The organism is Vibrio sp. Vb1166, assembly GCF_033338695.1.
GTDB classification, from domain to species: Bacteria; Pseudomonadota; Gammaproteobacteria; order Enterobacterales; family Vibrionaceae; genus Vibrio; species Vibrio alginolyticus.
The window spans coordinates 1-114,746 of sequence record NZ_JAWOTE010000007.1 but is presented as its reverse complement, the minus strand read 5'-3'; the positions used below and the strand labels follow the sequence as shown (position 1 = coordinate 114,746).

Annotated in this window: 116 protein-coding genes and 4 tRNA genes (1 of these 120 running past the window's edge); 47 read left to right on the top strand and 73 right to left on the bottom strand. The window is 44.0% G+C overall.

Features of this window, described 5'->3' with window-relative positions; all coding sequences use genetic code 11:
* On the top strand, positions 1-794 hold the 3' portion of the coding sequence (locus tag R7E51_RS09995) for an FAD-dependent oxidoreductase (RefSeq protein ID WP_025767775.1). 646 nt of this gene lie to the left of the window's left edge; the window shows 794 of its 1,440 coding nt (coding positions 647-1,440); its start codon lies beyond the left edge, outside the window; its stop codon occupies positions 792-794.
* 28 nt (positions 795-822) lie between these two features.
* Here R7E51_RS09995 and R7E51_RS09990 read toward each other — a convergent pair whose 3' ends face one another.
* From R7E51_RS09990 to R7E51_RS09980, 3 genes are read right to left on the bottom strand one after another with little or no spacing between them, the layout of a single operon-like run.
* Positions 823-1,758 carry a biotin-dependent carboxyltransferase family protein gene (locus tag R7E51_RS09990; RefSeq protein WP_005376316.1) on the bottom strand — a complete coding sequence of 312 codons (936 nt, stop codon included), beginning with the start codon at positions 1,756-1,758 and terminating at the stop codon, positions 823-825.
* On the bottom strand, positions 1,755-2,438 hold the full coding sequence (locus tag R7E51_RS09985) for a 5-oxoprolinase subunit B family protein (protein WP_005376314.1): 684 nt from the start codon (positions 2,436-2,438) through the stop codon (positions 1,755-1,757). The genes R7E51_RS09990 and R7E51_RS09985 overlap by 4 nt, the downstream gene beginning before the upstream one ends.
* Positions 2,438-3,193: a 5-oxoprolinase subunit PxpA gene (locus R7E51_RS09980; protein WP_005386314.1), complete on the bottom strand. Its 756-nt coding sequence runs from the start codon at positions 3,191-3,193 to the stop codon at positions 2,438-2,440. Before R7E51_RS09980 ends, R7E51_RS09985 begins: the two co-directional genes overlap by 1 nt.
* Positions 3,194-3,512: 319 nt before the next feature.
* Between R7E51_RS09980 and R7E51_RS09975 the strand changes: the two genes are divergently transcribed.
* Positions 3,513-5,471, top strand: coding sequence for a diguanylate cyclase domain-containing protein (locus tag R7E51_RS09975; protein WP_085569032.1), 1,959 nt, complete (start codon positions 3,513-3,515; stop codon positions 5,469-5,471).
* Positions 5,472-5,525: 54 nt separating this feature from the next.
* Positions 5,526-6,542 carry a UDP-glucose 4-epimerase GalE gene (gene galE, locus R7E51_RS09970; RefSeq protein ID WP_005376309.1) on the top strand — a complete coding sequence of 339 codons (1,017 nt, stop codon included), beginning with the start codon at positions 5,526-5,528 and terminating at the stop codon, positions 6,540-6,542.
* Positions 6,543-6,877: 335 nt separating this feature from the next.
* On the opposite strand, the gene R7E51_RS09965 is transcribed toward galE, so the two are convergent.
* A complete protein-coding gene (locus R7E51_RS09965) occupies positions 6,878-9,016 on the bottom strand; it encodes a TonB-dependent hemoglobin/transferrin/lactoferrin family receptor (RefSeq protein WP_206957519.1) in 2,139 nt (712 codons plus the stop codon).
* Positions 9,017-9,247: 231 nt separating this feature from the next.
* On the opposite strand from R7E51_RS09965, the gene R7E51_RS09960 reads away from it, so the two are divergent.
* Complete coding sequence (locus tag R7E51_RS09960; RefSeq protein ID WP_017634152.1) at positions 9,248-10,135, top strand: LysR family transcriptional regulator; 888 nt, start codon at positions 9,248-9,250, stop codon at positions 10,133-10,135.
* A gap of 77 nt (positions 10,136-10,212) precedes the next feature.
* Here R7E51_RS09960 and R7E51_RS09955 read toward each other — a convergent pair whose 3' ends face one another.
* Entirely contained in the window at positions 10,213-12,846 is a 2,634-nt protein-coding gene (locus R7E51_RS09955) for a bifunctional acetate--CoA ligase family protein/GNAT family N-acetyltransferase (RefSeq protein ID WP_085569030.1), read from the bottom strand.
* Positions 12,847-13,082: 236 nt separating this feature from the next.
* On the opposite strand from R7E51_RS09955, the gene R7E51_RS09950 reads away from it, so the two are divergent.
* From R7E51_RS09950 to R7E51_RS09925, 6 genes are all read left to right on the top strand, one after another.
* Complete coding sequence (locus tag R7E51_RS09950; RefSeq protein WP_005390018.1) at positions 13,083-13,652, top strand: SPOR domain-containing protein; 570 nt, start codon at positions 13,083-13,085, stop codon at positions 13,650-13,652.
* Between the two features lie 149 nt (positions 13,653-13,801).
* Positions 13,802-14,791, top strand: a complete 990-nt coding sequence (locus R7E51_RS09945) for a D-alanine--D-alanine ligase (protein ID WP_033907069.1) — start codon at positions 13,802-13,804, stop codon at positions 14,789-14,791.
* Between the two features lie 128 nt (positions 14,792-14,919).
* Positions 14,920-15,306 carry a DUF3319 domain-containing protein gene (locus R7E51_RS09940; RefSeq protein WP_005376294.1) on the top strand — a complete coding sequence of 129 codons (387 nt, stop codon included), beginning with the start codon at positions 14,920-14,922 and terminating at the stop codon, positions 15,304-15,306.
* Position 15,307: 1 nt separating this feature from the next.
* On the top strand, positions 15,308-15,619 hold the full coding sequence (yciH, locus tag R7E51_RS09935; protein WP_005376292.1) for a stress response translation initiation inhibitor YciH: 312 nt from the start codon (positions 15,308-15,310) through the stop codon (positions 15,617-15,619).
* A 487-nt stretch (positions 15,620-16,106) separates the two neighbouring features.
* Positions 16,107-16,535, top strand: a complete 429-nt coding sequence (locus tag R7E51_RS09930; RefSeq protein ID WP_206957521.1) for a phage protein — start codon at positions 16,107-16,109, stop codon at positions 16,533-16,535.
* Positions 16,536-16,608: 73 nt separating this feature from the next.
* Positions 16,609-17,346, top strand: a complete 738-nt coding sequence (locus R7E51_RS09925) for a hypothetical protein (protein ID WP_206957523.1) — start codon at positions 16,609-16,611, stop codon at positions 17,344-17,346.
* Between the two features lie 166 nt (positions 17,347-17,512).
* Here the strand turns inward: R7E51_RS09925 and R7E51_RS09920 are convergent, their stop codons facing one another.
* The 21 genes from R7E51_RS09920 to R7E51_RS09820 form a co-directional block, all read right to left on the bottom strand.
* Positions 17,513-17,698 (bottom strand): hypothetical protein, encoded by a 186-nt coding sequence (locus R7E51_RS09920; protein ID WP_029823315.1) that lies wholly within the window; start codon positions 17,696-17,698, stop codon positions 17,513-17,515.
* On the bottom strand, positions 17,679-17,906 hold the full coding sequence (locus R7E51_RS09915) for a hypothetical protein (protein ID WP_005457391.1): 228 nt from the start codon (positions 17,904-17,906) through the stop codon (positions 17,679-17,681). The genes R7E51_RS09920 and R7E51_RS09915 overlap by 20 nt, the downstream gene beginning before the upstream one ends.
* Positions 17,907-17,956: 50 nt before the next feature.
* Positions 17,957-18,427: a structural protein gene (locus tag R7E51_RS09910; RefSeq protein ID WP_206957525.1), complete on the bottom strand. Its 471-nt coding sequence runs from the start codon at positions 18,425-18,427 to the stop codon at positions 17,957-17,959.
* 2 nt (positions 18,428-18,429) lie between these two features.
* Entirely contained in the window at positions 18,430-19,554 is a 1,125-nt protein-coding gene (locus R7E51_RS09905) for a TasA family protein (protein ID WP_206957526.1), read from the bottom strand.
* Positions 19,555-19,557: 3 nt separating this feature from the next.
* The gene (locus R7E51_RS09900; protein ID WP_206957528.1) at positions 19,558-20,298 is read right to left on the bottom strand and encodes a hypothetical protein; all 741 of its coding nucleotides are present in this window, start codon (positions 20,296-20,298) and stop codon (positions 19,558-19,560) included.
* Positions 20,295-20,810, bottom strand: coding sequence for a hypothetical protein (locus R7E51_RS09895; RefSeq protein ID WP_005457437.1), 516 nt, complete (start codon positions 20,808-20,810; stop codon positions 20,295-20,297). The genes R7E51_RS09900 and R7E51_RS09895 overlap by 4 nt, the downstream gene beginning before the upstream one ends.
* On the bottom strand, positions 20,811-21,197 hold the full coding sequence (locus R7E51_RS09890; RefSeq protein WP_029823319.1) for a hypothetical protein: 387 nt from the start codon (positions 21,195-21,197) through the stop codon (positions 20,811-20,813).
* The gene (locus R7E51_RS09885) at positions 21,182-21,379 is read right to left on the bottom strand and encodes a hypothetical protein (RefSeq protein WP_005457419.1); all 198 of its coding nucleotides are present in this window, start codon (positions 21,377-21,379) and stop codon (positions 21,182-21,184) included. Before R7E51_RS09885 ends, R7E51_RS09890 begins: the two co-directional genes overlap by 16 nt.
* On the bottom strand, positions 21,376-21,519 hold the full coding sequence (locus R7E51_RS09880; protein WP_017636141.1) for a hypothetical protein: 144 nt from the start codon (positions 21,517-21,519) through the stop codon (positions 21,376-21,378). Before R7E51_RS09880 ends, R7E51_RS09885 begins: the two co-directional genes overlap by 4 nt.
* Positions 21,519-21,827: a hypothetical protein gene (locus R7E51_RS09875; protein WP_025627790.1), complete on the bottom strand. Its 309-nt coding sequence runs from the start codon at positions 21,825-21,827 to the stop codon at positions 21,519-21,521. Before R7E51_RS09875 ends, R7E51_RS09880 begins: the two co-directional genes overlap by 1 nt.
* Positions 21,828-21,836: 9 nt before the next feature.
* Positions 21,837-22,664, bottom strand: a complete 828-nt coding sequence (locus R7E51_RS09870; protein ID WP_181881291.1) for a major capsid protein P2 — start codon at positions 22,662-22,664, stop codon at positions 21,837-21,839.
* Entirely contained in the window at positions 22,664-22,792 is a 129-nt protein-coding gene (locus R7E51_RS09865) for a hypothetical protein (protein ID WP_005457441.1), read from the bottom strand. The genes R7E51_RS09870 and R7E51_RS09865 overlap by 1 nt, the downstream gene beginning before the upstream one ends.
* A gap of 123 nt (positions 22,793-22,915) precedes the next feature.
* Positions 22,916-23,674: a hypothetical protein gene (locus tag R7E51_RS09860; RefSeq protein ID WP_062730599.1), complete on the bottom strand. Its 759-nt coding sequence runs from the start codon at positions 23,672-23,674 to the stop codon at positions 22,916-22,918.
* The gene (locus tag R7E51_RS09855; RefSeq protein ID WP_206957530.1) at positions 23,646-24,101 is read right to left on the bottom strand and encodes a hypothetical protein; all 456 of its coding nucleotides are present in this window, start codon (positions 24,099-24,101) and stop codon (positions 23,646-23,648) included. The genes R7E51_RS09860 and R7E51_RS09855 overlap by 29 nt, the downstream gene beginning before the upstream one ends.
* On the bottom strand, positions 24,091-24,636 hold the full coding sequence (locus R7E51_RS09850) for a hypothetical protein (protein ID WP_206957532.1): 546 nt from the start codon (positions 24,634-24,636) through the stop codon (positions 24,091-24,093). The genes R7E51_RS09855 and R7E51_RS09850 overlap by 11 nt, the downstream gene beginning before the upstream one ends.
* A complete protein-coding gene (locus R7E51_RS09845) occupies positions 24,629-24,940 on the bottom strand; it encodes a hypothetical protein (RefSeq protein ID WP_005457413.1) in 312 nt (103 codons plus the stop codon). Before R7E51_RS09845 ends, R7E51_RS09850 begins: the two co-directional genes overlap by 8 nt.
* Before the next feature lie 3 nt (positions 24,941-24,943).
* The gene (locus tag R7E51_RS09840; RefSeq protein ID WP_172563183.1) at positions 24,944-25,138 is read right to left on the bottom strand and encodes a hypothetical protein; all 195 of its coding nucleotides are present in this window, start codon (positions 25,136-25,138) and stop codon (positions 24,944-24,946) included.
* 17 nt (positions 25,139-25,155) lie between these two features.
* Complete coding sequence (locus R7E51_RS09835) at positions 25,156-26,973, bottom strand: replication endonuclease (protein ID WP_115385996.1); 1,818 nt, start codon at positions 26,971-26,973, stop codon at positions 25,156-25,158.
* Positions 26,974-26,985: 12 nt separating this feature from the next.
* Positions 26,986-27,339 (bottom strand): hypothetical protein, encoded by a 354-nt coding sequence (locus R7E51_RS09830; protein ID WP_025627687.1) that lies wholly within the window; start codon positions 27,337-27,339, stop codon positions 26,986-26,988.
* Positions 27,340-27,341: 2 nt separating this feature from the next.
* Positions 27,342-27,602: a hypothetical protein gene (locus R7E51_RS09825; RefSeq protein ID WP_025627686.1), complete on the bottom strand. Its 261-nt coding sequence runs from the start codon at positions 27,600-27,602 to the stop codon at positions 27,342-27,344.
* On the bottom strand, positions 27,599-27,790 hold the full coding sequence (locus R7E51_RS09820) for a hypothetical protein (RefSeq protein WP_029825092.1): 192 nt from the start codon (positions 27,788-27,790) through the stop codon (positions 27,599-27,601). The genes R7E51_RS09825 and R7E51_RS09820 overlap by 4 nt, the downstream gene beginning before the upstream one ends.
* A gap of 145 nt (positions 27,791-27,935) precedes the next feature.
* Here R7E51_RS09820 and R7E51_RS09815 point away from each other — a divergent pair, with 145 nt between their 5' ends.
* Positions 27,936-28,199 (top strand): helix-turn-helix domain-containing protein, encoded by a 264-nt coding sequence (locus R7E51_RS09815; RefSeq protein WP_029825094.1) that lies wholly within the window; start codon positions 27,936-27,938, stop codon positions 28,197-28,199.
* A 40-nt stretch (positions 28,200-28,239) separates the two neighbouring features.
* On the opposite strand, the gene R7E51_RS09810 is transcribed toward R7E51_RS09815, so the two are convergent.
* Both R7E51_RS09810 and R7E51_RS09805 read right to left on the bottom strand, forming a co-directional pair.
* Positions 28,240-28,473, bottom strand: a complete 234-nt coding sequence (locus R7E51_RS09810) for a hypothetical protein (RefSeq protein WP_017820154.1) — start codon at positions 28,471-28,473, stop codon at positions 28,240-28,242.
* 367 nt (positions 28,474-28,840) lie between these two features.
* On the bottom strand, positions 28,841-29,071 hold the full coding sequence (locus tag R7E51_RS09805; RefSeq protein ID WP_242531381.1) for a hypothetical protein: 231 nt from the start codon (positions 29,069-29,071) through the stop codon (positions 28,841-28,843).
* 81 nt (positions 29,072-29,152) lie between these two features.
* On the opposite strand from R7E51_RS09805, the gene R7E51_RS09800 reads away from it, so the two are divergent.
* Together R7E51_RS09800 and R7E51_RS09795 are read left to right on the top strand one after the other, a co-directional pair.
* On the top strand, positions 29,153-29,992 hold the full coding sequence (locus R7E51_RS09800; protein WP_017820156.1) for a LysR family transcriptional regulator: 840 nt from the start codon (positions 29,153-29,155) through the stop codon (positions 29,990-29,992).
* 296 nt (positions 29,993-30,288) lie between these two features.
* Entirely contained in the window at positions 30,289-30,501 is a 213-nt protein-coding gene (locus tag R7E51_RS09795) for a hypothetical protein (RefSeq protein ID WP_005376260.1), read from the top strand.
* Between the two features lie 91 nt (positions 30,502-30,592).
* On the opposite strand, the gene R7E51_RS09790 is transcribed toward R7E51_RS09795, so the two are convergent.
* The 10 genes from R7E51_RS09790 to R7E51_RS09745 form a co-directional block, all read right to left on the bottom strand.
* Entirely contained in the window at positions 30,593-30,982 is a 390-nt protein-coding gene (locus tag R7E51_RS09790; RefSeq protein ID WP_053349900.1) for a universal stress protein, read from the bottom strand.
* Between the two features lie 879 nt (positions 30,983-31,861).
* Positions 31,862-32,023, bottom strand: a complete 162-nt coding sequence (locus tag R7E51_RS09785) for a YoaH family protein (RefSeq protein ID WP_005376257.1) — start codon at positions 32,021-32,023, stop codon at positions 31,862-31,864.
* Between the two features lie 41 nt (positions 32,024-32,064).
* Positions 32,065-33,186, bottom strand: a complete 1,122-nt coding sequence (locus R7E51_RS09780; protein WP_206957534.1) for a conjugal transfer protein TraF — start codon at positions 33,184-33,186, stop codon at positions 32,065-32,067.
* Between the two features lie 60 nt (positions 33,187-33,246).
* Positions 33,247-34,128, bottom strand: coding sequence for a DUF2861 family protein (locus R7E51_RS09775; RefSeq protein WP_017820158.1), 882 nt, complete (start codon positions 34,126-34,128; stop codon positions 33,247-33,249).
* A gap of 6 nt (positions 34,129-34,134) precedes the next feature.
* Positions 34,135-34,797 (bottom strand): response regulator transcription factor VxrB, encoded by a 663-nt coding sequence (gene vxrB, locus R7E51_RS09770; RefSeq protein WP_005376251.1) that lies wholly within the window; start codon positions 34,795-34,797, stop codon positions 34,135-34,137.
* A complete protein-coding gene (vxrA, locus tag R7E51_RS09765; RefSeq protein ID WP_025767766.1) occupies positions 34,772-36,226 on the bottom strand; it encodes a sensor histidine kinase VxrA in 1,455 nt (484 codons plus the stop codon). Before vxrA ends, vxrB begins: the two co-directional genes overlap by 26 nt.
* 155 nt (positions 36,227-36,381) lie before the next feature.
* On the bottom strand, positions 36,382-37,758 hold the full coding sequence (gene pntB / locus R7E51_RS09760) for a Re/Si-specific NAD(P)(+) transhydrogenase subunit beta (RefSeq protein WP_005376248.1): 1,377 nt from the start codon (positions 37,756-37,758) through the stop codon (positions 36,382-36,384).
* An 8-nt stretch (positions 37,759-37,766) separates the two neighbouring features.
* Positions 37,767-39,323, bottom strand: a complete 1,557-nt coding sequence (locus R7E51_RS09755; protein WP_054575447.1) for a Re/Si-specific NAD(P)(+) transhydrogenase subunit alpha — start codon at positions 39,321-39,323, stop codon at positions 37,767-37,769.
* A gap of 434 nt (positions 39,324-39,757) precedes the next feature.
* Positions 39,758-40,039 carry an HlyU family transcriptional regulator gene (locus R7E51_RS09750; RefSeq protein ID WP_005376244.1) on the bottom strand — a complete coding sequence of 94 codons (282 nt, stop codon included), beginning with the start codon at positions 40,037-40,039 and terminating at the stop codon, positions 39,758-39,760.
* Between the two features lie 41 nt (positions 40,040-40,080).
* Positions 40,081-40,449 (bottom strand): late competence development ComFB family protein, encoded by a 369-nt coding sequence (locus tag R7E51_RS09745; protein ID WP_047101090.1) that lies wholly within the window; start codon positions 40,447-40,449, stop codon positions 40,081-40,083.
* 253 nt (positions 40,450-40,702) lie between these two features.
* On the opposite strand from R7E51_RS09745, the gene R7E51_RS09740 reads away from it, so the two are divergent.
* Positions 40,703-41,941 (top strand): GGDEF domain-containing protein, encoded by a 1,239-nt coding sequence (locus R7E51_RS09740; RefSeq protein WP_206957537.1) that lies wholly within the window; start codon positions 40,703-40,705, stop codon positions 41,939-41,941.
* 251 nt (positions 41,942-42,192) lie between these two features.
* On the opposite strand, the gene R7E51_RS09735 is transcribed toward R7E51_RS09740, so the two are convergent.
* A complete protein-coding gene (locus R7E51_RS09735; protein ID WP_206957538.1) occupies positions 42,193-43,152 on the bottom strand; it encodes a GGDEF domain-containing response regulator in 960 nt (319 codons plus the stop codon).
* Positions 43,153-43,425: 273 nt separating this feature from the next.
* Between R7E51_RS09735 and R7E51_RS09730 the strand changes: the two genes are divergently transcribed.
* Complete coding sequence (locus R7E51_RS09730; protein WP_005376232.1) at positions 43,426-43,863, top strand: DUF3069 domain-containing protein; 438 nt, start codon at positions 43,426-43,428, stop codon at positions 43,861-43,863.
* A gap of 76 nt (positions 43,864-43,939) precedes the next feature.
* On the opposite strand, the gene modC is transcribed toward R7E51_RS09730, so the two are convergent.
* The 4 genes from modC to R7E51_RS09710 form a co-directional block, all read right to left on the bottom strand.
* Complete coding sequence (gene modC, locus R7E51_RS09725; RefSeq protein WP_085569024.1) at positions 43,940-45,046, bottom strand: molybdenum ABC transporter ATP-binding protein ModC; 1,107 nt, start codon at positions 45,044-45,046, stop codon at positions 43,940-43,942.
* Positions 45,043-45,732: a molybdate ABC transporter permease subunit gene (modB, locus tag R7E51_RS09720; RefSeq protein ID WP_054575444.1), complete on the bottom strand. Its 690-nt coding sequence runs from the start codon at positions 45,730-45,732 to the stop codon at positions 45,043-45,045. Before modB ends, modC begins: the two co-directional genes overlap by 4 nt.
* A 27-nt stretch (positions 45,733-45,759) precedes the next feature.
* Positions 45,760-46,515 (bottom strand): molybdate ABC transporter substrate-binding protein, encoded by a 756-nt coding sequence (gene modA / locus R7E51_RS09715; protein ID WP_206957539.1) that lies wholly within the window; start codon positions 46,513-46,515, stop codon positions 45,760-45,762.
* A gap of 69 nt (positions 46,516-46,584) precedes the next feature.
* Positions 46,585-48,036: a cobyric acid synthase gene (locus R7E51_RS09710; protein WP_206957540.1), complete on the bottom strand. Its 1,452-nt coding sequence runs from the start codon at positions 48,034-48,036 to the stop codon at positions 46,585-46,587.
* A 155-nt stretch (positions 48,037-48,191) separates the two neighbouring features.
* Here R7E51_RS09710 and R7E51_RS09705 point away from each other — a divergent pair, with 155 nt between their 5' ends.
* Together R7E51_RS09705 and R7E51_RS09700 are read left to right on the top strand one after the other, a co-directional pair.
* Entirely contained in the window at positions 48,192-48,566 is a 375-nt protein-coding gene (locus R7E51_RS09705; protein WP_115386649.1) for a YgiW/YdeI family stress tolerance OB fold protein, read from the top strand.
* Positions 48,567-48,720: 154 nt separating this feature from the next.
* Positions 48,721-49,257: a hypothetical protein gene (locus R7E51_RS09700; protein ID WP_017634623.1), complete on the top strand. Its 537-nt coding sequence runs from the start codon at positions 48,721-48,723 to the stop codon at positions 49,255-49,257.
* A gap of 129 nt (positions 49,258-49,386) precedes the next feature.
* Here the strand turns inward: R7E51_RS09700 and R7E51_RS09695 are convergent, their stop codons facing one another.
* From R7E51_RS09695 to R7E51_RS09685, 3 genes are all read right to left on the bottom strand, one after another.
* Positions 49,387-50,070 carry an ATP-dependent zinc protease family protein gene (locus R7E51_RS09695; protein ID WP_206957541.1) on the bottom strand — a complete coding sequence of 228 codons (684 nt, stop codon included), beginning with the start codon at positions 50,068-50,070 and terminating at the stop codon, positions 49,387-49,389.
* 11 nt (positions 50,071-50,081) lie between these two features.
* Positions 50,082-51,269 (bottom strand): amino acid aminotransferase, encoded by a 1,188-nt coding sequence (locus tag R7E51_RS09690; RefSeq protein ID WP_017634625.1) that lies wholly within the window; start codon positions 51,267-51,269, stop codon positions 50,082-50,084.
* 155 nt (positions 51,270-51,424) lie between these two features.
* Positions 51,425-52,282, bottom strand: a complete 858-nt coding sequence (locus tag R7E51_RS09685; RefSeq protein WP_054575975.1) for an AraC family transcriptional regulator — start codon at positions 52,280-52,282, stop codon at positions 51,425-51,427.
* A 120-nt stretch (positions 52,283-52,402) separates the two neighbouring features.
* On the opposite strand from R7E51_RS09685, the gene R7E51_RS09680 reads away from it, so the two are divergent.
* Positions 52,403-53,788 carry an MATE family efflux transporter gene (locus tag R7E51_RS09680; protein ID WP_206957542.1) on the top strand — a complete coding sequence of 462 codons (1,386 nt, stop codon included), beginning with the start codon at positions 52,403-52,405 and terminating at the stop codon, positions 53,786-53,788.
* An 84-nt stretch (positions 53,789-53,872) separates the two neighbouring features.
* On the opposite strand, the gene nrdG is transcribed toward R7E51_RS09680, so the two are convergent.
* Positions 53,873-54,343, bottom strand: coding sequence for an anaerobic ribonucleoside-triphosphate reductase-activating protein (gene nrdG / locus R7E51_RS09675; protein WP_017634628.1), 471 nt, complete (start codon positions 54,341-54,343; stop codon positions 53,873-53,875).
* A gap of 84 nt (positions 54,344-54,427) precedes the next feature.
* Positions 54,428-56,548, bottom strand: a complete 2,121-nt coding sequence (nrdD, locus tag R7E51_RS09670) for an anaerobic ribonucleoside-triphosphate reductase (protein WP_005388026.1) — start codon at positions 56,546-56,548, stop codon at positions 54,428-54,430.
* A gap of 309 nt (positions 56,549-56,857) precedes the next feature.
* Here nrdD and R7E51_RS09665 point away from each other — a divergent pair, with 309 nt between their 5' ends.
* A complete protein-coding gene (locus R7E51_RS09665; protein WP_033907051.1) occupies positions 56,858-57,721 on the top strand; it encodes an endonuclease/exonuclease/phosphatase family protein in 864 nt (287 codons plus the stop codon).
* 36 nt (positions 57,722-57,757) lie between these two features.
* Here the strand turns inward: R7E51_RS09665 and R7E51_RS09660 are convergent, their stop codons facing one another.
* The 3 genes from R7E51_RS09660 to R7E51_RS09650 are packed head-to-tail and all read right to left on the bottom strand — an operon-like array spanning position 57,758 to position 58,922.
* Complete coding sequence (locus R7E51_RS09660) at positions 57,758-58,198, bottom strand: YeeE/YedE family protein (protein ID WP_031781165.1); 441 nt, start codon at positions 58,196-58,198, stop codon at positions 57,758-57,760.
* Between the two features lie 14 nt (positions 58,199-58,212).
* The gene (locus tag R7E51_RS09655; RefSeq protein ID WP_372058356.1) at positions 58,213-58,626 is read right to left on the bottom strand and encodes a YeeE/YedE family protein; all 414 of its coding nucleotides are present in this window, start codon (positions 58,624-58,626) and stop codon (positions 58,213-58,215) included.
* A 5-nt stretch (positions 58,627-58,631) separates the two neighbouring features.
* Positions 58,632-58,922, bottom strand: coding sequence for an ArsR/SmtB family transcription factor (locus R7E51_RS09650; protein WP_005376206.1), 291 nt, complete (start codon positions 58,920-58,922; stop codon positions 58,632-58,634).
* Positions 58,923-59,073: 151 nt separating this feature from the next.
* On the opposite strand from R7E51_RS09650, the gene R7E51_RS09645 reads away from it, so the two are divergent.
* Complete coding sequence (locus R7E51_RS09645; RefSeq protein ID WP_017820173.1) at positions 59,074-60,777, top strand: FAD-dependent oxidoreductase; 1,704 nt, start codon at positions 59,074-59,076, stop codon at positions 60,775-60,777.
* Between the two features lie 67 nt (positions 60,778-60,844).
* Here the strand turns inward: R7E51_RS09645 and R7E51_RS09640 are convergent, their stop codons facing one another.
* Positions 60,845-61,543, bottom strand: a complete 699-nt coding sequence (locus R7E51_RS09640) for an aspartate/glutamate racemase family protein (RefSeq protein ID WP_017820174.1) — start codon at positions 61,541-61,543, stop codon at positions 60,845-60,847.
* A gap of 139 nt (positions 61,544-61,682) precedes the next feature.
* Positions 61,683-62,483, bottom strand: a complete 801-nt coding sequence (locus tag R7E51_RS09635; RefSeq protein ID WP_042520943.1) for a PhzF family phenazine biosynthesis protein — start codon at positions 62,481-62,483, stop codon at positions 61,683-61,685.
* 147 nt (positions 62,484-62,630) lie between these two features.
* Here R7E51_RS09635 and R7E51_RS09630 point away from each other — a divergent pair, with 147 nt between their 5' ends.
* Positions 62,631-63,080, top strand: coding sequence for a YkgB family protein (locus tag R7E51_RS09630; RefSeq protein WP_005376100.1), 450 nt, complete (start codon positions 62,631-62,633; stop codon positions 63,078-63,080).
* Between the two features lie 208 nt (positions 63,081-63,288).
* On the opposite strand, the gene R7E51_RS09625 is transcribed toward R7E51_RS09630, so the two are convergent.
* Positions 63,289-63,765, bottom strand: coding sequence for a DM13 domain-containing protein (locus R7E51_RS09625; RefSeq protein ID WP_005376099.1), 477 nt, complete (start codon positions 63,763-63,765; stop codon positions 63,289-63,291).
* Positions 63,766-63,960: 195 nt separating this feature from the next.
* Positions 63,961-66,285 carry an FdhF/YdeP family oxidoreductase gene (locus R7E51_RS09620; RefSeq protein ID WP_206957543.1) on the bottom strand — a complete coding sequence of 775 codons (2,325 nt, stop codon included), beginning with the start codon at positions 66,283-66,285 and terminating at the stop codon, positions 63,961-63,963.
* A gap of 666 nt (positions 66,286-66,951) precedes the next feature.
* Here R7E51_RS09620 and R7E51_RS09615 point away from each other — a divergent pair.
* The 10 genes from R7E51_RS09615 to R7E51_RS09570 all read left to right on the top strand — a co-directional run bounded on the left by R7E51_RS09615 (position 66,952) and on the right by R7E51_RS09570 (position 80,384).
* Positions 66,952-67,836 (top strand): LysR family transcriptional regulator, encoded by an 885-nt coding sequence (locus R7E51_RS09615; protein ID WP_005388011.1) that lies wholly within the window; start codon positions 66,952-66,954, stop codon positions 67,834-67,836.
* A gap of 53 nt (positions 67,837-67,889) precedes the next feature.
* Positions 67,890-68,720 (top strand): formate dehydrogenase accessory sulfurtransferase FdhD, encoded by an 831-nt coding sequence (fdhD, locus tag R7E51_RS09610; RefSeq protein ID WP_017634640.1) that lies wholly within the window; start codon positions 67,890-67,892, stop codon positions 68,718-68,720.
* 406 nt (positions 68,721-69,126) lie between these two features.
* Positions 69,127-70,521, top strand: coding sequence for a hexose-6-phosphate:phosphate antiporter (gene uhpT / locus R7E51_RS09605; protein ID WP_021707729.1), 1,395 nt, complete (start codon positions 69,127-69,129; stop codon positions 70,519-70,521).
* Positions 70,522-70,659: 138 nt separating this feature from the next.
* The gene (gene uhpA / locus R7E51_RS09600; protein ID WP_005376090.1) at positions 70,660-71,268 is read left to right on the top strand and encodes a transcriptional regulator UhpA; all 609 of its coding nucleotides are present in this window, start codon (positions 70,660-70,662) and stop codon (positions 71,266-71,268) included.
* The gene (gene uhpB / locus R7E51_RS09595) at positions 71,268-72,770 is read left to right on the top strand and encodes a signal transduction histidine-protein kinase/phosphatase UhpB (RefSeq protein WP_206957544.1); all 1,503 of its coding nucleotides are present in this window, start codon (positions 71,268-71,270) and stop codon (positions 72,768-72,770) included. The genes uhpA and uhpB overlap by 1 nt, the downstream gene beginning before the upstream one ends.
* 6 nt (positions 72,771-72,776) lie before the next feature.
* Positions 72,777-74,117 (top strand): MFS transporter, encoded by a 1,341-nt coding sequence (locus tag R7E51_RS09590; RefSeq protein WP_206957545.1) that lies wholly within the window; start codon positions 72,777-72,779, stop codon positions 74,115-74,117.
* A gap of 124 nt (positions 74,118-74,241) precedes the next feature.
* Positions 74,242-75,459: a mannose-6-phosphate isomerase, class I gene (gene manA, locus R7E51_RS09585; protein WP_206957547.1), complete on the top strand. Its 1,218-nt coding sequence runs from the start codon at positions 74,242-74,244 to the stop codon at positions 75,457-75,459.
* A 351-nt stretch (positions 75,460-75,810) separates the two neighbouring features.
* Complete coding sequence (locus R7E51_RS09580; protein ID WP_206957549.1) at positions 75,811-77,073, top strand: hydroxymethylglutaryl-CoA reductase; 1,263 nt, start codon at positions 75,811-75,813, stop codon at positions 77,071-77,073.
* A 407-nt stretch (positions 77,074-77,480) separates the two neighbouring features.
* Positions 77,481-79,049 carry a DUF1800 domain-containing protein gene (locus R7E51_RS09575; RefSeq protein WP_053349915.1) on the top strand — a complete coding sequence of 523 codons (1,569 nt, stop codon included), beginning with the start codon at positions 77,481-77,483 and terminating at the stop codon, positions 79,047-79,049.
* A gap of 9 nt (positions 79,050-79,058) precedes the next feature.
* Complete coding sequence (locus R7E51_RS09570) at positions 79,059-80,384, top strand: DUF1501 domain-containing protein (protein WP_017820183.1); 1,326 nt, start codon at positions 79,059-79,061, stop codon at positions 80,382-80,384.
* 85 nt (positions 80,385-80,469) lie between these two features.
* On the opposite strand, the gene R7E51_RS09565 is transcribed toward R7E51_RS09570, so the two are convergent.
* Positions 80,470-81,564, bottom strand: a complete 1,095-nt coding sequence (locus R7E51_RS09565) for a ketoacyl-ACP synthase III (protein WP_005387993.1) — start codon at positions 81,562-81,564, stop codon at positions 80,470-80,472.
* A 162-nt stretch (positions 81,565-81,726) separates the two neighbouring features.
* On the opposite strand from R7E51_RS09565, the gene trxC reads away from it, so the two are divergent.
* Both trxC and R7E51_RS09555 read left to right on the top strand, forming a co-directional pair.
* Positions 81,727-82,161, top strand: coding sequence for a thioredoxin TrxC (gene trxC, locus R7E51_RS09560; RefSeq protein WP_005376074.1), 435 nt, complete (start codon positions 81,727-81,729; stop codon positions 82,159-82,161).
* A gap of 176 nt (positions 82,162-82,337) precedes the next feature.
* Positions 82,338-83,498, top strand: a complete 1,161-nt coding sequence (locus tag R7E51_RS09555) for an MFS transporter (RefSeq protein WP_017634647.1) — start codon at positions 82,338-82,340, stop codon at positions 83,496-83,498.
* A 49-nt stretch (positions 83,499-83,547) separates the two neighbouring features.
* On the opposite strand, the gene R7E51_RS09550 is transcribed toward R7E51_RS09555, so the two are convergent.
* Positions 83,548-83,937, bottom strand: a complete 390-nt coding sequence (locus R7E51_RS09550; protein WP_005387988.1) for a nitrous oxide-stimulated promoter family protein — start codon at positions 83,935-83,937, stop codon at positions 83,548-83,550.
* A gap of 14 nt (positions 83,938-83,951) precedes the next feature.
* Positions 83,952-84,461: a GNAT family N-acetyltransferase gene (locus R7E51_RS09545; RefSeq protein ID WP_005387984.1), complete on the bottom strand. Its 510-nt coding sequence runs from the start codon at positions 84,459-84,461 to the stop codon at positions 83,952-83,954.
* Positions 84,462-84,597: 136 nt separating this feature from the next.
* Between R7E51_RS09545 and R7E51_RS09540 the strand changes: the two genes are divergently transcribed.
* Positions 84,598-84,789 carry a DUF2986 domain-containing protein gene (locus R7E51_RS09540; RefSeq protein WP_005376066.1) on the top strand — a complete coding sequence of 64 codons (192 nt, stop codon included), beginning with the start codon at positions 84,598-84,600 and terminating at the stop codon, positions 84,787-84,789.
* A gap of 49 nt (positions 84,790-84,838) precedes the next feature.
* Here R7E51_RS09540 and R7E51_RS09535 read toward each other — a convergent pair whose 3' ends face one another.
* The gene (locus R7E51_RS09535; protein WP_017820184.1) at positions 84,839-87,010 is read right to left on the bottom strand and encodes a TonB-dependent receptor; all 2,172 of its coding nucleotides are present in this window, start codon (positions 87,008-87,010) and stop codon (positions 84,839-84,841) included.
* An 89-nt stretch (positions 87,011-87,099) separates the two neighbouring features.
* A complete protein-coding gene (locus R7E51_RS09530) occupies positions 87,100-87,837 on the bottom strand; it encodes a siderophore ferric iron reductase (protein ID WP_017820185.1) in 738 nt (245 codons plus the stop codon).
* Between the two features lie 419 nt (positions 87,838-88,256).
* On the opposite strand from R7E51_RS09530, the gene R7E51_RS09525 reads away from it, so the two are divergent.
* The gene (locus R7E51_RS09525) at positions 88,257-89,588 is read left to right on the top strand and encodes an anaerobic C4-dicarboxylate transporter (RefSeq protein WP_017820186.1); all 1,332 of its coding nucleotides are present in this window, start codon (positions 88,257-88,259) and stop codon (positions 89,586-89,588) included.
* A gap of 87 nt (positions 89,589-89,675) precedes the next feature.
* Here the strand turns inward: R7E51_RS09525 and R7E51_RS09520 are convergent, their stop codons facing one another.
* Positions 89,676-90,164: a LabA-like NYN domain-containing protein gene (locus tag R7E51_RS09520; protein WP_005387978.1), complete on the bottom strand. Its 489-nt coding sequence runs from the start codon at positions 90,162-90,164 to the stop codon at positions 89,676-89,678.
* 119 nt (positions 90,165-90,283) lie between these two features.
* Here R7E51_RS09520 and R7E51_RS09515 point away from each other — a divergent pair, with 119 nt between their 5' ends.
* Positions 90,284-90,724: a DUF4174 domain-containing protein gene (locus tag R7E51_RS09515; protein WP_017820187.1), complete on the top strand. Its 441-nt coding sequence runs from the start codon at positions 90,284-90,286 to the stop codon at positions 90,722-90,724.
* 16 nt (positions 90,725-90,740) lie between these two features.
* On the opposite strand, the gene cobA is transcribed toward R7E51_RS09515, so the two are convergent.
* The 4 genes from cobA to nirB form a co-directional block, all read right to left on the bottom strand.
* Complete coding sequence (gene cobA / locus R7E51_RS09510; RefSeq protein ID WP_017820188.1) at positions 90,741-91,499, bottom strand: uroporphyrinogen-III C-methyltransferase; 759 nt, start codon at positions 91,497-91,499, stop codon at positions 90,741-90,743.
* Positions 91,500-91,705: 206 nt separating this feature from the next.
* Entirely contained in the window at positions 91,706-92,554 is an 849-nt protein-coding gene (locus R7E51_RS09505) for a formate/nitrite transporter family protein (protein WP_005387971.1), read from the bottom strand.
* A 194-nt stretch (positions 92,555-92,748) separates the two neighbouring features.
* Positions 92,749-93,072, bottom strand: a complete 324-nt coding sequence (gene nirD, locus R7E51_RS09500; RefSeq protein WP_005387969.1) for a nitrite reductase small subunit NirD — start codon at positions 93,070-93,072, stop codon at positions 92,749-92,751.
* Positions 93,073-93,085: 13 nt separating this feature from the next.
* Positions 93,086-95,650: a nitrite reductase large subunit NirB gene (gene nirB / locus R7E51_RS09495; RefSeq protein WP_017820189.1), complete on the bottom strand. Its 2,565-nt coding sequence runs from the start codon at positions 95,648-95,650 to the stop codon at positions 93,086-93,088.
* Between the two features lie 526 nt (positions 95,651-96,176).
* Here nirB and rnk point away from each other — a divergent pair.
* The 5 genes from rnk (at position 96,177) to R7E51_RS09470 (ending at position 101,563) form a co-directional block, all read left to right on the top strand.
* Positions 96,177-96,584 (top strand): nucleoside diphosphate kinase regulator, encoded by a 408-nt coding sequence (rnk, locus tag R7E51_RS09490; RefSeq protein WP_005390213.1) that lies wholly within the window; start codon positions 96,177-96,179, stop codon positions 96,582-96,584.
* 238 nt (positions 96,585-96,822) lie between these two features.
* Positions 96,823-97,782: a GGDEF domain-containing protein gene (locus tag R7E51_RS09485; RefSeq protein WP_206957584.1), complete on the top strand. Its 960-nt coding sequence runs from the start codon at positions 96,823-96,825 to the stop codon at positions 97,780-97,782.
* 227 nt (positions 97,783-98,009) lie between these two features.
* Positions 98,010-98,996: an ABC transporter substrate-binding protein gene (locus R7E51_RS09480; RefSeq protein WP_005376042.1), complete on the top strand. Its 987-nt coding sequence runs from the start codon at positions 98,010-98,012 to the stop codon at positions 98,994-98,996.
* 298 nt (positions 98,997-99,294) lie between these two features.
* Positions 99,295-100,335, top strand: coding sequence for a GGDEF domain-containing protein (locus tag R7E51_RS09475; protein WP_225455651.1), 1,041 nt, complete (start codon positions 99,295-99,297; stop codon positions 100,333-100,335).
* A 235-nt stretch (positions 100,336-100,570) separates the two neighbouring features.
* Positions 100,571-101,563: an LLM class flavin-dependent oxidoreductase gene (locus R7E51_RS09470; RefSeq protein ID WP_005376038.1), complete on the top strand. Its 993-nt coding sequence runs from the start codon at positions 100,571-100,573 to the stop codon at positions 101,561-101,563.
* 5 nt (positions 101,564-101,568) lie between these two features.
* Here the strand turns inward: R7E51_RS09470 and R7E51_RS09465 are convergent.
* Positions 101,569-101,642, bottom strand: a tRNA-Cys gene (locus tag R7E51_RS09465).
* Between the two features lie 36 nt (positions 101,643-101,678).
* A tRNA-Leu gene (locus tag R7E51_RS09460) sits at positions 101,679-101,765 on the bottom strand.
* Positions 101,766-102,066: 301 nt separating this feature from the next.
* On the opposite strand from R7E51_RS09460, the gene R7E51_RS09455 reads away from it, so the two are divergent.
* On the top strand, positions 102,067-102,996 hold the full coding sequence (locus R7E51_RS09455; RefSeq protein ID WP_021707732.1) for a CHAD domain-containing protein: 930 nt from the start codon (positions 102,067-102,069) through the stop codon (positions 102,994-102,996).
* A gap of 69 nt (positions 102,997-103,065) precedes the next feature.
* Positions 103,066-103,854 (top strand): lipase family protein, encoded by a 789-nt coding sequence (locus R7E51_RS09450; protein WP_005375991.1) that lies wholly within the window; start codon positions 103,066-103,068, stop codon positions 103,852-103,854.
* Between the two features lie 74 nt (positions 103,855-103,928).
* Here the strand turns inward: R7E51_RS09450 and R7E51_RS09445 are convergent, their stop codons facing one another.
* The 4 genes from R7E51_RS09445 to R7E51_RS09430 form a co-directional block, all read right to left on the bottom strand.
* The gene (locus tag R7E51_RS09445) at positions 103,929-104,183 is read right to left on the bottom strand and encodes a hypothetical protein (protein ID WP_005375990.1); all 255 of its coding nucleotides are present in this window, start codon (positions 104,181-104,183) and stop codon (positions 103,929-103,931) included.
* Between the two features lie 130 nt (positions 104,184-104,313).
* Entirely contained in the window at positions 104,314-105,837 is a 1,524-nt protein-coding gene (gene amyS / locus R7E51_RS09440) for an alpha-amylase (RefSeq protein ID WP_053303665.1), read from the bottom strand.
* A 307-nt stretch (positions 105,838-106,144) separates the two neighbouring features.
* A tRNA-Cys gene (locus R7E51_RS09435) sits at positions 106,145-106,218 on the bottom strand.
* Between the two features lie 36 nt (positions 106,219-106,254).
* Positions 106,255-106,341 (bottom strand) — tRNA-Leu (locus R7E51_RS09430).
* A gap of 549 nt (positions 106,342-106,890) precedes the next feature.
* On the opposite strand from R7E51_RS09430, the gene R7E51_RS09425 reads away from it, so the two are divergent.
* From R7E51_RS09425 to R7E51_RS09410, 4 genes are all read left to right on the top strand, one after another.
* Positions 106,891-108,522 (top strand): methyl-accepting chemotaxis protein, encoded by a 1,632-nt coding sequence (locus R7E51_RS09425; protein ID WP_005375988.1) that lies wholly within the window; start codon positions 106,891-106,893, stop codon positions 108,520-108,522.
* A gap of 201 nt (positions 108,523-108,723) precedes the next feature.
* The gene (gene alr / locus R7E51_RS09420) at positions 108,724-109,953 is read left to right on the top strand and encodes an alanine racemase (protein ID WP_053303667.1); all 1,230 of its coding nucleotides are present in this window, start codon (positions 108,724-108,726) and stop codon (positions 109,951-109,953) included.
* A gap of 311 nt (positions 109,954-110,264) precedes the next feature.
* Positions 110,265-110,996: an AzlC family ABC transporter permease gene (locus R7E51_RS09415; protein WP_017820197.1), complete on the top strand. Its 732-nt coding sequence runs from the start codon at positions 110,265-110,267 to the stop codon at positions 110,994-110,996.
* On the top strand, positions 110,993-111,301 hold the full coding sequence (locus tag R7E51_RS09410; protein ID WP_017820198.1) for an AzlD family protein: 309 nt from the start codon (positions 110,993-110,995) through the stop codon (positions 111,299-111,301). Before R7E51_RS09415 ends, R7E51_RS09410 begins: the two co-directional genes overlap by 4 nt.
* 141 nt (positions 111,302-111,442) lie before the next feature.
* On the opposite strand, the gene dld is transcribed toward R7E51_RS09410, so the two are convergent.
* Positions 111,443-113,149, bottom strand: a complete 1,707-nt coding sequence (gene dld / locus R7E51_RS09405; RefSeq protein WP_206957551.1) for a D-lactate dehydrogenase — start codon at positions 113,147-113,149, stop codon at positions 111,443-111,445.
* A gap of 382 nt (positions 113,150-113,531) precedes the next feature.
* The gene (locus tag R7E51_RS09400) at positions 113,532-114,434 is read right to left on the bottom strand and encodes a LysR family transcriptional regulator (protein ID WP_017820200.1); all 903 of its coding nucleotides are present in this window, start codon (positions 114,432-114,434) and stop codon (positions 113,532-113,534) included.
* Between the last annotated feature and the right edge of the window lie 312 nt (positions 114,435-114,746).

Genomic DNA, 114,746 nt, shown 5'->3' with positions numbered 1-114,746 from the left:
TTAAGCAAGCCGATTGGATGGGGGAACACTGGCAACTTGGCTATGAACGTGAAGGTATCGATTACCTGATGACATGCGACTACTTGGTTAACGCGTGTGGCTTTGAAACAGGCTCAATTGACAACACAGTTGGTGCCAAGCGAGACAGGTTGGTGGAGTTTAAAGCCGCTTACGTTACGAGGTGGGCAGACTGTCAACAACAATGGCCAGAAGTTATTTTTCATGGCCCGCGTGGAACCGATAAAGGAATGGCTCAATTGACGCCTTATGGCGATGGTTACTTTCAACTTCATGGTATGACAAAAGGAATCACGCTGTTTGAAGATGGTTTAGTGGAGAGCACGAACTCATCTGCTCAACCTGAACTGCCTATGCCTTTACTCTCGAAGATCCGTAACGGCTGGAGAGAAGAAGTGTTAGAAGAGCGAACGAACAACGCCATCAAACACATGGCACAGTTCATTCCCGACTATCACTCTGCTGTAAAAGGAGGAAAAGCATTATTTGGCGCTCAGCAAATTCCCGGCACAGATCCAGTACTCAGAGCGGCAGATGTGACTTTTGAAGATAACCACTACGCGAGAATAGAGGTGGTAAAAGCGTCATCGACACTACTCGCAGCGCAAAAAATGCTTCAATTCTGGTTTGACATCGATCCTAACCAAAATGTGGAAACACAGCATCCGGTCGCTGTGAAGTGGTCTGAACAAGAGGTCGAGCAGTACGCGATTAAACTCACTCAAGAGCGAGGCTATCCACAAGCTTTAGCAGTGCGTTATGGTATGCCTGCATAATCGGCTGTGTTTGGGCTCAGTGGTTGTATTAATACCCAAAAAACTGAGCCCATTGGCACCATACTTCTTGCAAGCCTAGTCTATCTCCTTTCACAAAATTGACTTTTTGTCCGGGTTTCGCCTGTGCCAGTCTAGGTAAGTCAATACGAGCTACGCAGCCAAATTTAGGATACCCGCCAATAGTCTGGTGATCGTTGAGCAGCACAATAGGGTTACCATCGCTAGGTACTTGAATTGAACCTAATGCAATTCCCTCTGATAGGACGCCTTCGTAAGGTGGACGAATGTTATTGCCCTCAAGACGGTAGCCCATGCGATTCGAATTTGGGGAGATGATGAATGCTTTGTTATAAAATGCTTGGCGAGCGTCTTCATCAAAGTCCTCGTTCTGATAGCCTTCAATCACTCTCAGCTTAATGGGTAAGTTGTAATCTGGCTTAAAGCGAAACGTCATTTGCCTTGGTTTACGTTTCGGTAAGTTATGAGGGACAAAGGGAAGAATATCACCAGCTTTCAAAGCGCCACCATTTGAATCATAACCACCTAGAGATTCTCGCAAGACGGTCGATGCGCTTCCTAAGTGCTGAGCAACATTGAATCCACCTTTAACCGCTAGGTAGGAGCGAAGTCCATTCCTTGCGACTCCGAACTGAAGCTTCTGTCCTTTTTTCAACGTAAAGTCAGACCAATTTGAAATAGGTTCACCATCTATTTTCGCATTTAAGTCACCGCCACATATAGCAAGGTGGCAGTTATGCAATGCAATAAAACAAGCGTTACCCAGAGTAATTTCAATCGCAACGCAATTGACTACGTTACCAAGCAAATGGTTGGCCCAACTGTAAGCATAGTCGTCGACCGGGCCACCTTGAGTCACACCGACATGCGCTAAGCCAAAACGACCAAAGTCTTGAACTAAAGAGAGCGGTCCTGGCTTTTCCACCAGTAATCCACCGTAACTCATAGTACGCCTCCTAAATCGATAAACTCTTGTTTTGAAATAGCATTAAAGGTGACCTTGTCACCCACTTCAAACGGTATAAAAGGAGGAGAGTCGGAGAAGAGCGCAAGCGGGCTTTTACCAATAATGTTCCATCCGCCAGGACTATCTGATGGATAGACGGCCGTTTTAGAGTCTGCGATTCCTACACTTCCGGCCGGCACTTGAGTTCTTGGTGTGGCAAGCCTTGCCATGTGCAATTGAGTATCAACGTCCGAGAGAAATGCAAAGCCTGGAGCAAAGCCAATTGCAGAAACCGCGTACTCGGTTTTCGTATGCAGGGTAATAAGATCGTCTAATGACAGACCTCGCTTTTTAAAACGAGATAGATCTAACGCGGTTTCTTCAGAGTAATATACAGGGATAGTAATGTGATTCGGCTGGGAAAGCTTAAGTGATTGAGTATCAAACTGGCTCACGATTTGTTGCAGCTCATTGGCTAAGTTCTTTTCGTTGATTCGAAAAGGTAAGTAATCAATGAGAATAGTTTGATAGGAGGGGACAACGTTCATAACAATTGAAGCGAAAGTTTCTCTTATGCTGCGAGCAAGCTCTCCGACTGCATTTTCAGAAATACTCTCATCAAACTTAATGAAAATACTGCACTCGGAGATCAAAGAGATATTAAATTTCTCTTTATGCATTAATTTCCTCCAGCGTATAGGCTTTGGCGGATCTTTTGGATCAGCGCGATCGACTCTTCATTGTCACCATGAACACAAATTGTGTCGGCTTCCAATAATATGTAACCGCCTGAAGCGGTTTTGACACGCCCAGAGTCAGCTAAGGTCCGGACTTGCTCAAGTATCGCGTGCTCGCTTTTTAACACGGCATTGGGCTGTGTTCTAGGAGTCAGTAAGCCGTCATCTTGGTATAAACGATCTGCAAATGCTTCAAATAACAAGGGAACATCATAATCGTCTGCGATTTCTAAGTATTTTTCGTTTTCCTGTGAAGCTAGGATCATTAACGGTACTTTGAACAGTGCTGCCGCCTTTACTACCGCTCTAAATATCGCATCACTTTTCATCATGTCGTTGTATAGAGCACCATGAGGCTTTATGTAACTGATGTCTGTGTATTGCGCCCGGCATAATGCTTGTAAAGCACCAACCTGATATATAACCATGTTCGTAATTTCATCACCCGTCATGCTTATGCTTCGTCTGCCAAAGCCTTGTAGGTCGGCGTAACCTGGGTGTGCGCCAATATCAACATCGTTGTCATTCGCTAGGGTGATAGTGTCGTGCATGACATTAGGGTCGGAGGCATGAAAACCACACGCGATGTTCGCCATATCAACATGGGGCATCACGTCTTCATCTGCGCCCATACTCCAAGAGCCAAAGCTCTCGCCCATATCACAGTTCAATGTAAGTTGCTGTTTATTCAATGTCATACGTTTTATTTCTACACAAGCAATGGGGTTACGATGCAGGAAAATGCATCTAGGTTCAGTGACTCACTTCATTCTTCTATCATGAAAACGAGGCTTTTTGAGCAGATAGGTGACGAAAAAGATCACGTTAGTCCATAAAGATGTTGCCGTTATTTGAGTTGATCCGAATTTTGAGGTATTTCGTTTCTTTTCCATCCAATTTTTGAGAATTTAAGGTTATTTTGCATTAGCATCGTGTTAATCTTGTCGCCCTTCATGGGTGATAGATTGCATAATGGTTCTTCTGTCATTTTTGTGGTTGTCTGCGACAGGAATATATATGTCATTACGAGCGAAGCTTATTTGGCCTCTTCTGGTCTTTTTAACGGCTATCTTTGTTATCTCAAAAGGTTACACCTCGTATACTGTATACCAATCGTCTAAGCATGAACTGGTCGAGCAGACAAGAAAGCTGATTAACAATGTTTCTTTCTCAATTAAAGATGCGCTGACAACAAAGGACAAGCAAAAAGCTCAAACTATTCTCGCCAACTTTTTAAACCAGCCAAATGTAACGCGGGTCAAACTTTATGACCAAGATGACCAACCATTCGCTGTTATGGAGATAAGTGGGGCACTAGCACCCGTTCCAAGTCAAACCGAAAGAAGTAGGTTGCACGCTCTAGGCTATGCCTTATCAACCAAATTTCTTTATGTTCTAGAGCCGATTATCCATGATGGCTATGTCATTGGTAGCATGAGAGTTACGCTTTCTCATCGCCCAATTGTAGAAGCCATACAATCTTTACTTCAAGATGGCGCTTTACTTCTTCTGTTTCTGATCGCTGGTGGCACTGTTTTTTACATAAGTATCGAGAGGCTTGTTCTCAAGCCCGTTATGGAGCTTAGCCGCTTAATAGAGAATGTGACACACGGACGAAGCACGGAAAATCAAGCACGCTATTACGCCAACGATGAAATTGGAGAGCTCGCGAGATCTTTCAATCAAATGATGAATAGGTTAACAGTACGTGAGAAGCAGCGGCAACATTCGCTAGACACACTAGAACAAAAGCGCGCATTTTCAGAAGAGGTTATCGAATCTGTTCAGCATGCATTAGTTATTACAGACAATTCCGGACGTGTTATTCATTGTAATACGGCGACCCAGCAAATATTTCAAAAAAAATTAGATGAGCTTAAATATGCCAATATTCGTGATCTAATTAAAACCAAAACACCGAATGAGCTGAGTCAGATCCTGAGTCGAGGCCTAGAGTGCGATGATATTCACCTCAAAAATGCAGATAACGAACAGCAGTTGAGCCTAACCAGTCGTCGCCTCTCGACACATGAATACTTACTGTTTTCGATTCAAGATATCACCGAAATTGAAGAAGCCATAAACCGGCAACGTGTTGCGGGACGTGTTTTTGAAAGCAGCCAAGATGGTCTCATTGTTCTTAATCATCGCGGTGTCATTACGATGGCAAACCCTGCCGTCACTAAGTTAGTCGGCTTAGAGGTGGATCAGCTTATTGGGAAGTCATTCATCCAAACGCTAAAGTGGCGCAAGTTACAGGAAATGATGCCTAGTATCATCGAGTCGATAGAAAATTATGGCGTTTGGCAAGGTGAAGTTATCGAGAAGAACCATATTGGTCAGTTTGTACCGATGTTTGCTCGAGTCAATCGTATCGTTAAGTGTGAAGACTATGGTTTCTATGATCTGGTTATTGTTCTTACCGACCTTTCCGGCGCAAAAGAGATGGAACGATTAGAGCATTTAGCTCATCACGATGCTTTAACGGGGTTAGCCAATCGATCTAAGTTCCATTTAGAGTTGGAACAACTAGTACAACGCTCTGGATACTTGCGTGACGAATTTGCAGTTTTGTACCTCGATCTGGATGGATTTAAAGAAGTTAACGATACCTACGGTCATGATGCAGGTGATGAAGTTTTGAAAAAAGTTTCCGAGCGTCTAACATCTGCGACGAGACATAGTGATTTAATCGCAAGACTTTCTGGTGATGAATTTGTCATGTTGGTTAATCCCGCCAATCAAAAAGTGGTCACCCGAATAGCAGAACAGTTGCTCGAGAGCATATGTGCTCCAATTGAGTACAAAGGTCACTTACTCAAAGTTGGCGTTAGTATCGGCGTAAAATTAGTCGGCGTAAATGAGCGCGATGCTACTCGAGTTTTAAAAAGTGCGGATACGGCAATGTATCAAGCAAAGAAAGCCGGAAAAGGCCAAGCAATATTAATGGGATGCGAATTACAAGAGACAGTTTAAATCGTAACGTCAAAGCTTTAAACTAACCCAATTCGCGTCAGAAGGAATAATAAAATGAAAGTACTCGTTACGGGTGGTATGGGCTATATCGGTAGTCATACGTGTATTCAAATGATCGAAGCTGGCATGACGCCAGTGATTCTAGACAACCTGTACAACAGTAAATCTACGGTATTAGATCGAATTGAAAAGGTATGTGGTGTAAAGCCAACCTTCATTAAAGCCGATATCAGAGATAAATTGGCGATGGTAGAAGCACTAAAGTCGCACAATATTGAAGCTGTTATCCATTTTGCAGGTTTAAAGGCCGTCGGTGAGTCTGTAGCAAAACCTTTAGAGTATTACGACAACAACGTTAATGGCACGTTAGTATTGGTTGATGCAATGCGTGAAGCCGGAGTTAAATCGTTGGTATTTAGTTCATCAGCGACTGTATATGGTGATCCTGCATCTGTACCCATCACAGAGGACTTTCCAACTAGCGCAACTAACCCATATGGGCGCAGCAAATTAATGGTAGAAGAGTGTTTAACCGACTTCCAAAATGCGAACCCTGACTGGAGCATTACACTTCTTCGTTACTTTAACCCGGTAGGTTCACATCCAACAGGCGAGCTAGGTGAAGATCCTCAAGGTATTCCCAACAACTTAATGCCGTTTGTTTCTCAAGTTGCGGTAGGGCGCAGAGAGTTCCTTTCTGTGTTTGGTAGTGATTATCCGACCAAAGATGGCACAGGCGTACGTGATTATATTCATGTAATGGACTTATCCGATGGTCACGTTGCTGCATTAGAAAAAGTAGGTAGCAAAGCTGGCCTTCATATCTATAACCTCGGTACTGGTAACGGCTACAGTGTACTGGACATGGTGAAAGCATTTGAAGCCGCAAGTGGTAAAGATGTCCCATACCAACTTGTTGAGCGTCGTCCAGGTGATATTGCAGAGTGTTGGGCGGATCCATCAAAAGCGATGAATGAGTTAGGTTGGAAAGCAACTCGCACTCTAGAAGAAATGACTGGCGATACATGGCGCTGGCAGTCTACTAACCCTCAAGGTTATCCAGATGCCTAATCTTTAATTTACATAATAGTAACAAAAAGGCGCATAATTGCGTCTTTTTTGATCCAAATCGGAAAAAATCGTAAATTACTGGTTAAAAGGTAGCAAGTATATATAGAGCTGTTAAACTATGCCCGACTCTTAATTTGGGTTATAAATTTTCTCGTAGCTATTGGGGTAGTTCATGGAACTCGGTCTGATCATCACTTTCATCATTGCAGCAGCAGTAATGGTGAAAAAAGAGATGGCAAAACAGTAAACTTTCATTTTTCATACTTTTCTTTACATTTTTGAAATGAAAGCCATAAAAAAAGCCAGCATTACGCTGGCTTTTGTGTTTTTAAGGTTTAGAACTCGTATTTAACACTAATGTTATAATTACGCTCAGCTTGCGTTTTGTCTCGACTTAACTCAGTCTTACCGCGAACATCGTTCCAAAGATGGTATTCTTCATTCGTTAGATTCATAACACCAGCACGAATGGTTATATCTTTCATTGGTTTGTAGTACGCCGTTAAGTCAACGACTGTCGCAGACGGCAAAGCAACTTGGTCTTTGATTCCGCCTTTATCACCATCAGAGTTGATATCACTGTTCGATTTCTTAGCCGTGTAGTTTACTTTTAGGCTTGTCCCCCAAAGTGCATTTGGTGAATCGTAATTTACAGCAGCTACGGCATTCCATGGGTTTACACTGTTCAAAGGATTACCATTACCATCTTCACCTTCTGTGTATGCTGCAACAAAGCGAGTTGTCACGCCTGATGGAAGACCAGCAATGGCATGCCAATCAAGACGGTTAGAGAGCTCAACCCCTTTAATGTTTGCTTCACTAATATTGATATTTGTGAATTCAGTTAAACCACCATTGTTTGATGACGTTTGCTCAATAAAGTCACTGTAATCACTGTAGTAGAACGCTACTTCAGTTGCAGACGCTGCAGTGTTATGACGGTAACCAAGCTCATAAGACAAACTCTTTTCAGATCCCAAATTTGGGTTAGGGCGGTTGGTATAGCCATGAGCCGGATTATCGTAGGTGTAGTAAAGCTCGTCGAACGATGGCGCTCGGAACCCTTGGCTCACTTGCGCGAAGATCGTGCCAGGTTGCGATACAGAGTAAGTTGCTCCTAAACGACCAGTTAATGCAGAGTCGCTAAACTTCTCGAATGACTCTTCAGAAGTATTTGAAGGATTAGTAGAGAAGTAATCGTAACGCACACCTGGAGTCAGAATTAGCTTGTCATTAAGAAGCGAAATTTCATCTTGCAAGAATAAACCAAAGCTTTCTTCTTTTGCATCCGGTGTGTAAACGTAAACAGTATCTGGCGTGCCAGGATCGGAATTAAACTCGCGATTGGTATTACTGATGTCACTATGTTTGTACGATATTCCGTAAACAATATAGTGATTTTGAATCTCTTTATCTAACTGAGTTTCGAATTCAAATTTGTCTTCAGTATATTCGTAATCTTTTTTCTGTTGGTTGTCACCACTAGGCGGTACGTAAGGTGGGTAACCTGGGCTGGCTTCGATAAAGCGATTAGACACGCCGTTTTCTTCTTTACCAATCCATGTAAGCTTGGACGTGATCGTATCCGAGATAGCTGCATCTGCAAACCAAATGTGCTTGAGCCCAATGCGATTTTGCTTGGTTGTGTCTTCAGCGTTGAAGTTTTTGTAACTTTTATGTGCGATCTCTGAGTCAGTCTCGTTGTAAATAACTTCTCCCAAGAACTCCAAGCGATGAGCGTCATTCAATTGAGATTGAAGTTTTACCAATAGATCGTTTTTGTAATAATCTTGGTTGTCCACAGAATAGTTATCGTAAGGCGCCTTAGAGAAATTTTGTAGCTCTGCACCATCACGGCGTGTAAAGGCTATAAGTGCTTCTGTATTACCGAAACGCTTTGCTAAAGCTACATGCTCACTAAAAGAGTTATCTTCCGATGAATAAGAGAGTTTAGCTTGACCACCAAAGTCTTTACCATCTTTGAGGAAATCCTTCGGATCTTTTGTTTCGAATGCGACAACACCGCCAATTGCATCACTACCATGTAGGCTAGAAGCTGCTCCTTTAACAATTTCGACACTCTTTAGCATATCGGGGTCGACAGTAACGGCACTAGAATTGATAAACGAATATGGTCCACCGCTGAATACACCTGGTTGAGATGCACCGTCTACTAAGATTTTAACTCGTTTACCTTCCATCCCGCGAATGTTAATACTTTGGACGCCTTGGCGTTGAGTGCCATTAACAGTAACCCCTGGCGTATACTCGAATAGATCATTCAAGTCCTTTACCATGTTTTCTTCGATGTCTTTCTCTGATACAACAGCAACAGAAGCAGCAACAGTGTTTATGGTTTGGTTGGTACGGGTGGCCGACACAACGACTTCTTCAAACTTAGAAGCTTCTTCCGCATAAGCAGTATGGGAAAGGGCAACTAAAATGGAGGCTGACAAAATTGATTTTTTATACATTGGCTTCAATACCTTAGATCCATAATAGGTAACAACACGCGGATATTAATGGATCTAAATGGTAATTACTATCATTACCATTGTCATTTATTGATTTGTATTGAATCTTCTTCTTAGGCTATGAGCATTCCTAGTCTTTAGTTATCAATATGTTATATTATTTGTCGTTAGTTCTTGATAAGTTCATCCAAATACAACGAATGTGATGAATGTCACATTAAGAGAGGCCATGTGCAGAGTCCAATTACGTTAGAAGCACTCCATATTCTAGATGCTATTGATCGAAGAGGGAGTTTTGCTGCTGCTGCGAATGAGTTAGACAGAGCCCCGTCATCGCTGAGCTATCAAATCCAGAAACTCGAGCAAGACTTAGACATTATTATCTTCGATCGCTCTGGTCACAAAGCCCATTTTACTGAAGCAGGTAAGCTTATTCTTGAAAGAGGAAGAGCCATTTTACAAGCCAGTGAAAAGTTAGTGAACGATGCAACGTTATTGGCGAATGGCTGGGAACTGGATATTACCATTGCCTTCGATGGCATTATTCCTATATCCAACTTTTTCCCGATGGTTGATGCGCTGGCCGAGGTCAGCTCAACTCGAGTCAGGCTGCAAGAGGAGATTCTGGCTGGTAGCTGGGAGTCTTTGAATACGGGGAGAGCTGATTTACTGATTTGCCCATCACTGGATACGCTTCCTCAAGAAGTTAAGTCAGAAAAAATTGGTAAAATGAGTATGTATTGGGTAGCTTCCGCTGATCACTATGTTCACAAGCGTAGTGGTAAGTTTGATGAAGCAGCGCGAGAAAAGTATCGGATTATTGCTATTGCAGATACCGCACGTGAGCAACCCGCGCTCTCAATTAATATCATTCAAAAACAACCTCGCTTGACCGTCACCAACTTTACGGCAAAAGTAGAAGCGCTAACTGCAGGTTTAGGCATTGGTACATTACCAAGCCAAATTGCACAACCTCTTATTGATAGTGGTGTATTGAAACGAATCGAAGGCACTGAAGAACAGCCGATGGATATTATTTTGGCATGGCGCCGGAACACTATGGGTGAGGCAAAATCCTGGTGTATTCAGTACTTAAAAAAGAATTGGAAACTAAAGTAACAACGTAACTTTTACTTCTTAGATTCCCATTGATTATCGAATGTAAGAAGTAAAAGTCATCGCTAATGCTGCGCTTTTCAATTTAAAGGGAGCACCATATCTGCCGTACCGTCTGCAAACTGGACATCGATCTCAAACCCCAAGTTCTGAGCCAACATCAACATTCCTCTGTTTGTTGGCATGGTCATTCCAGACATTTGCTTTGTGCCTTTAATTTTGCAATAGCTGATTATTTTCTGCATCAGCACTTTGCCTAAACCTTTTCCTTTCAAATCTGAACGAACCAAAATAGCAAACTCAGCGTCACTATTGTCTGGTGTAATCAATGCGCGGGCTACCCCTATGATAGACGGTCCGTCAGTATTAAACGCTACCGCAACAAACGCCATTTCGCGGTCGTAGTCGATTTGAGTAAAGTTTGCCAAAGCCTCATGGTTGAACTCTCCAACTTCAGAAAAGAAACGCTTATAGAGATCTTCTTTCGATACGCTATTAATGAATTGAGCATGCAGCGGCTCATCCTCAGGCAAGATAGGGCGAAGCAGGATAGGTTGGCCATCTCGAAGCGTCACCGTTTCGACAAACTCTGCCGGGAAAGGGCGAATCGCTAGCCGTTTTTGGGCGTCTCCTTCGTACTTACACAGTGTGACATCTGCATCAAGGATAGTTAAATCGCTTCCGGACACCAGTACTGGATGGATATCCAGTTTTTGTATTTCTGGTAACTCAACTGCCATTTGGGAGATACGAACCAAGAACTTCGACAACTCAGTAATATCGAGCGCATCTTTGTGTTTCTGCAGGCGAATCTTTCCAGACTTTAGGGCAACAACGACAAGGTAGCGCGCAAGCGTCATGTTCAAAGGAGGAAGTGCAGCGACGGCATCTTGGGCGATATTCCACTCAGAGCCGCCTTGACCAAGCAAGATCACTGGTCCAAAGACTTTATCTACTGCAATACTAATCCGTAGCTCTTCAGCGCTGCCGAGCTTTGCCATCCCTTGTACTAACAGCCCATGTACATTGGCGGAAGGGTAACTGAGCTTTACGGTATCTAAAATGGATAGCGCTGCGTTGGAAACTTCTCGACTGTTTCTTAAATTTAGAGCAACACCGTGAACATCCGATTTATGAGGAATGTCTGGAGAACGCAATTTAACCGCAACAGGATATCCAATATTTTCTGCCATATGAACGGCTTCAATGTCGTCAGATGCAATCCACGTAGGCAAAACGTTAAACCCGAACAGCTTAAATAATGGGCTGGTTTGATGCGTATCCAAGGTGACTGTGTTTTTATCCAGTAGTCGTTCGTTTACCCATTCTTTTGCTGAACTCACACTTCCAGAATGTAATGGCTCTGCCGTCGTTGGCGTTTCCATTAGTTGTTTCTGGTTTCGTCTGTATTCGACCAAGTGCATGTATGCTACAACCGCACTTTCAGGTGTTCTATAGGTTGGAATGCCTGCTTGAGTAAAGGCCAGTCGCGCTTCTCTCGACGTTTGTTCTCCTGACCAGTTGGTCAAGATATTAAAATGCTTATGCCGAGGGTGAGATTTGATGGCATTAATAACGACTTGAGCAGTTTCAAGAGGATCAGAAACAGCAGAAGGACTATGCATAATCAATATCGCATCTGCACAGTCGTTATTCATCAGTGCGTTAATGGTATCAATATAGCGTTTTTGGGTTGCGTCACCAGACAGATCAATTGGATTTCGAGCACGCCAGTTGGATGGAAGTACTGCTTGTAATTGCTCAATGGAAGCGTCATCAAGCGTTGCGAGTTGGCCACCACGTTCAATCAAAGTATCAACGGACATAACAGCAGGGCCGCCGCCATTGGTGATGATCGCTAAACGCTCTCCACGAAGTGGCACAGAATGCGTGAGTGTTTCTACCGCGGCAAAAAGCTCATGCGTATTGCTGACTCGTAACATACCAGTTCTGCGAATAGCAGAATCGTAAATTACGTCAAGTGTATCTCCGTCTTGCTGCTCAAAAGTATTCATCTCTTTAGAGCGGCCCGCTTTTAGCACCAATATACGTCGGTTACGTGAAGCGGCGCGCGCAGCAGACATAAATCGGCGAGCGTCTTGGATATTATCAACATAAAGCAGAATAGCTTCAGTGTTTCCATCCATACTCAAATAGTCGAGCAAATCTGCAAAATCGATATCTTGTCCGCGCCCAATCGAAATGAACGAAGAAAAACCAATGTTCTTATCATTTGCCCAGTCTAAAACCGTGGTACAAACCGCCGCGGATTGTGAGATGAAAGCAATTTTTCCGGGTTTAGCTGCAACAGGGGAAAACGTGCAGTTAAAATTGTGCCAAGGAAGGATGATACCTAAGCTGTTTGGGCCTAAGACTCGAATGTTCAATGATGAGATATCTAAAGGATTAGGGTCATCAGAGATAACAATCGCAAACGGTGTGCCTCTCTCATCTAGCTCTTTAAGCAATTGCTCGTTACGTGAAACGTTCGTACACAAAATTGCAATATCTGGCGTATAGGGCAGGGAAGCTACATCAGGGTAAGCGATCACGCCAGATACGGCTTTATATCGCGGCGTTACTGGCATAATCGCGCCACCAAATCCACTTTGTAGAAGGTTGCGCATCACAACATGTCCTGCTCGCAATGCTTTTTGAGATGCCCCAATAACGGCCACAGAGTTGGGTTTAAAGAGTTTATGTAGTTTATTCATGCTGACTCCTGGCCGTTTGTAAGTCACGTTGGCTTCTCGGTTTCATATCAATCATAAACGAATAATTTACTGATAAAACATCTTCAGACCAGACATTGCAGAAAATGTGTACGATGCTTATGGAGTTTGTGTTATTCATCACATCAAAATCACAGATTATTGTATTTGATGCTTGATAAACGGCCCTGCTATCGGCATGATTTATCGTAATATTTATCCAGAGCATTTGTTACTTCATGAAAAAAATCGCAATCATCGGCTTGTCAGTTCTGCTTTCTGCTTGTGCATCTGAAACTTACATCACGGATGTGACCTCAGAAAGTTACCGAGAGGACTACAAATCAGATCGTATCTCTAAACCAATTATGGCGTCTGAAAACGCTGTAGTAGAAAAAGACGTACAACCAACTGTTGTGAAAATGACGGCAAAGCCTGAAGAAAAGAAAGTAGTCAAGCTAACGCCAAAAGAGCAGGCGAAGCCAGTTAAGATCGTACCACCAAGTAAAAAGCAAGCTGGCATTCAACGATTCGGCTATACCATTCAAGTCGCAGCTGTGGGTAGCCAAGCTAAAGTCGATCAGTTTGCAAATAAGCTGCCACAGAACGGTCAGCCAATTTGGGAAAACTACAAAGTTGTAAACGGTACTAAGTGGTTCTCAGTTTTATACGGAGACTACGCAACAAGCGCAGAAGCCAAGCAAGCGATTTCGACTTTGCCAGCTCAATTTCAGCAGTTAAGACCATTTGTTAAAAGCATTGATGCAATCAAAAACTCAGCTTACCCAACGCTTAACAAATTAAATTAACACATCAAATAAGGGAGCGAATAGCTCCCTTATTTATTTGCTCAAATCCTATTCGAACAACATTCCTCACATTAAAATTACTGTACGTCACACTTCAAAGGTTTATCATAATAAATAGTATCTTTTGTAGGTCACGGAAAGATGGATTCATGATTAAAAATATTCTTTTACTATGCGGCGGTGGCTCTTCTGAGCACGAGATTTCATTATTGTCTGCAAATTTTGTCGAACAACAACTAAATCTTATTGAAGACGTTCACGTTACACGCGTAGAAATAAAAAACGAAGGTTGGATGACCAACCAAGGTGAGTTGGTTTACTTGGATCTCAATACCAAGCAGTTGTGCTCAAGTGAATCTAATCAAACCATTGATTTCATCGTGCCTTGTATACATGGTTTTCCTGGCGAAACAGGCGACATTCAATCTCTGTTTGAAATCGCAGGTATTCCTTATCTTGGCTGCGGGCCAGAAGCGAGTAGCAATAGTTTCAATAAAATCACATCTAAGCTTTGGTACGACGCTATCGGCATACCCAATACGCCATACTTATTCTTAACGCGAAACGATGAAGAAGCTCACGTTCAAGCTCATAAAGCCTTTGAAAAGTGGGGAAAAGTTTTTGTTAAAGCCGCTCGCCAAGGCTCTTCCGTTGGCTGTTACAGTGTCACAGAAAAAGACAAGCTTTCTAATGCAGTAAATGATGCTTTTGGGTTTTCTGACCAAGTGTTGGTTGAGAAAGCAGTAAAACCTCGAGAACTTGAAGTTGCTGCATATGAGATGAATGGCCAACTACATATCACTAAGCCAGGCGAGGTCATCGCGCCTGATGGTGCTTTTTACTCGTACGATGAAAAGTACAGCAGTTCAAGTCACTCGCTCACAGAAGTTGAGGCGAAGAATCTAACTCAAATACAATTAGATTCCATCCAACACGCGTCTGAGACGGTATTTAAACAAATGAATCTTCGTCATTTATCTCGTATCGACTTTTTCCTAACGGAAGATGATGAGATTTACTTAAACGAAGTAAACACATTTCCAGGAATGACTCCGATCTCAATGTTCCCTAAAATGCTTCAAAACAACGGGCACAAATTTCATGAGTTCTTGGAAGATTGTATAAACAGTGCAAAGTGATTAACGTTATCGAGACGCGTTTTATGATACAAGTTGTTTTCTAGAGCAAGGTTTATTCAAGCCGTATTTGAATATTGCTCAGTAGCAATTATGATTATATCAACGCATTAAACAGATGACTCAGTGGTATGGCGATTTCAAATTATAGAGGTTTTAACCTGCAGTCAGTCGGATCAGATGGCAGTGTTTGGAAGGTTAAAATCAAGAACCACGTCTTACAGGGAAGTTTGACGGCGGTAAAGAAAAGCATTGATTGGTGGTGTGACACCGCATCGATTATTGATCCCAAAGAGTTTGCTTCACTCGGACAGAGAGTGCAGCAAACAGGTGTTGCAAAATCAGAGGTCTTTAACGGCTATACTATTCAAAATGATACAGGCCAACCTAACTCTTGGTACTGTATGTTTAATGGTAAACTGATTAAGGGCAGTAAAGCCGCTATTCAACGCCATATCGAAGCTTATTTGGTTGCAAAGCAAAAAGCGATGCAAGCTCAACAACAAAAGAAACAATAGAATGACTCTGGTATATTCAACAGAAACCGGTCGAATTAAACCGGAAGAAGAAAAAGTATCTCGCCCTAAAGGCGATGGTGTTGTTCGGATTCAGCGCCAAACGAAAGGCCGTAAAGGTAAAGGCGTATGCATTGTTACAGGTTTAGACTTGGATGATGCACCTTTAAAGTTATTAGCGGCAGAACTCAAAAAAGTCTGTGGCTGTGGTGGCTCTGTAAAAGATGGCAATATCGAGATTCAAGGTGATGCTAGAGACAAGATCAAGGCACATCTTGAAAAGAAAGGCATGACAGTCAAATTAGCCGGTGGCTAATTTAATATTTCCAGTAAACAAAAATGGCGTCTAAAGAAATAGACGCCATTTTTTATAAGTTGCTAATTGAAGAGCAAGCAATCGTAGATTGATAGATCGATATTAGCTATTTTATGGTAAATAACCATTATGTTTAATGCTCACCGTAAGGCCCTTAAATTTAAAATCTGCAGGGGAATAGGAGCATACTCAGACAACATTTAGCGTACGGCGATATACAATTTAACATAATATACATAATGCGCACTGACTTTAGTTTTAGTTACACCGATTTACGCTCTGATACTTCTTGATTTAATTTCGACTCAACAAAATATAAGTCCTTGTTTTGTCAGTCGCATTTCACCTAAGTTTGTTTTTTTTCTCTCTAATGCCTCATTAACATCGCCACCCACGCGTTTTGGCCTAAGTCGTGATTTGTTAAATTTTTCGGCTTTGCCACGCGAAAAAAAATTTTAAGAATATAAAGAATTTCGAGGCACATCACATGACAAAAGAGTCTTTCACTACGTTGTTTTGGCAAAACTTCACGAGCATTAAGCACGGCGCTGAGTTTTTTCACGTTAAACCTGTCACCGTTCGTCGTTGGTTAGATGGCCGCATTTTGATAAATCCAATGGCTGAAAAGCTACTTTTGATTAAAAGTCTCGGTTTTCTTCCAAACGACAATCGTTGGACGGGATTTCGGATTGATGAGAAACGCGCTGTTTTGATTTGTCCTGACGGTCGTCAGCTCAGCCCGACAGAATTAAAGGAACAAGCCCTTTGGCGTGATGAATACAAGGAATTGGTGGCTCGATATGGTCATATCGAAGCGCCTAAGATTACAGAGTTGCAATCCACGCCGCACCCGTTTCGTGGTGGTCGTAGAAATGCGGCGCCTTGGGTGCCAACCAAACTCAGAGCTCAAAAATAAAGTTATAACCGCCTAGCATTGTATATTTAATGCTTGTTGTTATAACATTTGGCAAATTTTTTGGAGTTAGATCATGAGCTCGCTTGATAACAGCAAGTCCTATAAAGATAACCTATCAACAACAACTATCGGTAGGAATCTCACAATTGCTTCTGTAGTTCTATTTTTGCAACTGGAGAATTACCTAGCATTAAATAAGCTTCCTTTTGTTGGAGTTGGAGTTTCCGGAACAAAAGCTGAAATATCCTTTATTATCTTTCTGATTGTGTGTTATTTCCTATACAAATTTACCGTATATAGAAAAAGTGAGGAACCTTTCTCTCGTTCGAATGAGCTTACACATCACTACTTGGAGCGGTACTTTGAATGGATTGGAAAAAGGGTGGCAAGCAAAACAAAAGAAGCTATTTGGGCTGGGCATGATAGAGTTGGAAGAGTCGATGTAAGATCAGTACTAGAGAAAACAAACGATCCTGACTGGACAAGGTACGATTTGGACGCTGTGTCGTGCAATTCAGTTCTTGTTCCAAAGCAGTCCGATATTCGTGAACGATTAAAGTATAAAGAAGAGAAAGACAAAGTCGAGTTGCTAGTATTCTTTTCTATCGGATATCGTTACTCTAGAAGAGACTGTGTAGATATTCTTTCAAGTACAGATCAATTCTCTTACGCTCTGAAATACTCGGAATACTGCAAGATTTATAAGCTTGCTTCTACACTTAGCTATTTAAGGCTGCCTGACTTTTTGGAAAAATCGTTTCCATACTTTTTAGGAATCGGTTCAGCGCTCAACTATCTATTAAGTTTGTAGCAAAAAGCCGAACCCCATCGCTAAGGGTTCGGCTTTTTAGGCTTCTGCTTTGGTGGCGTCATTTGAAGCCTGTCGAGGTCAATCGACCCGCCAAAAGTATCGGCTCCCTACTCGCTGTGTAAATCGTCATTAATGACGATTCGAACCAGTTCGCAGGTTTTAAGCCTTAGCTTTCATTGTTGCGCGTTGCCGTTAGAACCAAAACACTTTCTCGCACATCTTGCAGCCCTTGAGTAAGCTGCTTATTGATGGCGATTTGATACTTGAGATTCATGCCGATAAGTACAAACATGACCAGCGACTCAGACGAAAAGCCCAAGCCCGACAAGGCGTTAATTAAGGCGTTTTCCATCCAAGCCCCCTACTTTTTTGCTTGGTTTCCACTTGTCCGGCAGCGATTCATAAGCACCAATCACGGCAGGAATCGCCAAGCCAACCGCACCGCCGAAATTGACGCCCGTGTCGGTCATTTCCACGCTGAATAAATGGCCGTAGCCCGTTGCCGCAGCGATAACAGAACCAAGAAGCGTTAAGCCTTTTAATGTTGAACGTTCAAACATAATTTTTTCCTTAATATAGTTAAACGTCATATGACGCTATCAATGACGTTTTAAACCAGATTGACGCCTTTCAGCACCGTGTGTTTGCTGTAATGGCGACCCACTTCCATGACGCTCATGGCGTGAAGCACTTCGACCAACAACGGCTTGTTGTTCACTAAATCAATGCGCTCATCCATACCGACACCCACGCGACCCGCAACAAAGCGTGCATAGTTGGCCGTGTGGTTTTCGTTTGGTGGCGCAAAGCGGTGAATGATTTCGGTCAGCGTGTGCAGTTCGTGGCGCAATTGGTAGTTACGCAGCAAAATCGCTCCGGCACGAAAGCCCCATTCGGGCGCTTTAAAGGTTTCAAAGGCTTTATCGCGTGACGGCGTCACCTTGCCTTTCCATGCATTGGCGGCAATGCGAATGTTAAGCGGGTTATGGATGCGAATCCCGCGAACGCTTGATGTGGTTGAGGTTGTCATAGTAAAGGCTCCAATCCCTAAGAGTATGATGACAAAGATAAATAGCGGCATAACTACACCGCTTGATAGTTGGCTGAGCTGAAGTAATTCAAGTGCACAGGCGATTCCGAGTAGTACGCCATGATGACGGTGGTTGCATCGGCAACCGCTCCGCGCACACTGACTTGGTCATAACGGGTTTTCACCACTTCGGCGGGCAAGTTTTGCACGGTGTAGTATCCTGGCGTGCCTTTTAAGCTCGCAAAGATAAGGTGCTTTTCCATACCAAACGGCATCAAAAACTTACTCACGTTGAGGTGGACGCCCGCTTCAACATCTGCTTTGCTGAATTCGCCAAACGACTCCGTCAGACGAAAGCGGCGCGTGGCGGTATCGCTCGGCGTCAGGTCTGGAATGGTGTCGAGTTCATCAGGGTTTAAAAACACGCCCGCACTGACTGGACTTGAAGTGAACTCGCCCAAGCTGGTATCTGACTCCACAAAGTAAGCGTACAAACCGCCCGCTTGGAGTTTGATGCCGTGCAACCATGCTTGTGAAAACTGGTTAAACCCAGCTTCGGCGGGAATCTGCGCTTGTGCCACATACCCGACGAAATCGCCGTTTGCATCAAGTTCAAGCAAACCAAAGCGCACGGCGGTGTTCTTTTCACCACGGAAAAACAAGCTGTACGATTGATTTTCTGGCACCCACGCGGTGCCCTCATCGTTGAGTGCTCGAAGCTCTCGGTCAAAAGGCGCACTGAACACACTGAAATGCAACACTCGGCTGTTTGAGCCTGTCGCCAGTAGATAGGACGCTTTGGCTGTGTAGTCGAACTTCTCAATATCACCGCCCAGACTTGAGTACGCCACGCTGTGATAATCGCTCACGCCATCAATCGGCACGACTTCCACACCCCAACCCACGGGAGCCGGACGGCCAAAGCTGCGCCCAAGGTGCATTTGGTTCGCGGCTTGGTCTTTGTAGGTGTAAGCATTGGTGAGCCAACGTAATTGATGCGGTGAACCCATCGCCAAATCAACACCAGAATGGGATAACTCAGGGTTTACCAATAGGTTTTGCGGTGCGTCGCTTGCGTTCTCTGCACTCGCGGCCTTGGCGTCGTCGATGCAATCGGCCAAGTATTCAATTTTGTTGCGTGGGTCGCCGTTGGGTAGGTTCTCTCGTACTTGTCCCATGCGTTAAATCTCCATAGTCGTGACGGTGTCACCCGCCGTACCTGTTAAGATCATGTCGGCCGTGCTTTCGATGGTGATGCGCTCGCCCGCTTCCAGTTCAAACGCATCAATAAACACCGAGGCGCTATTAGCTTTCGCGGCCTTAATCGTGATGGCTTTGCGTGTGGCGTTTTGCGCGATGTTGTGCGGGAACACGCTCACAGCTTCAGTCACAAGACCGTTACTGACTTGCTCATCCACTTTGACCACTTGTGCAGCTTCGAGCGTGACCGCGGGCAATGATTGAACATTCACAGGTTGCGGCGCTTTGAATTCAACAGGCGGTAAAGCAGTGACGCCGAGCTGTTGATTCGCAGCCAATTCAACCGCGGGAAGCTGATTCACTGCCAGTTGTTGATTGGGCGCGATTTCTACCGCGGGTAATTGTTCAACCGTCACACTTGGCATTTGTTCAATCACCACGTTCGGCAGTGCTTGAACCACGACGCTTTGACCCTCAACAGGCGGCGTAAACGTTCCAAAACCAAACTGGATTTCAATCTGGTTGTCAGTACGGCTTGAGATAAGCAAACGCCCAAGGTGTTTACCCTCGCCCACGTTAAACACCGACGACTTACCGAGCGTGACGCGCTCACCGGACGATTCCCGATAGATTTCGATTTCAGCTTGCGCCGCTTTCAGATACAGCCAATTACCATCTGGCGTCAGCGGGATGGCTTGCCCCGCGATTAGTTGCGTGTTCATCGTTTCTTCACCATTACGTAGCCAAGCACCAACACAAGCACAATCGCGAGAACGACCATCATCTTGCTTGTTTCGACTTGCCCGCCGTCTTGTTTGAATTTCGCCAAGTCCATCATGGCTTGTAGATTCTTCGAGTTCTGCGCCGCTTGGCTGCCCGCCAGTCCCGCCAACATATCGAGGTTTTCACTGTTGGTTGAGGCGTACGTTGCCAAGGAATCGCCCGCAAAATCGGCCACTTCATCAATGGCGGTTTCGGCAATGTCGTGCGTGGTGTCCATCGCTTCAAGTGAAATACGCTCATTGCTATTGAGCATCTCGCCACCAAACTCAAAGGCCTGTTCGCCAAGCTCCATGGCGGCGTTCACTGCGCCGTGGTCGGTCATGGTGGTGTTGATGGTCGAGTTATTCACACCCGAAATCGCCACACCGAGGTTATCGCCACTAATGGCATTCTGACCGCTGACGTTAGTCGTGTTACTGGTATTACTCGATTTTGATTTAGAACTACCCATTTACTGCACTCCCAAATCCAAACGAATAAAGTCACCGTCTTGCTTGGCGGTCACACCAATTGAACGCACCAAACGGGCGACACCATCAAAGGCGGTGTCGGCGGTCATGGATGACATGCCCGCCGCTTTCACCACTTTGCATAACTGGATAATTCCCGAACGCAGACCACGCCCCGCGACGCCCCACAAAAAGTAATTATCCCCGTCTCGCTCACCCGCAATGATGAGATCATTTTCATTGCTGATTAGGCGATACAAACTCACGCGGCCATCCTTGACCGCTTTGCACAATTCAACATACGCATCAGGGCAAGCGCGAAACGCGGGCTTGAGTTCACCAAGCGCACGTTTCGATTGCGTCACGACTTCAATTACTTCTTTTTCCATAGCAACACCGCCGCAATCACAATCACTACAAGAATCATCAACGTGGTGGAATTACCCCCGCCCATGTTGATATTGCCTACCGAGAGGCTGCCACTTGATTCACCATCGGCACCGCTGACCGCGGGTCCACCGTTGGCGCTAATTGGCATCGAGCCGGAATTGCCTAAAAGCCCACCAATCATAATTTGAATCCTTTCTTGTACAGGACATAACACACCAGAAGCAGACCGAGCACCCATCCGATGCGGTCAAACCCGCCCGAGACTTTGATGCCCGCCCATACGCCCACCGCACCTGCAATCAGGTATGGAATAAACGGCATTACTTCTTCCCCTTAGCGACGTAGAACATCGCCAATAACAACAGTACGAACAGCATTCCCATCATCAGGTGCGTGGTGGTCACCCCCGCAAACGCGGAGGTGTACACAGGCTCACCCGTGGGTTGTTGGTAGTCGTTATTGTGCTTTCGCTGTTCATCTGGATTGCTGGATTCGACGCGTTGAGCTTCGTTCTCAATCTTTACGCCGAGCCAGTCCTTGCCCAAGTCGGTGACGTCGGTCATCAGTTCGCCGCCCGTTTCTAAGACGCCATCCCAAATGGAACCCCACATGCTTTGCTCTTGCGCCATAACGCCCCCTTACTGCGCGGTAGGCACCGCCACTTGTTCGATGGCTTCAATCAGCACCGGAATACTACCCGCCGCCGTTTTTTCCACTTCAAACGCCAGTTGTTTCATGGCCGCCGTTGGTAAACGCGCTTCGCTGCCAAACCCGCAACGCGTGAAGTCCATAGAGAAGAAGCCCGCATTCTGCTCACGACCCGCCGCAGCTAAGTCGTAGGCGTTATCGGTCTTGTTGACGTTGAGCTCTTCACGTTCATCACGCAGGACGCGAACGCGTTCAATCGTGTTGTCTTTGAGGTGCAAACGCTTGATAGACAGCGCCGCGCTACGCTCGGCAAAGTCAAACGGTGTGCGACCACTTGATGCGGCGTACCACGTTTGCGAATAGATGCGCGGCATGTAGATACGTTGGCTTTGCGCCGCCGTGGTATGAGCACGAGCGCGAATCATTGGCGCCGCGGCACCCGTTTTGGCTTTTAGCTGGATGTACATGAACCAGATTTCGCCTTGCAGCGTCACAAGCTCACCTGTACGGATACCCAGTTTGGTACGCATCGACAAATCCGAGAAGTTCAGAACGTAGCGACCCGCTTGCACGTATTCTTTCTTGTGCTCTTGTAAGTCGATAAGGTCTTGACCCGTCACGTTGACGATTTCACGGCCGTTCACTTTCACTGTGATGCGCTCGATGTCTGCCGCGTCGAGAATGTCCGTCACCAGTTCAATGTTTTGGTAAGTTGGACCCGATACCAAGCGCAAGGTGGCTTGGTTGCCCCAGTTCACACCCTCAACAGGGTCAAGCTCACGTGGACGCGGGTTAAAAGGTTGTTTTAGTGCTTCCATTAGAACCACCCATTTTCGCCGTTAAGAGTTTCACGCACTGGGTTTAGCACGCTGATATTGTTGATAGCGGCAATCACGATTAACGTGATAATCAGTGCCATCAATAGGTTTTTGTGTTGTTGTTTCATGTTGTCCCTTTCGGTTGTACACGGTTAAAAAGTGATTTCATGAAACAGGGAAACGGACAGGCTTGGAAGTGAGAGCAACCTATAGGTTAAGTCGTTAACCTATAGGTTGAATGAGCGTTGAAATTAACGGTGAATGGTGCCCGTCAGACAGTTAAATGAGGACTTTTCCACGTTGCCGATACCATCCCGAACCAACAAATATTCGGCAATCGGCTTACCAAGCGCGGCTTTGTTGTTCTTGGCTGATTTCAACCCCGCCAAGGTATCGACGCACAAGCCTTTTTTATCGGCGAGCCATCGCGCATCGGCCATCGAGTTCACCGCACCAATCCACCATACAGGCGATTGCTCGGTCACGGTCTTAGGTACTTCCTGCCCGCGTTGGAAAATCGAATGCAGCACAAGCCCATATTGACGCCCACCGCGCCATAATTCGCCCGCCTTACCTTTGAGTTTGCCGGACGTCTCCACGCAGCTTGCAAGCTCTTCGATGATCACATGCAGCTGTTTGGCGTCGCCATTGCCCACCGCCCACACCGCGGCACTAAAAAATTCAAGTTCCTCACTACACGCGCCATCTTTAGGAATGTACGCCAGTTTGAACGACTTGCCGCGTTTACGTGCCATCACCAACGCTTTGACAAACGCCACGCGAGAACTGGTTTCAAGGCATTGTTGGCCGCGGAATTTCGCTCCCGCGTAGTTGCGGTAAGGGTCAAAAAAAACCGCTTGCGCGGCTTTTGGCACTAACCCCAAGTGCTTAACGGCGGAGGTTTTACCCCCGCCCGTGCCCGCCACGTAGATGACATGCTCGGCATCGTGTGACGGATTGGAGTTGACCGGATTGGGGAATTTAAGCGGCGTCTTTTTCTTTTTGCTCACTCTGTTTTTCCTCCTCTATCGCTAACAGCTCTTTTTGGTATGCCATGGTTTTCTTGGCACTGTAGACCAGCGACAACACTGCCAAACCGAGCACGGCCTCTTGCATGTAATCCCCAAACAGCGACGACACGCTATCACTGTGTTTTTCCAATACGGGCAACGCCGCATCAATCACCGCCGCTTTGCCTTTTTCATCAAACTCAAAATCCACACCGGAAATAATCGACGTCGCTTGTTCGGCAATGGTGAACAGCACCGACAACGCGCCCTCAAACATTTCACCCGCGGGTTGGTGGTTGTCCTCGTTGGCCGCTTCGGTTGGTAAGTCGGTTAACTCGCTGACTTCGGTTTGCTCCAGTCCACTGATAACCGCGGAAAAGTCGCCCCAATCATCTAGCTCTGGTTGGTTTTCCATTTCATCCTGCATTGATTGGTTCCCCTTGTTCGGTATCTGGTTCGGTTTGTTTCTTGGTTGGCATCAGTTGACGAATCGCCCAAATCAGCAAGGCGACAAAGGCTATCCCCGCTAAGACTTTTTTAACCGGAAACGGCGGCTTTTTAACGGGCGTTGGTGCGGGTTCCGGTTCGGTTACTTGCTCGGTTTCAACGCTTGGCGCTTCCACTTGTTCATCAGCAGCAATGCTAGGCATATCAGTGCTTGCAACGATTTCCGGTACTGGTTCAACCGTTGGCGATTCAGCCTCAATTGTGACGGCGTCACTCACTTCTAGCTGTTCAACCGAGTCAACCATGTTGGTTTCAACAAAAGCGTTAATGCTCTTGCTCATTGGGCTGTTGCCACAGCTCGGACACTTGTAATACAGCAGTCCTAAGTTGCGCCCGTTTTTGGTTGGCTCGCCCTCGGCAATCAGCTTGCCCTCACCGACGCGATGCACGGTTGAGGGACTTTGGCAAACGGGGCACGATACGTGCCCGCGAATTGGGTTGGGATGTTTACTCATCGGCGGCCGCCTCGACTGTTTCCAATTGCTGCATGTTGCCTTTGACACAACCGCGGTACTTTTCACGCACCTTGTTGTTGAGCTTGGTTAATTGCTCGATTTGGTCAAACAGCGTCGGATTTAACCCGAACGCTTCAAGCGAAAAGTTACCCGTCATGAGCATCTTGCTTGCACGTTTGATAATTGCGTTGGTGTCCATGTTTTTGAACTGGCTCAACTCCTTTTCGACACTGGCGTTGAGTTTGTCGGCCGCATCGAGCGCGGCCATTGCTTGCTGACATTCTTTGAGAGATAGCATTTCCATTGTTTAAGCCTCGGCTAGTTCTTCATCGGTGTTCGGTTTGTTCTGAATCTGTTTATTGACTTCCTTCATCCAGACCAACATGAGACGCCAAAACACGCCGCCTTTAGCGCGCTTTACTTCGGCTTCCATTTCTTGGGTGATTTTGTCGATGTTGCTCATTGGGTTGTCCTTACCTAGTTGCTGAAATCGTTGTCGCAAGCAATATCCCAAACGGGTTAAATCAGTCGTAATGTGTTGTTTTGTAATTTGATTGAACAGTATTGGTCGATGGAAACCGTCGCCCCATTCGCCAACGGCTCTAATAGGCATTTAACTCCCTCAAAGCTCCATCCGGTGAGCTTCTTCAACTCCGTAATGAGTGGGGAGTTACAGTTATTTTCAGTGCTCCAAGACGTCGCTCCGCGACTTTTTAAAAGACGCTTTACGTCTTTCGTTTGCACGAGTGAATAGCACTCGCTGGCGGTTTCGATGACTTGACCGCACCACTCAAAACCAATGATTTTTTTGATTGGCTCGCCGTAGTCGTTTTTATTTTCTTTGTAAGCCAACTTCGCGCCCTTAGCTAACTGACAAAACAGAGCCCATTTTGATGAGTCTGCCGCTTGTCTCAGTTCTTCTAGCTGATCATCTTTCTGGGTTTGTTCGGCTGTCGCTCGGCGTAAACTGCGCCACAAAGACACAGGCTCACCGCCAAATTGCTGAAACTGGCGAATACGATGTACCGACGCCCAAGCACGAACTTTAAATGCGCTTTCCTCGGCTTCGGTGTCTGGCATGTGCTTACCGTTGATGTTCTTCGAAACGTACTTGGCAATGTACGCCGTTGCGCCGCCCTTGCTTGGGTCGGCTTCTTTAACGTCGAAGCGTGGCGTGATGTCGTCGCCCAGTTCCTCACGGTCTGGCGCAATCGCCTCACCGCGGAGAATACGAATGATGTTGGCTTTGTCTTTGTGAGAGCAAAACAAGAAATAGTGCGCGTGACTGGTTGCGTCTTTGTGTGGCTCGGCCACACGAAAGCCAAAGTATTCAATCTCCAATTTGGCCAACTTAGCGCGAGCAAGTGACCATTGTCGCATTAACTCTGCGTGTCCGTCTTTGACGCTTGAGCCATCCCACTTTGGAGAATTGCGGTGATAACGACTCGGCAGTGTCCACGTAATAAAAAGCGCGGTGTATTCCAGTTCGTCGGCCAGTTCTTCAAAGCCACGAGAGCGAACCATCATTTCTATACGGCGATTCTCAGGGTTAGCAATGGTGCGCTTTGCCACTTCCTCTAATGGAAAGTGCTCGCCTGTTTCCTCGTTGTACACGCTCATCGACTTCATGTATTTCTCGGATTCGCGTTGCTTGCGCTTCCAGTTACTAAAGGAAATCTCTGACACGTATTTACTTTGATGGCCTTTGTCACCCACACGGCTCATGGTGATTTGGGCGTACTCGATGTAGTCACCACGCAGACGCAGCAAACGACGTTCGACCCACTTTTCCGACTGCATTTTGAGTACCGCGGCTGTTAGCATTTGCTCTAACACTTCAACGTCTTTCACTTTGAAATTCACGTATGGCGGCTTGATGTGAATGGTCTTAAGTAGCGATTTTTGCTCAGAATAAACCGCGGCCAACGCCTCAACAAAAGAGGCGTAACCCTCGGCATTTAGGCTTGATAAAATCTCGGCGCATTGGTCGGCGTACTTCTCCGCGAACTTGGTCAGCGCGTCGTCACGCATCAAGATATTGTGCGTCAATGGCTCGCTATGCGCGCCCTTTCGACTATCAACAAACGAGTAACGATTCTCGATATGGTGTGCGCACTTCAGGCCAAATTTCACCGCGTCTTTGGCGGTTTTAATCACGTTTTCACGTGTGGCGTTTTTGCGCTGTGTGCGCGCCTCTACTTTACGGCGCACATCGTTGCGAACTATCGCGGGTAAGCGTGGGAAGAATCGGCGTGAAAAGGCACTTTGATGAATAGCATCATTGGCGAACGTCTTGCCCGCCATTTTGATTTCTATGGCTTTGGTGTCGAAGTCCATGCATCCCCCTGATTAAAGGGAAGAATCCGCGCCCACTTGGGGCGCTTCATCTTGCTTGCGGATACGGTCAGCAACGCGCTCATTGTTGCGCTTAATTGCCTGATATAATTTATATACCCTTGCACTCGTTGACGCGGTGGTATTGAATTCAAAATTGCATAGACTGTTTGTATTCACTTCACTATAACGGCGCAAATTGAACGAATAAAACTCAAGGCTATCAATATAAAGCGCAAGTTCGGTGGCTTCTGGTGCGCCTAATGTTTCGACCAAACGACCAAAGGCATAGTGAATCGCAGGAGTGCTATTAGAGCGACGTGCGCCCCACATGTAAGAAAAGGCTTCACGAGCGGTTAACTTTTTCATGATTACGCCCCCTCAACTTGAGCCAATGACTCACCGTTATTTTGCGCGCCAAGCGTCGCCATACGTTGAGCCGTGGTAGTGATGTCAGTTAAGGTGTTGTTTTGTGCTTTGATGCAAGCGACAAGCGTCATCCCTTGGTAAAGCCAAAGAGAGGCTTCAACGGTTTCAAGTTCGAAACTGTCGAAGTAGATATGAGTTCCGTTGTCTTGTGATGCAACAAGTTGGCGCTGATTGCGGCGCGATTTCCAGATACTAAGATTCATGCTACAACCCCCTGACGAAAACGTGTAGGAATGTACGTCTGTTTCTTCTTAGGGAATTGCTCGGCGAACTTCTCACGTAGTTGAGCTATCTTGTTGATAGAGTTCGCCGTTTTAGCTGGGTCTGGATTGGTGCACCCTGCCATATCAGGGCAAGGTAAGTGAATAGGATTAGTAACAATACGTTCCATGTTTGTAGCCTCCGCAAGCTTGTATCATTTTTGAACTTGGGATGACGATATACAAACCGATTATGTATTCATAGTCACTATGCATAGTGAAATCGACAAAATGATCCTCTATTATGGTGTTTGAGAGCACAGGAGAGTGAACAAAATGAACTACACAAATGAACTGTTGGATGCGGTTAAAGCTAAGTACGAATTGACATCAGAGTACAAACTGGCTCAAAAACTAGACGTTAACCACAGTCGTTTGTACTGTTGGCGAAAAGGCAAAAACTCAATGGATTGGGAAGTCGCCTTTAAAATTGCCGATATGTTAAATTTAGAAGATCAATGTGTCGTCAGTGGTTTAATTGACGACAAATACAAAAACCCCCGCCTAATCAACGCCTTACATCAAATCTCAGCCGCCTAATCGACATTTTACCAAGCTATACACAATACGAACTTAAGAGTTAGAAGATTAGCATTGGTGAAGTCAGTTTAGTTACACCGTATTTGGCTGTTGCTGCTTTGCAAGCCTCATCAGCTGTCTTGTATGGACCGTGAACTTCGATTTCACCACAGCGACAACTTGATAATAACCAGTCATCAACTTTAAAACCGTGTGGCTGATTAAGTTCCTTCATTGTATCTTGGGTTACGTTCAACACTGTACACGTTGGTTCTGCATCTTGCTCATTCAACATGAGTCAACATGGACACGCATTTGCTTAACCCAAACGTATAAGTACTAGATTACCTTTATAGGAACAAAGAATCTAACAGATGTAAACTCTCTACTTTTCAATCTATACCTAGATCTTTCTTCATATGTTCACTCAACTCGTTAGTGGTTCTTACATTAATCTTATGTTTGCAATGATGGATTCTCAACTCTTCACCAAATAATTTTACTAGTGATTTGGTATACAAAGTACTAATATTATTTATTGTTCTATACAATGTATCTTTCTGATAAACAGATCTTTTCGAATTTTGTATTGCAGTCTTCATATTTTAATATCCTTACACGTTTAACTTTATAATTTAAAAAATCAATTTCAACTTTTATTATTATTTTTTCGATATGTAATGAGTCATTATCAATGATGCACAATCAACAATTAAATCACCCGAATCCAACTTAGTAATTTCACGAGACAAACTTTCTATTTTTAAATCTTTATTTTCTATATTTAATCCGATTGAGTTAATTCCTTCAGGATATCGGTTTAACTTAATATCCAATATGGTTTTATTAAGATAGTAGTCTGCCATTATTTCATGGCGGCTTTTAAATATCATTGTCCCCCTCCGATGATGCAAGTTATACTTTCCCACCAGTTAAAAGACAACGTGACTCAGAGTTGCAAAAAGGTAACAATCATGGAATTGATGAACAATGAGCTGATCTGCTTTGCAGCCATTTGTAAACACCTCTCTCTTACAGAGGCATCAAAAGAACTTGGAAAGTCTAAAGCTCAAGTCAGCAGGCAGCTAGCAGCATTAGAAAAACAACTTGGCGTAACACTCGTCCACAGAACAACAAGGAAACTCGTTTTAACTGATCATGGCGAAAGCATTAGAGAGCTTGCTATCAAGACGTTAGAGAGTTTGCACGAGTTAAATTACAGAGCTAGCTCGTTGAGTGAATGCATTGATGGAAAGTTTAAAATCACAATGCCCAACTCTATAGCCTCTTCTATTTTTGGTTCTGTTCTTAAAGACTTAAAAGAACGATATCCAAAAGTTGATTTTGAAATATCGTCAAGTAACAATGTAGAAAATTTATTAGAAAGCAACGTAGATTTAGCGATTAGGCTTAATAATGTTATTGATGACACTCTTATTGCACATAAAATTGGTGATTATAGTGATGTTTTGATATCTAGGGTAAGTAATGCCAACAACAAAACACTATTAATCTACAAACATCATTCGAATAAGGAATCAATTAAAAATCAATATACTGATGTTATCGAAGTTGATAACACCTCTATTTTAATAAACTTTGCTTCTGAGGGAGTTGGGGTTGGTGTCATTCCAAACTATCTTATTAAAAGTAACTATATAGACAAAAACATCCGAATATCGCAAACTTTTGATATAGAACGTTCCATGTATATTGCCTACCCTTATCAAAACCCTTTGCCAAGAAAGCTAGCTGAGATATCTACTTTTATTAGGTCTGAGTTATCACAAGTATTGAAGAGTGAGTCATTTTAGGGCGGTTGTTCAGATTTAGAATTTTGCGTTGTCTACTCAACTAGGCCTAACGCTAATCTTTGTAACATATTGTTTCGGCGGTATTTATTAACACCCCCATCTTTATGCTTGCTATCACAATGTGAGATGCTCTGCCGTCTTGTTATCAAGGTTTTGCGTGGAATAAATCACGTGGGGTAAACGATAGATTGACTTACATTAAAATTTTCATCAAAAGCAACTTTATATAAAATTGATTTCATACCAATCTATGTGTATCTTCTACCCATATCCCCACAATAACCAAGGAGAATGCCATGGATAAGCTACTCGCGTCTGCATTAGAAATTAAGCAGCGAACTATGGTGACTGGCTTTTTTGCTAGAAATGGATTCAAAATCGCTATGACCGATTTTGATGATGTCACTTTTGAGCGAGAAGGCGTGCAAGTTAACGTACATTTTGATCTGCAGTCAAACGCGGAGTCTGCATCTGTTTTATCTCATGAGGCATCAATCATTCCTGGCTAAAAACTTTTATTCTCACCGATATACCAAGCCGAACGTTTATGTTCGGCTTTTTAGTGACAAAAAAATGATGAGTGCGAACAAGAGTTGTCGATCACTCATCTAAATAGACGATTAATAAATCAGCTTCAACCTCGTTCACAACCTTTGGTATCGATGAAAAAAAGCGACTCAATAAGTTGTGATGATGGCCACAGACAACTAAATCTATCCCCTCTTTTTTGACGATTCCCGATAGTTTTATATGAAGATCGCCGATTACTACCATGGTCTCGTTTACTGGGTATAAGCATTTATCAGCGAGCTCTTGCAGCCTTCTTTCCAATTCTTGCTCTTCCTTCGCTTCCATGACTATCCGATCAACATCTACGTAAACAAATGAGAGTTTGCTGCTTGAGTTATCTGCTTGCATTATTGCTTTTTCGATAACGGCTTGGCTAGATTTAGATAAGTCGACAGCAACCAAAACGTGCTTGTAACCCATCATTCCTCCCTTGGTTAGTTTTTGTTCTCATATTAAGTCTAGTCCACATAGAGCGAACACAACATCAAAACTACTGCTACATGATAGTTAAAGGAGTTTAGTGTAAAACAGGCAAATAGTTTTCATTGCAACCTTGTTGCTTCCTCTCATCCAAAGATCAACGATGTTTTTCCAATTTCTTCTCTAATTATCGGACGGACTATTTAACAGGAAGGATGCCAGGAAACATTACGTTGTAACACGCGTTACTGCTCTTGATTTCTACTACTCTTGAGGTTTCATATTACCCACTTCAACGTCGCCTAGTTTAGTAAAACTACTTTAGATTAAGCATGCTCAACATGTAACGCTCCGCTCAAATCCAGGAGACGTATTTCGGCTAAAAAAAGCAGCTCAATAAGATGAACTTCGATTCATCTATCACATATGTCTGCGAGTGCTTACTGTTCTTATATCGCTTATTTAATAACTCTAGTTTAATTACCGCTATAAGTTACGGTGTATCTTTTTTATTTTTTCAGCATAATCCTCTGCCTGAGAACGAAGTCCTTTCGCGCTTTGTAATTAAATTACAAGATCAATCAAGACCAATATAGTTGACAGATTAAAAGTCCGAGGTAAATAATTGATAATATGGAGTTTAATTTATGAGTTCATTAAGAAATGCCTGATTGCCTGTGCTACGCAAACTAAGGTTAACACAATTGGGTAAAATTTTACTAACTCGCTATTTAGTCTTAAAGGCAATTGAACAAGATTAAAATCATATAGGTATAGTAAATTTGAATTACAGCGTAACCAGGGTGGTGTTTGGGAATGTAAAGGAATAGAAAATAGAAAGGCAAAAAAAACAGGGCGTATGCCCTGTCCATGAATTGATTAGTTTTGTTGCTGTTGTTTTTCTGCGTACTCAGATCGAATCCGTTCGGCAACAATTTTGATAGCTTCTGCAGTACTTGTGCCCTTCGCCATCAATTCTTGAATTCTCTCTACAGCTTGTTGTTGCTCTTGGTGAGATAGAGGGGGTAAATCGTCAAACATAAAAAGCTCCTCATTTTGAGGAGCTGACTATAACGATTCAATCAATAGGTAGCAAGGAAATTAATGGATGCACCCATAGCGTTCTCGTTTGTGTACTGAGCTGCGATATCCAATTCGAACAACTTAAGTGGAGACAACCCGATACCAGCAGTAATGGTTCCTTCGTCATTACTTCTAGCTAAGTTCTTCATATACCCTGCCCGTAATGCCATTTGACGCAAAATATCAAATTCAATACCAGCTCGAATCATTTGCGTATTATCATCAAAGGATGAAAAACGTTTTTCTTCGTTAAGATCGTAGTCAACACTCATCGTAAAGTAATCGGCAACAATCCCTGCCCCAACGGTGTATACAGGACGCACGCTATATTCGTATGATTTTATCGTATCGCTGCCATATTGGAATGATTTTGTTTTAACGTCTCTTCCGATCAAATTTTTCGCTGAAATACCGAGACGATATGGGCCAAAGAACCAAAGTGCGCCGGCGTCTAAGTTAAACATCGTTTCCGCGGTCTCATTTTCACGTAAGTCTTTAGTATCAAAATTCTGAAAACTCGTGGCGTATGAGTATGTGTATATACGCTGAAGTTTAGGAGTAACACCAAAAGAAAGGTGTTGGTTCATGAAATTAGTGTATTTAGCAAGTGAAATACCAGCTTCAGCCACGCCAATAGAAACACCTTGTACATAGCTATCATCTAATGGATTAGTACCTGAGGTATCAACATTTGGTTGTACGAATGATTCAGTGTATAGCTTACCGTATGCAGTTGCAGATAAGAATTTGTTGGGAATACCAATGGCAACGACACCACCAAGATCAAAGTCTGTCTTTTTCCCATCGATAGCATCCATCGATTTTTTGATTTCATCGACGTCTGTCAATTTGCTGATGCGTTCGATCTCATCAACTAGATCATATTGATCATCGTAGCTGCCACCAAAACTTGGCACGATCATGCCTGCATCGTCATTTCGGCGATAAATCGCAGTAAGAGCAGGGTTGAAAAAAGGCGCAGTTAGATAAGTTGCTGATACGGTACCAACGCCACCCATTGCATCACTACGAGCCTCTATCGCATAAGTAGCAGCAGAAGCAGCATTAGCGAAAAGAATAGTAGCAACAGAAGTGGCAAGAATTTTATATTTGTTTTTCATACTACACTTGTGATTTTAGTTCGTCCTGAACCTTTATCGGCACAAGTAGTATTTCTTTAACTATTCTTCCTGGGAAAGATCATAGGTTCGGCTAATAGTTTGAGCCTGCTCAACAATTATATCGCCCTGCCAACGGCGACTATTGATACTTACCGCCAATACGTATCTATCGTTTGGGACACCCGCTAGCTCCAATGAATTTGGATAGTTAGACTCGTAAGTCTTTTTCCACATTTGCTCGTACTGGCCATCAATGTAGTCATACAAACCGACTTCAAGTTGCGGTAATGGACAATGGGGATTACGAAGTGCGCTCTTTTCTACTTTCCAATTCTCTTTAGATGTCCAACGAACATATTGAGAAGAGTTTGAATCTCCAAGTATTACCCAAGTTCGATACTCTTGTTTATCAGTAGAAACAACGGTTAAGTGATATAAACCAGCTTCAAGTTTACCTGTTAAGTTATAGCGTTTCGAGTAGCTACGCTCGTTGGCAAGTTCTGTCCCGCTCGGCTGTTGTTCATAGCTGAATGAACTGTCCGCGGATATAGAATCATCCACCCATCGATTAAATGAAATATTTTCGATGTCAGTTGTAGCTCTTAGCTTGATCACCAATCTAAATGTATCTCGCCCAGGGCTTTGAATAGTCTGACGAATAACGTTCACACCACTTATCCAATCAGGCAGCGTTACACCAGTGAGAGCCTTGCCACAGTTTTTAGATAGTGACTGACCAAGAAGATCATTAAGGTGAGGAGTCAAATCTTTACTTGGTTCCGTTTGCCAGAGTTCAACAAGAGAGTTGAACATACCCGCAAGATCATCTTCAAGTAAGTGTTGATGTGCCTGTGTTAAAGGCGTGTTAGTTTGAAACCAGTCCATCGCATGGACTGGTTTCACTAACGCTAATGAGAGAACTACAGGGAGTAGTATTTTCATTACGACTTATGCTTTCATCTTGTAGCCAACACCACGAAGTGTTTCAATTTCCAGTCCTGGCAGTTTTTGACGAAGCTGTAGTACATGTGTATCAACCGTACGTGTTGTCGGGAAGTGATTGTAACCCCAAACGTGGTCAAGTAGCTCATCACGAGTAAACACGCGACCTAAGTTTGACGCCAAAAATAGCAGCAAATCAAACTCTGTTCGAGTAAGAGTAATTAGCTCGTCTTTATAAGTCACTTCACGAGTCGAGCGGTCAATCTCTAAGTCTTTTGTAATCACTTTATCAGCGTTGCTTTGTTCTGCTGAATCCGGTGCTCGTAGCTGTGCACGGATTCTCGCAAAAAGCTCCGCCTCAGCAAAAGGCTTTGTTAAGTAGTCGTTCGCGCCGGAATCAAGGCCTGCAACTTTATCTTTTACGGTAACAAGTGCCGTTAACAAGATAACTGGTACGTCTTTAATCTGTTTCCATTCTGGGAGACATTGTACAGAGTCACCATCTGGGAGTTGGCGATCGAGAATTACCAAGTCAGCTTTTTTCCATTGTGGCTCTACGTCTGCAATACGCTCCACATGTAAACACTCATATCCTGCTTGTTCCAGGCTTACTAACAGGCCGTCAGCCAAGTTTTTATCGTCCTCAACGAGAAGCAGTGTCTGTTTCACAAGGTATCTCCAATATAAAAGTTGTAGGTGGTCCCATTAAGGACATTTTTCCGCCCATGCGGCCTACCATAGATTCAACGATTGTTAATCCAAGTCCTAACCCGCTCTTACTTACGAACGGTTTCTTCAAATTTGCCCAATCTTTAGCCGTTAGGCCTCCTGCATCTCGGACTTGGAATACTATTTTTTCTTCACTAGTTGAGACATCCAATTCAACCGGTGCGACACCGTACTTAAGCGCATTACGAAGCAAGTTATCGATACAAGTTCCTAACCAGTACACATTAACTTTAGCAGCCACATCTTCATTGATGTTAAAAAGCACGGCACTATCAAATTCTTCTTCGATCTTAAATTCTAACCAATCTGCAACGGATGGTACCCAGTCTGTTGCAAGCATTTGGTTATCAGATTGCAAATAATCTTTACTCGCTTCTGCCAATTGACGCAGGCGGCGCGTATCTTCACACAATCTGCGGAATTCGTCATACACACTTTCAGGCAAATGCTCGAACTCTCGACGAAAGCCCTCAACCGTTAGTGACAGAGATGCAATCGGTGTTCTGAGCTCATGCGTTAAAATTTGCAACACGAGCATTCTACTACGTAGTTCTTCTCGCTTGCTATTCCAACGGTACACCGCCCAACCAATCACCAAAAGAATATTGGCGATTACCAGTATGATCATACTGATCCGCAAAACTTGCGAGTGATCTTCTACATCCCAACAAATATTACCTCGTTTAACAAAGCAACTTTTGCTTTGAGACGCTAGAGCGTATGACAGACCCGCATTCGCTACGTTCTCTTGCCAGATATCTTTCTCGAAAACAAAGTAACGGTCACCACGTCTTAACCAAAGTTCGTTACCTTCAATAAACATGCTCGCGCCTGCAATCAAAGCATTAATGGCGTCGTCATCCATGTTTTTCAAGCTTTCTAGCAACTCATCCCCTTCCTCGTTATCACGCTCTTTTATATGCATGTACTGAGATAGTTTGGGTTTGAGTTCTGGATACTTATCCACATAACGTGCCGCGTACGTCCCACCACCAGGGTGAATGAGACCACTACGCGAGAACCAACGAGGTGTCAGCTGCGTCCCTTTACAAATCGCCCTTGTAAATACTAAAGGCTCAGTAATTAAAGGACTTAATGGTAATTTGCCACGACAAGTATTCGCCAAGCTGTAAAGCTGTTGGATATCTTTTAACGGATAGTCAGACGTTTGCGGCAGAAGCGAATCTGGCGCAAGTAACTTGGTAGGATAATTTGATTGCAGAATACGAATATCGTACGACTTAAGAGCTACTTCATAGTTAAATAGCTCTGTAAACGTATCTATTCTTTCTGGTAGTGAATCGGAAAATGCAGGTGCCGAAAAAAGCGGCAATACAGTTGCAAAACCGAGCAAAAACTTTTTAATCAAACTGTTACCGTCACTTGTTACATTAGCCAAAACTATACATCAATCTACAAGCAATTGACATCTGCTAACAGAAGGATTTGCATTACTATAACATTGAAACGGAACAAAAAAGGGCCAGCGATTGCTGACCCTGTATAGTTTTAAATCAAGAATGGTTAAAGTGCTTTAAAAATAGACTCAACACTTTCTTTCGCATCACCAAATAGCATTGATGTATTTTCTTTGAAGAACAGTGGGTTCTGTACTCCTGCGTAACCAGTATTCATTGAGCGCTTGAATACCACTACGTTTTTCGCGTTCCATACCTCCAATACGGGCATACCAGCGATTGGGCTGTTCGGATCTTCCAGTGCGGCTGGGTTGACCGTATCGTTAGCACCGATAACCAATACGGTATCGGTTTCTGCAAAGTCATCATTGATTTCATCCATTTCAAGAACGATATCATACGGTACTTTTGCTTCAGCGAGTAACACATTCATATGCCCCGGTAGACGACCCGCTACTGGGTGAATCCCAAAGCGAACTTCAATACCTTGTGAACGAAGTACATCAGTAATTTCATGAACAGGGTATTGTGCCTGAGCTACTGCCATGCCATATCCTGGAGTGATGATTACTGATTTTGAGTTCTTCAACATCTCTGCAACTTCTTCAGCCGTTGTTTCACGATATTCGCCCTGCTCTTCGTCACCTGAAATCACTATCTCTTGACCAAAACCACCGGCAATAACACTGATAAACGAACGGTTCATTGCTTTACACATGATGTAAGAAAGAATCGCACCTGATGAACCTACCAAAGCACCTGTTACAATCAATAGATCATTTGCGAGCATGAAACCTGCTGCCGCTGCTGCCCAACCTGAGTATGAGTTCAACATAGAGACAACAACTGGCATATCAGCACCACCGATTGAAGCGACTAAATGGTAGCCGAATGCGAACGCGATCAAAGTCATCACAATAAGAGCGAACATGCTGCCATCTGCTTTTACGAAGTAGATCATAAGAAGCGTAGAGATAACAACCGCTGCGAGATTCATTTTGTGCTTATGAGGTAGGTTAAGTGGCGACGAAGAAATCACACCACGCAGCTTACCAAATGCGACAATTGAACCGGTGAAAGTTACGGCACCGATGAACACACCCAAGAATACTTCTACAAGGTGGATAACATGCTCAGCATGTGTTGCTGCTTCTGGCGCATCTAGGTAGCTGTTGTAGCCAACTAAAACCGCAGCTAAACCTACAAAGCTGTGTAGAATCGCAACCAGTTCTGGCATCTCGGTCATTTCTACTTTCTTCGCATAGAAAATACCGATCGCACCACCTATCGCCATCGCGATAATGATCCAACCAAAACCTTGCGCATCTGGGCTAAAGATCGTCGCTATCAGCGCGATCGTCATACCAGCGATACCGTAGTAGTTACCATTACGAGCAGACTCTTGCTTTGAAAGCCCCGCCAAACTCATGATGAAAAATAATGCAGCAACAATGTAAGCTGCTTGTACTAATCCTGCAGACATTGTGACTCCTATTTATCTTTGCGGAACATTTCAAGCATACGCTTGGTGACGGTGAAACCACCGAAGATATTGATACTCGCGATCAATACGGCAATAAAAGATAGGAATGAAACGACGCCATTACCTTGTCCAATTTGCAGTAATGCACCAACGACAATAATGCCAGAGATAGCATTCGTTACTGACATTAGTGGAGTATGAAGTGCATGGGTAACATTCCATACTACGTAGTATCCGACAACACACGCTAGAACAAATACAGTAAAGTGAGAAAGAAACGCTGCCGGAGCAACCGATGCAACCCATGCAAAGGCTCCAACAGCCGCTGCCACACCAATAATTTTCTTCGTTGGAGACGTAGGTTCTTCTACTTTAGGCTCTGGCTTCACAGGCTGTTCTTGTTTCACTTGCGGCTGAGCTGAAACCTGAATTGGTGGCGCTGGCCAAGTAACTTCACCTTCTTTCACCACGGTAACGCCACGGATAACAACATCTTCAAAATCAATATTGATGTTGCCATCTTTCTCTTTACACAGCAGTTTTAGAAGGTTAACAAGGTTTGTCGCGTAAAGCTGAGAAGATTGTGTTGGCAAACGACCAACCATGTCAGTGTAACCAACAATTTTTACGCCGTTATCCGTCATGATAACTTGGTCTTTCACTGTATATTCACAGTTACCGCCATTAGCAGCTGCCAAGTCGACAATTACACTGCCCGCTTTCATGCTGTCGACCATTTCTTTGGTGATCAACTTCGGTGCAGGTTTACCAGGGATGAGCGCGGTCGTAATAATGATATCAACATCTTTAGCTTGCTCTGCGTATAACTCTGCCGCTTTTTTGTTGAAGTCATCAGACATTTCTTTTGCGTAGCCATCCCCAGAGCCTGACTCTTCTTGAAAGTCAACGGTCAGGAACTCAGCGCCCATCGATTCAACTTGCTCTTTTACTTCTGGGCGGACGTCAAACGCACGGACAATGGCACCTAAGCTACCTGCAGCACCGATAGCCGCCAAGCCAGCGACGCCAGCACCCGCAACCAATACTTTCGCTGGAGGTACTTTACCGGCAGCCGTAATTTGACCTGTAAAGAAACGACCAAACTCATGAGCTGCCTCAACCACTGCACGATAACCAGCGATATTAGCCATCGAAGATAGCGCGTCTAAGGCTTGTGCACGTGAGATACGAGGAACGGAATCCATGGCAAGAACGTTAATGTTCTTACTTGAAAGTTGTTCCATCAACTCAGCATTTTGAGCCGGCCAAATAAAGCTAACCAGTGTTGCTCCATCTTGCAGTAACGCAATTTCGTCAATGCCTTGCTCATCATCCACAATTGGCGCATTAACTTTTAAAATAAGGCCAGATGCCCAAACTTCTTCACTAGAAACGATTTTCGCACCAGCTGCTTCATAAGCGGCATCATCGAAACTCGCTAGCACCCCCGCTTGGGATTCAATCGCGACATCGAATCCCAATTTTATTAACTGCTCAACCGACTTCGGCGATGCAGCCACTCGCGATTCACCCGCGAGTATCTCTTTAGGTACACCGATTTGCAAAACGCATACTCCTTGTATACATATCAATAAATTAGTCCCAAAACAGAGCGTCGCTCTACTCTAATTCTTTTTTATTTCTATCTGTTTACCACGCAAGACAATTGCAAACGAAAGATGATGTTTGGGGACACCCATTTGCACAATAACACCTTGACTAACAGCCCTGTTATTATTCTGTTTGTATCGAACGCGTCTCATTACTTCAAGTGTTTTGTAATTTAAATACTAAATTTCATTACATATAACGCTAAGTAATGAATGATTGTCGCTCTGTGCACGAAAAATAACAACGCAACACCGTACTAGACTGAGGTCTAACCAGGTAACGATTAAATACTGACTTAACAGAGATTTAAGCGTTAAAAAGAAAGAGCCACTAGCATATACACTAATGGCTCTTTTTAAGATGACTGGAATCAAATTGCAGTAAATTGCTAGTCGAAGATTTTATCGCCCATTTGATCAATAAACATTTGAGATTTCTTCAACATAAGGTCATTGGCATCTTGCTCTGAGCCAAGCAAATCGGAGCGAATAAACCGATGTGTTTTCACTTCATCATTGTCATGCTTTTCTATTCGACCAGCGATGCGATATTGTCCGCCCTCTGAAAGGCTCTCTGGGTAAATAAGGAAACCTTTATATTCAACTGGTTCGATATTTTTGGCTTCAACCGTTTTCTCACTACCACCAAACAAACGCGAAAAAAATCCCACGATTCCTCCTTGGGTCAGCTCACTAGTCAACTGAGCGACTCTTACTTAATATTAACGTTAAGGATCGGTTTTTCATACCAATCCAACTCTTTGTCATCATCATAACTAGTATGGGAAAAAATTACAGGCACATCATACTCTCGGTTCTTACGCCTGTCTTCTTTCACCATTTCTGCAGCGTTTTTCACCGCTATATCCGCGCTTTGCTTAAACTGGCTTAATTTTTGTTCAGGAAGTGAAGACAAAAAATCAATATCATAACGGATATAGACAGGCTTGAGCTGGATAAGCGCAAGGCAAGCAATATCGGCTAACTGTTCGTTGTCATACTGTTCTAAAAATTCGGGCAAACTGAGAACCTGACCTACTAATGTTTCCATGTAATTGTGCACATCTGAGCTTATCTGCATCTGTAAATCTCCTTTTTCCTATGAAATGAGTATAGCAACGACTTGTTTATAACAACTTATTGATTGCTCTTAATTTAATCAATCTCTCTCTTTTTGCGGTAATGTCTTCCAAAATACTTGGGAAAAGGAACAAATAGACGTATTCTTGCTAGTTCTCAAAGTTCGAAATTCAATAACGGATAAATATCCATATTGATAAAACGATTTACCTAACCAATTATATAGTCAACTATTTTCAGGCAGTTTGTAATAGATGTCCTCATCGTCAATGACTTCATCAGGCTTCAGATTCTTATTCCCTTTTTTGCTACTGGGCATAGTGAGTTCGGGCATGGACAGCATTATTCAGATGACTCAGGCAAACTGGGGCATTGCCGCAAACTTGCCGTACATACTATTAGGTTGTGCGCTACTCCTTTGTTATTCATTTAAGCAAGGCAGAGAGTCCATGGTGTGCTTGGCAATGTTGCTAGCCTATTTCGTGATACAGCACCGCCTACAAGTCCCGCTTCAAAGTGGTACCGCTTTACTTGAGCTAACCATTTTAGCCACGTTACTTCCTGTCTCGTTTCTTACGGTATTTTTGTTTAGTAAAGAAGGTTTTGACTCTAGAGCCATGTTGACTTACATCTTGATGTTAGCAATGTTCGTTCTTTGGTCTTATCTAACGCTAGCATATTACGTTGAAGGAGGGTTTGAACAATGGACAAGCGGTATTTTATTTATTGTACCGACGGTCTCTAAACTGCCTTTAATTCTTGTTTTATATTGCGTGGGTATTGTCTGTTTTCTTGGAATTCTTGTTTTAAAGAAGAATGAAATTATCCATGCGATGACCTACTCTGCCATGGTATTGGCGTCTGCGACGTTCATTTTCTTTGATGTGCAGTACATATCAAGCACCATGTTTACGCTAACAGGGCTGCTTATCATTGTTTATGCCGCTTCCGCTAGCCATCAACTGGCTTTCACCGATAGCCTAACGCTGATTCCGAGCAGACGTGCACTTGATCTCGATCTAAAACACATGGGTAAGAAGTTCACGATCGCAATGCTTGATGTTGACCATTTTAAAAAGTTTAACGACACCTACGGTCACGATACTGGTGATGACGTTCTAAAAATGGTCGCTTCGCGCCTCACTAAAACCCCAGGCGGCGCAAAAGTTTATCGATTTGGCGGAGAAGAATTTACCATCGTTTTTAAAGGCAAATACGCTGACGAATGTAAGAACTTTTTGGAAGAAGCTCGCAAATCGATTGCAGAATACGAGATGATATTACGCGATGAAGAATCTCGCCCTGAGAACCATAAACAAGGACAAAAACGTCGTGGTAGCAACAGTTCGAAAAGAAAGTCGGTTTTTGTTACCGCAAGTTTCGGAGTTGCTGATAGCCGGAATGGGCAAGCTCCTCTGGACGTCATTAAATCAGCGGACGAAGCACTTTACAAAGCGAAAAAGGCCGGACGTAACTGCATAAAGCTTCGTTAGACCCTCACCAATCGTGAAAGTTAACAAGCTTGTCTGGGTTTACAACAAAACCGAACTTCCCCATCAGCATAATAACTGCACTCATCGTTGCCACTATCCCGATGTTATCTATCTAATCAAAGGTATAAGGTATACGCCCGATTGCGACATTCCGTTCGCACTGTTTGCCTATCTTACTTTGAGTGAGCTTTAAAATAACCACCAAAAAGTGACAACGCAACAAAAAGAGTGGCGTTCATAAGATTTTGTTTTTAAAGAGAATTAACTAAAGTATGTGTGTTTCTTCCCAAAGATTTTGATGTATATAGTGCTTTATCAACGGTTGCATACAAGTCTGATTGCACTTCTTTCCCTGTTGGTTGAAAAACAAAAACACCCTGTGACACTGTCACTCTATTTGACACACTAGAATACTCATGTGGGTAATCGAGAAAATACATAGCCTCTTGTATACGCTCGGCTTCTCTTTCTGCTGTTTGAGTGTCGGTACACCCTAGCAACACAACAAACTCTTCTCCACCATATCGACCTACATATTCCCCAGAGCGACAAAACGTCGCCTTTAGTTGATTCGCAATCGCTTGCAAGCAACGGTCGCCTTCAATATGACCGTAATTATCATTAAACGGTTTAAAAAAATCGACGTCCAATAGAATCAAAGCCATTGGCATATTGTGACGGCCATGCCATGCAACCATCGATTCCAACTTATGGTCGATATAACGGCGGTTATAGAGTTTGGTTAGGCCATCTTCATTCGCTTGCTGAGTCAAAAGTTGATTAACTTGCTCCAATTGAGTTGTCGCTTGCTTAAGCTCTCGTCTCATATGAGCAATACGCTGCATTGCGATAAGTTTAGAGTTCAGTACCAGTTTATCTACCGGCTTAATTAAATAGTCATCACCGCCCGCGTCTATGGCTTTAGCAATCATTTCTGGCTCTTCGTGACTACTCAAGAAAATAATAGGGATCCAATCCGGAAACGTTTCTCTTATATGAAGAGAGACTTCAAAACCGTTCATATCTGGCATTGATATATCGAGTAACACCAGTTCCGGATCAAAACTCTCGTAGGTATTTAACGCCTCTAGTCCACTACCTACGGCTTTTACAATATGTCCAAGTTGCTTTAGACGAATAGCCAACTGCATCCTGTCTAGCTGAACATCGTCAACCAGAAGGATTCGCATCGATGTCCCTGTCGGTTGCATAACGCGTTCCATTTTTAATTATGTCTTTATTAAACATATACCATACTCATAGAGTTGTTGCATTCGACTCATAATTAAGTGCTATATTTTTGTTTGAATATCACGGAATCCATTGCATAAAGCAGTTAGACTGGACGTTACCCTATCTAATCATGGCCTGTGAGCAGAAGTTCAACAAACTCATTCACTTTGGTCATCTTGTGGATTAATGGGTATAGCTATTTGATGCATTTGGTATTAATATTCCCGCCTTTTTGTAATGAGAGACACACCATGTCAGAAGCAACTAACAGCGAAAGCAAAAAAATCGATCTAGCCAGCATTTCTCCAGAGCTACGTAAAGTTATCGAATTTGACGAAGTTCCAGAGCAAATGTTCGAAATGGTTACCTCTATCCATGAAGTGTCTGAAGAAGCGGTACGTGAATCATGGGACGAAATGCCAGCAAGTGCACAGAACATTCTAGACAACTTTGAACAGTTTCATGCTCTAGTTTCTGTAGGCCAAGCATTCGCTGGTATTAATGTGATGGAAGAGTTTCCGACTCTTAATCTGCCAGAAAACATGACAGATGAAGATAAAGAAGAATACCGTGCTCAACTACTTGATAATGTGCTTCACAACTGTGTGAAAGACATGGTTAAGCAACTTAAGAAAGCACGTCGTGACCCACTTCTTAAGCGTGAATTCAAAGAAGTATTCGCGAAGTAATTCCGACATTCTTCTAGTAACAAAGGCCGCACTTTGCGGCCTTTTTTGATCATGAAGCGTAAATCAGTCTAAACGGTTAATGAGGCGCTAGTGCCATATCTTTTTGTGTCACACTGACACCTTTAATTTGTGCAAAAACACGGCTACCAACTTTTAGGTTGAGATCATCAAGGGCCCACGGTGTGATCGTTGCCCACAAATAACATTTCTCGTCTAGCTTGAGTGATACATTAATACTCTGCTTGTCATCGGCTGCGTTAAACGCCTCGATGGAATCGACAATAGCAGGCAAAATATTTCGAATCGACGTCGCCTTGGGTTGCTCGAGCGTGATAGAAACGTCGTTGGCACGCACTTGCAAGCGTATTGGCGTGTCTGGTGTTCCGTCGATCTTTTGCACCCACAGGAATACATTAGGTGCAAGGCTGATACAAGTCAGTGCATAACGTGCATGATGTTCAGCAATCCGGCCTTCAAATAAGCTGCTTTGATCTGAGAAAGATTGCCATGGACGCATAGCATGAGAAGCCCACACTTCCTCAAGCTTACCTGAACTCGAAATTTTACCTTGGTCAATAATTGCAAGGTGCTGAGCAAGCCTTAAAATTTCCTGGAGACTGTGTGTGACATAGATAATAGGGATATTTACCTTCTCCGACAACTCCTCAAGAAAAGGCATTACCTCACGCTTTCTTGGCATATCGAGTGAGGCAAGTGGCTCATCCATCAAAAGCAAATTGGGTTTAGATAGCAATGCGCGCGCAATCGCAACACGTTGCTTTTCACCACCAGAAAGTGATACCGGAAAGCGCTTTAGTAACGGTTTGATAGACAAGAGTTCGGTGACTGCATCAAAATACTCGTCATCTTTTTCTTTAACGCCATATAACAAATTGCCTTGAACCGAATAGTGAGGAAACAGACGTGAATCCTGAAACACATAACCAATACCACGCTTGTGCGTTGGTAGGTTGATTCCCTGTTCACTGTCAAACAAAACATGCTCACCAACCGCAACATACCCTTGCCTTGGAGTGACCAATCCGCTGATGATGTTAATCAACGTCGTTTTACCTGCACCAGATCGTCCAAACAAGGCACTAATTCCATTACAGGGTAACTTAAGTTTGATGTCGAAGTCAGTCTCACCAAGCATTTGTTTAAATTGGACTTTAATCGTCATTGCTTCGCACCCAATCTGCTTGCCGCTTTACGATTTAGCCATTCAGAGATCATTAATGTAGACAAGGCTAACGCGATAGAAATGATACACAGACGAGCCGCCTGCATTTCTGCACCTGGCGTTTCAATAAAGTTGTACATTGCCAGCGGAATCGTTTGGGTCTCACCCGGAATGTTAGAGACGAAACTGATCGTCGCCCCGAATTCGCCAAGACTACGAGCAAATGACAGCATCGTGCCCGTAATAATTCCGGGAATGGTCAGTGGTAACGTGATGGTGAGAAACACTTTTAAAGGAGAAGCGCCTAACGTAGAGGCTGCGTGCTCCAATTTAGGGTCGACGCTATCTAAGCTTAAGCGTACTGAACGAACCATCAAAGGCAAAGCCACGACAATACAAGCGACTACTGCCCCTTTCCAATTAAAGCTAAATACTACCCCTAAGTTTTCATAGAGCCACTTTCCAAGGACCCCTTGTCGTCCTAAAGAAATCAACAATAAATAGCCGATTACCACTGGCGGCAATACCAGTGGTAAATGAATTAAGCTATCGAGAATCGATTTACCAAAGAACGTTTTTCGAGAAAGTAGCCAAGCAAGAAAAACGCCGAGAGGAATCAGCCAAAGTACTGCGTACGCGCCTACTTTGAGGCTTAACATTAAGGCTTGGTATTCCAGTTCTGTCACGCTTCGTTCCTATAATTGAAGGCCGGTTTATTGCTGAAAGCCATATTGAGCAAAAACGCGTGCGGCTTCGTCCGATTTTAGGTATTGGAAGAACTGCTCCGACTCAGTAGAATCATTCACAATTGCAGCCGGGTACACAATAGCCGCATGCGTATCACTCGCAAATTCGCCGACAATTTTGACTTTATCAGTTAACTGAGCATCGGTTTTGTAGACCACACCTAAAGGCGCTTCTCCACGTTCAACCAACGCCAAAGCTAAGCGCACATTCTTTGCTGGTGCGACGTGAGTTTGAACCGCTTTCCATACACCCAGTGTAGTCAATGACTCTTTCGCGTACATACCAGCAGGTACTGACGTCGGATTGCCTAAAGCAAGACGATTTCCATGCAATGCCTTCTCCCATGCCTTTGCATCAGAAAAGTTAAATGAGGTTAATTCTGAAGACTGGGGAGCAATCAACACTAAGCTATTGCGCACTAGATTTGTGACATTGTCACGAAAAATGACGTCTTTATCGACCAAATAATCCATCCATTTCGTGTTCGCAGAAATGAATACATCCGCTGGTGCGCCATTGATAATTTGTCGAGCGATAGAAGAAGAACCACCATAAACGGGAGTGATAGAAACGTCATACTTTTCTTCAAAGTTTTGCGCGATCTCGTTAATCGCATTCGTCATAGAAGAGGCTGCATACACTTTTAGGTTCGTTGATGCGTTTGCTGAAAATGAAATGCTTAATACTACCGTAAGGCAAGCATACTGTTTCCATGCTTTCATAGAGATACTCCAATACAAGGCAAGCGAAAGAACAGGTTATTTAAATATAAAGTTCAATCAGTTAATGGGCTATTTAAACAAAAAATCAAGGCGCACATGTTGTTCTATCGCATCTGCGATGCGATTAATGCCTTGCTCCTTTAACTCTTCAAAGTCTTGTTGTTTGATTTGGGTGCCGTTTACCCATTCTGATACCAGGCTTAAGACAGCTGCCTCGTCAAAGAACCCGTGAAGGTAGGTTCCCATGATTTGGCCACACTCGCTGATCGCCCCCTCCGCTTCACCGGAACTGAATGTAAGAGGTTGCAGGCCCCGTACTTCACTTCGCCCTGCGTGGATTTCATAACCCTTTACATTGGCTGTTTTGCCGTTAAGAGAAAGCTGTGCTTGTGTGTTTGTAAGCTGTTTGCTGTTAGTTAGCGTCGTAGTGATATCAAGCAAGCCAAGTCCTTCGCTTTGACCTGGTTGGCCTTCGACGCCGTTTGGATCATCAATCAAGTTTCCAAGCATCTGGTAGCCGCCACAGATACCAATCACTTTTCCACCAAGACGAATATGACGCAAGATATCTTTATCCCACCCCTGGCTTCTTAAATAATCCAGATCGTCTCTGACCGATTTGGTCCCAGGCAAAATAACCAGGTCGGCTTTATCTATTTTTTCGCCTTTACCTACATAACGTAGATTGATGTCTGGATTCAATCGCAGCACATCAAAATCAGTATGATTACTAATCCGGGTTAAAACAGGCACAACAACATTCAGTTTTACCTCAGAGTGCAACTCTTGCTGTGCAGTGATCGCGTCTTCTGCTTCTAAATTCAAACCATGAAGAAAAGGAAGTACACCAAGTACAGATTTACCTGTTTTTTCTTCTAGCCAATCGAGGCCCGATTGCAATAAACGAATATCACCTCGAAAACGGTTGATAACAAATCCTTTTACTCGCGCTTGTTCAGATTCAGAAAGTAACGCAAGTGTTCCGTACAAATGTGCAAACACTCCACCACGATCAATATCAGCGACAATGATCACTGGTACATCAGCGGCCTCAGCAAAACCCATGTTTGCAATATCGCCTTCTCGTAAATTGATTTCAGCAGGACTCCCCGCGCCCTCGATAATGATCGAATCAAATTCTTGAGTCAGACGAGAGAAGGAATCTAACACCGTGTCCATCGCCACTTTCTTGTAATCATGAAAGCCAGCCGCATCCATATTGGAAATCGCCTTACCCTGCAAAATGATTTGAGCACCTGTATCACTGTTAGGTTTAATTAAAACCGGATTCATATGTACGGTTGGCTCAATATTACACGCCTGTGCCTGAACGGCCTGTGCTCGACCTATTTCACCGCCATCTTTGGTTACCGCACTATTTAGTGCCATGTTTTGTGGCTTAAATGGGGCAACATTTATCCCTTTTCTTGCTAATACACGGCATAAACCTGCCACAAGGACACTTTTTCCGGCATCCGAAGTGGTGCCTTGAACCATTAAAGATGGGATCGCTGATTTCATGAACATTTGTAAGGAATAGAGGAAGATGAACAATCATAACGTCATCGTCCCCACTTACTCAAGCAAATGAATAGAATATGAATGTTGAAATCATCATTGGTTCAAACAAGCCCTGTTTTAATGACCCCATCAAAACAAACCGATGAGGATGTAACATGAAAAAGAATACAATTATCGCAACAATCACCGCCTTAGCTATTGCTCCTTCTATCGCGTTCGCGAAAGATAACACTCAAAACCAATCAAACTTGCAGTTTAACGGTCCTGTCACTGTGGAAAAATTGGATGCCTTGCTAAACGACTCCAATATGTTTACTGAAAAAGATGTGGTCGTTGAAGGTAACTTATTGCGTCAAGTTCGCGCGGATAAGTTTGTCTTTAGCGATGGTTCCGGTGAAGTGATGGTCGAACTCGATGACGATATTCAGCTAAATACTCCGATTGATCACACGACTAAAGTCCGTCTGTTTGGCGAATTTGAAGGCGGGAACAAACCAGAGATTGAAGTCGAACAACTCGTGGTCATGTAAAACAAACCCCGATTGCTGTGCATATCAACATGATGTAGTGACGATTACAGCTAAATAATGACGGCAAGCACTTAAAATGATAGCTTTATCAATCTTGGTCTGCTTTTTGCAGACCATTTTTTTGTTCATTTTAATCATCTTGCCCGGAGACACCATGCTAGGTAAAGCTCTAAAGGTTGCAGCCTTTGGTTTGTGTGCTATTTTGCCACTTTCCGCACATGCAAATAATTTCAACTACAACACGATGGAATTTCGCATGGGCACTAGCCCTGGTACATTTGGTGGCGAGTTCAATACCTACTTTACAGAGAATACCCATTTCATTGCTCGCGCAGACAGTGAGTTTAGCGGAGACTGGGACATTGCTGGTGGTATAGGCTTTAATGGGCCAGCAGGCCAATTTGCAGATATTTATGGCCAAATGTTGGTACACAACATTAAAGAGAACGGCAGTGATAAAGTGGGTGACGAGTGGCGCACGGAAGTGAATATTGGTACTCGTATTTGGTTTATGCAAAATGTTGAGCTACATGGCCGTATCGGCCAAATCATAGATAATGACGATTCGAACACCATTTACAATCTGGGCGCACGATTCCACTCAACTCAGCAACTATCGCTTGGTGCAGATTTCAAAAATAATGGTGTCTATGGCCAGCAAATTGTAATGTCTGCTCGTTTTGCATTTTAGTGGACATGACTATGACTACCAGGGCATCACAAGCAAGCATATGATTCAATAAAAATGGCCTCCAATTTTGGAGGCCATTTTTTGTTAATCACGAATTATTAGCTTCTAGCAGAAACTAGCTGTAATACATCAGTTTTTAGCGGTTTTTTTAGGTTTATCTTGCACATATTTTTTCGATACATCTACAACGGCGATATCTCTAAAAAAGCTTCGACCAAGCAAAATTGGAAACGTCATATGTCCGCGATCGGCTAACGTAAACTCTGTCTTTTCTTTGTGATCCCCAACGGTAATGTAGGCTTTTACCACCGCTCGTTTATCCACCTCTTCTGACGAAGACTGCTTAACTTTAGCCCAGCGCTCAACGGGTACTTTAAATTCTTTGGTGTCTTTGTCACCTAAATCTATCTTAAATTTAACCCAGTCTTTACCATCACGCTCAAACGGAACAATGTCAGTCGCACTAATTGATGATGTTGTCGCACCTGTATCGACTCTAGCCTTGAAAGTCTGGTCAATTTCAGGAACATAAACCCATTCTTCAGAACCAAGAATTAACATGCCATCGGGTGTTTTTGTGACCTTGACTGGCTTCTTAGGCTTTGGTTCCGGCTTTTTCTCAGGTTTCGCTTCTGGTTTGGGCTCCACCTCAGGCTTTGGATCTACCTCAGGTTTCACTTCTGGCTCGACTTTAACGGGCGCTTCGACCTTTGGCGACTCTGGCTCAACAGGTTCCTGCGTCGTTTGAGTTGACGTACAAGCAATTAAACTGCCGCTCATCATAAGCGGCAGAATCAGTTTCCAGTTTTTCATCCACACTCCAATTAAGCTTGAGATACTTTCTTAATTGCGTCCGCTACGTATGGAATATGAGTTTCGGTAAGTCCGGCAATGTTAATTCGACCATCGCCAACACCATAAATGCCATAATCTTCACGCAGTTGCGCCATTTGGTTTCCACTAAAGCCTAGCACAGTAAACATGCCTTTGTGACCCTCAATGAAATCAAATTGATCTGTATTATGGTTGTTTCTCAACTCGTTACACAAACTTTGACGAAGGCTAACCAAACGATGTTGCATTTCACTCAATTCTTGCTTCCAAACGGAAGTGAGATTGTCATCTTGCAGAATGGTCTTGACTAAAGCTGCACCATGGTCGGGTGGCATCGTGTAAGTCGAGCGAGCTAGAGTGAGGAGTTTACCTTTTGCATTGGTTACATCATGCATGTTCTTACCAACCACAATCGCTGCACCAGTTCGTTCACGGTACAGACCAAAGTTCTTCGAACATGAAGTAGTAATCAACATCTCTTCAACGTTATCTGCCATAAAACGAAGACCTTTTGCGTCTTCTTCTAGGCCATCACCGAAGCCTTGGTAAGCAATGTCCACAAATGGGATGAAACCGTTCTTCTGCGACAATTCTGTAATGGCTTGCCAAGCAGAGAAGTCAATATCTGCACCAGTTGGGTTGTGGCAACAACCATGAAGAAGTACCACATCTGAAGGCCCAGCTTTCGCAAGATCATCCATCATTTTTGCGGTGTCTACTTGTTTCGTTTCCGAAGAGAAATAGTGGTAGAACTTAACTTTAAGGCCTGCTGCTTCCATCACTGGCTTGTGGTTTACGTAGCTTGGGTTGGAAATCCAAACCGTCGTATCTGGCTGTGCGATCTTCATTAGATCACCGAGCATACGCAGCGCACCACTTGCACCTGGCGTTTGAATAGCTGCAACACGATCCATTGCAGACGTTCCCGTCAGCAGCAAATCGATCATGCTTTTATTAAATTCTTCGCAACCCGCAAGACCAACATAAGACTTGGTTTTTTGAGTTTCAACAACGACATCCTGCGCCATTTGAATGGCTTTCATAATCGGCGTTTCGCCTGCGCTGTTTTTGTATACGCCAATGCCAAGGTCAACCTTGTTTGGACGTTCATCGTTACGGTATGCAACGGATAGAGATAAAATAGGATCTAATACGGGAGTTGGGAGATTAGAAAACATGAAAGTCATAACCCTTTGAAATTCAAGTACCGAACCTCACGTTAACACCATCGCAAAAAATGACGAAATGATTTTTCACTTATTTCATCAATTAGAGAACAAAATTCTGGATTGCGGTGAGTTTTGTGCGCTCTATCGTTCAGAAAAAGAACGATTCACTCCTCGTCGTACCAATCCACTCTACCGTTTTTTCTAAACTCTCTTGGTGTCATGGTTGACCACGCTTTAAAACGTGTACTAAAGTTTGCGCTGGTCGGATATCCGACTATTTCTCCAATATGCTGAATTGGCCATTCTGTTGAACGAAGTAACCTAGCAGCATATTCCATGCGCATACGCGTTAAATGTGCCATTGGGCTTCGACCAAACTGCTTTTGAGTCAGTCGATGCAAATGAGGCTCCGAACATGGATATAGAGCCGCCACCTGCTCAACGCTCCAATCCTTATGGAGCTGACGTTGGACAAGGTCAAATACACGCCGAAGCCTCAATTGGCTGCGTGATATCGACTCTGAGGGCGGCATGTTTAACATCAGCTCTAACTGAGCCACACTATGCTCACCTACCGCACCACCATAATCGATTGGAAGGTGAATGCTGCGTAGTAGTGTTTGGATACATGCATACATCACTTCAGGTGTAGATGAAAGCTGATAGCGAACATCGCATTCTAATATCGGCCACTCTCTATCAGTAGCAAGAAAAAGCCACGCGATCTGCCAAGGTTCTTCTTCTATACCAAAACCGTTTTCAACACCTGCGGGTACTGTAATCAACGAGCCCGGCTCCAAATCGTATCGATAAGTCCCACTCTCTAGCCACCCTTTACCACGCACCGTATAGAGCAGCATGTGTTTCTTTTGGTTTTTACGATAAACAGAGAAGAAGTCACGACAAGTGGCAATGCCGCACTGCACAATGCCTCTCTCCTCAAGTGCTAATACTCGACTGTGATCAATAAACTCTTGATAAGTTTTTTCTGAAATCGCGTAGCGTTCTTGTTTATCTTCCATGATTTATTGGCTCACATGTGCGTTAGTAGAGAGTTTTACAAAGGTTTTGGATTCCTTTGAAAAATACACCGCCAAATCATGAGGATAAACTACTCGCATTAATCTTTAAGGAGAAATGCGATGCTCTTAACACGCGAATACATCGATAAAGCATTTTGGCAAAAGCTGATTACGATTGGCCTACCTGTTTCACTTCAGTCCATGCTTTTTGCTTTGCTCGGCGTCGTGGATATTTTCATGGTAAGCCTACTCGGAGAATCTGCAACGGCAGCAGTTGGAGTTGGAAATCGTATCTTTTTCTTCAACCTAGCGGTTGTCTTTGGCCTGTGCGGTGCAGTTACCGTACTTGCTTCTCAATACTACGGCTCAGGAAACCTAGCCGGAATTCGCAGAACGTTGGCGCAATCTTGGTTTATTTCCATTTTGGTGACGCTGCCGTTTATCGTTCTTTATGCGATTTTTGATGAAGAGATCGTCTCTTTTATGTCAGACGATCCTGAATACGTCACTTATGCACGTGATTATCTTGTGGTTACGGGCTTTAGCCTCATTGCTACGGCGATAGTAGTACCGATTGAAGCGGTATTGCGCTCCGTGGGCCAAACCAAACTGGCAACCAACGTTAGTATCTCCGCCATTGTCGTTAACGTCGCGCTTAATTATGTTTTGATTTTTGGTTTATTTGGTTTCCCTCAATGGGGCGTATTTGGTGCAGCCGTAGGTAGTTTTGTTTCTCGATTTTTCCAAACCGCCGTCTTGATTTATTTTTTCTACAAACGATATGCTTACCTAATTCCGACTAAGTTCGATTGGGTACAAGGCCGCTTAAAACAGTATCGAAAAAAGTACTTTAAGGTTTCTTTACCCATGTTGGTCCACGATGCACTTTGGACTGGTGGATTGATCGTTTACAGCATCATCTATGGTCAATTGGGCGTTTCAGAACTGGCGATCATCTCATTCTTATCACCGATTGAAGGGGTACTGATTTCAACCTTTATGGGATTTGCGGTCGCTGCATCCGTTCTTCTTGGGAATGATATTGGTGCAAAACATTATGACCGAGTCGAGAAAACGGCGTGGTGGTATGTGTTAACCAGCGCAATCTTAGCCACCTTGCTGTTTTTCCTAGTGTGGTTGAGCTCGCCCATGATTCATCACCTATTGGTACTGAGCCCGTTAACCGATGCAGACATGGCACTTAACGTATGTTTAGTCATGGCGCTAGGTATGATTTTGAGGGTGTTTAACATGGTTGGAATTGGCGGCGTACTAAAGAGTGGCGCTGATATTCGCTATAGCATTTTCATCGACACGTTCGGTCAGTGGGCTATTGGCATCCCCCTTACTTATCACACAGGCATGGTGTTAGGGCTGCCTTTGCATTTTGTCTTGATGTCTCTGCTCGCGGAAGAGTTAGTGAAAGGCGTACTGACGACTTACCGTATTCAATCTAAACGTTGGATAAATAATATGGTTGAAGATGACCAATCGGTGACAGCGTAACCAAAAAGACATTAACGAACTCACACCAAAAGGGCTCACCCGTTATGCACGCGTGAGCCCTTTTTATGTGCGGAGAATGCTTGATTAGATGTCCGTAAAGCGATGAATGATTTGGTTTGAACTGCCACGCCATTCGAGATTGAGGTCTTTCTTGTCTTGTTCAAACTTACCATCAATCAAAACATCGATGTATTGCACCACTTCCCTTTGCGCGTTATTCAGTTCCGTCAGCGTGTAGCCAGTCCAAACCCAAATGTCTTTACCTGGGCACTCCTCTCTCACCCTTTTCACTATCTTCAAAATATGAGGCACATTAGCAGGGTGAAGCGGATCTCCACCCGACAACGACAAGCCACGGCGTTTGATACGCGTGTCGTTTAAGTCAGCGATGATTTTGTCTTCCGCTTCTTGCGTGAAAAGTACACCAGAATCCAAACGTTGCGTCGACTGGTTATAACACCCACGGCACTGATGCACACAACCCGACACAAACAGCGTGCAGCGCGTACCCGGTCCGTTAACAACGTCAATTGGATAGTATTGGTGGTAATTCATAATGCGTCTCTGTGTTATCGCGAAAGAGAAAATCAACCTGTTTAAAGTTGATTTTCAAAGTGTTAAAACGAGTGGTAGTAAACCTTACAGGTGTTTAACTCGGCGCTTCACTTCTTCTTGCTTACCGAAGTTAAACGGGCGTGCATCTGGGCTGCCTAGGTAGCCACAAACTCGACGTGTTACTGATACTTTAGTTGAGTCATGGTTACCACAGCTTGGGCAAGTGAAGCCTTTACTTGTACAGTCAAACTCGCCGTTGTAGCCACACTCGTAGCACTCATCAATTGGCGTGTTTGTACCGTAGTAAGGCACTCGGGTGTAACTGTAGTCCCATACGTTTTCTAGTGCTTCAACGTTACGTTGCATGTTCGGGAACTCGCCGTAACAGATAAAGCCGCCGCTTGAGATTTCTGGGTAAGGCATCTCAAAGTCGATCTTGTCGTATGGGTTCACCTTCTTCTCAACATCTAGGTGGAAGCTGTTGGTGTAGTAACCTTTGTCTGTTACGCCTTCAATTACGCCGAACTCTTTCGCATCGATGCGGCAGAAACGGCTACATAGGTTTTCACTTGGCGTTGCATATAAGCTGAAGCCATAACCTGTTTCGTCAGCCCATTGATTCACAGCATCTTTTAGATGCTTGATGATCGCGACCGCTTTTTCACGCAAAACAGCGTCATCATAAACGTGCGCTTCTGTACCGAATAGCGCGTTAATTGTCTCGTGTACACCGATGTAACCAAGAGAAATAGACGCACGACCGTTCTTGAAGATATCTGCGATTGAGTCGTCTGCTTTCAAGCGAACACCACATGCGCCTTCCATGTATAGGATTGGGGCCACACGTGCTTTCACGTTTTCAAGGCGAGAGATACGTGTCTCTAGTGCTTTACGAGCAAGACGTAGGCGGTCATTTAGAAGCTCGTAGAATTTCTCTTCGCTTCCGTTTGCACGGATAGCGATACGAGGAAGGTTCAAGCTCACGACGCCAAGGTTGTTACGACCTTCGTGAATCAGCTCACCGTTTTCTTCGTAAGTACCAAGGAAGCTACGGCAACCCATTGGCGTTTTGAATGAACCGGTTACTTCCACTACTTTGTCGTAGTTAAGAATGTCAGGGTACATACGCTTAGACGCACACTCAAGCGCAAGTTGCTTGATGTCGTAGTTTGGATCTTCTGATTTGTGGTTCAAACCATCTTTGATGCCGAATACAAGTTTAGGGAATACCGCTGTTTTACGGTTCTTGCCTAGACCTGCAATACGATTCTTCAGAATCGATTTCTGGATAAGGCGTGATGCCCAGCTTGTACCAAGACCAAAACCAAACGTAACGAATGGTGTTTGACCGTTCGCCGTGTGTAGCGTGTTTACCTCGTACTCTAGAGATTGGAACGCGTCGTAACACTCTTTCTCAGTGCGTGCTTTTGCGAACTCTTCTGGCTCAGCAATGTTCCACTCTTTTGCGATCTCTAGGTGTTTCTCGTAGCTTGTGATTACGTACGGTTCTAGAACCTCATCAATACGGTTGATGGTTGTACCGCCGTAAATGTGGCTCGCGACTTGAGCAATGATTTGCGCTGTTACCGCTGTTGCAGTCGAAATTGATTTTGGCGTATCAATCTCAGCGTTACCCATTTTAAAACCATGCGTCAGCATGCCTTTAAGATCGATAAGCATACAGTTAAACATTGGGAAGAACGGTGCGTAGTCTAAATCGTGGTAGTGAATGTCACCCACTTCGTGCGCTTGAACCACATCGCGAGGAAGAATGTGCGTCTTCGCATAGTGTTTCGCTACGATACCAGCCAACAAGTCACGTTGAGTCGGAATTACTTTGCCGTCTTTGTTCGCGTTCTCGTTGATTAGATCCAGATTACTTTCTTCAATCAAACCTTCGATTTCGCGAGTTAGTGCACTTTGCTTCTCACGAGCGATGTCGCGATCGTGGCGATATTCAATGTAAGAACGCGCTAGGGCTTTGTAAGGACCTTGCATGAGTTCATTTTCGACTAAGTCTTGAATCTCATGGATGTGAACTTCATCGTGTTCTCTTAACTGTAACTCGACAGCAAGAGCCACATTAAGAGCATAAATAGCGACATCTTTATCTTTGTTTTCCGCTGCTGCTTCAACTGCTGCTTGGATACGATCCCTGTTGAACGGAGCTCTTGATCCGTCGCGTTTGATTACGATTGGTTTCACCTTGTTCTCCTTACCCGAGCATACTCACAGAGTTATCCACAAACACACTATATGGGGTTATTTTTTATTCTAGCAACACAATATATTGTGGCGTATTTAACGAGAAGCACCACTCGAAAACATTGATTTTGATCAATAAAGATTGGCTAGCGAACAAGAAGAAATCGATCTTATTGGCGTTGATCTCAGTTGCGAAGAAAACCATGAAAATTGCAAAATTGGTACTAAATCTACTTGCTATTTTTGGAGGTCTTGTAGGATAAAGGATGGAAAGGAATACGCTAAAAGATAGGAGTGCAACAGGCCAAAATGCGATCACTTTTTGTTACGTTAATATTACTTTTTAGTTCTCTTTCATTTGCTCAAAACTCCATCAATCTAACCAGTTGGAACATAGAATGGTTATCTATAGATGGTGGAAAAGTGTCGAGAACACCACAAGATTTTGAAAAACTGACCCACTATGTGGATAAAACACAAGCCGACATTCTTGCTTTTCAAGAAGTCGAAAGCGTCGCTGCAATGCAAAAAGCTGTTGGCAACGACTTCACTATTTATCTTTCCGATCGTTCAAACGCCTCCAACCGACACCTTCAGTTTAACGACACCAACCAATACACAGGCTTTGCCGTGCGCAATGGCGTAAGCGTATTAGACAAGCCAGACTTCTCTATCACACGAGGCAACAGCAAGCTGCGCTTCGCGAGCTACCTTGTTTTAAATCCAAACCAAGAAAACGAGACTCACCTACTCTCTGTACATCTGAAAGCGGGTTGCAGTGGCGCGTATCGTAATAACCGCGATTGTAAGATAGTGAAACAACAAGGACAGGCACTAGCTAAGTGGATAAAGGCGCGCGAGGACAACAAACAACATTATGTCGTGCTTGGCGACTTTAACCACAACTTGGGTTATCAAGGAGATTGGTTGTGGGACGTGATATCGGACAATACTAGTGCAAAGCTAGTGACTAAAGAGACTAAAGCGGAATGTAAAGTGCGTTCTAATCGTAATCCGAATAAAACCCACCAATTCCGCTCGGTGATAGACCACATTATTGTGAGTGGTGATTTAAAGGCGTCGTCTGGTGTTCAAACCGTTTTCAAAACACAAGATGTACTCGACTATAAACTGAGTGACCATTGCCCGGTTTCTACGACACTCACTTTTTAGCGTTTAAGTACTATTTTTAACGTTGAAGTACTTTCTTTATTGACGAACCACTCTTTTAGCGGTGAATGACCCAGCCAACATTGCCACTATAAAGAGCAGAACTTGTGTGTTGCCAGTGAAAAGGCTGGCAACCGCAGGACCAGGACACACACCCAGTAACCCCCAACCAATACCAAACAGTACAGCACCACCGACTAACTTTTTGTCTATCGCTTTAGAAGTTGGGCATACAATCTCATCACCAAACACAGATTCGCTTCTTGGCTTTATTAATAAAAGATAAGCTGGAACGAACACCGCAAGTGCTCCGCCCATTACAAAGGCTAAGCTTGGATCCCATGCTCCAGTAATATCGAGAAAGCCAATCACTTTTGCCGGTTCAGCCATACCAGAGACCACCATACCAATACCAAAGAGCACACCAGAAAATGCAACAACGGACATTTGCTTAATACTTTTCATTACATGAGTTTTCATAACGGCACTATTCCTCACGATACTAGCAAGACGGTTAACATGGCTGTGGCCATAAAAGTACACGTCGCGACCACAGAACGGATTGAGAAACGCCCTATCCCACAAATGCCATGACCACTAGTACAACCATTGCCGATACGCGTACCGACACCGACTAACAAGCCAGCAACGATAACTAAAACAACAGAACCGCTGTACTGTTCTGGTACATGCCCGCCAAGAACATAAACAGCAAACACGCCACCTAATACCATCGCAATTAAAAAAACAATGCGCCAAACGCGATCTGCGTTCTCAACGGCACCGTTTAAGATCCCACTGATCCCAGCAGTCTTGCCAGTAAATAGCATCAGTGTTATCGCTGATACGCCAACTATTATGCCGCCCAACAGCGACATCCAAGGAACTTCAAACATAGCAACCGCCAAACTAATTACTTACAGAAAACTTGCTTAAAGGCCTCAACCAGCGGACCAACTCTTTCATCAGAAATTGAATAGAATACCTGCTGAGAAACTTTTCTAGCTTTAATAATGTCGTGCTTTCTCAATACGGTGAGATGTTGTGAAAAAGCAGATTGGCTTAATGATGAACCTTCAAAAAGTTCACCGACCCCTTTCTCGCCTTCAATCAGCTTACACATCACGATTAGGCGCTCTGGATGAGCCATAATTTTAAGCAGCTCACTCGCTTCGGTCGCACTTTGTAGCATACTGTCGCCCATTCTTATGCCTCTTCATTACTACATTACATTTTATTAGATATTACTAATTAATATTATTAAGTCAATGCTAATGTAGATTAAATAACATTAGACTTAGCTAATTTATTTAAGTAAGGTGTAGGCGTTTTCGATCATTCAGCAGGAGAAATCCATGAGCAAAATCGTGATTATTGGTGGGGTTGCTGGCGGTGCATCTGCAGCAGCTCGCGCTCGTCGTCTTAGTGAAGACGCAGAAATCATTATGTTTGAACGCGGTCCATTTGTGTCATTTGCAAACTGTGGCTTACCCTATCACATTGGTGGCGATATCCAAGAGCGCAGCAAACTGCTTCTTCAAACGCCTGAAAGCTTTCTAGCGCGTTTCAATGTTGATGTCCGTGTGATGAACGAAGTGGTTTCTATTAACCGTCAAGACAAAACGGTTACGGTTAACAATTTGCTTGATGGCTCTGAATACCAAGAGAGCTACGACTTTCTTCTACTCAGCCCTGGCGCAGGTCCAGTTGTGCCGCCTATTCCGGGTATTGATAACCCGTTAACGCACTCGCTGCGCAATATTCCAGATATGGATCGCATCATTAAAACGATCGAAACCAACAAAGTTGAACACGCTACGGTCGTTGGTGGTGGTTTTATCGGTTTGGAAATGATGGAAGCCTTCCACCAGCTAGGCATAAAAACCACATTAGTTGAAATGGCGGATCAAGTGATGACGCCCGTTGACCGTGAAATGGCTGGCTTCGCACATGCTGAAATTCGTGAGAAAGGCATCGACCTTAAACTTGGCGTCGCACTTGAGTCGGTGAAATTCGTACCTAACGAGCACGTGGCAAGTTTCGACTCTGGTGAGAGCGAAAAACACCAACATCTAGAAGGTGAATTGGAATTAACACTAAACAATGGTGAAAGACTCACCACCGATATTCTGATTATGGCAATTGGTGTTCGCCCCGAGACCAAATTAGCAAAAGAAGCTGGCTTAGAAATCGGCGCTCTTGGTGGTATTTATACCAATGAATACATGCAAACCAGCGATCCTTCGATCTACGCTGTCGGCGACGCGGTAGAAGAGAAAGACTTCGTGACTGGCGAGCAAACTCTAGTGCCACTTGCGGGCCCGGCAAACCGTCAAGGCCGAATGGCAGCAGACAACATGCTTGGCCGCCAAGAAACTTACCAAGGTACGCAAGGCACGGCGATCTGTAAGATCTTTGATTTAGCCGTCGCTTCTACTGGTAAAAACGAGAAACAGCTGAAACGTGAAAACATCGCTTATGAAAAAGTGTATGTGCATACAGCAAGTCACGCGAGTTACTACCCAGGTGCAGAAACCGTGTCATTCAAAATGCTGTTTGATCCAGTAACAGGTAAAATATTAGGTGCACAAGCAGTAGGTAAAGACGGTGTTGATAAACGTATCGACGTAATGGCAGTTGCTCAGCGTGCTGGTATGACGGTAGAGCAACTGCAACACCTCGAGCTAACTTACGCGCCACCTTATGGCTCTGCTAAAGATGTAATTAACCAAGCGGCGTTTGTGGCAAATAACATCATCAAAGGCGATGCGACCGCGATTCATTATGATGAAATGGATTCACTGACAGAAGACCAACTGTTACTTGATGTTCGTAATCCTGGTGAATTGGAGTCCGTTGGTTATCTTGAAGGTGCAATTAATATTCCTGTCGATCAACTACGTCGTCGCATGCACGAACTTCCTAAAGACAAAGAGATCGTGATTTACTGTCAAGTTGGGTTACGCGGTAACGTAGCATACCGTCAGCTGGTCAACAATGGTTACAAAGCCCGCAACTTGATTGGTGGATACAGAACTCTCAAATTTGCTCGCTTATAACTTGATAATAAAAAAGAGAAAACCACGTGCTTGGTTTTCTCTTTTTTTGCAGGAAAGAAAGCGTAGATCATTCACCTTCAATTGCCAAACGGACTGCTGCTTGAGCATGGATAGAAGTGGTATCAAGTAGTGTAACCTCGGTGTGACTTTGGTTTACAAGTAAGGCAATTTCAGTGCACCCGAGAATCACAGCTTCAGCTCCGTGCTCTTTTAGTTTTTCAATAATTTGCAAGTATATCGTCCTTGACTCCTCTTTGATTTCACCTTGGCATAACTCTTTATAAATAATGTTATGTACTTTAGAGCGGTCGTCTTGATCGGGAATGACGACATCAAGCCCATAACGGTCGGAAAGCCTTCCTTTATAAAAGTCTTGCTCCATTGTGAATTGAGTACCAAGGAGTCCGACCTTTTGAACCCCTTTCTCACGAAGCAACTCAGCAGTCGCGTCTGCGATATGTAGTATGGGGATATTAATACTGGCTTCAATTTGAGGCGCAACTTTGTGCATTGTGTTAGTACAAATAAGAATGAAGTCAGCGCCCCCTTTTTCTATTGAAGATGCAGCATCAGATAGAATGCTTGCCGTTTCTTCCCATTTACCTTGATGTTGAAGTTTCTCTATCTCCGAAAAATTCACGCTATACATACAAATTTTTGCGGAATTTAGGCCGCCTAACGCCTCTTTGACTCCTTCGTTGATCAATTTGTAATAACTAAGCGTCGACTCCCAGCTCATACCACCTAGAAGACCGATAGTTTTCATATAACTCTCCAATCGTTATACACCACCGTGCCAGGGGTGTTTTTACAAAAAAAATCAGCCACTTAAATAAGCAGCATTCAAGCGTCTTCACTATTGAGCATTGGGTAACACGAAAATAAAATCATTCCCACAAGGACCGCTACGCGATTCTCATATATCCTCGCAATATCGTTACCGCATTTCCAGAAAGCTTAACGTGCTCAGTGCTTAACAACTCTGTATGGACGACCCCACTTCTCTTGGAGGCTTGGAAGCCTTTCAGTTGCTTTTTGTTGAGCTCTTTAGCCCAGTAAACACATAAAGCGCAATGTGCAGAGCCTGTAACTGGGTCCTCATTAACACCTACCCAAGGCGCGAAGTATCGAGAGACAAAATCGGCGTCAGTGCTTGATTGAGCAGTGATGACGACGCCACGGCCCTTTTGTTTAAGCAGCGCACCAAAATCAGGGTCGAGCTGTTCAAGCACAAATTCATCATTAATGACGATCAACTGCTTATTATCAAACTGACCGTAGGCGACTACATTGGCGGCATCTAGCCCCAAGCCATGAAGTAAGTCTTTGTTAATACTCGCTCTCATATCTAAAGTTGGCGCAGGAAACACCAAATGAATTTCTTCATGATCGAGTTGTGCAGTTAAAACCCCAGATAGCGTAACGAACTCAATCGTATCTCCAGTATTATATAACCCCTGCTCTTTCAGAACGTGCGCCGTTGCAAGTGTGCCGTGTCCACACAAAGCAACTTCCGTCCTCGGTGTAAACCAACGAAGTTGCATTGTATTGAGTGACAGAAATGCCGTTTCAGATAACGACATCTCGGCCGCGATGGCCAACATCGTTTCCTCATCAAGGCTTGACTCTGTGATACAAACACCCGCGGGATTACCTTTGAAAACCTCTGATGTAAACGAGTCAACCTGAAAAATTTTAACTTCCACGAAATATCCTTAAGTTCTATCAAACACGTAATTCTGTATCACGTGATTTTTAATATCTGTTGTTTGAGCGAAAAAAACCTATGAAATTTTCTACCAACCTTATAGGTCTTGTTGGAAGCGCTAACAAACAGGAGAATGTAGTTAATTATGCAAAACGTAAAAAGCCATCATCAATGTGACTCAATTGGATATCTTATCGGAGTTTTCGGCGTTTCTTTAGTTCTAATATGGATTGGTATTTATAAATTCACACCTACAGAGGCCAAGCTTATACAACCGCTCGTTGAAAATCATTTTCTGATGAGTTGGTTGTATGATGTGATGTCAGTTCAAGCCGTATCAAACATCATTGGCGCAACAGAAATCATTGTCGCTATTGGATTAATCGTTGGCCTTAAAAACACACGAGTCGCTTATTTTTCTGGCATAGCCGCCGCAATTATTTTTCTTGCGACACTCAGCTTTCTAATTACGACACCGAATACATGGAAAGTGTCTGATGGGGTTTTGGTGACAAACTTCTTTTTAGTAAAAGATATTCTATTTTTAGCCATTGCGATTAGCGTCATCGAACGAAACAAGCCAAACAGAGAATAACTCTAAATAGTTCGAAATCTTGTTTTTCCAGAACGTAGCCTGAAAGGTGCAAACGACTTACAAGTCGAAACAAGTCGAATGGTTCTGTCAATAACTCTAAACAAAGGCTCTTAAATTTAGAATGTTTAAGAGTCTTTGCCTCTTAATTATGCGAAACAACATCTTAGCGTAAAGTGAAAAGAAAAGCCTTTTACTCTACTGCTAAGGTTTATTGATACTTTGCCGAAGTAATGAACTCACCGAATGTCTCGCACCATACAACAACCGTATTGTATTCAGAAATTGAAGTGCTTTGAGGAACCTCAACAACGAAGTTATCGAACGTTTTTACATCACCAATTAAGCTCATTTCAGATTTAAGGTCATTAAACTCTTGTTCCGTTTCGACAAACTTAGGAGATAGATAGAGTTTATAGTCTGGTCCGGGAGCGAGTTTTCCTACCAACGTAATGACTTCAGAACTCAAATGAATCTCTCCCTCTCCCCAATGAAAAGCATCGCTACCTTTGAGTTCCCTCTTAAACACTGCGCTGTATTCTGCACCTTGCTTGCTCTTAGCAACTTGTTCATCGGTCGGCGCAGGTGGTGCAATAAGGATCGGTAAAGTATAGATACCTATCGCAATGCCAATAGAAACTGCCACTAAGTGACTGATTGTTAATTTAATTATATTTTTCAAGGTCATAAGCATCTTCTTATTAGTTTTACTACTTGAAATTAGATTCAAATCGGCCTTATCTGTCTATTATCGAGCAGCATAATGTCATTAACATTATACACAAGCTATGCGCACTAAATGCAGACTGAGCGCAATTAAAAACGGCTGATAATTAATATCAGCCGTTTGCTTATCGGAAATGTCGTTGTGCCGGTTTGGTCACTATTCCGCTTCCACCAAAGCGATCTTATCGGATGTCGATTTTTCCAATTTGATCGCAATAAACTTAGAGGTTGGCGTAAACGTTCTATCCCCATAACTGTCCAAAGGAACTAATGGGTTTGTTTCTGGATAGTAAGCCGCCGCCTGACCTGCTGGCACATCATAGGCAACAAGCGTAAATCCGCTCACACGGCGCTCAACGCCATCTTCCCACAATGACACCATGTCCACTTTGTCGCCCGGTTCAAAACCGAGTTTACGAATATCCGCTTCATTGATAAACAGCACTTCGCGCATACCAAATACTCCACGATAACGGTCATTCAAGCCGTAAAGTGTCGTATTGTATTGGTCGTGTGAGCGCATGGTTTGCAAGATCAAATCTGGCTTTTGGCCTTTTTCGAGTATCGCTTCGCTGATCAACTGCTTCGGCAACTCGCTAGAGCTGAACTGTGCTTTGCCGCTTGGTGTATTCCATCGACGCTCGGCAGCTGGGTTTACCAAGTGGAATCCACCTGGGTGTTTAAGCTTATGGTTAAAGTCGGTAAAGCCCGGAATCGTGTCGGCAATCAAATCGCGAATACGGTCGTAATCTTCAATTGCCCACAACCAATCAATTGGTTTTGCCCCGAGTGTCGCATTGGCAATACCAGCAATAATCGCTGGCTCTGAACGCAAATGCTCCGAACGCGGTTTTAGCTGACCAAATGAGATATGCACCATGCTGAAAGTATCTTCAACCGTCACACCTTGTGGGCCCGTCGCTTGCTGATCAATCTCGGTACGGCCTAAGCACGGAAGAATAAGCGCATCTTTACCTGTGACAAGGTGAGAACGATTTAACTTCGTCGAAATGTGTACGGTTAAATTACAGTTTCGCATCGCGTTGTGCGTACGTTCTGTGTCTGGCGTTGCTTGTGCAAAGTTACCGCCCAAACCGATAAATACTTTCGCTTGCCCTTCTTCCATCGCTTTAATGGCTTGCACAGTGTTGTGGCCTTCACCACGCGGGACGTCAAAGTTAAATCGACTTTCAATGCGATCCAACAACAGATCTGAAGGTTTTTCATCAATGCCCATCGTACGGTCGCCCTGAACGTTACTGTGACCACGCACTGGTGAAAGCCCCGCTCCCGGCTTACCAACGTTACCTCGTAACATTTGCACGTTTGCGACTTCTTTAATGGTTGGCACAGAGTGACGATGCTGAGTCAACCCCATCGCCCAACACATGATCACACGTTCTGCACGTCGATACATGCTCGCCACCATCTCGATTTCACTTAAATCAAGACCCGATTGTTCCGCGATGTGTTCCCAAGAGGTTGCATCCACTTCAGCCAAATACTTATCAATACCTATCGTGTGTTGTTTGATGAATTCGCGGTCAAATACCGCTTTGCCACCGTTTTGCAATGCCTCGCGCTCCCATTGCAACAAGAATTTCGCGATGCCACGAAACACTGCCATGTCTCCACCTAAAGCAGGACGCAGGTACGCCGTGTTTGTAGGCTCTGAGCCGTTACTCAACATCTCAATCGGCATTTGTGGGTTTTGGAAACGCTCTAATCCGCGCTCTTTGAGCGGGTTTAGACAGATAACCTGTGCACCACGTTTTACCGCTTCGCGCAGAGGTTCAAGCATTCGTGGGTGGTTCGTGCCCGGGTTTTGACCAATCACGAAAATCGCATCAGCTTCTTCAAAATCATCAAAGATCACTGTGCCTTTACCAACGCCAATGGTGTCTTTCATCCCTATTGCACTGGCTTCGTGACACATGTTGGAACAATCTGGAAAGTTATTGGTACCGAATGCGCGCACAAATAGCTGATACAAAAACGCCGCTTCGTTGCTTGCACGACCAGAGGTATAAAACTCAGCTTGGTGTGGTGAATCCAATTGATTGAGATGTTTCGCGACAAGTGCAAAAGCCTCATCCCAAGAGACTGGCACATAGTGATCGGATTCAGCATCGTATCGCATTGGGTGCGTGATACGGCCTTGGTATTCCAACCAGTAATCGGTTTGCGTTGAGAGAGATGAAACGCTGTGATTGGCAAAAAACTCAGGGTCAACCAGACGATTGGTCGCCTCCCAGTTTACCGCTTTCGCGCCATTCTCACAAAAATTGACTTTACCACTATCTGGCGACTCACCCCATGCACATCCCGGACAGTCGAAACCGCCATTTTGGTTGGTTTTGAGCATAGTGCGAATGTTTTTAACTGCATTTTCACTGCCCCACCAACTTCTGGTTACGGCTTTCAGTGCACCCCAACCACCAGCTGGACCTTTGTATGCTTTTATTTGTTCTTTTTGGCTCACGACTTTACTCCTCGCAGATATACCAGCAAGCAGGGTGCCCGTGAAAACAAGCGCGTTATTTATTGAGATAATGCGGAAGTATTGAAGGGCTTAGTTTCTAATCCATGTATTTTTTAATCCAAATAAGTAACCACTCAACATGCTCTCGCTTGTCCGAGCGTTTACTTATCTAGATTCTTGATATCGGATACCCGCCTACTGTTTCTAAGACTGGTAGATTCAATTCGCATTGTTGCGTCTTGATCTAAATCAAAGATTAAGTCGTTATTCAATATGCGTCCAATTGATAATCCTGACCGAGTGATAAACAAAATCTATGACGAATTTTTCCACTGACGGTCATCACATTTTTAATCAATACAATTTATGAGGTTAATCGTTTTCCCATCCGATTCCACCTAGTTCGCTTAACAAACTCAATAAAATCGGCACTCTTGATAATAGATAATATCTATCACACTATAGATACTTTAAATTTGACCCTAATTAATATCAGGAATAGCCTTGATTCAGATCAATTTTTAGTGTGGTTTTATTCTTGACTTGGTTTTGGTTTTCCATTCCCCAGTTAAAACGCTCCAGCGCTTAAAAAGTACGGTAGTGCTGTGCCCTTTTTAGGGAGTTCCCCCGTACATGTGACTCACAACGCAAGGTTAACAAGCCATTATGGATATCAAACAACTTAAATATCTCATCGCACTTGAACAGACCAAACACTTTGGTCAAGCCGCCGCATTGTGCCACATTACGCAGCCTACCTTGTCCATGAGAATCCGAAGCTTAGAGGAAGAACTCGATCTCGAATTAATCCAAAGAAGTCAACGATTTGAAGGGTTTACTGAAGCCGGAGAACGCATTTTAGCTTGGGCAAAAACCGTCTTAGCCGCTCATGATGGATTGCAAGCCGAGGCTGCTAACTGCCGTGGTCAGTTGGTCGGCTCTCTTCGGCTTGGAATGGTGCCACTCGCCAGCCAAAACCCGATGGAATTGCTCAAACCATTAGCTCACCAGTTCCCTGAGTTACGCTTTCAAATACTCTCCATGACGACCGAACAGATCATAGACCAACTCAATCGCAATCAACTTGATTTGGGGATGTGTTATGTCGATCAAGTTAACACCGCTTACTTCGATGTTATCGAGCTTGACTCGACCAAACTTGGCGTTTTATTCGATGAGCGTCATTTTGATTTTGCCGAATCTGAAGTGTTGTGGGAGTCACTCAATAACATTCCGCTAGGGCTGCTTTCGAAGGGAATGCACTATCGCCACTCAATTGATCTTAGCTTTGTGAGTAAAGGGCTGGTTCCGCAAACCGTCATTGAAAGTAACTCCACCTTCCACTTGATCCAAGCAGTAACCAGTGGCCTTTGTTGCGCCATTATGCCGCTGAATTGTGGATTGGAAGAGTTGAACGATACGCTTCGCATTATCCCTATCGAAGAAGCCGCCGTTCACGCCCCGCTAGGTTTGTTAAAGCGAAAACAAGAACCCTTCTCCGCGCTAACCGATCAGTGCTTCGCAGAAGCAAAAAACATATTCAATCGATAACAAGAGTCCACACGTCAATTTTTGGCATACATAACGGCTTATGAGGTGATTTCATGAGATGCACTACTCAATCTTATTTTGAACTGTCCGATTTCAATCAAGCACCACCTCAACCAAGTGCGTTCAATTACCGAGAATTGATTGATGGCCGCCCAGTGCAACAAATGTCGCTGGCAAGTGAATCCGCCTTAGCTATCAGCTATAACGGCATTAGCCAAGCGGTCATGATGGTGACGCCAGGCCATCTGGAAGACTTCGTGAAAGGATTTAGCCTAAGCACAGGCATCGTCCACGACTTCAAAGAGATCAAAGACATTGAAATTGGCGGCGATCACGAATCTCACTATGCGGAAGTGGAAATCAGCAACCGCGCTTTCTGGGCGTTAAAAACACAGCGCCGAAATCTTGCCGGAACAACCGGATGCGGCATTTGTGGTGTCGAGGCTCTGGAACAAGCTTTGCCTGATTTGGCGCCGCTGACACCGTCTCTTCCTCCGCGCTCCGATGTATTCGAAGGGCTGCGAGACAAAGTCGCACTGCATCAAGAAGCCGCACGTGAATCTGGCGCGTTACACGCCGCTTTATTTGCAGATTTACAAGGCAACATCAAGTTGTGCCGAGAGGACATCGGCCGTCACAACGCGCTAGATAAGTTGATTGGCGCATTGACCAACAATCACATCGAGCCTCAAAGTGGCTTCGCAATCATGACAAGCCGTTGCAGCTTGGAGTTGATCCACAAAGCCGTTCGCGCGCGTATCCCCACTCTGGTTTGCTTATCTGCGCCTACAGCGTTAACTGTCGAATGGGCAAGAAGAAACCATTTGAACCTAATTCACTTGCCAAAACACGGCTCGCCGCGTCTATACAGCCCCGCGCCTTAACACGTCAACCTAATCGAATTCCTAATATTTCTAACGGAGACCTCTGGGTCTCTGTTGTTTGCTTCTCGTTCCCAATTGATACTTAGCGACAAGACACTATTCTCTCCAACCAAACGTGCTCACCCCTTGTCAGCACTAAGCTTGCGTATATTAACCTGCTTGCATTTGAACGCTTTCCAACCCGATAAGAACCCTGTCAAAAACCCATAAATTAGTAAGGATTTTGTGTGACTCTTTTCACGCTTTTCCGCCTTCCTAGGCATTTCTAGGAATTTTTCCTAGCCGATCTAGGCAACCATCTCATGTGCCTTACAAAACCACTCTCTAGAATTCCGCTCAGTCAAAGGTAACAAGAGCGCATAACGGCCGCCGTTGTGTTTCTAAAACAATTACAAGAGAGTTCATCATGTTAAAATTCCTCGAACAGGTGCGGAAGCCGACCCTCGATCTTCCTGTCGAAGTTAGAAGAAAGATGTGGTTTAAACCGTTCATCCAATCTTACTTGGTCGTATTCATCGGCTACCTAACCATGTACTTGATTCGTAAGAACTTCAATGTCGCGCAAAACGACATGATCTCAACTTACGGTTTGAGCATGACAGACCTAGGTCTTATTGGCCTTGGCTTCTCCATCACATACGGCATCGGTAAAACCGTTGTGTCTTACTACGCTGACGGTAAGAACACCAAGCAATTCCTCCCTTTTATGCTGATCCTTTCTGGTCTTGCAATGCTTGGTTTCAGCTTCAGCATGGGCGGCGGTAGTGCAAGCCTGTTCTTGATGGTGGCTTTCTACGCTCTAAGTGGTTTCTTCCAAAGTACTGGTGGCCCTTCTAGTTACTCAACCATTACAAAATGGACACCTCGTAACAAGCGCGGCTCTTACCTAGGCTTGTGGAACATGTCACACAACGTTGGTGGTGCGGGCGCAGCGGGTGTTGCTCTTTTCGGTGCCAACTACCTATTCGACGGCCACGTAATCGGCATGTTCGTGTTCCCTTCTATCATCGCGATCATCGTTGGCTTTATCGGTATGCGCTTTGGTAGCGACTCACCAGAAGCTTACGGTCTAGGTAAAGTAGAAGAACTTTTCGATGAAGCAGTGAGTGAAGAAGACACCGCCGCTGAAGAAAACCAGATGACCAAAAAAGAAATCTTTGTTGAATACGTTCTTAAAAACAAAGTTATCTGGCTACTTTGCTTTGCCAACATCTTCCTTTACATCGTGCGTATTGGTATCGACCAATGGTCAACGGTATACGCGTACCAAGAACTTGGTCTGTCAAAAGAAACGGCAATCTCTGGCTTTACTCTATTCGAAGTCGGTGCGCTTGTGGGTACTTTGATGTGGGGTTACTTATCTGACTTAGCAAACGGTCGCCGCGCATTGGTTGCTTGTGTGTCTCTTGGTTTGATCATCGTATCGCTTGAGTTCTACCAACACGCCACTAGCGAGTTCATGTACTTAGCCTCTCTATTTGTATTGGGCTTCTTGGTGTTTGGTCCGCAACTTCTTATCGGTGTTGCCGCGGTTGGTTTTGTCCCTAAAAAAGCAATCAGTGTAGCTGACGGAGTAAAAGGTACATTCGCTTACCTAATCGGTGACAGCTTCGCGAAACTTGGTCTCGGTATGATTGCAGACGGTACACCTATCTTCGGCTTAACAGGTTGGAAAGGTACCTTCGCAGCCCTAGATACCTCCGCCATGATTTGTATTGTTTTGCTTGCTTTCGTCGCTATCGCGGAAGAGAAGAAGATTCGACACGCGAAGAAGCTTCAACTTGCACAAAACCAAGCCTAGCTTCTCTGCGCGCTTTACTTCGGTAAAGCGCGCAAGATCATTAAAAAGCATGGCTCAATTCAGTATCATTAAAGATTTTTCTATTAGCTCCTGTTGGAGCTTATTGTTGTTAGTCGTCTGCTCTATTTGGTTGTAATAATGATTCATGTTGCTCTAGTTGATGATCACGTCATCGTGCGTTCAGGTTTCGCACAATTATTAAATTTAGAAAGTGATATTACCGTTGTTGGTGAATTCGGCTCTGTCGCCGAAGCGCGAAAAGGGTTGCCTGCGGTACACCCACACGTCGTCATCCTAGATATTTCCATGCCAGATGAAAGCGGCTTAAACTTTCTCAGCGAAATACCAACTGGCATTGCCTGCGTGATGCTTAGCGTGCATGACTCCCCTGCGATGGTGGAAAAATCACTAAAGCTAGGTGCAAAAGGCTATCTTAGTAAACGCTGTAGCCCAGACGAACTTATTCAAGCCGTGAGAACCAGTGCTTCTGGCGGCTGTTACCTCACATCAGATATTGCACTTAAACTTGCAACGCCTAGCGACAACACCACCTCTCTATGCCAACTGACAAAACGTGAAAACGAGGTATGTCAGCTACTTGCCACTGGGTTGGATGTAAAGTCTGTCGCGGCAGAGCTTGGCTTGAGCCACAAGACGGTGCATGTTCATCGTGCGAATGCCATCGACAAACTCGGCGTGAAAAACAACGTTGAGCTCGCCAAACTATTTTCTCAAGAGTCCTTTTAATGCGAGCTTATGCTGTTACCACCATTTGCGGACTTTTTGTTATGGCTTGCGCCTGGTTCTGCTTATGGGTGATTGCCTATTACTTTGTCAATGATCCCGAGCTGGCGATCTTATTGTTTCCTTTCGCTTTACGATTAGGTGTCGCCCTACACACTCGCACCGTTTATTGGCCAACGATTTATCTTTCAGAGTGGGGGCTTTCCATCGCACTTGCGATCTTACTGGGTCAACCGCAGTGGCTTACCGTGCTGATTGCGAGCATTGCCAGTATCCCGGTCACTCTGATTGCGAAAAAATACTACTACGGTGACCAAAACCGCCACTTAGCCGTCATGGGCATTGTGATCATCATTACCGCCTTCATCAACGTAATGGCGGTCGGATTTCACGTGCCTTCTGTTTACATGGTATGGCTGGCTAGCATTTCTGGAGGCTTGCTCGTGGTGCCTATGTGCTACCTGTTGTGGAGCTATTTGTTCCAAAGTCGTTGGTCTCCGCTTAGCTCTCTCCTACTTAGTAATGCCGTTGTATTTCAGGTGCGTCATATCGTGCTTTATGCGCTGCTTTTGATCGGTAGTATTTTGGTGCAAACCAGTTTGCCTGAAGAGCTAAAACGATTTGCGCCGTTTTGTATGGCGATTCCAATCATCGTGCTTGCTCTGCGTTACGGTTGGCAAGGTGCTCTGCTCGCCACCATGCTCAACAGCATAGCGCTGATTGCGGCTCGTAGCGGCGTATCGAATCTAGAAATCACCGATTTGTTATTATCTCTCTCGGCGCAAACCATTACTGGCATTATGCTCGGTTTAGGGGTTCAGAAACAAAAAGACCTCAATCACAAACTGCGCGGTGAACTTGCGCGCAATCAGAATTTGTCTCGCCAGCTTATCAAAGCTGAAGAGTCCGTAAGACGCGATATTGCGCGCGAGCTACATGACGAAATTGGACAGAACATCACGGCAATCCGCACACAAGCCAACATCATTAAACGAGTGAACAACGCAGAAACACGCGTTGGTTGCGCGGACATGATCGAAGGGCTTTCGCTCAACGTGTACGACACCACTAAGCGACTGTTGAGCAAACTAAGACCCAAAATGCTGGATGATTTGGACTTAAAAGAATCCGTCGAGCAACTGACGCGAGAGATGGAATTCGCCAATCACGGAACAACTGTTCAACTGAACTGGCAAGGCGATTACACCAGCCTGAGTGACACACTCAAAGTAACCCTATTCCGTTTATGCCAAGAGTCATTAAATAACGCAGCCAAGTACGCAGAAGCGCAGTTGATCAATATTGAACTGACAATTGGAGAAGCTGCGGTGTCACTGATGATTCACGATGATGGTATCGGTTTCAAAGTTCAGGACAGCATGAAAGGCATGGGCGTTCGCGGCATGCAAGAACGTGTGCACGCGTTAGGTGGAAAAATGGTTATCTACTCCACCAGCGATCAAGTGATCGGCACACAAATCAGCATTACTTTACCTAAGGTGTAACTCAAGATGTTTGGATTTTTACGTTCACCTAAATTTACTCAACCGAGCCTGAGCAACGAGCAAATCGACCAGCGTTACCACCATTGGCGTTTGCACATTATGTTGGGGATGTACATCGGCTACGCAGGTTTCTACTTTACCCGTAAGACCTTTAACTACGCCGCACCAGCGATGATTACCAACCTTGGCTTAGATAAAGGCGATTTGGGTCTTATCGGTACACTTTTCTACATTACTTACGGCTGTTCGAAGTTTATTTCTGGCACGATTTCGGATCGCTCTAATCCTCGTTATTTCATGGGATTAGGATTGATTGCGACAGGTCTGGTCAATATCGCGTTCGGTTTTTCTAGCTCACTCGCGGCTTTCATTACTCTGTGGATCTTAAACGCGTGGTTCCAAGGCTGGGGCTGGCCTTCATGCTCCAAGCTGTTAACCACTTGGTATTCACGCTCCGAGCGTGGCTTCTTATGGGCCATTTGGAACACCGCACACAACGTTGGTGGCGCGCTGATCCCTATTTGGGTGGGCTATTTAACGTTGCACTACAGCTGGCGTGAAGGCTTTATTCTACCCGGCATCATCGGGGTATTGCTCGGTCTATTCGTTTGTTGGCGATTGCGCGACAAACCCACAACAATGGGTTTACCAAGTGTCGGACAATGGCGCAACGACGCGCTAGAACTTGCGCAAGAAAATTACGGACGTGGCCTCACCTACCGCGAAATTCTGAAATCGTACGTATTTAACAACAAATACATCTGGCTGCTCGCGTTCAGTTATGTGTTGGTTTACATCGTTCGTACCGCAATCAATGACTGGGGAAACCTGTACTTGACCGAGCAGCATCACTATAGCCTGATTAACGCCAACGCTGCTCTGTCTATGTTTGAAATCGGCGGTTTTGTTGGTTCATTGGTTGCGGGTTGGGGCTCAGACAAACTCTTTGGCGGTAACCGTGGGCCAATGAACTTGCTGTTCGCGATTGGGATTTTCTTATCTGTCTCTGCGCTTTGGCTGATGCCTCTGACCAACTTTGCATTCCAAGCGGCGGGATTGTTCTCCATCGGCTTCTTTGTCTTTGGACCACAAATGCTGATCGGTATGGCGGCGGCGGAGTGCTCTCACAAAGACTCTGCCGGCGCGGCAACAGGATTCGTGGGCTTGTTCGCCTACATGGGCGCAGCATTGTCTGGTTATCCACTGGCGTTAATTCTTGAAGAATATCATTGGACGGGTTTCTTCATCACCATTTCAGTTTGTGCAGCCGTCATTGGCCTTTTGTTGCTGCCATTTTTGCAAGCGCAACCATCACGAAAACCACTCGAACCAAAACCTCGGTTATAAATCGACTTATCGCCCTTCGGGCAAATTGGCGAGTGACCTAACCGCGCTCGCCCTCCTTATTTAACGTATCTCTGCTCAATTTTTCTTCCGATTCAGTTCGGAGGGTTAACTATGGGAAAAATTCATGAATTTGAACACTATTTCATCGCATAGCTTCTTTCAAATGAACAACAAAATCCAAAACTACGCTTGGGGAAGCACCTCTTCTATTCAAGATTTGTTTGGCTTTTCTAACGAAACGAATGAGCCTCAAGCAGAAGTATGGATGGGTACTCACCCAAACGGCTGCTCTGAAGTTCAGATTGAGCAAAACACGCTGCCTTTGTCTGAACTGATCAAACAAAACCAACCCGCTTACTTATCAGCAGAAACCGCAGCGAAATTTGGCGACCTGCCCTTTCTGTTTAAGATCTTAGCGGCCGAACATGCACTGTCGATTCAAGTTCACCCAAGCAAACAAGATGCCGAAATAGGCTTCGAAAAAGAACAAAGTGCCGGGATCCCACTAAACGCAAGCCATCGTAACTACAAGGATCCAAACCATAAACCTGAGTTGGTGTACGCGCTGACAAGTTACCAAGCCATGAACGGTTTTCGTTCGTATGACGAGATTATTGAGGCATTTGGCCTTTGCGATATCGATGAGCTACGCACACCGCTAGATGCATTCAAACGCGAAATCAACTCACAAGGTTTACGCGATTTCTTTGTGCACATTCTTACCATGGAAGGAGAAACAAAAGAGCGAGCACTGAAACAGCTTCTTGCCCACGCTTCACGTCAATCGGAGCAAGGCACTGGCAGCGACGTTTTCCAGCTCATCTTGGATCTATCCACTCAATACCCCGGCGATGTCGGCTTGTTTGCGCCATTACTGTTGAATGTCATCACGCTGCAACCTGGCGAAGCGATGTTCCTGAGCGCAAGAACGCCACACGCTTACATTAAAGGTACGGGATTAGAGATCATGGCGAACTCAGATAACGTTTTACGTGCAGGACTCACGCCGAAACATATGGATGTTGAAGAACTGGTTAAATGCACAGATTTTGTGCCTAAGCCTTTTGACAGCCTTGTTCTAGAACCCAATGCCAATGGTTGCCAAAGCCTTTACCCCGTTCCAGTGGAAGACTTTAGTTTCAGCATTCTTAACCAACCGAATCACGACGTGGTTGAGGCAAACAGCGCAGAGATTTTGATAGCGATTGATGCCGACCTGACACTCATCAGTGATAACGGTGAGACGTTAACCGCCGCGAAGGGACAATCTGTATTTGTTCCTGCTTACGTTGGCCATTACCGTATTCAAAGTGCGGGACGTGTGGCTCGCGCCTTCAACTAGTTTTTGAACAACCGATTCAAACTAACGTCTGACCCAAGGGACTGGGTTAGACAATTTATTCCTTTCATAGATTGAACCATTCCGCTCTTAAGGCACTCATGCTTACACCTTGTCGAATCCAAACACCTACAGGCCAGTTTCTCTAAAAGCCATAACCTCCCGGATCTACCATTTACTCAACATTCATTGTCAAAACCCATTTATGTCCGATAAATTCGTCGCTCCAATATCAAATCACTTGGATAATAAAAGCGCTTGCACAGTGGTATTTGTTGCAAAACGTATAATCAACGTTGTAATCAAAGCCTCAATCACTACAATCTCTGGTTCGATTTTTCAGTTAACGTTTGTATGCCGAAGTTAAACCAAGATAACCCTGTTCAAAGCTCCGCCCTTTCCGATATCGAAACCAGCAGTAAGATTCAATCGGCATTAGAACCGAAGTTTCACAAGCCAGAGAAACGTCTCTGCTTAAGCCCTGGCCTATCGGATAAGCATTTGGCGCGCCGTTGGCAAGTATTGGAACACGTGACCAATAAAGATCATCTCCTTGATCCTTTCACGCAGTCACACCGCGATGCTTACTCCAACAACATCGAGCACTTCATTGGTACTGTTAATGTGCCGGTCGGCATTGCAGGCCCTTTGCGCGTCAACGGCTTGTATGCGAACGATGACTTTTTGGTTCCGCTCGCAACGACAGAAGCCGCGTTAGTCGCTTCCTACAACCGTGGCGCAAATCTTATCACCGCCGCTGGTGGCGCGAGCGCATTGTTACTAAGTGAAGGGGTGAGCCGAACACCAGTATTCGCCTTTAATAACCTTGCTGACGCCGGCCAGTTCGTCAGTTGGGTTGTGACCCAGTTTGACGTATTTCGTCAAATTGCGGAATCCACCACCTCACATGGCAAACTCAAAGACATCAATGTAAATATCGAAGGAAACCACGTTTATTTGGTCTTTGAATACGTGACTGGTGACGCTTCCGGACAAAACATGGTGACCATCGCAACAAACGAAGTGTTCCATCATATTTTGGCGACCAGCCCAATCAAACCAACTCAAGCATTCTTGGATGGCAACTTATCAGGCGACAAAAAACCAAACGCGCACACACTGCGCTCGGTACGCGGTAAGAAAGTATCCGCCGAAGTGACCATTCCTGCTGAGTTGGTGGAAAAATATCTGCATACGACGCCGGAGTCTATGGTTCAATTTGGCAAAATGACCACAGTGGGCGGTTTACTCAGCGGGACAATTGGCGTCAACGCGCATTACGCAAACGCGCTTGCCGCGCTGTACATTGCTTGTGGTCAAGATGCCGCTTGCGTTGCAGAGTCTGCCATTGGAATCACTCGTATGGATGTGGACGCTCAAGGCAACTTGTACGCGTGCGTGACCTTGCCAAACATCATGGTGGGGACGGTTGGTGGTGGTACTGGCCTTCCAACGCAAAAAGCATGTTTGGATATTTTGGGTTTGCACGGCAACGGCAATGCGAAAGCGTTAGCCGAAGTCGCAGCTGCGCTTTGTCTGGCTGGCGAACTCTCGATCGTGGGCGCATTTTGTGCCGATCACTTTTCTCGTGCTCACCATAAGCTTGCCCGAAAATAACCTTTGTTGCTTTGTACAAGAGAACATCCGTGTGGTTTTCTCTTGTGCAAACCAATGGACTTTATTTATTGGCTCAATAATTTCTTGAAACTAACTTAAGCCTTAACAAACATACCAATCTCTTGTTAACAGTACTTTAGCTGTCCCCCTTCTATATCCATTGCGATATCTCTGCTTATTACTCTTCACTGGCCATATTTAATATCAGTATCTTAGAAAAAATAGCATCAAAAACTTCTAGCACTATAGTACCAAATTCACCGTTTGAGTTTTTTGTTCACCACTTATAGCTACTATACTCGCCTATGCAGCTGCTTGATTTTCATAAATTTACTAAACAGCTCAAAAGAGCTTAATAACTCCCGTTAAATGGACTTAAATCGTTACTTCGGGTAAGCGAGTTAACTATGAGACGTCAGAAGCTAAATAAAATCTCTGCTTGGGTACTAGGATTGGCTATCTTATTGCTGAGCCATGTGTCTAATGTATCAGCACAAATACAGCAATCCCCATCCGATCAAACCGTTGCGCGTTTTCTCTATCAAACCTCTTTTGGACCAACACCTGCGTTAATTAATGAGGTTAGGGAAAACGGGTTAGAGGATTGGATACAGAAGCAAATCAACCTGCCAGCAACCTACCATCAACCACTTTATCAAACGCCTTTTTCTAAAGGCCTACAGTCAAACCGAGAAAATGCTTGGTATCAAATTGTTGTTACTGCTGAAGATCAGCTCAGACAGCGAACGGCTTATGCATTGAGTCAGATCGTAGTCGTTTCTCGTTATGGCGGCGTTCTTTCCAGCAAACCTACAGGGTTAGTGAATTACTACGATCTGTTGGTTGAGCATGCGTTTGGCAACTACCGAGACCTGTTGTATGACGTTTCCATCCATCCAGTCATGGGGAGCTATTTGTCTATGCTCGGTAGTGCAAAAGAAAATAGTGCGACAGGAACGCTTCCCGATGAGAACTTTGCTCGAGAGTTAATGCAGTTATTCACTATCGGTTTGTATGAACTCAATTTAGATGGCAGTAAAAAGCTAAACCACGCAACAGGCAAACCTATCCCCACGTACAATCAAACTGATATTCAAGAGCTCGCGCGAGCATTAACTGGATGGAAAAATTCCGACATCGCATTCGTGAAACCGATGCGAGTTATCAGTCAAAGACACGACACCGGCGAGAAGCGATTTCTAGGGAACGTGATCCCATCGGGTCTAACCGCACAAGAAGAGCTTTCAAAAGTGATTGATATGTTGATGTCTCACCCAAATGTTGCTCCATTTGTTTCAAAGTTACTTATCCAACGTTTGGTCAGTTCAAATCCAAGCCCAGAGTACGTCGCGCGTGTTGCTACGATATTTAACAACAATGGGGAAGGAGAAAAAGGCGATCTAACCGCCGTTGTTCGAGCCATATTGCTCGACCCTGAAGCATTAGGGATGACGGATACCCCGCCTATAAAAGTGAAAGAACCGATACTGGTCCTGACTAATTTTCATCGAGCATCAGGTTTTACGATTAAAGGATCACGTTACGAAGACGCAACAACGATGATGAACATCGCTAATCAAGGGCCGCTTCGTTCTCCTTCCGTGTTTAATTTTTACTCTCCAGACTATCAGCCGTCTAACGAGTTTACGGAGTCTGGTATTAACTCTCCAGAGTATGAACTTCTCAATTGGTCTGTTTATACCGATTTGGTCAACTATATGTTAACCAGCACTCGTAGAGGAGGTGGTGATTCCTACCACTTCGATCTTAACGAGTTTTATCTTCTTCTGGACGATCACCGTGCCTTAGTCGAATTGGTTAACGAGCGTTTCTTTGCTGGAACGGCTTCTGCTGAATTGAAAGAGCTCATGCTCACCGCCCTGAATGATTATCGTGGGGACTATGTGCCAACAACAAAACTCGCTCTAGTGATATTTACCGCCATTTCTGGCGACGAATTCTATATTCAGGATTAGGAGTGAATTATGGATATTTCACGACGACATTTTATACAAAGCACGCTATCGATGGGCGCACTAGCCTCTCTTAGTCTGCCAGGTTACTCTCTCGCAGCGCCATCCAATGACTTTCGAGCATTAATATGTGTGTATTTAGCAGGCGGAAACGATGCATTCAACACCGTACTGCCATTATCGGAGGCGCACTATCATCAATATTCCAAAGTCAGAGGGCCACTCTCTGTCGCCAAAGAAGACATACTCCCTATCAATTTGAGTGCTGTCGATAGCTCAAATCACCCAGTGAAGCTCGGCTTACACCCCAAGTTAAATGCGTTAACTTCCGTTTTCGAACAAGGCGATGCCAGCATCGTGCTCAATAGTGGCATTCTCAACCATCCCGTCACCAAACAAGCTATTGAGCAAGGTGAAGCATCACTACCCGAGCAACTGTTTTCTCATAATTCTCAAACAGACGCTTGGTTACTTGGTGGAATGAGCGAGTCTAAAAATCTTGGTTGGGCTGGCAGAATGTTGGATGTATTAAACTCTGAATCAGAAATAACACCGCTATACAGTGTGCATGGCAACTCGCTTTGGTTACGGGCAATGGAACACCGCCAAACCGTCCTGAAAAAAGATCGCGCAGTTCAGCTTACCGCGATTGATAACCCGCTATACAAGGGGATCTATGATCGCCTTCTCTCTCATCAAGCTGACAATCCATTTAATGGTCATTTTAATTTGATGGTTGATGAGTCGATGGTAATGAGTAGTGTCCTGAGCGAGCAACTCAACCACATTGCTGACGAGCCGCTGTTTACGTCATCGACGCTCGGCAAGCAGATGCAAACCGTGTACAAATTGATAGCAAGCCAAGATGTATTGAAGCAGCAACGACAAGTCTTTTTCGTTAAACACTCTGGGTATGACCTACACGATTCGCAACTGGCACGTCATCCAGTGTTACTTGAGGATCTCGCGACAAACCTTTTAGCAATGTATCGTGCGGTCGAACGGTTAGGGCTAAACAAGCAAGTCACCTCTTTCACTATGTCTGACTTCGGTCGACGGATGATGAGCAACGGAAATGGTACCGATCATGGCTGGGGTGGCCATCAACTATTAATTGGAGGCGCGGTAAATGGGAAACAACCTATCGGTACATGGCCGGAACTAATACTGGGCGGAAACGATGATTACTCTCAAGGCCGACTCATACCCAAAATTGCCGCTGATCAAGTTGGTTCAACACTAGCACAGTGGATGGGCGTGAGTGATAACGCGGCACTGGAATACGTGTTCCCGAACATCCGTAATTTTACTCATTCAAACCTGGGTTTTATGTCGTAAGATATTTTACAGGTAGCTGTAGAACACATCATCAAATAAGGGAGCCTCGCGCTCCCTTACTCATTTTATGTTTGCAAAGTGTCCGTTACACCTCGTCGCGACGGCGTTCGTTACACAGCTTAATGGCACGCTCAAGTAATTCTAACGCGGATTGCTCACATTCAGGCAGAACCGCATCACTTTCGCCAATTGGCGTTACGCGGTCACCCCATTTCAATACTGCCGCACCCCATGTCAAACCTGCACCAAATGCAGCAAGAAGCATATTATCACCTGGGTTAACTCGACCTTGCTCTACCGCTTCACACAATGCAATTGGCACCGTCGCAGCTGAAGTATTGCCATAGTTTTGAATGTTAACAAACGCTTTGTCGTGTGGAATTCCAGACAGGTCACACAAGGTTTGAATAATACGAATATTCGCTTGATGCGGAATCACAACATCGATTTGTTCCGTCGTTAACTGTGATGCTTTCAGTACGGTTTTCGCAGCTAGCCCCATGCCTTTTACTGCACGTTTGAAAATTTCTTGTCCTACAAAGTTGAAATCCCAGTAACCGTTGTCTTCCGCAAAGCGATCCATACAAGTACCAAACTTTGGTACGGACAGAATATCGCGGCCTTTTGCGTCACAACCGATTTGAGACTGTAGTAAACCCGTTTCTTTTTCCGTTCTTGATAACACAACGGCGCCCGCACCATCACCAAATAGAACAGCGGTATCTCGCATTGCCCAATCGATGTAGAAAGACAATCTTTCCGCACCAATAATGATCGCGTTACGATAGTTACCTGATTGAATCAAACGTGTGCCCGTTTCTAGGCCATAGACAAATCCCGTACATGCGGCATTTAAGTCAAAGGCAGCGGCTGCACGAATACCTAGGTTCTGCTGTACCTTAGACGCGATATTTGGAATCAATGAATCTGGTGAACAAGTCGCCACAATGATTAAATCCACGTCTGTTGCATCGACGCCTGCTCGAGCTAATGCATGTTTAGCAGCAACGGTCGCCATGTCTGACGTGTTTACATGACTAATACGGCGGTTTTCGATACCAGTGCGGGTACGAATCCACTCATCGGAAGTATCGAGGAAAGTGCTAAGATCATCGTTAGAGAGCACGGCTGGCGGAACACATTTCCCCCAACCTGTAATTTCAGCGTAGTAATTTGTCATCGCAGACCTATTTATTGTTGTATTTTAATAAAATTTCTTAGAACCTTAGGCTCAAATACAAACCTGCGCTGCGTTATTTCGGCAGGTTAAAAAATAAGTATACAAATAATGAGGCTGACTGGTAAGTCATGTTTTCATCAATACGTAATAAAGGAAGAAGTCATGTCATCGTTTAAAACTCGCTGCCCTTCGTGCGGCGGTCTAAATCGTGTCCCTAATGAGCGCGTTGCCGAATCTGCAACTTGCGGTAAATGTAAAAGTGCACTTTTAGACGGCTCGCCTATCGAAGGTACACAAGATAACTTTTCTGCTCTATTACAAAGTGATATGCCTGTTGTAGTAGATTTTTGGGCCCCATGGTGCAACCCGTGCGTTGGTTTTGCTCCTGTTTTCTCTGATGTTGCTCATGAGCAAGCCGGAACGGCTCGTTTTGTTAAGATTGATACCGAAGCTCAACAACAACTTGCGGCGCAATTTGGTATTCGCAGTATTCCTACCATTATGGTTTTCAAGAATGGTCAACGCGTTGATATGATCAATGGTGCGTTACCTAAAACTCAATTCGATCAATGGTTAAATCAAGCACTTACTAAATAATCTTCCACGCCAACCTTGTTTGTAGGTTGGCGTTTTTATGCAACTTATCAACCTATCTAGTTAACAAATATTATTTGTCGAAACGACTTAAATTTATCATTTTACTTGCCTAACTATTAGCCTCATATTCGCGCCGAATAACCCTTAGATTTCATTTAACTTATAGGCGCAAAACAGTGGAAAACACAGTCGTTCCTGCAGCATCACCACGAGTTACAGTTCCAGTCGTCGCACTGTCTCTTTATGCGGTGGCTTCGGGCTATTTAATGAGCTTGATCCCTCTCATGCTCGGTGAATACAACATCTCAGCAGATTACGCGAGTTGGTTGGCGAGTGTGTTTTATGGCGGCTTATTAACCGGTGCTATTTTTATTGAACGTATCGTACGTCAAGTTGGTCACCGTAACGCGTTTATTGGTTGCTTGGCCGTATTTTCGCTAACTATCGTCACACTACCCGTGTTTGCTAACGGATTGATGTGGCTTGCCGCTCGCTTTATTGCGGGTATCGCGGTTGCTGGTGTTTTTGTCATTGTTGAATCTTGGCTAATGTCTGGAGACGAAGCATCGCGTGCGAGACGTTTGAGCTTGTACATGCTATCGCTTTATGGTGGTTCAGCATTAGGCCAGTTTGGTATTGGCGTGCTTGGCGTAAGTGGCGGCGTTCCGTTTATTGCGATCACGACGTTGATCCTAATGGCGATGCTGGTGCTAATGTTCATTGAGTGTGAGCAGCCAAACAGCCATGAATCAACCGCTTTATCATTTAAGCAAATTGCCAAACTAAACCATGCAGCAATTATTGGTTGTGTTGTTTCAGGTTTGACCTTAGGTGCGATCTACGGATTAATGCCAGTTGAGTTAACTAACCGTAAAATTAGCCATCAAGACATTGGTACATTGATGGCGCTAGTGATTCTAGGTGGCATGCTAGTTCAACCAATGGTGACCGCGTTAAACAAATACATGAGCCGCACAGTGCTAATGGCGTTTTTCTGTATTTTGGGTATTTTTTCGATCGGTATGACGTTTATTTCCTCGTCAGCCGTGGTATTGGCTGCTGCATTATTCTTTTTAGGTGCAGCTACTTTTGCCTTGTACCCGATTGCAATCAACTTAGGTTGCGAAGGACTTGATGAACGCTTTATTGTCTCTGCGACACAAGTCATGCTGTTTAGCTACAGCATCGGCTCTGTTGCTGGTCCTGTTGTCGCTGATAAATTTATGGGCCAAGAACACGGCTTGCTAGGCTACTTGTTTGCCGCTTTGGTTGCGACGGGCGTATACATGCTACTTGCTGCGAGCAAAACCAAGCAGCGTATGGCCGCTGGCCTCTAACCACGCCGCTTCTACTCAACGAAAACGAGGGCATGTCGCCCTCGTTTTTTTATTCTTCGCATTTTTGTTTAGATAAACGCTTGTGACGGTTTGACGCGTTCGCTGCAGGCTTTTCCGGTACCATTCGCTTTTCATGAAGCAAATGACGAACCGCCAAGATGGGATGTTTCAGTAACATTCTGGGGCCAGAGTAACGCATGACCAAACGCATTTGTTCTTTCGGCTCTGGTTTGTAGCAGTGAATCGGACATTTATTACACGTCGGTTTATTCTCTCCATAAGGACAGCGGTCGAGGCGCACTTCTGCGTATTCAAGCAGCTCACGACATTCTGAGCATAAGTCACGTTTTGTTCCATGATGGTCATGACAGTAAACCTCTACCATGGCTTTTACTGTCTTAAATTCAGTGGCGAGTTTGCCAAGTAAAATATCGCTCATGCGCTATCCAAAAATCACAACATCATTGTGTAAAGTTCTAACGTGCGGCCATTATCATATTGCTGCTCAACTCGTTCAAACTCAAAGCCCAGTTTTTTGAGCAAACTTATACTACGAATATTGTCATTGTTGGTGATGGCAACCAAATTATCGAGTTTCATTTCCTCTCTAGCGTATTCCAGCACTGCGGTTGCAGACTCCGTTCCGTAGCCGTAGCCATAAGCGGAAGGTAAAAATCCATATCCGAGATCATAGTGTTGTAATGTGTCACGTTTAACCAACCCACAAATCCCGATGGGTTGCCCATCTTCTTTCTTCTCTACAACGAGTAAACTCACGCCTTTAATTTGTTGCATGCGTAGCATGTTTTCTTTTATGTAACGCGCCGCTTCATATTCGGTACGAATTTGTTTGTCTCCGACAAAACGGTAGAAGTCTGGGTGGTTATAAAGTTCTAGTATAAATGGTGCATCATCTACACTCACAAGACGCAGTATCAAACGTTCGGTGTACAGTGTTTTCATTTGGGCTCCATTAAAACGCGATAGATGATTGGACATAGGAACGTACTTGAATTTTGCGACCGATACCGGCGCTTATTTAGTTGTAACTTGATAAAAAAGTAACTATCCTGCCTCGCTAAATTAAAGGACCACCACCATGAACCGCAAGAAGAAAATCAATCAGATCTTGAAAGCGAAGCAGAAGAAGCATAATGCTAAGCTACATAAGAGCAATAAGCCGCGTTATATCTCCAAAGCTGAACGCGCGAAAATGGAAGCTGAAGAACAAAACCAAGCTTCAGAACACACGGAAAACGTTGTAGACACAGCGCAGACAGATCAAGCCTAAAAGAAAAGCCGCTTCAAGCGGCTTTTTTGATATTCGGAGATAGTTAGCTTTAGTATTCGACACTGTAGTTCAGTGTGAATGTGCGACCTCTTCCTTTGTAGTCGTACGCTGCAGCATCGTAGTGTGCTGCATAAAGAATCTGCGCACGTTGTCCCCAAGCGGTTGTGTAGTCTTCGTCAAATAGGTTTTGAATACCAAAACCTAACTGCCCGATAGGTAGTGTTACGTTACCAAGAAGATCAAACGTAGTGTATCCATCTAGTTTATTGTTTGCGTCATCTTCGTAATCAAACATCGTCTGGCTTTGTAAACGTACTGAATAGCCATCCTGATAGTAAGCCGCCCACGCGTTCGCTTTTGATGTACTTGCTTTACCCGCGCTTAGATCTTCCCACTTACCGTTGGTTTTCAGCTCAGAAACCACATAGTGACCTGATGCACCTAACAAAATATCACGGTTTACCCAGTAGTTAATGTTTGCTTCGGCACCGTATACACGTTGCTCGTCATCAACATTGGTGATTAGGAGCGTCTTCTTGTCATACTTGATTGAGTTATCCGAAACCGAGTAGTAACCCGCCGCTTGCAGTGCGACAGTATCCGTATCTAATCGGTAACCAATTTCATAGCTGTCCGTTTTGATGCCCGACATTTTTGAGTCAGATACATTAATGCTATTGTTCAACGCGTAGTGACCATTTGCATCCGCGGCATCGTAGCTACCTTGGCCGTAGTACTTTGCAGGATCAGCGAGTTCGAAACCTTGAGAGAAGTTCGCCCAAAGCTGAGATTCATCGTTAAGCTGATAAATAGTGCCCAAATTAAATAAGCTCACAGAGTAGTCAGTGCTGCCACCTGGTACCGCATCCGCTGATACACCATTACCCGATGCGATCTTCTTTTGTATACTATAGGCAACAAAATCATCAATCTTATTGTCCATGTATTGGTAGCGGTAGCCTGCTTGTACTGACCAATCTTGATTGATTTGGTAATCCCCTTGGACAAATATTGCGTAAGACGCCACATCAACATCTGGGTAACGCCCCACTTCGGCATAGGTTCGATTAATTAAGTTCCCAGAGCTGTTCGCAATGGTTGGATCGAACAGAGCCTGGTTACTTTCAAAACGGTCTAAGTACGCATCGACACCATAAACAAGTTTGAATGACTCCCAGCTTTTAGCTAACGCTAAGCGCCCAGCAAAAACTTCTGTTTTTTGTTGAGAGGCACTTTGGTAATAAGGAGTAAAGGTTTGGTCTTCACTACGGTAAGATAACTCGCCTATCAGTTGATGACCGAATACGCTGTCGTGAGCGTAGTTCGCACTTAAGAAAACTCGCTCTGTACCATGTTCACGGTCGGAATCGAACCCCTCTCGTACATCTACAAATTTATTGTTAACAATGTACAAACCGTATGGCGAATCTTGCTGGCTGTCATAGTATTGTGCGACAAGGTTTAACTTGCCGGCATCGGAGATTTGAATCTCGGTCGATCCCATAACATCGAGCGTTGAATTATACTGCAAGGAGCCCTGTGAAATGTCTGGGGTGACAATGTCGCCATTTGCGTCAAATGCACCTTGTGTCTCGGTGTACACAACCGAACCTCTAGCGGTAATTCGCTCATTACCACCCGAGATAGACTGAGCGAGTTTGTAATCAAAGTCATCGCTGCTATTAAAGCCTGTAGTGCCACTCACGTAGGATTCAAACGACAAGTCATCCGAGTACGCTTTCTTGGTGATAATGTTAATAACACCACCAGTAGCGCCTGCACCATAAATGGAGGTTGCACCAGATAGTACTTCAATTCGCTCGATGTTGAATGGGTCTATTGCGTCTAACTGACGACTAATCGGGCGAGAAGACTGTAACGAGACACCATCAATCATTACCAACATTGCTCTACCGCGAAGGTTCTGACCATAATTAGTTCGACCACCGGTGCCGACGTCTAAAGAAGGGATGGTTGCAGATAGAATATCACCCAGTGTCTTGCCCGCACGATATTGCTGAGCAATCTCTTCTTGGCCAACAAACCAAACCGTTCCTGGAATATCGGAGATCGATTTCGGCATCACACTGCCTACAACAACCAATTGCTCATCGCTCGGAGTCGATGTTTGTTGAAGATCTTCTGCTGCTATTGAGCTAACTGCGTATCCACTGCTCATCGCAAGTACGATGAGATTGAAAGAAAACGTCCTTTTCATCATTGTATTTATCTTTTTGTTGTCAACAAGAGCATGCAATGATACTTATTCTCACTCTCAAATCGAGCACTGTTACACAAGTTAAATAAATGTTAATTAAGAACCTTCTTGCTCATAAGTTGTCGATTTTCCTCTAAACGAGGACAATCTGCACAAAGCTTTCTGCCTTCACACTTATAGACTAAACAACAACTTTTTCTTACTAACTTTAGCGGCTGATCAGATCCCGTCTCATGAAGTGAGCGGCTATTATCAACATCCAAACCCATTGCGCTTAGCCACAAGACCGCATGCTCCTGAAGTGTCGAGTTAGTCATTTGCGGAAAGCGCTGTTGGAGACGAATTAAACAAGCCATGATTCCGTCCGACATCAATTGATGGGTGAAGCCAGGACGAATGCGTGTCCATTGACTCATCTCTTGTTGATAGAAGTCGAACAGTTCTCGGATTTGACGCCCCGCCTCTTTTATCAACGCTTCTGGCTCGCCATGTATATGCGCTTCGTCGGCGAATCGGTACCCAGAAACAAAACAAGGTTTGAGGTGCTGCGCTATCTCGCGAATGTTTGGCAACGTGTGGTAACCGTAAATAGAGATGAATGCGACATAAACTGGCTGCCAACAAAGTAAATCCCACGTTCTTGTCAACCAATATGCTTTTCCCGCTTCCGGATGAGCCTCCGAGATTTGCTGGTAAAGGCCTTGGATGATCGGGTTGATATCATTCTCGATATGGATAGCTTCTTGCCCTATCTCGCCGATATCACCGTGTAGGTAAGGTGTAATCTCACTCGAAGTTTGAAACAGTTGCGGGAAAAATTGCTCAGACATGATGGCTTATTGTTGGTGTAGTCATTCTGACACCTTTATACCCAAGCACCAATCGTAATGCAAACTATTATCCTTTGCGTTTTCATAACAAAGAAGCACTCTTAGGGTTAGTTATGAATGTATTTCCGAGTTCTGTGAAGCTGTAAGGTCTGGTTACGTATGCGATGAATAGCAACAAACTCTTAAACCTCTTCGCATTTAACGCTCACATGATCGCAAAAATACACAGCATAAAAACACCCTGATAAAACTGTGTTAACAGTTTCCCTGTGTAGCGTGAGTTATTGCCAATAATTGAATATTGCTGTTTCTTATCCAGCGGATTGTGAACAACATGAAGTATTTTCTTTCTGAATATCGAGACAATACAAAGAGGTAATTTGGCTATGTAGCCCTCTGTTTTGAATAAGGAAATCCACATGTTGTATCTTGAGTTTCTATTTTTGCTCGTGATGCTGTATATCGGCTCACGTTATGGTGGTATCGGCCTTGGGGTCGTATCCGGAATTGGCTTGGTGATTGAAGTCTTCATCTTTAAGATGCCGCCAACCTCTCCTCCTGTCACCGTTATGTTGATCATTTTAGCGGTGGTAACATGTGCTTCCATTCTTGAAGCCGCCGGCGGTTTGAAATACATGCTGCAAGTTGCCGAGCGTGTGCTTCGTAAGAACCCAAAACGCGTCACCCTTATTGCTCCGTTCGTGACTTACTTTATGACCTTCCTACTTGGTACAGGTCACGCGGTTTACTCTATCATGCCAATCATTGGCGACGTTGCGCTTAAAAACGGCATTCGTCCAGAGCGTCCTATGGCTGCCGCTTCTGTCGCGTCTCAAATCGCAATCACAGCCTCGCCAATTTCAGCGGCCGTAGTTTACTACTTGGCGCAACTCTCTGATATTCAACACGAGATCACTCTGCTCTCAATTTTGCTCGTTACTGTGCCTGCAACCTTATTCGGTACGTTGTTGATGTCACTTTACAGCCTAAAGCGTGGTAAAGAGCTAGACGACGATAAAGAATACCAAGAGCGTTTGAAAGATCCTGTGTGGCGCGAAAAGATCCTCAACACAACTGCAACGTCTCTTGATGAAGTACTACCAACAAGTGCTCGTAACTCTGTATTGCTGTTCATTGCTTCTATCTTGGTTATCGTCGTTATCGCGATGTGGCCAGACATTCGTACCATCGTAGATGGCTCGAAGCCAATCAGCATGGCAGTTGTGATTCAAATGATGATGCTCTGCTTCGGCGGTATCATTTTGCTTGCGACCAAAACTGACCCGCGTGACGTACCAAATGGGGTGGTATTTAAATCTGGTATGGTGGCGGCGATTGCTATCTTCGGTATTGCATGGATGTCAGATACCTACTTTCAGTACGCTATGCCTCAATTTAAATCTGGCATCGTAGAGATGGTAACCAACTATCCTTGGACATTCGCGCTTGCGTTATTCATTGTGTCGGTTGTGGTGAACTCTCAAGCTGCAACGGCTCGCATGATGCTGCCTGTTGGTCTCGGCTTAGGTTTGGAACCTGCGCTGCTTATCGGCTTGATGCCAGCGGTATATGGCTACTTCTTTATTCCCAACTACCCTTCAGATATCGCGACTGTGAACTTCGATACCTCGGGCACAACTAAGATTGGTAAGTGGTACTTCAACCACTCATTCATGTCTGTGGGCTTAATCGGCGTGATTGGTGCATGTTGCTTGGGTTACTTGCTAGGGCAAATGATCATTCCTTCGTAACTAGCCAAATCAACGATAAATTAGAGGCGAGTCATTGTACGTTTTCGTACAGCCTGAGTGACTCGCCTTTCTTTATTGCACTATTAACTACAGCAAGAAATCGTCATCAATCGCGACAAAATTGTCGGCACAATCAATCAGAGTTTGAGATGTAAGTTTAGGTACACCATAAACGGTCACCGTTTTATTGAAGCGCTGCTGAATTCTCTCTACTAGCAGACTAAAGTCTCCATCTCCCGAAACTAGAATCACTTCCTCAACTTCGGGAGCAATTTCAATTGCATCGAGAGTAATACCCACATCCCAATCGCCTTTCGAGCTGCCATCACGACGCTGGATGTAGGGTTTAAGCATCACCTCAAATCCAACACCGCGTAAAATGTGATGAAACTGACGTTGTTTTGGATCGTTACTCGCGATGGCATAAGCACGAGCACTTACCACCTCTTTCCCTTGTGTGGCGACATACCAAAACTGGTTGTAATCAAAATTGCTTCGATACGCTTCGCGACAGGTGTAATACACATTCTGTACATCAACCAAAATGGCGATTTTTTGTTTGCTTTCCGAACTCATCTATTTCTACGCTCAATTTATTTGCTGCCTACCCTATGTCAGTTTTGGAAAAAGCACAATGAGCCAATTCCACTAAACTTAACGTATAAAAAGTTATTTGGGTTTCTAGGGGAACTGTCATGGGCGGAAAGTTACTAGTGATACTGCTTTCTTGTATCTTGTCATCGACAGCATTTGGTTATCCAGCGCACTCCAAATACTGGCCACATAGAAGTGTGCTCTACTTTGCGCCGGAAAATGATGAATACGTCAAACAATTCTTGCTAGAAACACTTATGAATGAGTGTGAGTTGGAAGACAGAGATGTCGTCACACTGGTCATTACAGAACAAGGTTATACTTTTCCTGCTTGGCTTAAAGAAGAGTTCGACCTAAAAATGCTAGCTCGTCTTTATGCGGTCGAAAAAGGTTCTCATACTGCTATTTTGCTTGGTAAAGATGGTCTAGAAAAGCACCGTTGGGGCGCAGAAACAGACTGGCCGTTTATCAACAACCTCATTGATCAAATGCCTATGCGTAAGCAAGAAATGCAGAGGCAACAAAGCCCCTGTAAAATATAGTCACTTCTGGGCAGTATTACTTTGCGAACCAATCCAATTTGTTGTGCAGCTGAGTAACGCTACCAACCACAATCAATGCTGGGCTCACAGCTTGCTCTGCCATGCTCGATAACTCGTTCAACTTTCCTTGGAACACGCGCTGCTCCGGGCGCGTACCGTTTTCAATAATGGCGCATGACATCTCAGGATCTAAGCCGTGAGTGATCAGCTTATCCATAATGTGGCCGCTTTGCTTCAAACCCATGTAGAACACAAGCGTGTTGTTGGATTGCGCGAGTGAATGCCACTCAATCTCACGACCATCTTTTTGTACGTGACCAGTGATGAATTGAACGCTTTGCGCATGGTCGCGGTGTGTTAATGGAATACCAGCATAAGCCGTTGCACCCGCTGCTGCTGTGATACCCGGAACCACTTCGTATTTGATACCAAATTCCGCTAGTTCTTCTAACTCTTCACCGCCACGGCCAAAGATAAATGAGTCACCGCCCTTCAGACGCACAACACGCTTACCTTCTTGTGCTTTCTGCACCAAGATTTGGTTGATTTGATCTTGAGGCACACAGTGAAAGTCTAATTTTTTACCTACGTAGATCATCTCTGCTGATGCATGAGCCAATTCTAGAATGTCTTTCGACACCAAACGGTCGTATACAACAACTTCAGCCGCTTGAATGGCTTTTAAGCCTTTTACTGTGAGCAAATCAGGATCACCTGGACCTGCACCAACAAGAGAAACAAAGCCGCTGTTTAAAGATGAGTGAGCAGTAGTCATATCAACGCCTATCGAAAAATTTAGATATAAAGAGTAACACTCGCGTTATGCACTTAGGGCTAAAACCACTCTAAGGAGTTATTACTTTTTATAGCTAAATCAATAAAATATGTCGCGAAAGTGAAAGTTAAAAATTGAAATCTAGTTAGAGAATAGTCCCGCCCATCCAGAAGCGGGACCATATTAAGCGAATTACCCGTTAATGGTTATTTAGCCATTGCAGGTTGCGCTTTTACTTCTTCTTCAGCATTGATAGAAGGCGCAGTTTTAGCGTGAGTTAGGTACAGTGGAATACAAGTCATTACTAGACCACCAACAATGTTACCTAGGATGGTTGGGATAAGGTTGAAGTTCAACCAAGTCGCGATACCAAAATCCGCACCTAGAATCATACCTAGTGGGAATAGGAACATGTTTACTACTGTGTGCTCGAATACTAGAGCGAAGAAGATGAAGATTGGGAACCACATCATTGCTACGCGACCAGATACTGAACGTGCTGTCATGTTGCCGATAACGCCTAGACATACCATTAGGTTACAGAAGATGCCGCGTACGAAACACGTGATCCATCCGTCCATACCCATGTTTTCAAAACCAAGGCTACGTGCGGTAGAAACAGCGACAAATTTCTTCGCTACTGCATTCAGTTCTAGAGAGAAGTTACCTGTTAGAGAGATAGCCACTAGGTAAGCAACGATCAGAGAACCGATAAGGTTACCCAAGCCTACAAGCCCCCAACAACGGAAGATACGACCCCAAGTGATGCCCGGACGGTTAGCAAACTTAGCCAGAGGCGCTAGACCAAAAACACCGGTTACTAGGTCATACCCCATCACACTTAGAATTACGAAACCAACGGGGAAAACAAGTGCTCCTACAAGACCGATACCCGTTTGTACAATCGCGGTAATAGCAACCACCACCGCAAGCGAAAGAATAACGCCAGCCATCGTACCGCGAAGCAGAAGATCTCGCGTGCTTGTATTGGTTTTCGCTTCACCAACATTGATCATGGTTTGCACGAATTCTGCAGGCTTAAAATCAGTAGACATGAATGTGTCCTTATCCAAAATTGAAAGTTAAAAAGTTAAAGATTTAATAGAGAAAGGCTTCCCGTTGACACCTGAACGCTGTCTACAACACCTCGCTTCCCTGTTCCCCTGAGTTGATGCTTGGAAAGCCTTTGTCTATTAAATCTAGGTTTCAGTTCATTCCCTCCCCTAAGAGGAGGGAATGAAAACCAAGCTTACGCAGAGATTTCTACTTCGCCGTTTGTTACGCGGGTTTTGTACGCTTTCACGCTAAAACGCTCGTCTTCCATGCACGCACCTGTTGTCAGGTTAAAGCGTTGCTTCTTAAGTGGGCTAGCCACCCAAAGCTCGCCTTGGTGCTCACAGATCAAACCGCGAGAAAGCACGTTTGATTGGAAGAACGGGTCTGTGTTGCTGATCGCCAGCACTTCTTCTGCTTGTGTTGGGCGGAATACCGCAACTTGCTGACCATCAACCAGTGCACAAACACCCGTGCCCGGTACGATGTCGCTTATTTGGCAAATCTTTTCAAATGACATAATCAACCTTCCCTTATGCTTCAGTGATCGCTACGTGTAGGATGTCGCCTTTCGCTTCAGGGTGTTTTTCCGTGAAGGTTGCTGGGCGGTGCTGTTCACGCTCTTGTACAAACACGACGTTTTCATCGCGCTTGTCAGAGTTGATGAAGTGCGCGAAACGAGTCAGTTGTGATTCGTCGTTGATGGTCGCAGTCCACTCACACTCGTACTCGTCGACAAGCTTCGCTACGTCTGCTTCTAGTTGAGCGTTGATGCCAAGTTTGTCTTCAACAATCACTTCGCGTAGGTAGTCAACGCCACCTTCCATGTTTTCCATCCAAACTGATGTGCGTTGTAGTGGCGCAGCAGTACGGATGTAGAACATCATGAAGCGGTCGATGTACTTGATTAGCGTTTCTTTATCTAGGTCACTTGCAAGTAGGTCTGCGTGACGAGGTTTCATACCACCGTTACCACATACGTACATGTTCCAACCTGCGTCAGTCGCGATAATACCAAGGTCTTTACCTTGTGCTTCCGCACACTCACGAGTACAGCCAGAAACACCGAACTTCATCTTATGAGGTGTACGAATGCCTTTGTAACGGTTCTCGATGTAAGAACCTAGACCAACAGAGTCTTGAACACCGTAACGACACCAAGTAGAGCCCACACATGTCTTCGCCATACGAAGTGCTTTTGCGTACGCTTGACCTGTTTCGAAACCAGCGTCGATAAGCTTGCGCCAGATCTCTGGAAGATCGTCTTTTTGAGCACCAAACAGACCAATACGTTGAGCACCGGTTACTTTGGTGTATAGGTTGTATTCTGCTGCGACGTTCGCTAGTGCACTCAGTGCTTGAGGTGTTACTTCACCACCCGCCATACGTGGGATAACAGAGTAAGTACCGTCTTTTTGGATGTTACCTAGGAAGTTATCGTTCGTGTCGTGCAGCTTAACCAGTTGTGGCTTAAGGATGTGCTCACCCCAGCAAGAAGCCAAGATAGAACCAGCCAGTGGTTTACAAACTTCACAGCCGTAACCTTTACCGTATTTCTCTAGAAGCTCATCAAACGTTTTGATCTCTTCAATACGGATTAGGTGGAACAGCTCTTGGCGTGAGTATGCAAAGTGCTCACACACGTCGTTCTTCACTTCGATACCAGATTTAGCAAGCTCAGCATTTAGAACAGACGTCACTAGGGGAATACAACCACCACAGCCTGTACCCGCGCCCGTCACGGCTTTGATGTCGCCCAATGTGTGGTGACCATCAGCAACCGCTTGTGCGATCTTGCCTTTGGTTACGTCGAAACAAGAGCAGATCACTGCACTTTCTGGTAGAGCATCTGCACCTAGTGCTGGTTTCTCAGCGTCTGCGTGTGCAGGAAGGATCAACGCATCTGGGTGTTCTGGTAGGTCGATTTCGTTCAACATAAGTTGAAGCAGGTCGCCGTAGTCAGACGTATCGCCAACCATAACCGCGCCAAGCAGTTTCTTGTTGTCTTTAGAAACGATAAGACGTTTGTAGACTTCTTGTTCTTCGTTCTGGTAAACGTAACTCTTACAACCTTCAGTACGACCGTTCGCGTCACCGATTGAACCTACTTTTACACCTAGAAGTTTCAGCTTCGCAGACATGTCAGCGCCTTCGAATTTGCTTTCTGTGTTACCTAGTAGGTGATCAACAGCAACTGTCGCCATCTTGTAACCAGGAGCAACAAGGCCGTAGAACATTTCGTTCCAAGACGCACATTCACCGATAGCGTAGATGTTCTCATCAGAAGTCTGACAATGGTCGTTAATAGCAACACCGCCACGAGGTGCCACTTCTAGCTCCATTTGACGTGCTAGTTTGTCTTGTGGACGAATACCTGCAGAGAATACGATGAAGTCTGTTTCTAGCTCTGAACCGTCAGCAAAACGCATAACATTGCGTGCGTTTGTGCCTTCTGCCGCAATCTCAAGCGTATTTTTGCTGGTGTGAACGTTCACGCCCATACGCTCGATCTTTTGACGAAGCTGGTTACCACCAGCCAGGTCAAGTTGCTCAGCCATTAGTTTTGGCGCGAACTCAACAACGTGCGTTTCTACACCCAGTGCTTTCAGTGCGCCTGCTGCTTCAAGGCCTAGCAGACCACCACCGACAACAACGCCTGATTTGCTCTTCTTCGCACACGCTTCGATCGCTTTAAGATCTTCGATAGTACGGTAAACAAAACAGTCTTTGCTTTCGTGACCTTTGATAGGTGGAACAAATGGGAATGAGCCAGTAGCAAGAATCAGCTTGTCGTATTGAACTTCACGGCCAGTGCTTGAGTAAACAATGCGGTTTTCACGGTTGATGTTAATCGCGCGTTCGCCGATCAGCATGTTAATACCGTGTTTCTCGTAGAAGCCTTCTTTTACTAAAGAAAGTTCATCTGCAGTATGGTGAGAAAAGTAAGAGGAAAGGTGCACACGGTCGTATGCGACACGAGGTTCTTCACAGAAAACCGTAATGTCTATATTAGACATATCAGCTTTCTCGACTAAGTCTTCAATATAACGGTGCCCTACCATACCGTTACCGATGACTACTAGCTTCAACTTGCTCATTATAATTCCTAAGGGTTAGGTTCTTATCACAGAGCTCATTGTTAATTGTGAAAGAAAATTAATACATGATGTAAATCAATTACAATTTCAAACTACCCTAAAGGGGTAGATGAACGTATTTATCTGACTATTGCGAAATAAAAAGTAATTTATTAACGGATATTGGTAGTTTTAACAAACTGAGATAACCGAAGCCATGCTAGCAACGGACTATACCGTTTTGCTTTATGAAGTAAGACTGACCATCGAAACCGAGCACACCTACGATAAATCCTGTTTTGCTTCTAAACGACGCACTCACTTGACTTCACCGTTTCAAGGTGATCAGAGAACAATATCTGAAGTGATTGAAAGATTTAGAAAAATCAAGCTTCACAACAAAAATTTTTTACTAGCTAAGTCGCACTATAAAGACTAAAATCGGGTTTAGTTCATATGGAATAGCGTCCATATGATTGATACCGTAATTGACATATAGAGTGCCGTCCCATTTTTGTGAGGCGGCCTTTTATTTGGGAGTCATAAAATGTCAGAAAACAATTCTATCTACATCTCAAGCTTAGATATGAACCGAATCACGGCTTTGTTGGATAAAATGCCAAACATCGCAGCGGAGCTTGTGGAATTAGAAGCAGAGCTCGACCGAGCAACAGTTCTTGAGCCAGAACAAATGCCAGATAACGTGGTCACGATGAACTCGACTGTAGAGTTTAAATTTTCAGGTGAAGATAGAACCATGACAAAGACACTGGTTTACCCTTCTGAACTGAAAAGCAGTGATGATATCTCTATTTTTGCACCCGTAGGCAGCGCACTGATCGGTTTGTCTGTCGGCCAAAAACTTGACTGGCCAATGCCAAATAATCAAGTGAAGACAATTGAAATTGTCGATATCACATACCAACCTGAGCGTTGTGGTGCACTAAACCGCTAACCCTCAGTAGTCCCGGTGCAAAGGCCTCCATTTAAGACTTTGCACCAGGAGAGCCCCTCGCTTACCCCCTATTTCCTTCTTTGTTTTCCAAGCATTTACTTTACTGCTCTTAAGTAACATCACCGATTCTTTATTATTTACCGCATATTCAATATTTATATCTCCAAGCTCAATCATAGAAATTGCAAAGTATTTTTCGTATATTGTCGCTCCGAAAACGACGTAAATTATGCGCAAAATGGAAGAATATCTAACTCTAATTGCCTGCTTAGAAAAAGAAAATGAAGAGCTGAAGCGGAAGAATGCGCGACTACAAGAAAAGTTGAATGCTGCACTCGACAGTAATGGACTGTGTTTGTGGGAGCAGCATATTCCTTCAGGTACTTTGACGATATTCAATATGCAGTGGGGAAAAATGCTAGGTTATCAGCCCCATGAGTTAACCGCGACGGTTGAAACGTGGAAAAACAATCTCCACCCTGAAGATTATGATCTTGCGGTGGGTGCATTTGAAGATCACCTAGCAGGCAAGACCGACCTTTATGAGGTAGTGCATCGCATGATTCATAAAGACGGCAGTGATAGCTGGGTCTACGATCGAGGGCGCATCGTCGAGTATGGTTCTGATGGCGAACCACTACGGATGATGGGTACTCATATCGATATTACAAAAGAAAAGCGTTATGAGCAGCAACTGGCCAAGTTGGCTTCGAGTGATCCATTGACTGGATTGTTAAATAGAAAAGCAATTGAGGAAAACTTTAATCATCAACCTCAAACCGAACCGTCTCAGCAGTCTGCTTTAGTGTTTGTTGATATAGATAATTTTAAAGCAGTTAACGACCAGCTAGGCCATCATACTGGCGACACCCTCCTCATCAATATCGCCAATAGCTTAACAGAGCTTGCGTCAAGCAAGTCTCAAGTTGGACGCATAGGAGGCGATGAATTTGTTATCTTAAACTGGCATTCAAGTCGAGAGGAAATATCCCAACTTTGCAATCAACTCTTAGATTCAATCATTCCAGCGATAAATCAAGACTTACATAAAGTAACGATAGGAATGAGTATCGGTGTTTGTCTCTTTAACAAAGGAAAGCAACCGTTTAATGAAGTGTATCAAAAAGCCGATCACGCAATGTATGAGATAAAGAAAAATGGCAAAAATGGAGTACAATTTTTCAACTTAAAAAGTTGATATCTCTCCATAAATCATCATGTTATGAAATCAGTCATTTGCTACAACTTGAACTAACTAAAGATAAATTCTTTATATCTAAGCCAGTTACCGAAATTACCCCTAGGTACTCATAAATTTGGCACGATACAAATAAATCCCCTCCTCTCCTAGCATCAACCCAATAAGCAACTACACTCATTTAACTGATAGATTAATTACTACTATTATGAAGGGAGTTGTTTTTGATGGATACAAAACAGATTTCTACAGTTATCATAATTTTAGTTCTTTCTGCATTAGTAGTTGCTTATTTAAAGTTAACAACGGTATCAAATGCTATCCACAAACCTACAACAATCGGTATATCTAAGACGCCTCTGTCAGCCCCTTTTATCATTGCAGAGCACATAGGTGCGTTTGAAGAAAACGATTTAAACGTCGAACTTATCATGTGCTTTGGAGGGGTCGAATGTTCAAACCTACTTCTAGAAAACCATGTTAATTACGCCACTTTTTCTGAAAGCGTACTGATGTTTAAAAGCTTTGAATACAAAGATTTAGCATTAATCACTTCTTTTGCATCTTCTACGAATGATATTAAGCTGCTAACTAAAAAGCGGTCTGGCATAGAAAGTATAGATAAATTACCAGGAAAAAAGGTTGGTGTAATAAAAAAGAGCGCTAGCGAATATTACTTAGACTTGTTGCTACAGGTAAATGACATTGATTTAGAAAAAGTAGAAAAAATATCATCAACAACGCAGGTTATTATAAATCATTTAATGCAAGGAAACGTCGATGCAATATCTACTTGGGAGCCATACGGATTTATGGCCAAGAATAGAATAAATGAAGAAGTAAAGAACATAGGAATTATTGGCGTGTATAAACTTTACTTTTTGCTTGTATCAAAAGAAATACACATTGAAAAATCAGATCAAGAAGTAATGAAAATAATAAAGTCACTTCATCACTCAATTAACTGGATGGATAAAAACCCTCATTTAACAATGAAAATACTATCACAAAAACTTAACACAACAGTTGAAGAAATATCTTGGAGTTGGGATGATTATAACTTTCGATTAAATTTAACGAATTCTTTATTATTTACATTACAATCAGAAGCTAATTGGGCATTAAAACAAAACTATGTAGAAGGACAGATTCCAAATTACAGAAAAATATTTAAAGAAAACTATATCAATTCATATTTTGATGGTCTAGATTAAAATGCATCGTTCGTTAAACCACTATTTAGCATCACTATTCAGTCTAAGCGTAATACTATGTATCAGCGTTATAGTATACATAAGCTTCATAAAAATAGAAGATTATAAAGCCAAGAAACAATTAAACCAAATAATGGACATACAAATATCATTAGAGTCATTAAGTAGTTATCTTTGGGCTTACACTCAAAATAGGGGAAAAAACAATTTCACACAATTCATGATTTCTCATAACAAATTAAACGAATTATTATCTCAAAATGAAGATGTTTTATACCTTACTAAAGACCTAAAAAAAATGAATCTCGAACTGTATTTTTTAGTTCAATACGAAAATAATCATTTACTAGACAAAGATCGCCATTATGATTCAGTCGTAAATTATAATAAATCAAATCCTGTCATACAATCCAGAATAAACATTGTATCCCAGGATATGAATAATGAAATAATATATATTTATAAAAAAATACTTAATAATAAGTCTACAAAACTACAAAATTTAAATTATTACACTCAAGCAGGTATTATTTTTATCTCTCTGGTTGTTATGCTATTATGCTTTTATATAAAAATAAAGTTCAAGAGAAGCTTTCAAAGGTTTATAAATGGAATAAAACAATTAAGCAGGTCAAATTTTGACTATAAAATCCCTTCAGAAAATCAATTCACGGAATTTGAAAATCTGTCTTGTTACTTCAATAAAATGGCGGCATTGTTAAACCACACAACAATATCAAAATCAAAACTTAAAGAAGAAGTAGAGAATCAAACTTCAGTTCTAAATCGTCAAAAAGAAAGTTTGGTATTTTTGTCTGAGCACGACTCCTTAACTAATATCTACAATCGTCGAGCAATAGAAAAACATTTGATCCAGCTTACGCGTAATTTCAGAGGCAGTGAGAATAGTTTTAGTTTGTTTTTTATAGATTTAAATTTATTTAAGGATATTAACGATAGCCATGGCCATGAGGCAGGTGATGCAGTGTTAAAATCTGTAGCTAGTAGATTATCAAGTATTATCGACGAATCAGACATGGTAGGCCGCTTTGGTGGAGATGAATTTATTATTATTCATCGTTCACACACAACAGGTACGTCTCTGTCTGCATGTGCACTACGCTATATCCAAGAAATAGAAAAAGTAATTCATTTTAAAGGTAAAGAGTTATGCGTCGGAGCTAGCATTGGTATTGCACTCTATCCTGAGCATGGGTCGAATGTACATGAATTATTAACAGCGGCAGACAAGTCTATGTATCAGTCAAAACGTTCTAAAGCTAGCTCGTTCACTATTGTCGACAACAGCAGTTCGCTGTTAAAGAGGCCTATGTTTTAATCTAAAGTAGCTGTGGAAACGTTCTACATGCGAATATTCAACGACATCGACCACTGTGGCCACTTACAGTAATAAAGCCGCTTTTATCACATAGCAAAAGCTAAACTCGTAAGCTAAACGCTCTCCAGGCATTGAAGAAAAATAATCCATTGTGAATGGTTAATCCTCCCCTTTTAAACGTCAACTTTCACCACCATATGATAGTTAAGATTCATTAACAGGCTATAACTATCCTATGTCTTTTCCTCGTTTATCTGTTCTGGATTTGGCACCCGTGTCCGACGGAACAAACTTCACCGAAACGTTCGAACGCTCCGTTGAATTAGCTCAATCAATCGAGTCCTGGGGCTATCATCGGTTTTGGATGGCTGAACACCATAACATGCCCGACATCGCCAGTGCCGCAACCAGTGTATTACTCAGTCATATTGGAGCGCACACGAACTCGATCCGTTTAGGATCAGGTGGAATCATGTTACCTAACCATGCACCACTAGTTATTGCAGAGCAATTCGGAACGTTAGAGGCATTATACCCTGGTCGTATTGACCTCGGATTAGGACGCGCACCAGGCACCGACTACCAAACAATGCATGCATTAAGGCGGGAACCAGAGCATATGGATCCTGACTTTGAAGAGCTGTTGGAGGAACTTAATTTCTTTCTTGGTCCCGTATCTCGAAATCAACCAGTCGCGGCTTATCCAGGTAACAACACATCTCTGCCGATTTGGCTTCTGGGGTCGAGTACATACAGCGCACGTTTAGCAGCTAAGAGAGGCTTACCTTTCGCATTTGCTGCACACTTTGCTCCAGATGCAATGTCTCGTGCTCTAAACTTTTATCGAGATGAGTTTGTCCCATCCGAGCATTTAGCTCAACCCTATGTGATGATTTGTGCCAACGTTATCGTAGCGGATACTCAGTCACATGCAGATTTTCTCGCAACAACAGAGAAGCAAAAATTCTTAAAAATGATTCGCGGCAATCGCGAAAAACTTCGCGCACCAGTGAAAAGTATGGCACCACTATGGTCAGCACAGGAAAAGCTTCACGTTGAAACTCAATTACGTGAATCTATCCATGGTGATCAAACATATGTAAGACAGAAAATTGAGAAACTTTTGGAACGCACTGGGGCAGATGAAATTATGGTAAACACGATGGTGTTTGAACAATCTGAGAAGTTGAGATCCTACAGGTTACTATCGGAACTCATGGACAAGTAAAAGAATGGAGGCGCCTCCCGGAGTCGAACCGAGGTCCACGGATTTGCAATCCGCTGCATAGCCACTCTGCCAAGGCGCCTTTCTGATTTTTTATCTCTGTCACCAAAGATTTTGATGGTGCCCCGGGCCGGACTTGAACCGGCACAGCGCGAACGCCGAGGGATTTTAAATCCCTTGTGTCTACCAATTCCACCACCAGGGCAACGCAATCATGCGATGGGTTAGACACCATCTATCTCGCGACCTTTGCCGTGAGAACGAGGCGTACTTTAACGGATTAATTTATCTGGTCAACAAAAAATTAGTCTTTTTTATTCAAATGGTTAAAAAGACGACTCTAACGAACAAAGGGCGATCATTTTGCTTATTTGATCATCAATACGCTTTGCTTTCGTGCCTTTTAACCTTCTCATTTTATATCAATGAAGAGCCAACAAATCGCGCAAGTTAACAGTATGGGTATAAACTTAACGTGTATTTCAGAGAACAAAATAGCGCTCATCATGTTTCGAAAACCATCATTTCACTTACCCTTACATGCCGACTCCGAACTCGACTTCGTAGTGCCCCACTTCTTCCTTACTGAATTTGATTATGCACGCTCTCTGGAGCAGGGAGTCATCGACGACTTGGATCCTGAATATACACACCAATATCGCGTCACACTGAGGCGCATACGCTCACTATGCTCACTACTTCGCGAACTGATCCCTCCTTTTGAACAGCGTATTTTGAAACCTCATTTAAGAATAATGATGAAGAAAACAAATAAGCTGCGTGATTTGGACGTATTTATCTTGGACAAAAACCAATACATTGAAATGCTCCCAAATCACAAATCGTCTCTTGAGCAACTTTTTTGCTTTATAGAATCTGAACGTGCTTACGAACAAGCAAAAGTTACGCGTTGGCTAGATACACAAGAATACACAACGCACTGCACTTTGATCAGGAATAGTATGTTGCGAAGTACGCAACACGAACCAGTGGATAGCAACGTACCTGCGTTACTTTTCGCAAGCCAAAAAATCTCCGTTCAATTTAAAAAAGTTGATAAAGCACGACGCAAAATCTCGGACAAAAGTCGTGACAGCGTGATTCATTCGATGCGGATAAAGTGCAAAGCGCTTCGTTATTTGTTAGAAGGATTTTCCACGCTCTATCCTTCCCAACAGCACAAAAACAACGTGAAACAACTAAAACTATTGCAAGACAAGCTCGGTGACTTTAACGACACTTCAAGTCAAATTGAATTTTTCGCACAACTCAAAGAAACAGCAAATCTCAATAAACAAGATCGTAAGGCTTTGAAAAAGCTAATTAACGTGCTTAGCGAACATCATGAACTCTCTCGCCAAACCATCTTGACGCATTTAAGCCAGTTTGAGTCTTTCATTCGCGATTCCAATACACAAAATCTCTACCGACCCTAAATCAAGGTTCACGTATTCTTAATATTCATTAATTACAGTCAATCGTTGGGCTCCATTAAGAAAGATAACGTGAAACCATTAAAACGATACCAATACGAGCGCTATGCGGTGCTTTGTAATCTCGCCTACCCTCGCGTCTTCAGACAAACTCAATATGGATTCGATCCTAATGGGCAACGAGTCATTAGAAATGAACACGGTAAGATTATGATTCGCGTGCTCTGGAGTAAAAAACAGAGTGAAGTGGTCGTAGTGATTAAAGGCTCACACAGTATCAGTGATTGGTTGTTGAACTTCGCGATGTGGACGAGAAGCTGTCGAAGGTTGGGACTAAACTATCGCATTCACGCGGGTTTCTATCATCTGTTGTTCCAAGAAAGTTTACCGAGCCGGAATGAAGATCGGTTAGGGTTGACCGTGATCGAACGCCTCGAAGGTATCGTTGTACCACTTATTCTCAGGGGAAAAAGAATCACTATTACTGGCCACTCTTCAGGTGGCGCGATTGGCAGTGTTTTTGCTGACTATATTGAGAAAAAATACCCCAAAAGCATTAAACGCGTGGTCACTTTCGGACAGCCCGCTGTCGGAGATTGGACGTTTAAGAAACGCTACCGTTTGGGGCACAAAACATACAGGATTTGTTGCGACATCGACATCGTGACCTTTATGCCGCCCGTACCTTTTTTGTATTGGCATGTAGGCAAAATGCTATGGTTATATAACGGGAGAATATACGAGAACACCCCAACGCTCATACGGCTTGGGCGCTCCTTATTTAGTTGGTTAATGCGACCGTTCTCTTATCACTTTATGAGTAAATACATTCGCGACAAAGACTTTTTTGATGAACGCTGAGTTAAACATCCGAAAGGTATGACGTACAGACACCAAAAAGCCGGACTTCGCCGGCTTTACGATTAAGTGGTGATCTACAGAGAGGCGATTTCTTTTTCAAGTTGATATTTGTTATCTGTGACAATTCGCTCTAACACTTCAACACGTCGCTTCAAGTCACCAATTTGCTTGTTAAGGTTATCTTGTTCTTCTCGGCTCATCGTATTACGTTCAGATATCTCCAACGCTCTTACTTCTTTACGATGGTTCAAGATTAACTTTATTATCCCGCCCCCAAATATGGCACCGAACACAATAGCCACAACCAATACATCAGCAATAGATTCCATTCTTTATCTTCCTCTAGATTATGCTCAACTATAAGTTACTCATTTGTCGAATGAATATCAAATAACACATTGATTCATTGAAGAGTTTTATCAAGAATTGCCTACTCTGTATCAAAATCACAGGAATGGATTATTCAACGCCAACCCAAACCGAGACAGATCCGCCGTTTACTGGGAACTCAGCCCAACCATTCGCATCAGTCCAAACTTCTTCAGTTCGGAGACCCAACTTGTCTACGTAGCGAGCACTTGGTTTACCCGTATACATCCACTTCGAGCCGCCAGGTCCATCACTCATGATCACGGCCATTGAATGTGGATGCTTTGCATCACCTTCTCGAGTCCAACCAATTACGTCCCAGTGGTCGAGATAAGAATGTTGTTTGCCATACGCATAATCTTTACGCAGTGTTACTAGCTCTTCAATGTAAGGCACTTTGACCATATTGATGTCATGCCCTTTATCACTGTACTGCGCGCCGTAGTAATCTGCATAAAACACGGATGGATAGCCTTCTTCACGCAATAAGATAAACGCGTAAGCGAGCGGCTTAAACCACCAATCAACCGTCGACTCCAAAGCCTGCAAAGGTTGAGTGTCATGGTTTTCTACTAAGGTTACCGCTTTGACTGAATTGTCCTTCATCAGCGTACCATCCATGATTTGACGCATATCGTAGCTACCACCCGATTTAGACGCATTGTAGAAGTTCATATGTAACGGTGCGTCGAATAGAGACATGCTGCCAGAAGTTTTGGTGATAAAGTTATGCAACTGATTAACATCGTAGTTCCAGTACTCTCCGACCGTGAATAGTTCTTTCCCTGTTTTCCAACGTAGGTGATCAATCCATTCTTGCAGGTATTGATATTTGATGTGCTTCACCGCGTCCATTCTAAACCCATCCACACCCGTCATGTTGATATACCACTCGCCCCAGTCTTTCAGCTCTTGCTTCACTTCAGGGTGATCCATGTCTAGATCAGCGTACATAAGGTAATCGTAGTTGCCTTTTTCCGAGCTAACTTCCCAATCCCATGCCTTACCCTCACCTTTGAATTTGAAGATAGCTTTTTCTTCGCCAGCATCGTCCCAATCCACGCCATCAAAGTGGTACCACGTCCAATGAAAGTTTGAGTACTTGTCGTTGCGCCCAGGGAAATCAAACTCTACCCACGCTTCAATCCATTTATCACCAAGTTCAATATTTCGGTTGTTCCAATCTACTCGCTTGGTATCAACCCAAGACTTTCCATCCGCACCACCGCGATGGTTGAACACCACATCGCCATAAATCTGGATATTGTTTTTATGGGCAGCATTGATGGCGCTTAGGTACTGATCTTTGGTGCCATACTTGGTGCGCACCGAACCTTTTTGATCAAACTCTCCCAAATCGTACATATCATAAACGCCATAACCGACGTCGTTGCTACCACCAGCACCTTTATAGGCGGGTGGTAACCATAACGCAGTAAAGCCGTTATCAGATAGTGCCGACGCGTTGTTTTCAACTTGTGTCCAGAGTGCACCGTCATTTGGCACATACCAATGGAAATACTGCATCATGGTGCCATTTTGTGCCGCCATTACAGGCGAACTGAGCAGCAAAGTTAAGGGTAAAAGTGTAGGTTTAAGGTTGAATGTTTTCATTATTTTTCTCTCACGTTAAGGACTAGAATCCTCCTTTCTGCATATACGCACCAAGCGATACTAACTATGACGCTAGCTAGGTTGCTGCCTGTAATACAAAAAGTTCGGATTACAATCGAAGAGAAACTATCACCAATCACACTATACAATTATTGAGTTGTCTAACATTTATAAAATCAATGATTAGCGCATTAAAAATATTGAATGGTGATCAAAACATGGGAGACTTTAGGAAAGCGCGAAGGGTTACGAAAAGGCGGACTAAAAACGAAAAAAGCCAGTCATTTAAGACTGGCTTTCGAAATAGTGGAGGCGCCTCCCGGAGTCGAACCGAGGTCCACGGATTTGCAATCCGCTGCATAGCCACTCTGCCAAGGCGCCTTTCTGATTTTTTATCTCTGTCACCAAAGATTTTGATGGTGCCCCGGGCCGGACTTGAACCGGCACAGCGCGAACGCCGAGGGATTTTAAATCCCTTGTGTCTACCAATTCCACCACCAGGGCAACGCAATCATGCGATGGGTTAGACACCATCTATCTCAGCGACCTTTGCCGTGAGAACGAGGCGTACTTTAACGGATTAATTTATCTGGTCAACAATAAATTTTATCTTTTTGATTTAAGTGCTTAAAAAGCGATCTGCCTAGTATATTTGGCATTCAATTAGACCAATAAGCACCCGTTCCCTTTCATTAGCTATAAAGTCATACGCATACTAGTGCCCGACACTGCTTCGAGGTAAACACGCGACTATCAGCTATGAACGCTGATCTTTTCACCGCTGTAACATCTGTAACAATTTGATTCCCTACTCTTGGCACGACTGCGTACAGAACATCATATTTTGTTACCGATAACTTTATATCGAATGTGGTCGTACCTTTATAAAATCATTGACTTTTTTTATTTTCAAATAAAGCTCAATTCATTATCGAAAATATCAATAAATAATGGTACGTTACACGAGTTGCAGTAATTTAATGGACATATATCACATATAAGGATGTGGTTTACTTTGGCGACACAACATAAGAAAAACAAGGTATATCACTAATGTCTATCAAGAATCTTTCTATAGCGAAAAAGATATCGCTATCGTTTTTACTCATTGCCATCGTCAACATTGCATTTGGCGTATTTTTATCTACAGAGCTCAAAAGCATCAAATCTGAGCTTTTAAACTATACCGACGATACGCTTCCTGCAATGGAAAGGGTCGATTCGATTCGAGATCACTTGTCTCGCTGGCGCCGAGCTCAATTTGCTGCGTACACTTATGAAGACGCAGACCAAGTCAAAACTAAAATTTCTAACAATATTAGAGAACGCGAAAAGATCACTAGAGAGCTCAACGCTTACGGTGAAACTATCTGGCCTGGCGAAGAGCAGCAAACTTACCAGCGTCTTATGCGTCAGTGGAAAAAGTACTTGGTTACTATGGACCAGTACAATGAAGCGATGCTAGCTAACGACAAAAGCAAGGCCCACCCTATTTTGGCGAACTCTTTGTCTGCTTTCGAAGCGGTTGACTCAGAGTTAGGCGAACTAATCCGTCTCCTTAAAGAAGCTATGGACAGCAACAAAACTCATATCCTGTCCTCTGTAAATGGATTGAGTAATTCTTCAATTGCAAGTAACGTGATTATTCTACTGATCATGGTAGGCATGACATACGTGCTGACTCGCCTAATTTGTGGCCCACTTAAACTTGTTGTTGAGCAAGCAAATGCCATCGCAACAGGTGATCTATCAAGTGACATTGACCGTAAAGCAATCGGCAATGATGAGCTTGGTGAACTGGCAGACGCGACCACTAAGATGCAAGATGACTTACGCCAAGTTATCGATAACGTGATTGCTGCAGTTACTCAGTTAAGCAGCGCTGTCGAAGAGATGAACCAAATCTCCGATATTTCTGCGTCTGGTATGAAAGATCAACAGCTGCAAATTACGCACATCGCAACAGCAATGACAGAAATGAAAGCGGCCGTAGCCGATGTTGCTCGTAACACTGAAGACTCAGCGAACCAAGCTAACGAAGCAAACCGCCGCACACAACACGGTGTTCGTGAAACCCAAGGTATGGTTGACGCGATTCAAGAAGTTTCAAACGTAATTGGCGCTGCAGGCGATACCGTAGCTGAGCTTGAACAGCAATCGAATAAAATTAACGTGATCGTGGATGTTATCCGCGACATCGCCGATCAAACCAACCTACTTGCACTTAATGCAGCCATTGAAGCGGCGCGTGCTGGTGAGTCTGGTCGTGGCTTTGCCGTCGTTGCAGACGAAGTTCGAACTCTTGCTGGCCGTACGCAAGATTCAACGAGTGAAATCACTTCGATCATTGAGCAGCTACAATCACTTGCAAAAGACGCAAAATCAGCCACTGAACTTTCTAGAACCAGTATCTCAGAATGTGCAGAACAAGGCATTCAATCAAAACAGCTGATGAGCGACATTGAGCATTCGATTTCGGACATCTCAGACATGGGTACCCAAATCGCCACGGCTTGTAACCAGCAAGACTCTGTTGCGGAAGAGCTTAACCGCAGCATTGAAAACATACATTTAGCATCTCAAGAGGTCTCGCAAGGCTCGGAGCAAACCGCACAGGCGTGCCGCGAACTAAGCCAACTATCCATTTCTCTTAAAGATGTAATGAGCCGCTTTAAACTGAGTTAAACTCAGTGGGTACCTTAGTAGATATCAAATCAATCCCGATTTGCTTAAATTGAATGTCATCACTGAGGTATATTTAGGTATATATTAAATCACTATCTTAATAAACGCTCCAAAGCACCACTTGGAGCGTTTTACTTCGTCAGGTACTTTCCCCAAGTACTCAATAACATAACCAATACAAAAAACGCGTACGGAGACTTTATGCGCTTAAATAAAACCTTACTATCACTGACTATCGCTGCTGCAATCGCGGTTCCTGTAATGCAAGCTACTGCTGCTCCTCTTCAAATTAGCAATACAGCAGCAAAAGCAGAGCAAGTTCAAGGTGCTAACGCTTGGCTAGAAATAAACTTAGGTCAGTTCCGCGATAATATTGAGCAGTTTAAATCGCACATGGATGGCAAAACGAAAATTTGTGCCGTGATGAAAGCCGACGCATACGGCAATGGTATCGCAGGCCTGATGCCGACTATTATCGAGCAACAAATTCCTTGCGTTGCCGTTGCAAGTAACGCCGAAGCACAAACTGTTCGCGACAGTGGCTTTAAAGGCCAACTTATGCGTGTACGCTCAGCGGATATTGGCGAGATTGAAGCCGCAATCAACCTAAATGTCGAAGAGTTGATAGGCACAGCAGAGCAAGCTAAAGCACTGTCTAAACTAGCCGAGAAAGCTGGTAAAGAAATCAAAGTTCACCTTGCTCTGAACGACGGTGGTATGGGACGTAATGGTGTTGATATGACGACAGAAGCGGGCAAGAAAGAAGCGCTAAAAATCGCTCAACAAGCTGGCGTAAATATTGTTGGTATCATGACTCATTTCCCTAACTACAATGCAGACGACGTGCGCCAAAAGTTAGCTTCATTCAAAGACAGTTCTGCATGGCTGATTAAAGAAGCGAATCTAAAACGCGACAACATTTTACTGCACGTAGCAAACTCTTACACCGCGCTTAATGTTCCTGAGGCGCAGCTTGATATGGTTCGTCCTGGTGGCGTTTTATACGGAGACTTACCAACTAACCCTGAGTACCCTTCTATCGTGTCTTTCAAAACACGCGTGGCATCCGTTCACCACCTGCCAAAAAATAGCACAGTCGGTTACGACAGCAGCTACACAACAAGCAAAGAAAGCTTAATGGCGAACATTCCTGTTGGTTACTCTGATGGTTATCCACGAAAAATGGGGAATACGGCAGAAGTTCTGATCAATGGCCAACGTGCAAAAGTTGCGGGCGTTGCTTCAATGAACACTACTATGGTAGATGTTACAGGTATCAAAGATGTTGAGCCTGGTTCTGAAGTTGTTTTGTTTGGCTCCCAACAAGGCAAAACGATTTCAGCTACTGAGATGGAAAAACACGCAGAAGTCATCTTCCCTGAACTATACACGGTTTGGGGAAGCGCGAACCCTCGTGTCTACGTAAAATAAACCTATTCAGTTATTCGTAACAGAGCGAAAAAGCGAGCCTCGTGCTCGCTTTCTTTCTTATTTACTAATCTGTACTAGCTCGTGATGTTATCAATTAAACAGAGCTTACTATTTCTGTTGTTTTATTCTCCTTTAGCACTACCAAGCGCGACTCTCTACACTCTGTTTCTTAAAGCCGCTTGGATGGCTCAATTTTATATAGCACTTAGAGTTTGAAAGCCCCTCCAATTGATGTTAAACATGAAGTTTACAAAAGAATAACAAACACACTCGTATGGCACTGCCCCTTTGCCTGCTAGCTAGGTATCTCTATGACAGAAAATACTCAACATCTTCAACGCTCCTCCACTGAGTTGCACGAATTTAATCGGCTTGACGTCTGGAACGGCTTCACCCAACTTTTACCCCTCTCTATGTTCGTGGTCATATTTGGCCTCGCTTTCGGTGTTGCTGCGGTACAGACTGGACTAGATGTATTTCCCACTATGTTGATGAGCACACTGGTCTTCGCCGGTGCTTCACAATTTGCCACGTTAGAAATGTGGGGAGCAGAAGTCCCTCTCATTCCAGTTCTTATTACTGTATTTGCTATTAATGCTCGTCACCTCTTGATGGGAGCTACACTTTATCCATGGTTACGACAACTCCCACCAACAAAACGTTACGGTGTAATGCTGGTAGCATCAGACGCTAACTGGGCAATGGCACTCAATGCATTTGGTAGAAAAGAACCAGGCTTTGGCTTGCTTGTTGGTGGCGGCTTAGCGATGTGGTCTTTTTGGATTGTGGGCACCTGGATCGGCATTTATTTTGGTAGCGCAATCAAAGATCCGGTGGGCCTAGGGCTCGATATGGTTATGGGATGCTTCCTGCTGTCTATGGTGGTGGCCGGGCCGAAAGACTTAAGAATCTTTGCTATTTGGGCCATAGCAGCAGCCTCTTCTATGTTGGCGTATTGGTATTTGCCAGAGAATAGCCACGTAGTGGTTGGCGCCATTACTGGCGGAGTCTTGGGTGCTTGTTGGAAGGAGAAGAAAGCATGAACATCGAAACAACCTTAGGTGGCACACTGCTTATCATTATCGCTATGGCGTTAGTCACGCTCATAACCCGCTGGGGCGGAGTGTATGTTATGTCATTCATTCCAATTAGCGAACGGGTTCAACGTTTCATTACTGCGATGTCAGGCTCCGTATTGGTTGCCCTTTTAGCTCCGCTAGCAGTAGAGGGTGATAACGGTGCTAGAGCAGCACTGTTTTCTACTGCCGTTGTCATGTTCATCGTGAAAAAGCCTCTACCCGCAATCGCAGCAGGCATCATCGCCGCCGCTGCAGTACGTGCTCTTTAGTCGCTGTTTCAACGCCGATACCAGTCATCAATAAAAAGACCCAAAACACAAAGCCCTGATGTCACGAGTGTCATCAGGGCTTATCTTATGCTCATCATTTTAACGATGAACAACGATTATTAATCATGGTGAGACAGCACATCACGCACAGCAGTTACAATTGCGCTTATATTTGTCCATTTTACCAATACCAGGGTTAAAGGTATTGGTTGGGTCTAATTCGTGGTAAAACTTCTGCAACGAGTTTTCGGCTTCATACAAGTGACCCACGTTATGTTCTGCTGGGTATTTGGCACCACGGCTATTGAGGTGCTCTAGCATCAGCTTTTTCATCAACTTCGTGTCAGTCCCTTTTTTGAAAATGTAATCTTGATGGAAGACGTAACACACAAAGTGACCATAATAGAGCGCTTGAACAAGGTTCTTACTCACCTCTTCAGGCAAAGTTTCTAGCCACTCTTCATCATTACGTCGCAATGCAATATCAAGTGCAACGATGTCTTCTACGTCTTTTCGGTGAATCGTCTCGTAACGAATTGCTGCACCTGCTGCTGCAAAGCGATGTAAATAAGCTTTTTTACCTTCTTCCGGCGTACACTCGAAGAAATCACAGTCGTCTTCAACAGCCCAAACTTCTTTGAGGTATTTTTGTGCTTCAGCAATACCACCATCACTCATTTTCAATACCAGGTGATGCTCATACTTGTCACGGAAATCCAGCATTCGCTCTGGTAAATGTTGTGGGAACAACTTGCTCGCGTAGTACAGAATGGTGTCTGGCAGATATTTACTGACAAACGGGATGCGCTCTAAGAAGTTTTCTACCTTAGCTTTAAGTGCGAACATTTTTGGCAGCTTATCTGTGCCTAACAAATCGATTGATAAGAACACATCCTTGCCGTACTTCTCTGCCATGTTGAAGATATCTCGATGCAAGTATTCTCCCATCTCAGGCAAGTCATCAAACGTAGATAAGAAGTCTTTTCGCAACTTCGTTAGTTTCGCAGGGTCATTGGTGCCAAGGTAAAAAACCTGCTCTTTTTCGGGTACTGGGTAGCTGTCAACCCGAACGGCAAAAACACCCAACTTGCCAGCACAGCCACTGGCTTCAAATAATCGGCGTTCATCGGCATTAAAGCGAGAAGGAATGTCAGAAGTCACGTCTCGAACACGTTCATCGTATTCTTTGTCTGATGCCATTCGCTCATCATGAATGATCTTCGCTGGGTCAAAGTTCCCTTCTTGCAGGTTTGTTAGAATTTCTTCTGGCGTTTCACCTAATCCTTCAATACCAAGGTGGTTCACCAAATGTAACTGGCCTTGCTTATCCACCTGCGCATAGATCGCCAGTTCCGTATAAGCAGGACCACGCTTAACTAGCGCACCGCCTGAGTTATTAGCGATACCACCAACCACAGTGGCACCTAGGGATGAAGAGCCGATGATAGAATGCGGTGCTCGGTTCACTGCCTTCAACTCTTTCTCCAAAGAGTGTAAGCTCGCACCAGGCAAGCAAACCGCCTGCTTACCACCATCTAATAAGTGAATCTTCTTGATTTTGGTAATATTGACCACAACCACATCGCGATCATAATCATTACCACTCGGAGCCGAGCCCTCTGTTAAACCTGTTTTAGCCGCCTGCATGATAATGATGCAGTTTGCTTCAACACACTGTTTAATAATCTTCCATTGTTCTAGAAGAGTGTTAGGAAACACGATAGCAAGCGCATTACCACTACCCGAACGAAACCCCGAGCGGTAATATTTCGTTTTAACCTCGTCGGTTAGAACATTTTCTTCCCCAACGATGGTTTTAAATTCTTCAATCAGCTGCTTTTGTTTCATATCCGTATCTCTAGTTATTGTACTTCGCTCACAACACCGCTTAGCGGCAGGCATAGCGTTTGAGCCACTATAAGCAGTCCATTTCTCTGCGTCTATGTCAGACGGGCGAGCAATACGTAATCAATAAACAACAAACAAAATAATTCTTTATTTTTCTGTCACTTATCTTTCACATTTGAGAAATTTAACGTAAGAAACAGACCGTTTCTTAAAAGAAACAATAGCAAAACCATTTGTTAACAGTTGTGCGGGGTATCTCGTTATCAATATTAGTGAAGAAAACGAGGAGAAGCGTAAGCCCCTAAATTTAAGAGGATTCTTAGAAATGAAGATGGAAACATAAGCTCAACACCAATATAACGATCGGTGTTGAGTTATTGGCTTAAAATCGATGGTTTTGACTTTGAAAGCTTGAGTATAGATGATCGATAAAAATCTTAATTTTTTCTGGTTGCTGACGAGTGTAGGGATACACCGCATAAATACCCAAACATTTGGCTGTTTCGTCTTTAAATAACTGAATCAGACTGCCTTGTTTTAAGTCTTCATAAACCAATACACGCGGTACATAGATGATTCCCAGCCCTAACAGCGCTACATTTCTCAATACAGAAGAATTGTTGGTACAGAGGTTACCGTCGACGGTGATTTGATATACCTCGTCTCCATCTTTAAACGCCCACTCATGCGCTCCGGTTTCTTGGTAGGAATAGACTAAACAATTGTGTTTAGCCAAGGCTTGAGGTTGTTTAGGTATGCCATGTTTAGCTAGGTATTGGGGTGACGCGCAAATGATCCAATTCGCATCCACCAGCTTTCTTGCAATCAGACTAGAATCTGGCAACACACCCGTTCTAATTGCCAAATCAAAACGTTCATTCATGATATCGACGAAACGATTATCTAGATCCATATCGATATTGATGTCTGGGTATTTCTGATTAAATTCATTAATCACTTGAGGAAGAATTAATTCACCAGAGATAGTAGGCACCGAAATTTTAATGTGTCCAGATAAGTTTTTACCTAAACCCACAATGGATTCTTCCGCCGTTGCCACTGCTTGATAAACCGCTTTTGCATGAGTAAAAAACGCTCGTCCTGCTTCAGTCAACGTTAGCGTTCGCGTTGTTCGGTAGAGAAGCTGTACACCAAGCTCTTGTTCAAGCTTGGCAATGCGTTTACTGACGACCGATTTAGTCAGTGACATATGTCTAGCGGCAGCACTGAATGAACCTTGCTCGATCAAGTGATAGAAAATGATGTAATCGTCGGTATTTCTCATGCGTCTTCGTCAAATCCTTTGGAAGCCCGTATTGTAAACTGAAATTGGCTGAGGTGCGAAGCATCGGGTCACACTTAATATCAGAAACTCGTGACAGAGATGGGGTTGCTAAGCTCACAGGTAATGAAAAAGAGATGGTGTGAATTTATCAGTCTTCAGATACAAAAAAACCAGCTTTCGCTGGTTTTAAGTTGATGCACTTGGCATCGAGATACCGCCATGGCCATATCTGAATAATTTGGAGCGACACACGAGGTTCGAACTCGTGACCTCAACCTTGGCAAGGTTGCGCTCTACCAACTGAGCTAGTGT

Excerpts from the sequence above, each read along its gene's own strand:
- R7E51_RS09990 (WP_005376316.1), bottom strand. The coding sequence starts at position 1,758 with ATGAGTTACGGTGGATTACTGGTGGAAAAGCCAGGACCGCTCTCTTTA.
- R7E51_RS09985 (WP_005376314.1), bottom strand. The coding sequence starts at position 2,438 with ATGCATAAAGAGAAATTTAATATCTCTTTGATCTCCGAGTGCAGTATT.
- R7E51_RS09980 (WP_005386314.1), bottom strand. The coding sequence starts at position 3,193 with ATGACATTGAATAAACAGCAACTTACATTGAACTGTGATATGGGCGAG.
- R7E51_RS09975 (WP_085569032.1), top strand. The coding sequence starts at position 3,513 with ATGTCATTACGAGCGAAGCTTATTTGGCCTCTTCTGGTCTTTTTAACG.
- galE (WP_005376309.1), top strand. The coding sequence starts at position 5,526 with ATGAAAGTACTCGTTACGGGTGGTATGGGCTATATCGGTAGTCATACG.
- R7E51_RS09965 (WP_206957519.1), bottom strand. The coding sequence starts at position 9,016 with ATGTATAAAAAATCAATTTTGTCAGCCTCCATTTTAGTTGCCCTTTCC.
- R7E51_RS09955 (WP_085569030.1), bottom strand. The coding sequence starts at position 12,846 with ATGAATAAACTACATAAACTCTTTAAACCCAACTCTGTGGCCGTTATT.
- R7E51_RS09950 (WP_005390018.1), top strand. The coding sequence starts at position 13,083 with ATGAAAAAAATCGCAATCATCGGCTTGTCAGTTCTGCTTTCTGCTTGT.
- R7E51_RS09945 (WP_033907069.1), top strand. The coding sequence starts at position 13,802 with ATGATTAAAAATATTCTTTTACTATGCGGCGGTGGCTCTTCTGAGCAC.
- R7E51_RS09940 (WP_005376294.1), top strand. The coding sequence starts at position 14,920 with ATGGCGATTTCAAATTATAGAGGTTTTAACCTGCAGTCAGTCGGATCA.
- yciH (WP_005376292.1), top strand. The coding sequence starts at position 15,308 with ATGACTCTGGTATATTCAACAGAAACCGGTCGAATTAAACCGGAAGAA.
- R7E51_RS09930 (WP_206957521.1), top strand. The coding sequence starts at position 16,107 with ATGACAAAAGAGTCTTTCACTACGTTGTTTTGGCAAAACTTCACGAGC.
- R7E51_RS09925 (WP_206957523.1), top strand. The coding sequence starts at position 16,609 with ATGAGCTCGCTTGATAACAGCAAGTCCTATAAAGATAACCTATCAACA.
- R7E51_RS09920 (WP_029823315.1), bottom strand. The coding sequence starts at position 17,698 with ATGGAAAACGCCTTAATTAACGCCTTGTCGGGCTTGGGCTTTTCGTCT.
- R7E51_RS09915 (WP_005457391.1), bottom strand. The coding sequence starts at position 17,906 with ATGTTTGAACGTTCAACATTAAAAGGCTTAACGCTTCTTGGTTCTGTT.
- R7E51_RS09910 (WP_206957525.1), bottom strand. The coding sequence starts at position 18,427 with ATGCCGCTATTTATCTTTGTCATCATACTCTTAGGGATTGGAGCCTTT.
- R7E51_RS09905 (WP_206957526.1), bottom strand. The coding sequence starts at position 19,554 with ATGGGACAAGTACGAGAGAACCTACCCAACGGCGACCCACGCAACAAA.
- R7E51_RS09900 (WP_206957528.1), bottom strand. The coding sequence starts at position 20,298 with ATGAACACGCAACTAATCGCGGGGCAAGCCATCCCGCTGACGCCAGAT.
- R7E51_RS09895 (WP_005457437.1), bottom strand. The coding sequence starts at position 20,810 with ATGGGTAGTTCTAAATCAAAATCGAGTAATACCAGTAACACGACTAAC.
- R7E51_RS09890 (WP_029823319.1), bottom strand. The coding sequence starts at position 21,197 with ATGGAAAAAGAAGTAATTGAAGTCGTGACGCAATCGAAACGTGCGCTT.
- R7E51_RS09885 (WP_005457419.1), bottom strand. The coding sequence starts at position 21,379 with ATGATTGGTGGGCTTTTAGGCAATTCCGGCTCGATGCCAATTAGCGCC.
- R7E51_RS09880 (WP_017636141.1), bottom strand. The coding sequence starts at position 21,519 with ATGCCGTTTATTCCATACCTGATTGCAGGTGCGGTGGGCGTATGGGCG.
- R7E51_RS09875 (WP_025627790.1), bottom strand. The coding sequence starts at position 21,827 with ATGGCGCAAGAGCAAAGCATGTGGGGTTCCATTTGGGATGGCGTCTTA.
- R7E51_RS09870 (WP_181881291.1), bottom strand. The coding sequence starts at position 22,664 with ATGGAAGCACTAAAACAACCTTTTAACCCGCGTCCACGTGAGCTTGAC.
- R7E51_RS09865 (WP_005457441.1), bottom strand. The coding sequence starts at position 22,792 with ATGAAACAACAACACAAAAACCTATTGATGGCACTGATTATCACGTTA.
- R7E51_RS09855 (WP_206957530.1), bottom strand. The coding sequence starts at position 24,101 with ATGCAGGATGAAATGGAAAACCAACCAGAGCTAGATGATTGGGGCGAC.
- R7E51_RS09850 (WP_206957532.1), bottom strand. The coding sequence starts at position 24,636 with ATGAGTAAACATCCCAACCCAATTCGCGGGCACGTATCGTGCCCCGTT.
- R7E51_RS09845 (WP_005457413.1), bottom strand. The coding sequence starts at position 24,940 with ATGGAAATGCTATCTCTCAAAGAATGTCAGCAAGCAATGGCCGCGCTC.
- R7E51_RS09835 (WP_115385996.1), bottom strand. The coding sequence starts at position 26,973 with ATGGACTTCGACACCAAAGCCATAGAAATCAAAATGGCGGGCAAGACG.
- R7E51_RS09830 (WP_025627687.1), bottom strand. The coding sequence starts at position 27,339 with ATGAAAAAGTTAACCGCTCGTGAAGCCTTTTCTTACATGTGGGGCGCA.
- R7E51_RS09825 (WP_025627686.1), bottom strand. The coding sequence starts at position 27,602 with ATGAATCTTAGTATCTGGAAATCGCGCCGCAATCAGCGCCAACTTGTT.
- R7E51_RS09820 (WP_029825092.1), bottom strand. The coding sequence starts at position 27,790 with ATGGAACGTATTGTTACTAATCCTATTCACTTACCTTGCCCTGATATG.
- R7E51_RS09815 (WP_029825094.1), top strand. The coding sequence starts at position 27,936 with ATGAACTACACAAATGAACTGTTGGATGCGGTTAAAGCTAAGTACGAA.
- R7E51_RS09810 (WP_017820154.1), bottom strand. The coding sequence starts at position 28,473 with ATGTTGAATGAGCAAGATGCAGAACCAACGTGTACAGTGTTGAACGTA.
- R7E51_RS09805 (WP_242531381.1), bottom strand. The coding sequence starts at position 29,071 with ATGATATTTAAAAGCCGCCATGAAATAATGGCAGACTACTATCTTAAT.
- R7E51_RS09800 (WP_017820156.1), top strand. The coding sequence starts at position 29,153 with ATGGAATTGATGAACAATGAGCTGATCTGCTTTGCAGCCATTTGTAAA.
- R7E51_RS09795 (WP_005376260.1), top strand. The coding sequence starts at position 30,289 with ATGGATAAGCTACTCGCGTCTGCATTAGAAATTAAGCAGCGAACTATG.
- R7E51_RS09790 (WP_053349900.1), bottom strand. The coding sequence starts at position 30,982 with ATGGGTTACAAGCACGTTTTGGTTGCTGTCGACTTATCTAAATCTAGC.
- R7E51_RS09785 (WP_005376257.1), bottom strand. The coding sequence starts at position 32,023 with ATGTTTGACGATTTACCCCCTCTATCTCACCAAGAGCAACAACAAGCT.
- R7E51_RS09780 (WP_206957534.1), bottom strand. The coding sequence starts at position 33,186 with ATGAAAAACAAATATAAAATTCTTGCCACTTCTGTTGCTACTATTCTT.
- R7E51_RS09775 (WP_017820158.1), bottom strand. The coding sequence starts at position 34,128 with ATGAAAATACTACTCCCTGTAGTTCTCTCATTAGCGTTAGTGAAACCA.
- pntB (WP_005376248.1), bottom strand. The coding sequence starts at position 37,758 with ATGTCTGCAGGATTAGTACAAGCAGCTTACATTGTTGCTGCATTATTT.
- R7E51_RS09745 (WP_047101090.1), bottom strand. The coding sequence starts at position 40,449 with ATGCAGATAAGCTCAGATGTGCACAATTACATGGAAACATTAGTAGGT.
- R7E51_RS09740 (WP_206957537.1), top strand. The coding sequence starts at position 40,703 with ATGTCCTCATCGTCAATGACTTCATCAGGCTTCAGATTCTTATTCCCT.
- R7E51_RS09735 (WP_206957538.1), bottom strand. The coding sequence starts at position 43,152 with ATGCAACCGACAGGGACATCGATGCGAATCCTTCTGGTTGACGATGTT.
- R7E51_RS09730 (WP_005376232.1), top strand. The coding sequence starts at position 43,426 with ATGTCAGAAGCAACTAACAGCGAAAGCAAAAAAATCGATCTAGCCAGC.
- modC (WP_085569024.1), bottom strand. The coding sequence starts at position 45,046 with ATGACGATTAAAGTCCAATTTAAACAAATGCTTGGTGAGACTGACTTC.
- modA (WP_206957539.1), bottom strand. The coding sequence starts at position 46,515 with ATGAAAGCATGGAAACAGTATGCTTGCCTTACGGTAGTATTAAGCATT.
- R7E51_RS09710 (WP_206957540.1), bottom strand. The coding sequence starts at position 48,036 with ATGAAATCAGCGATCCCATCTTTAATGGTTCAAGGCACCACTTCGGAT.
- R7E51_RS09705 (WP_115386649.1), top strand. The coding sequence starts at position 48,192 with ATGAAAAAGAATACAATTATCGCAACAATCACCGCCTTAGCTATTGCT.
- R7E51_RS09700 (WP_017634623.1), top strand. The coding sequence starts at position 48,721 with ATGCTAGGTAAAGCTCTAAAGGTTGCAGCCTTTGGTTTGTGTGCTATT.
- R7E51_RS09695 (WP_206957541.1), bottom strand. The coding sequence starts at position 50,070 with ATGAAAAACTGGAAACTGATTCTGCCGCTTATGATGAGCGGCAGTTTA.
- R7E51_RS09690 (WP_017634625.1), bottom strand. The coding sequence starts at position 51,269 with ATGTTTTCTAATCTCCCAACTCCCGTATTAGATCCTATTTTATCTCTA.
- R7E51_RS09685 (WP_054575975.1), bottom strand. The coding sequence starts at position 52,282 with ATGGAAGATAAACAAGAACGCTACGCGATTTCAGAAAAAACTTATCAA.
- R7E51_RS09680 (WP_206957542.1), top strand. The coding sequence starts at position 52,403 with ATGCTCTTAACACGCGAATACATCGATAAAGCATTTTGGCAAAAGCTG.
- nrdG (WP_017634628.1), bottom strand. The coding sequence starts at position 54,343 with ATGAATTACCACCAATACTATCCAATTGACGTTGTTAACGGACCGGGT.
- R7E51_RS09665 (WP_033907051.1), top strand. The coding sequence starts at position 56,858 with ATGCGATCACTTTTTGTTACGTTAATATTACTTTTTAGTTCTCTTTCA.
- R7E51_RS09660 (WP_031781165.1), bottom strand. The coding sequence starts at position 58,198 with ATGAAAACTCATGTAATGAAAAGTATTAAGCAAATGTCCGTTGTTGCA.
- R7E51_RS09650 (WP_005376206.1), bottom strand. The coding sequence starts at position 58,922 with ATGGGCGACAGTATGCTACAAAGTGCGACCGAAGCGAGTGAGCTGCTT.
- R7E51_RS09645 (WP_017820173.1), top strand. The coding sequence starts at position 59,074 with ATGAGCAAAATCGTGATTATTGGTGGGGTTGCTGGCGGTGCATCTGCA.
- R7E51_RS09640 (WP_017820174.1), bottom strand. The coding sequence starts at position 61,543 with ATGAAAACTATCGGTCTTCTAGGTGGTATGAGCTGGGAGTCGACGCTT.
- R7E51_RS09630 (WP_005376100.1), top strand. The coding sequence starts at position 62,631 with ATGCAAAACGTAAAAAGCCATCATCAATGTGACTCAATTGGATATCTT.
- R7E51_RS09625 (WP_005376099.1), bottom strand. The coding sequence starts at position 63,765 with ATGACCTTGAAAAATATAATTAAATTAACAATCAGTCACTTAGTGGCA.
- R7E51_RS09615 (WP_005388011.1), top strand. The coding sequence starts at position 66,952 with ATGGATATCAAACAACTTAAATATCTCATCGCACTTGAACAGACCAAA.
- fdhD (WP_017634640.1), top strand. The coding sequence starts at position 67,890 with ATGAGATGCACTACTCAATCTTATTTTGAACTGTCCGATTTCAATCAA.
- uhpT (WP_021707729.1), top strand. The coding sequence starts at position 69,127 with ATGTTAAAATTCCTCGAACAGGTGCGGAAGCCGACCCTCGATCTTCCT.
- uhpA (WP_005376090.1), top strand. The coding sequence starts at position 70,660 with ATGATTCATGTTGCTCTAGTTGATGATCACGTCATCGTGCGTTCAGGT.
- uhpB (WP_206957544.1), top strand. The coding sequence starts at position 71,268 with ATGCGAGCTTATGCTGTTACCACCATTTGCGGACTTTTTGTTATGGCT.
- R7E51_RS09590 (WP_206957545.1), top strand. The coding sequence starts at position 72,777 with ATGTTTGGATTTTTACGTTCACCTAAATTTACTCAACCGAGCCTGAGC.
- manA (WP_206957547.1), top strand. The coding sequence starts at position 74,242 with ATGAATTTGAACACTATTTCATCGCATAGCTTCTTTCAAATGAACAAC.
- R7E51_RS09580 (WP_206957549.1), top strand. The coding sequence starts at position 75,811 with ATGCCGAAGTTAAACCAAGATAACCCTGTTCAAAGCTCCGCCCTTTCC.
- R7E51_RS09575 (WP_053349915.1), top strand. The coding sequence starts at position 77,481 with ATGAGACGTCAGAAGCTAAATAAAATCTCTGCTTGGGTACTAGGATTG.
- R7E51_RS09570 (WP_017820183.1), top strand. The coding sequence starts at position 79,059 with ATGGATATTTCACGACGACATTTTATACAAAGCACGCTATCGATGGGC.
- R7E51_RS09565 (WP_005387993.1), bottom strand. The coding sequence starts at position 81,564 with ATGACAAATTACTACGCTGAAATTACAGGTTGGGGGAAATGTGTTCCG.
- trxC (WP_005376074.1), top strand. The coding sequence starts at position 81,727 with ATGTCATCGTTTAAAACTCGCTGCCCTTCGTGCGGCGGTCTAAATCGT.
- R7E51_RS09550 (WP_005387988.1), bottom strand. The coding sequence starts at position 83,937 with ATGAGCGATATTTTACTTGGCAAACTCGCCACTGAATTTAAGACAGTA.
- R7E51_RS09545 (WP_005387984.1), bottom strand. The coding sequence starts at position 84,461 with ATGAAAACACTGTACACCGAACGTTTGATACTGCGTCTTGTGAGTGTA.
- R7E51_RS09540 (WP_005376066.1), top strand. The coding sequence starts at position 84,598 with ATGAACCGCAAGAAGAAAATCAATCAGATCTTGAAAGCGAAGCAGAAG.
- R7E51_RS09535 (WP_017820184.1), bottom strand. The coding sequence starts at position 87,010 with ATGATGAAAAGGACGTTTTCTTTCAATCTCATCGTACTTGCGATGAGC.
- R7E51_RS09530 (WP_017820185.1), bottom strand. The coding sequence starts at position 87,837 with ATGTCTGAGCAATTTTTCCCGCAACTGTTTCAAACTTCGAGTGAGATT.
- R7E51_RS09525 (WP_017820186.1), top strand. The coding sequence starts at position 88,257 with ATGTTGTATCTTGAGTTTCTATTTTTGCTCGTGATGCTGTATATCGGC.
- R7E51_RS09520 (WP_005387978.1), bottom strand. The coding sequence starts at position 90,164 with ATGAGTTCGGAAAGCAAACAAAAAATCGCCATTTTGGTTGATGTACAG.
- R7E51_RS09515 (WP_017820187.1), top strand. The coding sequence starts at position 90,284 with ATGGGCGGAAAGTTACTAGTGATACTGCTTTCTTGTATCTTGTCATCG.
- cobA (WP_017820188.1), bottom strand. The coding sequence starts at position 91,499 with ATGACTACTGCTCACTCATCTTTAAACAGCGGCTTTGTTTCTCTTGTT.
- R7E51_RS09505 (WP_005387971.1), bottom strand. The coding sequence starts at position 92,554 with ATGTCTACTGATTTTAAGCCTGCAGAATTCGTGCAAACCATGATCAAT.
- nirD (WP_005387969.1), bottom strand. The coding sequence starts at position 93,072 with ATGTCATTTGAAAAGATTTGCCAAATAAGCGACATCGTACCGGGCACG.
- nirB (WP_017820189.1), bottom strand. The coding sequence starts at position 95,650 with ATGAGCAAGTTGAAGCTAGTAGTCATCGGTAACGGTATGGTAGGGCAC.
- rnk (WP_005390213.1), top strand. The coding sequence starts at position 96,177 with ATGTCAGAAAACAATTCTATCTACATCTCAAGCTTAGATATGAACCGA.
- R7E51_RS09485 (WP_206957584.1), top strand. The coding sequence starts at position 96,823 with ATGGAAGAATATCTAACTCTAATTGCCTGCTTAGAAAAAGAAAATGAA.
- R7E51_RS09480 (WP_005376042.1), top strand. The coding sequence starts at position 98,010 with ATGGATACAAAACAGATTTCTACAGTTATCATAATTTTAGTTCTTTCT.
- R7E51_RS09475 (WP_225455651.1), top strand. The coding sequence starts at position 99,295 with ATGAATCTCGAACTGTATTTTTTAGTTCAATACGAAAATAATCATTTA.
- R7E51_RS09470 (WP_005376038.1), top strand. The coding sequence starts at position 100,571 with ATGTCTTTTCCTCGTTTATCTGTTCTGGATTTGGCACCCGTGTCCGAC.
- R7E51_RS09455 (WP_021707732.1), top strand. The coding sequence starts at position 102,067 with ATGTTTCGAAAACCATCATTTCACTTACCCTTACATGCCGACTCCGAA.
- R7E51_RS09445 (WP_005375990.1), bottom strand. The coding sequence starts at position 104,183 with ATGGAATCTATTGCTGATGTATTGGTTGTGGCTATTGTGTTCGGTGCC.
- amyS (WP_053303665.1), bottom strand. The coding sequence starts at position 105,837 with ATGAAAACATTCAACCTTAAACCTACACTTTTACCCTTAACTTTGCTG.
- R7E51_RS09425 (WP_005375988.1), top strand. The coding sequence starts at position 106,891 with ATGTCTATCAAGAATCTTTCTATAGCGAAAAAGATATCGCTATCGTTT.
- alr (WP_053303667.1), top strand. The coding sequence starts at position 108,724 with ATGCGCTTAAATAAAACCTTACTATCACTGACTATCGCTGCTGCAATC.
- R7E51_RS09415 (WP_017820197.1), top strand. The coding sequence starts at position 110,265 with ATGACAGAAAATACTCAACATCTTCAACGCTCCTCCACTGAGTTGCAC.
- R7E51_RS09410 (WP_017820198.1), top strand. The coding sequence starts at position 110,993 with ATGAACATCGAAACAACCTTAGGTGGCACACTGCTTATCATTATCGCT.
- dld (WP_206957551.1), bottom strand. The coding sequence starts at position 113,149 with ATGAAACAAAAGCAGCTGATTGAAGAATTTAAAACCATCGTTGGGGAA.
- R7E51_RS09400 (WP_017820200.1), bottom strand. The coding sequence starts at position 114,434 with ATGAGAAATACCGACGATTACATCATTTTCTATCACTTGATCGAGCAA.